General features: G+C 73.5%; 94 protein-coding genes, 1 pseudogene and 2 riboswitches (1 of these 97 running past the window's edge). Of the genes and pseudogenes, 52 read left to right on the top strand and 43 right to left on the bottom strand.

Annotated elements, in window-relative coordinates; all coding sequences use genetic code 11:
- Positions 1–97: 97 nt before the first annotated feature.
- Positions 98–1180: an alpha/beta hydrolase gene (locus ACFC1T_RS07685; protein ID WP_375884893.1), complete on the bottom strand. Its 1083-nt coding sequence runs from the start codon at positions 1178–1180 to the stop codon at positions 98–100.
- 361 nt (positions 1181–1541) lie between these two features.
- Here ACFC1T_RS07685 and ACFC1T_RS07690 point away from each other — a divergent pair, with 361 nt between their 5' ends.
- From ACFC1T_RS07690 to ACFC1T_RS07720, 7 genes are all read left to right on the top strand, one after another.
- A complete protein-coding gene (locus ACFC1T_RS07690; protein WP_375884896.1) occupies positions 1542–2561 on the top strand; it encodes a substrate-binding domain-containing protein in 1020 nt (339 codons plus the stop codon).
- Positions 2558–3598 carry an ABC transporter permease gene (locus tag ACFC1T_RS07695; RefSeq protein WP_375884897.1) on the top strand — a complete coding sequence of 347 codons (1041 nt, stop codon included), beginning with the start codon at positions 2558–2560 and terminating at the stop codon, positions 3596–3598. Before ACFC1T_RS07690 ends, ACFC1T_RS07695 begins: the two co-directional genes overlap by 4 nt.
- On the top strand, positions 3595–4473 hold the full coding sequence (locus ACFC1T_RS07700) for an ATP-binding cassette domain-containing protein (RefSeq protein ID WP_375884899.1): 879 nt from the start codon (positions 3595–3597) through the stop codon (positions 4471–4473). The genes ACFC1T_RS07695 and ACFC1T_RS07700 overlap by 4 nt, the downstream gene beginning before the upstream one ends.
- Entirely contained in the window at positions 4470–5576 is a 1107-nt protein-coding gene (locus tag ACFC1T_RS07705; protein WP_375884901.1) for an ROK family glucokinase, read from the top strand. Before ACFC1T_RS07700 ends, ACFC1T_RS07705 begins: the two co-directional genes overlap by 4 nt.
- A 137-nt stretch (positions 5577–5713) precedes the next feature.
- On the top strand, positions 5714–7501 hold the full coding sequence (gene ggt / locus ACFC1T_RS07710) for a gamma-glutamyltransferase (protein ID WP_375884904.1): 1788 nt from the start codon (positions 5714–5716) through the stop codon (positions 7499–7501).
- 153 nt (positions 7502–7654) lie between these two features.
- Positions 7655–8458, top strand: a complete 804-nt coding sequence (locus ACFC1T_RS07715) for an exodeoxyribonuclease III (protein WP_375884907.1) — start codon at positions 7655–7657, stop codon at positions 8456–8458.
- 184 nt (positions 8459–8642) lie between these two features.
- On the top strand, positions 8643–9230 hold the full coding sequence (locus ACFC1T_RS07720) for a hypothetical protein (protein ID WP_375884909.1): 588 nt from the start codon (positions 8643–8645) through the stop codon (positions 9228–9230).
- A gap of 75 nt (positions 9231–9305) precedes the next feature.
- Here ACFC1T_RS07720 and ACFC1T_RS07725 read toward each other — a convergent pair whose 3' ends face one another.
- The gene (locus ACFC1T_RS07725) at positions 9306–10013 is read right to left on the bottom strand and encodes a lysoplasmalogenase (protein ID WP_375884911.1); all 708 of its coding nucleotides are present in this window, start codon (positions 10011–10013) and stop codon (positions 9306–9308) included.
- Between the two features lie 234 nt (positions 10014–10247).
- Between ACFC1T_RS07725 and ACFC1T_RS07730 the strand changes: the two genes are divergently transcribed.
- Positions 10248–11948: a DUF2398 family protein gene (locus ACFC1T_RS07730; RefSeq protein WP_375884913.1), complete on the top strand. Its 1701-nt coding sequence runs from the start codon at positions 10248–10250 to the stop codon at positions 11946–11948.
- Between the two features lie 45 nt (positions 11949–11993).
- Here ACFC1T_RS07730 and ACFC1T_RS07735 read toward each other — a convergent pair whose 3' ends face one another.
- The 3 genes from ACFC1T_RS07735 to ACFC1T_RS07745 all read right to left on the bottom strand — a co-directional run bounded on the left by ACFC1T_RS07735 (position 11994) and on the right by ACFC1T_RS07745 (position 15433).
- Positions 11994–13367, bottom strand: coding sequence for an NAD(P)/FAD-dependent oxidoreductase (locus ACFC1T_RS07735; protein ID WP_375884916.1), 1374 nt, complete (start codon positions 13365–13367; stop codon positions 11994–11996).
- A gap of 89 nt (positions 13368–13456) precedes the next feature.
- Positions 13457–13636, bottom strand: coding sequence for a hypothetical protein (locus ACFC1T_RS07740; RefSeq protein ID WP_375884919.1), 180 nt, complete (start codon positions 13634–13636; stop codon positions 13457–13459).
- Positions 13637–13780: 144 nt separating this feature from the next.
- Positions 13781–15433, bottom strand: a complete 1653-nt coding sequence (locus ACFC1T_RS07745; protein WP_375884921.1) for a BCCT family transporter — start codon at positions 15431–15433, stop codon at positions 13781–13783.
- Between the two features lie 503 nt (positions 15434–15936).
- On the opposite strand from ACFC1T_RS07745, the gene ACFC1T_RS07750 reads away from it, so the two are divergent.
- Positions 15937–17070 (top strand): sulfite oxidase, encoded by a 1134-nt coding sequence (locus ACFC1T_RS07750; protein ID WP_375885299.1) that lies wholly within the window; start codon positions 15937–15939, stop codon positions 17068–17070.
- Between the two features lie 67 nt (positions 17071–17137).
- Here ACFC1T_RS07750 and ACFC1T_RS07755 read toward each other — a convergent pair whose 3' ends face one another.
- The gene (locus ACFC1T_RS07755) at positions 17138–17788 is read right to left on the bottom strand and encodes a TetR/AcrR family transcriptional regulator (RefSeq protein ID WP_375884924.1); all 651 of its coding nucleotides are present in this window, start codon (positions 17786–17788) and stop codon (positions 17138–17140) included.
- A 176-nt stretch (positions 17789–17964) separates the two neighbouring features.
- Positions 17965–18876, bottom strand: coding sequence for an acyl-CoA thioesterase (locus tag ACFC1T_RS07760; RefSeq protein WP_375884927.1), 912 nt, complete (start codon positions 18874–18876; stop codon positions 17965–17967).
- 126 nt (positions 18877–19002) lie between these two features.
- Here ACFC1T_RS07760 and ACFC1T_RS07765 point away from each other — a divergent pair, with 126 nt between their 5' ends.
- From ACFC1T_RS07765 to ACFC1T_RS07775, 3 genes are all read left to right on the top strand, one after another.
- On the top strand, positions 19003–20358 hold the full coding sequence (locus ACFC1T_RS07765) for an SWIM zinc finger family protein (protein ID WP_375884930.1): 1356 nt from the start codon (positions 19003–19005) through the stop codon (positions 20356–20358).
- 23 nt (positions 20359–20381) lie between these two features.
- Complete coding sequence (locus tag ACFC1T_RS07770; RefSeq protein WP_375884932.1) at positions 20382–23144, top strand: DUF6493 family protein; 2763 nt, start codon at positions 20382–20384, stop codon at positions 23142–23144.
- 143 nt (positions 23145–23287) lie between these two features.
- The gene (locus ACFC1T_RS07775) at positions 23288–24235 is read left to right on the top strand and encodes a DUF389 domain-containing protein (RefSeq protein WP_375884934.1); all 948 of its coding nucleotides are present in this window, start codon (positions 23288–23290) and stop codon (positions 24233–24235) included.
- A 55-nt stretch (positions 24236–24290) separates the two neighbouring features.
- Here the strand turns inward: ACFC1T_RS07775 and ACFC1T_RS07780 are convergent, their stop codons facing one another.
- From ACFC1T_RS07780 to ACFC1T_RS07790, 3 genes are all read right to left on the bottom strand, one after another.
- Entirely contained in the window at positions 24291–25460 is a 1170-nt protein-coding gene (locus tag ACFC1T_RS07780) for an MBL fold metallo-hydrolase (RefSeq protein WP_375885300.1), read from the bottom strand.
- Positions 25461–25839: 379 nt separating this feature from the next.
- Positions 25840–26292, bottom strand: a complete 453-nt coding sequence (locus tag ACFC1T_RS07785) for a MaoC family dehydratase (RefSeq protein ID WP_375884935.1) — start codon at positions 26290–26292, stop codon at positions 25840–25842.
- Between the two features lie 108 nt (positions 26293–26400).
- Complete coding sequence (locus ACFC1T_RS07790) at positions 26401–26859, bottom strand: pyridoxamine 5'-phosphate oxidase family protein (RefSeq protein ID WP_375884936.1); 459 nt, start codon at positions 26857–26859, stop codon at positions 26401–26403.
- A 149-nt stretch (positions 26860–27008) separates the two neighbouring features.
- Between ACFC1T_RS07790 and ACFC1T_RS07795 the strand changes: the two genes are divergently transcribed.
- The 13 genes from ACFC1T_RS07795 to ACFC1T_RS07855 all read left to right on the top strand — a co-directional run bounded on the left by ACFC1T_RS07795 (position 27009) and on the right by ACFC1T_RS07855 (position 41325).
- Positions 27009–27860 carry a hypothetical protein gene (locus tag ACFC1T_RS07795; protein ID WP_375884939.1) on the top strand — a complete coding sequence of 284 codons (852 nt, stop codon included), beginning with the start codon at positions 27009–27011 and terminating at the stop codon, positions 27858–27860.
- Between the two features lie 281 nt (positions 27861–28141).
- Complete coding sequence (locus ACFC1T_RS07800) at positions 28142–28621, top strand: hypothetical protein (protein WP_375884940.1); 480 nt, start codon at positions 28142–28144, stop codon at positions 28619–28621.
- Positions 28615–29553 (top strand): hypothetical protein, encoded by a 939-nt coding sequence (locus tag ACFC1T_RS07805; RefSeq protein WP_375884943.1) that lies wholly within the window; start codon positions 28615–28617, stop codon positions 29551–29553. Before ACFC1T_RS07800 ends, ACFC1T_RS07805 begins: the two co-directional genes overlap by 7 nt.
- A 65-nt stretch (positions 29554–29618) precedes the next feature.
- Positions 29619–30467 (top strand): SAF domain-containing protein, encoded by an 849-nt coding sequence (locus ACFC1T_RS07810; protein ID WP_375884946.1) that lies wholly within the window; start codon positions 29619–29621, stop codon positions 30465–30467.
- Positions 30467–31831 (top strand): hypothetical protein, encoded by a 1365-nt coding sequence (locus ACFC1T_RS07815; RefSeq protein ID WP_375884949.1) that lies wholly within the window; start codon positions 30467–30469, stop codon positions 31829–31831. Before ACFC1T_RS07810 ends, ACFC1T_RS07815 begins: the two co-directional genes overlap by 1 nt.
- The gene (locus ACFC1T_RS07820; protein WP_375884952.1) at positions 31821–33449 is read left to right on the top strand and encodes a CpaF family protein; all 1629 of its coding nucleotides are present in this window, start codon (positions 31821–31823) and stop codon (positions 33447–33449) included. Before ACFC1T_RS07815 ends, ACFC1T_RS07820 begins: the two co-directional genes overlap by 11 nt.
- Positions 33446–34408 carry a type II secretion system F family protein gene (locus ACFC1T_RS07825; protein ID WP_375884953.1) on the top strand — a complete coding sequence of 321 codons (963 nt, stop codon included), beginning with the start codon at positions 33446–33448 and terminating at the stop codon, positions 34406–34408. Before ACFC1T_RS07820 ends, ACFC1T_RS07825 begins: the two co-directional genes overlap by 4 nt.
- A complete protein-coding gene (locus ACFC1T_RS07830) occupies positions 34405–35283 on the top strand; it encodes a hypothetical protein (RefSeq protein ID WP_375884955.1) in 879 nt (292 codons plus the stop codon). Before ACFC1T_RS07825 ends, ACFC1T_RS07830 begins: the two co-directional genes overlap by 4 nt.
- A 61-nt stretch (positions 35284–35344) precedes the next feature.
- Positions 35345–35656 carry a hypothetical protein gene (locus tag ACFC1T_RS07835; protein WP_375884957.1) on the top strand — a complete coding sequence of 104 codons (312 nt, stop codon included), beginning with the start codon at positions 35345–35347 and terminating at the stop codon, positions 35654–35656.
- A gap of 47 nt (positions 35657–35703) precedes the next feature.
- Complete coding sequence (locus ACFC1T_RS07840) at positions 35704–36078, top strand: TadE/TadG family type IV pilus assembly protein (RefSeq protein ID WP_375884959.1); 375 nt, start codon at positions 35704–35706, stop codon at positions 36076–36078.
- 140 nt (positions 36079–36218) lie between these two features.
- A complete protein-coding gene (locus ACFC1T_RS07845; RefSeq protein WP_375884962.1) occupies positions 36219–36587 on the top strand; it encodes a pilus assembly protein in 369 nt (122 codons plus the stop codon).
- A 149-nt stretch (positions 36588–36736) separates the two neighbouring features.
- Positions 36737–37219 (top strand): hypothetical protein, encoded by a 483-nt coding sequence (locus ACFC1T_RS07850; RefSeq protein ID WP_375884965.1) that lies wholly within the window; start codon positions 36737–36739, stop codon positions 37217–37219.
- A complete protein-coding gene (locus ACFC1T_RS07855; protein WP_375884967.1) occupies positions 37219–41325 on the top strand; it encodes a LysM peptidoglycan-binding domain-containing protein in 4107 nt (1368 codons plus the stop codon). The genes ACFC1T_RS07850 and ACFC1T_RS07855 overlap by 1 nt, the downstream gene beginning before the upstream one ends.
- Positions 41326–41472: 147 nt before the next feature.
- Here ACFC1T_RS07855 and ACFC1T_RS07860 read toward each other — a convergent pair whose 3' ends face one another.
- Positions 41473–41988, bottom strand: a complete 516-nt coding sequence (locus tag ACFC1T_RS07860) for an HAD domain-containing protein (RefSeq protein ID WP_375884970.1) — start codon at positions 41986–41988, stop codon at positions 41473–41475.
- Between the two features lie 172 nt (positions 41989–42160).
- On the opposite strand from ACFC1T_RS07860, the gene ACFC1T_RS07865 reads away from it, so the two are divergent.
- The gene (locus tag ACFC1T_RS07865; RefSeq protein ID WP_375884973.1) at positions 42161–44365 is read left to right on the top strand and encodes a hypothetical protein; all 2205 of its coding nucleotides are present in this window, start codon (positions 42161–42163) and stop codon (positions 44363–44365) included.
- 204 nt (positions 44366–44569) lie between these two features.
- Here the strand turns inward: ACFC1T_RS07865 and ACFC1T_RS07870 are convergent, their stop codons facing one another.
- The 4 genes from ACFC1T_RS07870 to ACFC1T_RS07885 all read right to left on the bottom strand — a co-directional run bounded on the left by ACFC1T_RS07870 (position 44570) and on the right by ACFC1T_RS07885 (position 49559).
- Complete coding sequence (locus ACFC1T_RS07870; protein ID WP_375884975.1) at positions 44570–45976, bottom strand: S8 family serine peptidase; 1407 nt, start codon at positions 45974–45976, stop codon at positions 44570–44572.
- 285 nt (positions 45977–46261) lie between these two features.
- Positions 46262–47020, bottom strand: coding sequence for a 3-oxoacyl-ACP reductase FabG (gene fabG / locus ACFC1T_RS07875; RefSeq protein WP_375884977.1), 759 nt, complete (start codon positions 47018–47020; stop codon positions 46262–46264).
- 83 nt (positions 47021–47103) lie between these two features.
- The gene (locus ACFC1T_RS07880; protein WP_375884980.1) at positions 47104–48303 is read right to left on the bottom strand and encodes a thiolase family protein; all 1200 of its coding nucleotides are present in this window, start codon (positions 48301–48303) and stop codon (positions 47104–47106) included.
- 92 nt (positions 48304–48395) lie between these two features.
- Positions 48396–49559: an acyl-CoA dehydrogenase family protein gene (locus ACFC1T_RS07885; protein ID WP_375885302.1), complete on the bottom strand. Its 1164-nt coding sequence runs from the start codon at positions 49557–49559 to the stop codon at positions 48396–48398.
- Positions 49560–49688: 129 nt separating this feature from the next.
- Here ACFC1T_RS07885 and ACFC1T_RS07890 point away from each other — a divergent pair, with 129 nt between their 5' ends.
- Complete coding sequence (locus ACFC1T_RS07890) at positions 49689–50339, top strand: TetR/AcrR family transcriptional regulator (protein WP_375884982.1); 651 nt, start codon at positions 49689–49691, stop codon at positions 50337–50339.
- Positions 50340–50376: 37 nt separating this feature from the next.
- Here the strand turns inward: ACFC1T_RS07890 and ACFC1T_RS07895 are convergent, their stop codons facing one another.
- The 8 genes from ACFC1T_RS07895 to ACFC1T_RS07930 all read right to left on the bottom strand — a co-directional run bounded on the left by ACFC1T_RS07895 (position 50377) and on the right by ACFC1T_RS07930 (position 60029).
- Positions 50377–51489 (bottom strand): nitric oxide synthase oxygenase, encoded by a 1113-nt coding sequence (locus tag ACFC1T_RS07895; RefSeq protein WP_375885305.1) that lies wholly within the window; start codon positions 51487–51489, stop codon positions 50377–50379.
- Positions 51490–51853: 364 nt separating this feature from the next.
- Positions 51854–53278, bottom strand: a complete 1425-nt coding sequence (locus tag ACFC1T_RS07900) for a sugar porter family MFS transporter (RefSeq protein ID WP_375884984.1) — start codon at positions 53276–53278, stop codon at positions 51854–51856.
- A 168-nt stretch (positions 53279–53446) separates the two neighbouring features.
- Entirely contained in the window at positions 53447–54418 is a 972-nt protein-coding gene (gene egtD, locus ACFC1T_RS07905; RefSeq protein WP_375884987.1) for an L-histidine N(alpha)-methyltransferase, read from the bottom strand.
- Between the two features lie 45 nt (positions 54419–54463).
- Positions 54464–55213 (bottom strand): ergothioneine biosynthesis protein EgtC, encoded by a 750-nt coding sequence (gene egtC, locus ACFC1T_RS07910; RefSeq protein ID WP_375884989.1) that lies wholly within the window; start codon positions 55211–55213, stop codon positions 54464–54466.
- Positions 55213–56667, bottom strand: a complete 1455-nt coding sequence (gene egtB, locus ACFC1T_RS07915; RefSeq protein ID WP_375884992.1) for an ergothioneine biosynthesis protein EgtB — start codon at positions 56665–56667, stop codon at positions 55213–55215. Before egtB ends, egtC begins: the two co-directional genes overlap by 1 nt.
- Positions 56664–57968 carry an ergothioneine biosynthesis glutamate--cysteine ligase EgtA gene (egtA, locus tag ACFC1T_RS07920; RefSeq protein ID WP_375885307.1) on the bottom strand — a complete coding sequence of 435 codons (1305 nt, stop codon included), beginning with the start codon at positions 57966–57968 and terminating at the stop codon, positions 56664–56666. The genes egtB and egtA overlap by 4 nt, the downstream gene beginning before the upstream one ends.
- A 253-nt stretch (positions 57969–58221) precedes the next feature.
- On the bottom strand, positions 58222–59550 hold the full coding sequence (locus tag ACFC1T_RS07925; protein WP_375884995.1) for an aminotransferase class I/II-fold pyridoxal phosphate-dependent enzyme: 1329 nt from the start codon (positions 59548–59550) through the stop codon (positions 58222–58224).
- Positions 59547–60029 (bottom strand): SRPBCC family protein, encoded by a 483-nt coding sequence (locus tag ACFC1T_RS07930; RefSeq protein ID WP_375884998.1) that lies wholly within the window; start codon positions 60027–60029, stop codon positions 59547–59549. The genes ACFC1T_RS07925 and ACFC1T_RS07930 overlap by 4 nt, the downstream gene beginning before the upstream one ends.
- A gap of 158 nt (positions 60030–60187) precedes the next feature.
- On the opposite strand from ACFC1T_RS07930, the gene ACFC1T_RS07935 reads away from it, so the two are divergent.
- The 3 genes from ACFC1T_RS07935 (at position 60188) to ACFC1T_RS07945 (ending at position 66923) form a co-directional block, all read left to right on the top strand.
- Entirely contained in the window at positions 60188–60994 is an 807-nt protein-coding gene (locus tag ACFC1T_RS07935; protein WP_375885001.1) for an SAM-dependent methyltransferase, read from the top strand.
- A 151-nt stretch (positions 60995–61145) separates the two neighbouring features.
- Positions 61146–63266 (top strand): putative bifunctional diguanylate cyclase/phosphodiesterase, encoded by a 2121-nt coding sequence (locus ACFC1T_RS07940; RefSeq protein ID WP_375885004.1) that lies wholly within the window; start codon positions 61146–61148, stop codon positions 63264–63266.
- 489 nt (positions 63267–63755) lie between these two features.
- On the top strand, positions 63756–66923 hold the full coding sequence (locus ACFC1T_RS07945) for a hypothetical protein (protein ID WP_375885007.1): 3168 nt from the start codon (positions 63756–63758) through the stop codon (positions 66921–66923).
- Between the two features lie 66 nt (positions 66924–66989).
- Here the strand turns inward: ACFC1T_RS07945 and ribA are convergent, their stop codons facing one another.
- Positions 66990–67619, bottom strand: a complete 630-nt coding sequence (gene ribA, locus ACFC1T_RS07950) for a GTP cyclohydrolase II (protein ID WP_375885010.1) — start codon at positions 67617–67619, stop codon at positions 66990–66992.
- A 300-nt stretch (positions 67620–67919) separates the two neighbouring features.
- Between ribA and gdhA the strand changes: the two genes are divergently transcribed.
- The 4 genes from gdhA to ACFC1T_RS07970 all read left to right on the top strand — a co-directional run bounded on the left by gdhA (position 67920) and on the right by ACFC1T_RS07970 (position 72346).
- On the top strand, positions 67920–69338 hold the full coding sequence (gene gdhA, locus ACFC1T_RS07955; protein WP_375885012.1) for an NADP-specific glutamate dehydrogenase: 1419 nt from the start codon (positions 67920–67922) through the stop codon (positions 69336–69338).
- Positions 69339–69447: 109 nt separating this feature from the next.
- The gene (locus tag ACFC1T_RS07960) at positions 69448–70323 is read left to right on the top strand and encodes a GyrI-like domain-containing protein (RefSeq protein WP_375885015.1); all 876 of its coding nucleotides are present in this window, start codon (positions 69448–69450) and stop codon (positions 70321–70323) included.
- Between the two features lie 232 nt (positions 70324–70555).
- Positions 70556–71464 carry an NADP-dependent oxidoreductase gene (locus tag ACFC1T_RS07965; protein WP_375885017.1) on the top strand — a complete coding sequence of 303 codons (909 nt, stop codon included), beginning with the start codon at positions 70556–70558 and terminating at the stop codon, positions 71462–71464.
- 102 nt (positions 71465–71566) lie between these two features.
- Entirely contained in the window at positions 71567–72346 is a 780-nt protein-coding gene (locus tag ACFC1T_RS07970) for a VOC family protein (protein ID WP_375885019.1), read from the top strand.
- Here the strand turns inward: ACFC1T_RS07970 and lnt are convergent.
- Together lnt and cobN are read right to left on the bottom strand one after the other, a co-directional pair.
- Positions 72304–73929 (bottom strand): apolipoprotein N-acyltransferase, encoded by a 1626-nt coding sequence (lnt, locus tag ACFC1T_RS07975; protein WP_375885021.1) that lies wholly within the window; start codon positions 73927–73929, stop codon positions 72304–72306. The genes ACFC1T_RS07970 and lnt overlap by 43 nt on opposite strands.
- Before the next feature lie 187 nt (positions 73930–74116).
- The gene (gene cobN, locus ACFC1T_RS07980) at positions 74117–77755 is read right to left on the bottom strand and encodes a cobaltochelatase subunit CobN (RefSeq protein WP_375885023.1); all 3639 of its coding nucleotides are present in this window, start codon (positions 77753–77755) and stop codon (positions 74117–74119) included.
- Positions 77756–77912: 157 nt separating this feature from the next.
- A riboswitch (cobalamin riboswitch) is annotated at positions 77913–77998 on the bottom strand.
- 283 nt (positions 77999–78281) lie between these two features.
- Here cobN and ACFC1T_RS07985 point away from each other — a divergent pair.
- The 3 genes from ACFC1T_RS07985 to ACFC1T_RS07995 are packed head-to-tail and all read left to right on the top strand — an operon-like array spanning position 78282 to position 81717.
- Complete coding sequence (locus tag ACFC1T_RS07985; RefSeq protein ID WP_375885025.1) at positions 78282–79559, top strand: hypothetical protein; 1278 nt, start codon at positions 78282–78284, stop codon at positions 79557–79559.
- Positions 79556–80182, top strand: coding sequence for a precorrin-8X methylmutase (locus tag ACFC1T_RS07990; protein ID WP_375885028.1), 627 nt, complete (start codon positions 79556–79558; stop codon positions 80180–80182). The genes ACFC1T_RS07985 and ACFC1T_RS07990 overlap by 4 nt, the downstream gene beginning before the upstream one ends.
- Complete coding sequence (locus tag ACFC1T_RS07995) at positions 80179–81717, top strand: precorrin-2 C(20)-methyltransferase (protein ID WP_375885030.1); 1539 nt, start codon at positions 80179–80181, stop codon at positions 81715–81717. Before ACFC1T_RS07990 ends, ACFC1T_RS07995 begins: the two co-directional genes overlap by 4 nt.
- A 79-nt stretch (positions 81718–81796) precedes the next feature.
- Here ACFC1T_RS07995 and ACFC1T_RS08000 read toward each other — a convergent pair whose 3' ends face one another.
- A complete protein-coding gene (locus ACFC1T_RS08000; protein ID WP_375885033.1) occupies positions 81797–83536 on the bottom strand; it encodes a TIGR03767 family metallophosphoesterase in 1740 nt (579 codons plus the stop codon).
- Between the two features lie 302 nt (positions 83537–83838).
- Between ACFC1T_RS08000 and ACFC1T_RS08005 the strand changes: the two genes are divergently transcribed.
- Entirely contained in the window at positions 83839–85062 is a 1224-nt protein-coding gene (locus tag ACFC1T_RS08005) for a cobalt-precorrin-5B (C(1))-methyltransferase (RefSeq protein WP_375885036.1), read from the top strand.
- 174 nt (positions 85063–85236) lie between these two features.
- Positions 85237–86766 carry a UDP-N-acetylglucosamine 1-carboxyvinyltransferase gene (locus ACFC1T_RS08010; protein ID WP_375885038.1) on the top strand — a complete coding sequence of 510 codons (1530 nt, stop codon included), beginning with the start codon at positions 85237–85239 and terminating at the stop codon, positions 86764–86766.
- A 25-nt stretch (positions 86767–86791) separates the two neighbouring features.
- Here ACFC1T_RS08010 and ACFC1T_RS08015 read toward each other — a convergent pair whose 3' ends face one another.
- From ACFC1T_RS08015 to ACFC1T_RS08040, 6 genes are all read right to left on the bottom strand, one after another.
- The gene (locus ACFC1T_RS08015; RefSeq protein WP_375885041.1) at positions 86792–87298 is read right to left on the bottom strand and encodes a protein phosphatase; all 507 of its coding nucleotides are present in this window, start codon (positions 87296–87298) and stop codon (positions 86792–86794) included.
- 72 nt (positions 87299–87370) lie between these two features.
- Complete coding sequence (locus tag ACFC1T_RS08020; RefSeq protein ID WP_375885043.1) at positions 87371–87874, bottom strand: DinB family protein; 504 nt, start codon at positions 87872–87874, stop codon at positions 87371–87373.
- 105 nt (positions 87875–87979) lie between these two features.
- Positions 87980–88747: a cobalt-precorrin-6A reductase gene (locus tag ACFC1T_RS08025; RefSeq protein WP_375885045.1), complete on the bottom strand. Its 768-nt coding sequence runs from the start codon at positions 88745–88747 to the stop codon at positions 87980–87982.
- Complete coding sequence (gene cobM, locus ACFC1T_RS08030; protein ID WP_360238836.1) at positions 88744–89505, bottom strand: precorrin-4 C(11)-methyltransferase; 762 nt, start codon at positions 89503–89505, stop codon at positions 88744–88746. The genes ACFC1T_RS08025 and cobM overlap by 4 nt, the downstream gene beginning before the upstream one ends.
- Positions 89502–90743: a precorrin-6y C5,15-methyltransferase (decarboxylating) subunit CbiE gene (gene cbiE / locus ACFC1T_RS08035; RefSeq protein WP_375885048.1), complete on the bottom strand. Its 1242-nt coding sequence runs from the start codon at positions 90741–90743 to the stop codon at positions 89502–89504. Before cbiE ends, cobM begins: the two co-directional genes overlap by 4 nt.
- 178 nt (positions 90744–90921) lie before the next feature.
- The gene (locus tag ACFC1T_RS08040; RefSeq protein ID WP_375885051.1) at positions 90922–91365 is read right to left on the bottom strand and encodes a gamma-glutamylcyclotransferase family protein; all 444 of its coding nucleotides are present in this window, start codon (positions 91363–91365) and stop codon (positions 90922–90924) included.
- Positions 91366–91498: 133 nt separating this feature from the next.
- Between ACFC1T_RS08040 and ACFC1T_RS08045 the strand changes: the two genes are divergently transcribed.
- Positions 91499–92536, top strand: coding sequence for an EamA family transporter (locus ACFC1T_RS08045; protein ID WP_375885054.1), 1038 nt, complete (start codon positions 91499–91501; stop codon positions 92534–92536).
- Positions 92537–92630: 94 nt separating this feature from the next.
- Here the strand turns inward: ACFC1T_RS08045 and ACFC1T_RS08050 are convergent, their stop codons facing one another.
- The 6 genes and pseudogenes from ACFC1T_RS08050 to ACFC1T_RS08075 form a co-directional block, all read right to left on the bottom strand.
- Positions 92631–93194 (bottom strand): EF-hand domain-containing protein, encoded by a 564-nt coding sequence (locus ACFC1T_RS08050; RefSeq protein ID WP_375885057.1) that lies wholly within the window; start codon positions 93192–93194, stop codon positions 92631–92633.
- Between the two features lie 137 nt (positions 93195–93331).
- A pseudogene (locus ACFC1T_RS08055) lies at positions 93332–93505 on the bottom strand (cytidine deaminase); the annotation flags it as partial.
- A 22-nt stretch (positions 93506–93527) separates the two neighbouring features.
- On the bottom strand, positions 93528–95240 hold the full coding sequence (locus tag ACFC1T_RS08060) for a dipeptide ABC transporter ATP-binding protein (RefSeq protein WP_375885059.1): 1713 nt from the start codon (positions 95238–95240) through the stop codon (positions 93528–93530).
- A 14-nt stretch (positions 95241–95254) separates the two neighbouring features.
- A complete protein-coding gene (locus ACFC1T_RS08065) occupies positions 95255–96247 on the bottom strand; it encodes an ABC transporter permease (protein WP_375885060.1) in 993 nt (330 codons plus the stop codon).
- Positions 96248–96359: 112 nt separating this feature from the next.
- On the bottom strand, positions 96360–98114 hold the full coding sequence (locus ACFC1T_RS08070) for an ABC transporter substrate-binding protein (protein WP_375885062.1): 1755 nt from the start codon (positions 98112–98114) through the stop codon (positions 96360–96362).
- 111 nt (positions 98115–98225) lie between these two features.
- Positions 98226–99221, bottom strand: a complete 996-nt coding sequence (locus ACFC1T_RS08075; RefSeq protein ID WP_375885065.1) for an ABC transporter permease — start codon at positions 99219–99221, stop codon at positions 98226–98228.
- Between the two features lie 305 nt (positions 99222–99526).
- Positions 99527–99621, top strand: a riboswitch (ZMP/ZTP riboswitch).
- Between the two features lie 21 nt (positions 99622–99642).
- Between ACFC1T_RS08075 and ACFC1T_RS08080 the strand changes: the two genes are divergently transcribed.
- Positions 99643–101109 carry a glycine hydroxymethyltransferase gene (locus ACFC1T_RS08080; protein ID WP_375885068.1) on the top strand — a complete coding sequence of 489 codons (1467 nt, stop codon included), beginning with the start codon at positions 99643–99645 and terminating at the stop codon, positions 101107–101109.
- Between the two features lie 140 nt (positions 101110–101249).
- Here the strand turns inward: ACFC1T_RS08080 and ACFC1T_RS08085 are convergent, their stop codons facing one another.
- On the bottom strand, positions 101250–102680 hold the full coding sequence (locus tag ACFC1T_RS08085; RefSeq protein WP_375885071.1) for an aldehyde dehydrogenase family protein: 1431 nt from the start codon (positions 102678–102680) through the stop codon (positions 101250–101252).
- Between the two features lie 291 nt (positions 102681–102971).
- On the opposite strand from ACFC1T_RS08085, the gene ACFC1T_RS08090 reads away from it, so the two are divergent.
- A complete protein-coding gene (locus tag ACFC1T_RS08090) occupies positions 102972–103943 on the top strand; it encodes a class I SAM-dependent methyltransferase (protein ID WP_375885074.1) in 972 nt (323 codons plus the stop codon).
- Between the two features lie 84 nt (positions 103944–104027).
- On the opposite strand, the gene ACFC1T_RS08095 is transcribed toward ACFC1T_RS08090, so the two are convergent.
- Entirely contained in the window at positions 104028–105683 is a 1656-nt protein-coding gene (locus ACFC1T_RS08095; protein WP_375885077.1) for an APC family permease, read from the bottom strand.
- A gap of 451 nt (positions 105684–106134) precedes the next feature.
- Complete coding sequence (locus ACFC1T_RS08100) at positions 106135–106422, bottom strand: GntR family transcriptional regulator (protein ID WP_375885080.1); 288 nt, start codon at positions 106420–106422, stop codon at positions 106135–106137.
- Positions 106423–106686: 264 nt separating this feature from the next.
- Here ACFC1T_RS08100 and ACFC1T_RS08105 point away from each other — a divergent pair, with 264 nt between their 5' ends.
- Positions 106687–107043: a hypothetical protein gene (locus ACFC1T_RS08105; RefSeq protein ID WP_375885082.1), complete on the top strand. Its 357-nt coding sequence runs from the start codon at positions 106687–106689 to the stop codon at positions 107041–107043.
- A gap of 116 nt (positions 107044–107159) precedes the next feature.
- On the opposite strand, the gene ACFC1T_RS08110 is transcribed toward ACFC1T_RS08105, so the two are convergent.
- A complete protein-coding gene (locus tag ACFC1T_RS08110) occupies positions 107160–107423 on the bottom strand; it encodes a hypothetical protein (RefSeq protein WP_375885085.1) in 264 nt (87 codons plus the stop codon).
- A 957-nt stretch (positions 107424–108380) separates the two neighbouring features.
- Between ACFC1T_RS08110 and ACFC1T_RS08115 the strand changes: the two genes are divergently transcribed.
- The 9 genes from ACFC1T_RS08115 to ACFC1T_RS08155 form a co-directional block, all read left to right on the top strand.
- A complete protein-coding gene (locus ACFC1T_RS08115; protein ID WP_375885087.1) occupies positions 108381–109031 on the top strand; it encodes a GNAT family N-acetyltransferase in 651 nt (216 codons plus the stop codon).
- Positions 109032–109426: 395 nt separating this feature from the next.
- The gene (locus tag ACFC1T_RS08120) at positions 109427–109591 is read left to right on the top strand and encodes a hypothetical protein (protein ID WP_375885089.1); all 165 of its coding nucleotides are present in this window, start codon (positions 109427–109429) and stop codon (positions 109589–109591) included.
- Between the two features lie 749 nt (positions 109592–110340).
- The gene (locus ACFC1T_RS08125) at positions 110341–110742 is read left to right on the top strand and encodes a hypothetical protein (RefSeq protein WP_375885090.1); all 402 of its coding nucleotides are present in this window, start codon (positions 110341–110343) and stop codon (positions 110740–110742) included.
- Between the two features lie 1838 nt (positions 110743–112580).
- Entirely contained in the window at positions 112581–112820 is a 240-nt protein-coding gene (locus ACFC1T_RS08130) for a hypothetical protein (protein WP_375885093.1), read from the top strand.
- 68 nt (positions 112821–112888) lie between these two features.
- Positions 112889–113464 carry a hypothetical protein gene (locus ACFC1T_RS08135; protein WP_375885095.1) on the top strand — a complete coding sequence of 192 codons (576 nt, stop codon included), beginning with the start codon at positions 112889–112891 and terminating at the stop codon, positions 113462–113464.
- Positions 113465–113671 (top strand): hypothetical protein, encoded by a 207-nt coding sequence (locus ACFC1T_RS08140; RefSeq protein WP_375885098.1) that lies wholly within the window; start codon positions 113465–113467, stop codon positions 113669–113671. It begins immediately after the preceding gene.
- A 278-nt stretch (positions 113672–113949) separates the two neighbouring features.
- On the top strand, positions 113950–114216 hold the full coding sequence (locus tag ACFC1T_RS08145) for a hypothetical protein (protein ID WP_375885101.1): 267 nt from the start codon (positions 113950–113952) through the stop codon (positions 114214–114216).
- A gap of 93 nt (positions 114217–114309) precedes the next feature.
- Positions 114310–114576: a hypothetical protein gene (locus tag ACFC1T_RS08150; protein ID WP_375885103.1), complete on the top strand. Its 267-nt coding sequence runs from the start codon at positions 114310–114312 to the stop codon at positions 114574–114576.
- 213 nt (positions 114577–114789) lie between these two features.
- Positions 114790–115343, top strand: the 5' portion of a protein-coding gene (locus ACFC1T_RS08155) for a hypothetical protein (protein ID WP_375885104.1). It continues 172 nt past the right edge of the window; 554 of the gene's 726 nt are visible here — the first part of the coding sequence; it begins with the start codon at positions 114790–114792; its stop codon lies off the right edge, out of view.

Consider the following 115343-nt stretch of genomic DNA (forward strand, 5'->3'; position numbering starts at 1 on the left):
CGCCGTAACGGGTGGGGAGCGGTCTGGAGACCGGCGGGGGGCCCGTCGCGAACCCGCGCGCGGGGCCCCCGGCCGTTCTCCCGGCGGTGCCGGTCGGTCACTGCACCGGGATGACCCCGGTCAGCCACTCGAAGGCGCTCGGGACCATCCGCTTCCACATGTCGGTGGTGTGCGGGCCGGTGCTCTCCTCGACCTGGACCTTGGTCGGCTCCTTGGCCGCGGCGGCGATCGCCTGGCCGTCCTCGTAGCCGTCGCCCTTGGCGCCGCTGACCAGCAGGGCGACCTTCGGCGGCTGCTGGGCGGACTTGAGGATGTTGACCGGGTTGTTCTCGGTGCGCAGCTTCGGGTCCTTGCCGACCAGCGAGTCGCCCTCGGTGGCCGGGTCGTTGTAGCCGGACATCGCGATGGCGGCGCGGTAGCGGTTGGGGTGGGCGAGTGCGAGCTTGGCCGCGCAGTGGGCGCCGGCCGAGTAGCCGGCGATCGCCCAGCGGTCCGAGGACGGGTCGGCGCGGAAGTTGTCCATCACCATCTGCGGGACGTCGCGGGTGATCCAGGCGTCCGCGTTGATCTTGCCGGGGATGTCGGTGCAGCCGGCGTCCTGGTGGCTGCCCAGCAGCAGGGTGCGCGGCGAGACCAGGATGAAGGGCGCGACCTTGCCCTGCTGCATCAGCGGCTTGAGCTGCTCGGAGACCTTGAGGGTGCCGTACCAGGTGGAGGAGGAGCCCGGGTAGCCGGGGATCAGCTCGACGACCGGGAACTTCTTGTCCTTGAACGCCGGGTCGTTGTACTGCGGCGGCAGCCAGACCAGCACCTCGCCGTCGACCCCGGAGACCTGGCCCTTGAGCTCGGTCTTCTGGACGTCGCCGGGCACCGCCGGGTCGTTCACGCCGCCGAACTTCTGCAGCACCTTCGGCGGCTGCTTGGCGGCGTCGCCGGAGCCGTCCTTGCCGTTGCCGGCCGGGTCCACCGGCGCCACCGAGGGCACCGCGCGGACGTGGTCACCGGTGCCGAGCAGGTCGTCCCAGTTGCCGTAGATCAGGTTCGCGTTGTTGACCATCACGAAGACCGTCAGCACGGCGGTGACCTGGCAGAACATGATCATGACGATCCGGGACAGGGTGCGCACCGGCTGGGGGCCGCGCACCTTCCCCCAGAAGAGCAGCGCCACTGTGATGGACACCGGCACCAGGATGACGGTGAGGATGAGGAATGGCGTACCTGTCAGTTCCATCGCGTTCTCGTATCCGGGTCGCTCGCCGTCCGGGCCCCACTCGCCCGGACGCACGTCAATGGCATCAGACGGCAACCAGCGGATGATCGGTTGCTGTCCGAATCTGTGCGGAACCTGAGAGGAACATCACGTTTCAGAGTTGTTCCCGCTTCGGGTCGGCGCCTAGTCTGTCACCCGGACGGCGGTGCTCCGGACCAGATGTTCAGCGAACTTCCAGGAAGGTCCCCCGGGGCACCTTACCTGGCGCGCCGTTCGCACCGCCGGGCGAGGCGGTGCGATCCCGCGCGGCCGGGCCAGAGAGACTATGGGGATGAGCACAACCCGCTTTCGCCCGTCCCGCCGCTTCTGGCCCGTGTGCGCCGTCCTGGCCCTCGCGGTCACCGCGGCCGGTTGCAGCAGTACCGGAGGCAGACGCGCCGAGGAGGCCCGCGCCAAGGCCGCGGCCGCCGGTGGCAGCGCCGTCACCACCCCGCGCTGGAAGGTCGCCATGGTGACCCACGCCGGCGCCGGCGACGCCTTCTGGGACAGCGTGCGCAAGGGCGCCGAGCAGGCCGCCGCCAAGGACAACATCACCTTCCTGTACTCCAACGACGCGCAGACCCAGAACCAGGTCCAGCTCGTCCAGGCCGCCATCGACCAGAAGGTCGACGGCCTGCTGGTCACCCTCGCCAAGGGCGACGCGATGGCCGGCGTCCTCGGCAAGGCCAAGGCGGCCGGCATCCCGGTCATCACGATCAACTCCGGTCAGGAGTTCTCCGCGAAGTTCGGCGCGCTCACCCACATCGGCCAGGACGAGTCCTCGGCCGGCCAGGCGGCCGGCGCCGAGCTGGCCTCGCGCGGCCGCAAGAACGTGCTGTGCGTGATCCACGAGCAGGGCAACGTCGGCCAGGAGCAGCGCTGCTCCGGCGCCCAGTCCAAGGCCGGCGGCGGCTTCCAGGTGCTGTACGTCAACGGCGTCGACATGCCCGACGCCCGGGCGTCGATCTCCGCCAAGCTCCAGGCCGACCCCTCCATCGACACCGTGCTCACCCTGTCCGGCCCGATGGCCGCCACCGGACTGCAGGCCGTCCAGGACGCCCACCGCGGCGTGGAGCTGGACACCTTCGACCTGGGCCAGCAGGTGGTCGCCGGGCTCAAGTCCGGCAGCGTCGGCTTCGCCGTCGACCAGCAGCCCTACCTCCAGGGCTACGAGGGCGTCGACCTGCTCTGGCTGTACCGGTCCAACCTGGACATGCTCGGCGGCGGCAAGCCCGTCGCGACCGGCCCGCAGATCCTGACCAAGGACGACGCCGACGCGCTCGCCGAGTACGTCGCGAGGGGGACCAGGTGAGCGGTTCCACCACCCCGGACCTGCTCGTCCAGGACCGTCCGGCCGCCCTGCGGCGCCTCCTCGCCCGCCCGGAGCTGGGCTCGCTGATCGCGGCCGTCGCGGTGTTCACGGTCTTCGCCGCCGTCGCCGAACCGTTCCTGCGGGTCTCCTCGCTGGGCACCGTGCTCTACGCGGCCTCCACCATCGGGATCATGGCCGTGCCGGTCTCGCTGCTGATGATCGGCGGCGAGTTCGACCTGTCGGCCGGCGTGCTGGTCACCACCGCCGCGCTGACCTCCTCGATGGTGTCCTACCAGTTCACCGCCGTCACCTGGGTCGGCGTGCTGGTCTCGCTGGCCACCACGCTGGCGATCGGCGGGTTCAACGGCTGGATGCTCGGCCGCACCAGGCTGCCCAGCTTCATCGTCACCCTCGGCACCTTCCTGATGCTGACCGGCGCCAACCTGGGCGTCACCAAGGCGATCTCCGGGACGGTCTCCACCAAGTCGATCGCCGACATGCAGGGCTTCGAGAGCTGCCGGTGGCTGTTCGCCTCCGAGGTGAACATCGGCGGACTGACGGTCAAGGCCACCGTCTGGTGGTGGCTCGGCCTGCTGGTGGTCGGCAGCTGGGTTCTGCTGCGCACCCGCTTCGGCAACTGGATCTTCGCCGTCGGCGGCGACGCGGCGGCCGCCCGCGCGGTCGGCGTGCCGGTCGCCCGGACCAAGACGCTGCTCTACCTGGGCGTCGGCTTCGGCGCCTGGGTGCTCGGGCAGCACCTGCTGTTCTCCTTCGACACCGTGCAGTCCGGCGAGGGCGTCGGCAACGAGCTGATCTACATCGTCGCGGCGGTGATCGGCGGCTGCCTGATCACCGGCGGCTACGGCTCGGTGGCCGGCTCCGCGCTCGGCGCGCTGATCTTCGGCATGGCCAGCAAGGGGATCATCTACGCCCAGTGGAACCCGGACTGGTTCAAGTTCTTCCTCGGCGCGATGCTGCTGCTGGCCGCGCTGCTCAACGCCTACGTCAAGCGCCGGGCGGAACGGGGTCCGCGATGAACGACCAGCTCGGCTCCGGCACGGAGCGCCCGGTGGCCACCGAACCGGCGGGCACCGAACTGCTCGCGCTGGAGGGCGTCGGCAAGACCTACGGGACGGTCCGCGCGCTGCAGGACGTCTCGCTGACCCTGCGGGCCGGCGAGATCAGCTGCGTGCTCGGCGACAACGGGGCCGGCAAGTCCACCCTGATCAAGATCATCGCGGGGCTGCACCGGCACGACGAGGGCCGCTACACCGTCGGCGGCGAGGAGGTCCGGCTGGACTCCCCCCGCCAGGCGCTGGACCGCGGCATCGCCACCGTCTACCAGGACCTCGCCGTCGTCCCGCTGATGCCGGTGTGGCGCAACTTCTTCCTCGGCTCCGAGCGGGGCACCCGCCGCTGGGGCGGCCTGCGGCTGGACGCCGAGGGCATGCGCGCCACCACCCGCGAGGCGCTCGCCCGGATGGGCATCGACCTGCACGACGTCGACCGGCCGATCGGCACCCTGTCCGGCGGCCAGCGCCAGTGCGTGGCGATCGCCCGGGCCGTGCACTTCGGCGCCAAGGTGCTCATCCTGGACGAGCCGACCGCCGCGCTCGGCGTCAAGCAGTCCGGGGTGGTCCTCAAGTACGTCACCGCGGCCCGCGACGCCGGGCTCGGGGTCGTCCTGATCACCCACAACCCGCACCACGCCTACCTGGTGGGCGATCACTTCACCCTGCTGAAACGGGGGCGGACGGCCGGCAGCCACCCGCGTGCCGAGATCGGCCTCGAACAGCTCACCACCGAGATGGCCGGCGGCTCCGACCTCGCCGAACTCTCGCACGAGCTGGCCCGGCCGTCGGCCCCCGGTCCCACCGAACCCGACTCTCGTGAGGAGCGTCCGCAGCCGTGACCAGCCCCCATGGCAGCACTCGGCCGGCCGTCCTGCCCACCCTGCTCGGCCTCGGCCCGCGCGCCGAGCGCCGCCGCCGCGCCCTGCCCGCGGGCATACTGCGGCTGCCCACCATCGGCGTCGACATCGGCGGCACCAAGGTGGTCGCCGGGGTCGTCGACGGCGAGGGGAAGGTGCTGGAGAAGCTGCGCACCGACACCCCGCACAAGAGCAAGAGCGCCAAGGTCGTCGAGGACGTGATCGTCGAGCTGGTGCTCCAGCTCTCCGACCGGCACGACGTCCACGCGGTGGGCATCGGCGCGGCCGGCTGGGTCGACGCCGAGCGCTCCCGGGTGCTCTTCGCCCCGCACCTCAACTGGCGCAACGAGCCGCTCCAGCAGGCGCTCAGCGAGCGGCTGCGGTTCCCGGTGATCGTGGAGAACGACGCCAACGCGGCCGCCTGGGCCGAGTGGCGCTTCGGCGCCGGGCGCGGCGAGGACCACATGGTGATGCTCACCCTGGGCACCGGCATCGGCGGCGCGGTCGTCCGGGACGGCTACGTCGACCGCGGGAAGTACGGCCTGGCGGGCGAGTTCGGGCACATGCAGGTGGTGCCCGGCGGCCACCGCTGCCCGTGCGGCAACCGCGGCTGCTGGGAGCAGTACTCCTCCGGCAACGCCCTGGTGCGGGACGCCCGGGAACTGGTCGCGGAGGAGTCCCCGGTGGTGCAGCAGCTGCTCGCCCGGGCCGGCGGCACCGTCGAGGGCATCACCGGACCGCTGGTCACCGAGGCCGCCCGGGAGGGCGACCCGACCGCCGTCGAGCTGCTCTACGAGGTCGGCACCTGGCTCGGGGTCGGCATCGCCAACCTGGCGGCCGGCCTCGACCCGGGGCGCTTCGTCATCGGCGGCGGCGTCTCCGAGGCCGGCGACCTGCTGCTCGGCCCGGCCAGGGACACCTTCCGCCGCACCCTCACCGGCCGCGGCTTCCGGCCCGAGGCCAGCATCGTGCACGCGGCCCTCGGCAACGAGGCCGGGCTGGTCGGCGCCGCCGACCTGGCGCGGCAGGTCGCGCGGCGGTTCCGCACCATCAAACGGCGCCGGGTGGAGCGCAGCGCGCCGTAGCGGGGCCAGGGGCGGCGGGGAACAGGGCGTCCCCTCCGTCCCTCCTGTCAACTACCCGTTGGTAGCCGTGCGGTGTGGTTGTCGGATTCATGTCTCCTGTGGAACAACTGACGTGACGTCGACTCAGGAGGACTCGGATGAGGGCTCTGACCCGCCTAGCGCCATCACTGCTGATCGCCACCGCACTGGTCTGGGCCACCACCGGCCCCGCCGGCGCCGCGGCGCCACCGCCCAAGGCGCCCGAGGCGGTGGGCTGGGGCGGGGCGGTGGCCTCGGTGGACGCCGACGCCACCGCCGCCGGCATCGAGGTGCTGCGCAAGGGCGGGAACGCGGTGGACGCGGCCGTCGCCGCCGCGGCCGCGCTCGGCGTGACCGAGCCCTACTCCTCCGGGATCGGCGGCGGCGGGTACTTCGTCTACTACGACCACGCCACCGGCACGGTGCACACCGTCGACGGCCGCGAGACGGCCGGCCGCACCGCCGACACCGGACTGTTCCTGGAGGGCGGCAAGCCGCTCGCCTTCGCCGACGCCGTCACCAGCGGACTGTCCGTCGGCGTCCCCGGCACCCCGGCCACCTGGGACTCCGCACTGCGCCAGTGGGGCACCCGCTCGCTCGCGCAGAACCTCGAACCCGCCGAGCGGATCGCCGAGAACGGCTTCGTCGTCGACGACACCTTCCGCGGCCAGACCTCCGACAACTACAGCCGCTTCAAGGACTTCCCGGCCACCGCCAAGATCTTCCTGCCGAACGGCAAGCTCCCCGAGGTCGGTTCCGTCCTGCGCAACCCCGACCTCGCCGCGACCTACAGGCTGCTCGCCAAGGACGGTGTGAAGGCCTTCTACCAGGGCGCGTTGGCACAGGACATCGCCGACACCGTGCAGCACCCGCCGGTCGACCCGGCCTCCGGCCGCAACGCCCGCCCCGGGAAGGTCGACGCCGCGGACCTGGCCGCCTACCAGGCCCGCCGCCAGGCGCCCACCCACGTCGCCTACCGCGACTACGACGTCTACTCGATGGCCCCGTCCAGCTCCGGCGGCACCACCGTCGGCGAGGCGCTGCACATCCTGGAGGACGGCGACCTCTCCGGCTCCAGCAGCACGCAGTACTACCACCACTTCCTGGAGGCCTCGCGGATCGCCTTCGCCGACCGCAACCGCTGGGTCGGCGACCCGGCCTTCGGCGACGTCCCGACCAGGCAGCTGCTCTCCGAGCGCTACGCCGCCTCCCGGGCCTGCCTGATCAGCCCGGACCACGCGCTCACCAGCCCGCTCGCCCCCGGCGACCCGTACCACCCGGCCGACTGCGCGGACACCGGGCAGGCCCTCCCCGAGCCGTACGAGGGCCCCAACACCACCCACCTGACGGTGGCGGACCGCTGGGGCAACATCGTCTCCTACACCCTCACCATCGAGCAGACCGGCGGCAGCGGCATCACCGTCCCCGGCCGGGGCTTCCTGCTCAACAACGAGCTGACCGACTTCGACTTCGTCCCGCTCGCCGCCGGCGTCCCCGACCCCAACCTGCCCGGACCGGGCAAGCGGCCGCGGTCCTCGATGTCCCCGACCATCGTGCTGCGCGACGGCGAGCCGCTGCTCGCCACCGGCAGCCCGGGCGGCGCGACCATCATCACCACCACCCTCCAGGTGCTGCTCGGCCGCCTCGACCGGGGCCTGAGCCTGGAGCAGGCGATCGCCGCGCCGCGCGCCAGCCAGCGCAACAGCGCCGTCACCCAGGCCGAGCCCGGCTTCCTGGCGCTGCCGGAGCGGTCCGCGCTGGAGGCCCTCGGGCACCGGTTCGCCGACGGCGGCGAGATCGGCGCCGCCACCGGCGTGGAGCGGCTGCCGGACGGCCGCTGGGTGGCCGCCGCCGAGCCGGTGCGACGCGGCGGCGGCTCGGCCGCGGTGGTCCGCCCCGCGGGCTGACCGCCCGGCCGCGGTGCGGTGCCGGCCGTCGAGCGCCCGGCCGCGGCGCCGGTCGGGCCGGGTTGTCGGTGCCGGGCGGTATGTTCGGGGTGGGTCTCCCCGTGGGGCCCACCCCCGTCCGTACCGACCGAACCACCGGGAAGGCCGCCCGCCGTGACCGTCCGCATCGCCACCTGGAACATCAACTCCGTCACCGCCCGGCTGCCCAAGCTCCTGGAGTGGCTGGAGAGCGCCAAGCCCGACGTGCTCTGCCTCCAGGAGCTCAAGTGCGCGGCCGACGCCTTCCCGTACGAGCCGGTCCGCGAGCTCGGCTACGAGACGGCCGCGCACGGCAACGGCCGGTGGAACGGCGTGGCGATCGTCTCCCGGATCGGCCTGGAGGACGTCGTGCGCGACCTGCCCGGCCAGCCCGGCTACCTGGCCGACGGCGCCCTGCTGCCCGACGTCGAGCCGCGCGCCGTCGCCGCCACCTGCGGCCCGGTCCGGGTCTGGTCGGTCTACGTGCCCAACGGCCGCGAGGTCGACCACCTGCACTACCACTACAAGCTGGAGTGGCTGGAGGCGCTGCGCAAGGCCTCCGCCGAGGACGCGGCCGGCCCCCGCCCCTTCGCCGTCCTCGGGGACTTCAACATCGCCCCCACCGACGCGGACGTCTACGACGTCGCCGCCTTCGAGGGCCTCACCCACGTCACCCCGGTCGAGCGCGCCGCGCTGGCGGCGCTGGGCGAGATCGGCCTGCACGACGTGGTGCCGCGCCCCCTCAAGTACGACCACCCCTACACCTACTGGGACTACCGCCAGCTGGCGTTCCCGAAGAACCGCGGCATGCGGATCGACCTCACCTACGCCAACAAGCCCTTCGCGGACGCCGTCACCGACAGCTACGTGGACCGCGAGGCCCGCAAGGGCAAGGGCACCTCGGACCACGCCCCGGTCGTGGTGGACCTGGACCTCTGAGCCCCCGGGGCCGCGGTGACGCCGTGTGACGATCACACGAGGTGACGGGCCGTCGCCCGAACGGTCCTGAGCGGTGGCCGGGCCCACCGGGCCTGCCTACCGTCGGTGAAAGACCGGGTGCAGTTGACACACCACGTGGACATGGGAGTCCCCGGCTGCGCCCGAGAATCCCGGAGGTTCCGGCATGCGCCCCACGCGTACGGCCGCCGCCGCCCTGATCGGCGCGACGGTGCTGACCGGTCTGACGGCCCCCCTCGCAGCAGCCAGGGACGGCGCGGCCTCGGTCAGCCCGTCCCAGGCCGCACCGGGCCAGACCGTGACGGTCACGGTCTCCTGCGAGAAGTCGGACAAGCCCGACGCCAAGACCATCACCGCCCACTCCGCCGCCTTCGAGGGCGGCCCCGCGACCCTCACCCTGGGCTCCGACGGCAGGCACACCGGCTCCGCCCGGCTCGCCGCCGAGCGCAACGGGGACAGCAAGGTCGACGGCACCTGCCCGGACGGCGGCGCCTTCTCCACCACCGTCAAGGTCACCACGGTGACCGCCACCGCCCCCGACAAGGGCCTCGGCGACTGGGGCAAGGCGGCGGGGGAGTGGGCCGGCTCGCTGGGCCAGTCCGGCGCCGGCAGCCAGCAGGTCGCCCCGCACGGCGCGGTGAAGACCGGGCTCGGCGGCTCGGTCGCGGCGGACCCGGCGGAGCTGGCCGGAGGGCTGGCCCTGGTCGCGGGCGGCATCGGCGGCTTCTGGCTGCTCCGCAGGCGCAGTGCCTGACGGCCCCGCCCCCCGCGTACGCCCACGCCGCGCCGCCGAGCCCTGACCTGATCGGACCGGCGGCGTGGCGGCGCGTCAGAGGGCCGCCCGGTCCTGCCCCTCCTCGTGCTGGAGGAGGCCGCTGGCCAGCAGGTACTGGGCCAGCACGTACGTCGCCATGATCCAGAACTGATGCCCCGGCAGCTCGCGCCACTTCGCCAGCTGGGTCGCGATCAGGGTGTCGGAGAGCAGGAACAGCGCCCCGCCCAGCCCGGTCCGCCAGCCCAGGCCGGCCGCGGTGACCGCCGTCGAGGTGAGCAGCAGGCTGTAGCCGGCCACCGGGACCTTGAGCTCCCCGAGGTCCGGCCAGAGCCGGCCGATCATGCCCGCCCAGGCCGCCGCGTACGCGGCCGCGACCACCAGGGCGCGCCGCCGGTCGGTGAGCGCCCCGCGCTGGACGAACATCGCGACGTAGCAGACGTGCGCGGCCGCGAACGAGCCCATCCCGGCCAGGAACGCGGTGTCGTCCTTCAACTGCAGCAGTACGTCCCCGCCCGCGCTCGCCAGCAGCGCCGGGGTCAGCAGCTTCGGCAGCTCGCGCTCGGTCCGGGCCGCCGCCGCCACGCTGTGCGCGGCCAGCAGCGGCATCAGGGCCGGCTTGGTGGCGTTGCGCAGCACCGGGGCCCCGGAGAGGATCGAGCCCAGGTGCACCGCCGAGGTGGCCGCGAAGCCGCCGAGCAGGCCGGTGGCCGAACGCAGGCGCCCGCCGAAGCCGGTGGCGCGGGTGGTCGTACGGATGCTCATGCGGCGTCTGCCTCCGAGGTCGCCCGGGGTGGGGGGTCCACCGACCCTAAGGGAGTCGGCGGGGTGGGGGAAGACCAGGTTACCGGTGCGTAACCCGGGTGGGGGAAGGGGAGTGACGGCCCGGCCGGGAGAGCGGAGCACCGGCGACCGCTTCGAGGGCTCTTGCGGAGACTTCCTCAGGAGCACGGTTGCTGCCACCGGGTGAGCCGGTCACCGTCTACGCTGGACCCCGACATGGAGCAGCAGGAGTACGCGGTCGGCGCCACCCGGGTGGCCGCCGGCAGGCCGGACGGACGCAGGGGCGGGGCAGGCCGGGGAACCGCCGCCGCCGTCCTCGCCGTACGCGGACCCGAAGCCGCCGGGCCCGCCGATCCGGCCGATGCCGCGGGTGAGCACGGTGCTGACGGTCCGCAGGAGCCCGACGGGGCGCTCTCGCCCGACCCGGGACTGCTCCGGCTCGCCCACTGGTTCGCCGCCGCCACCCCCGGCGCCGCCGACGACCTGTGCACCGCCTCCTTCGGCCTCTACCCCGCCCGGCACCTGGGCGCCGCCGCCGAGCCCGGCGACCCCGCCGTCAGCTGGTGGCACGGCCCGACCGCCCACACGGCCGCCGTCCCGCGCGCCCGTGAGGCCCGCGAGGGGCGCGCCGACGGCGGCCTGCGTCGCGCCCGGCGCGACGCCGCCGCCCTGCCCGTCGTCCGGTCGGGCGCCAAGTCCGGCCGGCCCGGCCGCCACCGCAGGCCGGAGCGCACCCGGGCCCTGCCGGAGCTGCCCGGCGATGCCCCGGAACCGGCGGGCGAGGAACTCCGCGACGCCGAACGCCGCATCGCCGCACGGCTGTTGCTCGCCCACCCGCTGGTCACCGCCTCCGGCCCGCACGCCGACGGCTTCCCGCTGATCCGCCGTCACCGCGACTGGCTCGTCGAACGCTTCGACACCCTGCTCGGCTACCGCCTGGTCGTCGGCCCCTGGCACGCCCGGCTCTGCAAGGCCGGCCTCGGCTCCGGCGCCGACCGCCGCCTCGAACACCCGGCCACCGGTGCCCCGTTCACCCCGGCCGGCTACGCCCAGCTCGCCCTCGCCCTGGCCCTGCTCGTCGACGCCCCCGAACAACTCCCGTACGGGCGGCTGCTCGACGCGATGCGGTCCGCCGCCCCCGACCTCGCGGCCCAGGCGGCCGACCCGGACGCCCCCGCGATGGCGCTCGCCGCGCTGGCCGACTGGCAGGTGCTCGGCGACCTGCCGGCCGACCCGGCCGACACCGCCTTCGTGCTGACCGTCGACCGCGAACTCGCCCGCGCCGTCCCGGCCGGACCGCCCGCCCTCGCTGCCGACGCCGCCGACCTGATCCGCCGTGCCGCCGAGGCCGAACCTGCCACCGCCGTGCGGCGCCTCCTCGCCGAGACGCCCGCCGTCCTCGCCGCCGACCTCCCCGAGGACCGGCGCGCCTGGCTGCACGAGCACCGGCTCAGCGGCCCGGCCGCGCTCGCGGACTTCCTCGGGCTGGAGGCCGAACTGCGGGCCGAGGGCGTCGCCCTGCTCGACCCGGCCGCCGAACTCACCGACCTCGCCCTCCCCGGCACCGGCACCCTCTCCCAGGCCGCCCTGCTGCTGGTCGAAGGCCTGGTGGAGGAGGTCCGGCCGCTGCCCGGCGAGGCCACCGAGGGCGACGTACCGATCGCCGACGCGCTGATAGACGGCCTCCTCGGCGACATCGCCGACGACCACGACCTCCCGGCCCGCTACCTCGCCGACCGCACCGCCCTGCGCCGCGACGCCCTCGACCTCCTGCACCGGCTCGGCCTGATCACCCCCACGCCCCGCACCACCTGGCTGCTGCGCCCCCCGGCCGCCCGCTACGCCCCGGCCCCGGACCTCCACCCCACCCCCGGCACCGGCCGCCACTCCCGCCCCGCCGCCCCGTCGGGGAGTTGAGCCCCGGGCCCCGGCGACTGCCGGGCCGGGGCGGGCCGTGGGTGGTCAGGCCGGGATGAGGGCTTCCCATTCGCTGCGGGTGGGTCCGTCGTGCCGGGGGGTGAAGTCGGGGCGGGCGGCCAGCCAGGCGGTGACGTGGCGGTCGACCTCCTCGCTGTCGAAGGCCTCCTCGGGCGTACGGACCAGGTGGCGGACGTGGGCGCGGGCGCGCATGACGACCGGGTCGTCGAAGGCGCAGGCGGCGAGGGCGGCGGTGCGGCGCTCGGGGAGGGCCGAACCGTCCAGCAGGCGCTGCTCGTTGGTGCGGTCGCCGGCCACCTGGGCGTCGAACCAGGGGCGCAGGGTCCGGGCGGCCCAGTCGTGGTAGCCGGCGGGGTCGGCGGCGACCTGGTCGGCGTGGCCGGCGAGGTACTGGCCGGCGAGCAGGCCGAGGGCGACGCCGTGGCCGAGGGTGGGGTTGGTGTGGACGAGGCTGTCCCCGGCGTTGACCAGGCCGGTGACGACGGGGCCGGCGTCGTCGGTGAGGGAGGTCCAGCGGTTGTCCAGGCCGGCCATCGCCAGGACGGCCGAGCGGGGTTCGGGGTCGAGGTCGAGCCAGGCGGCGCAGGCGGGGAAGCGGCGCAGGACGGCCTCGAACACGGCGGGGTCCAGGAGCGCGCTGCGGGTCGGGTCGCCGGTGGAGAGCACCATGCTCAGCGCGAAGGTGTCGTTGTCGGAGGGGAAGACCCCGGCGGCGGCGAACCCCGCGACCGAGCCGGTCCGCACCCGCCCGGGGTCGCGCGGGCCGTCGGCCCGCAGGCGGTACCAGCGGCACAGGTAGGTGATGCCGGTGCGGTGGCTGTCGACGACGGGCGGGCGGCAGCCGGCGGCCGTCAGCCAGCCGGGGACGGCGGAGCGGCGGCCGGCGGCGTCGACGACCAGGTCGGCCGGGTGGGTCCCGTCGTCGACCCGCAGGCCGGTGACCCGGGGCGGGTTTCCGTCCTGGAGGGTGAGGGCGCTCACCCGGCGGCCGCGCCGTACCTCGACGGAGGGCTCCCGGCGGACGGCGGCGGTGAGGGCGGCCTCCAGCACGATGCGGCGGGTGCGCAGGGTCACCAGGTCCTCGTCGCCGTCCCGGTGCGGCGGGTGCTGGTCGAACCAGTCGAAGTCGTGGTACTCCCGGGCGCCGCGGGCCAGCAGGTCGGCGTGGACGTCGGGGGCCTCGGCGCGCAGCACCGTGCGGACCGGGGCGAGGAAGGAGTGGGGCTGGTCGGCCTGGGGGACCCGGGGCCGCTTCCAGTGGTAGAAGTCCTGGTCCAGGTCCGTGTCGGCCTGTCGGGCCTCCTGCTCGAACAGGGTGACGGCATGGCCCCGTCGTCCGAGCATGAGGGCCGTTCCCAGCCCGCTGATCCCGCCACCGATGATTGCAACCCGCGCCACTGCATCCCCTTCGCGTCGTGTTGCAGAGCGATCATAGGGCTTGCTGATCTTCGGATTGACATGACCCCCCAGGCGCGGGGCGGGGCCGGCTACCTGCTCGCGGTGGCGGCGGCGATCGGGCCGTGCTGGACGGTCTCCACGGTGGCACCGACCCCGAGGGTGCCGAGGGCGATGGAGGCGAGGACGGCGGTGCAGGCGAGGAGACGGCGGTGGCGCTGGGGGAGCGGGAAGCGCGGTTCCTGGTAGGGCGCCTGAGGGCTGGCGTTCATGACAGGGAGGCTCCCAGGGCGGTGTGAACGGTCGGTACGCGCGGGTGAAGTCCGGGCGGGGATCGGGCGTCACTTGGCCGCATACGCCCCACCCGGTCGCCGGGTGGGGCGTATGCGCTGGTCAGTGCCGGTGTGTCGGGGGCCTCAGCGCCGTCGGCCGCGCTCGGCGAGGGCCTCGCCCACCGCGACCCGGACGGCGTCCCGCAGGCCGTGGGCGGGGTGGAAGCGGGAGGGGCCGGCCGCCGGGTCCTCGCGGAGCTCCTTCACCAGGGAGAGGCAGAGCAGCAGCATCACCACGACGAAGGGCAGCGCGACCAGGATGGTGGCGTTCTGCAGCGCGGTGAGCCCGCCGGCCAGCAGCAGGGCGGCCGCGACCCCGCCCATCAGCACGCCCCAGACCACCACCAGCGGGGTGCGCGGGTGCAGCGAGCCGCGGCTGGAGAGCGAGCCGAGCACCAGGGAGGCGGAGTCGGCGCTGGTGATGAAGAAGGTCATCACCAGCAGGACCGCGACCACGCTGGTGACCGAGCCGAGCGGCAGCGAGCGCAGCATCTCGAACAGCGAGGCCTCCGCGCCGCGCGGGATGGTCGCGACCAGGTCGGCGGTGCCGGTGCCGACGAGCCGGATCGCGGTGCCGCCCATGACGCAGAACCAGATCACGGTGGCTCCGCTGGGCACCAGCAGCACGCCGAGCAGGAACTGCCGGATGGTGCGGCCGCGCGAGATCCGGGCGATGAAGGTGCCGACGAAGGGGGCCCAGGAGAGCCACCAGGCCCAGTAGAAGATCGTCCAGGAGCCGAGCCAGCTCTCGTCGGTGAAGGCGCCGGTCTGGGTGGACATCCCGAGCAGGTCGGAGAGGTACCCGCCGACGGTGGACGGGATCGAGTCGAGGACGAACACCGAGGGCCCGAACACGAAGACGAAGAGCATGATCAGCGAGGCCAGCACGACGTTCGCGGTGGAGAGCCACTTGACGCCCTTGTGGACGCCGGAGAACGCGGAGAGCACGAAGGCGGCGGTCAGCGAGCCGATGATGACGAGCTGGGCGTTCTGGGTGTTGCGCACGGAGGTGATGTAGCCGAGGCCGTCGGCGACCTGGAGCGCGCCGAGCCCGAGGCTGGTCGCGGAGCCGAAGACGGTGGCGAAGACGGCGAGCAGGTCGATCGCCCTGCCCTGCCAGCCGTCCGCGCCGCGCTGCCCGATCAGCGGGACGAAGGCGGCGGAGATCCGGTTGCCCCGGCCCTTGCGGAAGGTGGTGTAGGCGAGGGCGAGGCCGCCGACCGCGTAGATCGCCCAGGGGTGGAGGGTCCAGTGGAAGAGCGAGAACTCCAGCGCCTGCTGGGCGGCGGCCGCGCTCTGCGGCTCGAGGCCGGAGCCGGGCTGCGGGGCGGCGAACAGTTGCAGCGGCTCGCCGACGCCGTAGAACATCAGGCCGATGCCCATGCCCGCGCTGAACATCATGGCGACCCAGGCGAGGGTGGAGAACTCCGGTTCGTCGTCGTCGCGGCCGAGCCGGATCCGGCCGAAGCGGCTGAAGGCGAGCAGCACGGTGAGGACCAGGAAGACGTCGGCGGCCACCACGAACAGCCAGCCGAAGTTGTGCAGGACCCAGCGGAGCGCCGTGCTGGAGGTGCGGCCGAGCGAGTCCTCGGCGAACACGCCCCAGGCGACCACCGCGAGCACCAGGACGGCGCTGATCCCGAAGACCGCCCGGTCGGTGGGGAGGGTGGCGGCGGGTTCGCCGGGTTCGTCGGGCTCCTGCACGCGCGGGGAGGGCTGCGGCGGCTGGCTGCTCATGCGGGAGGACCTCTCGACATACGCGGAACACGGGGATTCAAGATGTATGTCGCACTATGTCCAGTTGGCGGCGCGCGCGGCGGGAGGGCGCGCCGGGCAGGCGGAGGGTGGGGACCTTCGTCCCGTCAGGCCGCCCGCCCCCGCCCGGCGGGTGCGCGGTCGCGGGGCCGGGGTCGGGGTCGGAGGAGAGCGCTTCGGCGGCTGCCCGCGTCGGCCCCCGGCCCGGTGGAGGTGGGGGCGGTTCGGCCCTTGGCCAACTCCTCGACGGATGCGCGGGGTTGGGGCAGGGCCTCGGCCATCGGCCGCTGCCCGGAGGGGAGTTCTAGGTGGCGGGCGCCGGGGGCGTACTCGGCCGGGCCCGGGCGGGAAGCACTGCCTGCCGGTCCGGTCACGGAAAGCGCCGGAGCGCCTACGCTGGGAGAGCGGGAGCGCCATCCGGACAGTGCCGTCCGGATGCCGTCGTGCCCCGCCGTCGAGGAGGTGCCAGGCCCGTGCCCGGAAGCATGGACCCGTCGGGAAGCATCGAGCTGCCCGGAATCGTCAAACCGCTGCCCGCCCGGTGGTTCGTCCGGCGCGACACCAACGCCGAGATGCGCTGGGACGCGCTGCGCGAGGCCGACGGCGGGGCGGCCGTCGGCCGTCACGTCCCGGTGGAACGGTTCTTCGTCCGCAACCACACCAGCACCCCGCTGATCGACCCGGCCACCTGGCGGCTACGGCTGTTCGGCAGCGGCCTGCACGGCGCTCCGGGGCCGGAACGGGCGGTCGAGTTCGGCCTGGCCGACCTGCGGGCGCTGCCCGCCACCCGGACCGAGGCGCTGATCGAGTGCGCGGGCAACGGCCGCGGCTACTTCCACCGCCAGCAGGGCCAGCGCGTCCCCGGCACCCCGTGGACGCTGGGCAGCATCGGCTCGGCGGCCTGGCGGGGCGTACGGCTCGCCGAGGTGCTGCGGGCCGCCGGGCTGACCGACCGCGCGGTGGACGTGCTGCCCGCCGGCCTGGACCCGGACTACGTCGTCGACGGCACCAACCACGGCCCGGTGCGCCGGCCGCTGCCGATCGCCAAGGCGCTGGACGACGCGCTGCTCGCCTACGAGATGAACGGGGCCCCGCTGACCCCCGACCACGGCGCGCCGGTGCGACTGGTGGTGCCCGGCTGGGTCGGCATCGCCTCGATCAAGTGGGTCGGCAGCATCGAGGTGGCCGACCACCCGCTCCGGTCGCCCTGGAACACCGTCTTCTACCGGATGTACGGCCCGGGCTGGCCGCCCGACGGCGTCGCGCTCACCACCCAGGTGGTCAAGTCCGCCTTCGAACTGGCCGAGGGCGCCCGACTGGAGGCCGGGCGCGAGCACCGCCTGTACGGGCGGTCCTGGTCCGGCACGGCCCCGGTGCGGCTGGTCGAGGTGAGCACCGACGGCGGCCGCAGCTGGCGGCCCGCCGAACTGGACGGGGAGCCGCCCGCCGGGGACTGGGCGCGCTGGAGCGTCGGCTGGCGCCCCGAGCGGCCCGGCCGGTACGAGCTGCGCGCCCGCGCGACCGACCGCGCCGGCGCCACCCAGCCCGAACGGGCGGCCCTCAACCGCGAGGGCTACCTGTTCGGCGCGGTGGTGGCGCACCCGGTGACGGTGGTCTGAGCGGCCGTCGGGACGCCCGGCCCGGGGCGCCCGGGTCCGGGGCCGTCCGGGTTCGGGGCGCGCGGGCTCAGCCGGTGGACTGGACCTCGTACGGGGCCGGATAGGGGGTCTCGTACGGGGTCAGCACCAGGCGCACCACGTCCTCCAGCCGCCGTCTGGCGTCCCCGAGGGTGGTGCGGCCGGTCACCCAGGCCGTCAGTTCCCCCTGCCAGGCGTGCGCCACGATGTGGCGCACCAGGTCGCTGGCCGCCGCCGGCACCTCGGCCGTCACCACCTGGAGCGCGGTGCTGTCGGCCCGGGCCATGCCTTGCAGGGCCTCGCTGGCGAAGGGATCGGTGGAGGCGGCGACGGCGACCCGCAACCGGGCCAGCTCGGGCTGGCGCTGGTAGGCCCGCATCCCGCCCCGGACGAACCGGACCGCCCGGTCGGTGGCCCCCAGCCCGGCGCGCGGTCCGCGCAGCTCGGCCACCAGGTCCGCCAGCAGCAGCCGGTGCCACTCGGCGATCGCCGCCGCCAGGAGGTGGTCCTTGGAGGAGAAGTAGCGGTACGCCGTCCCCAGGGCGACTCCGGACCGCTCGCAGACCTGCTTCATCTGCAGCCGCTCGACGCCGATCTCGTTCACCAGGGCGAGCGCGGCCGCGATCAGGCTTTCGCGGCGTTCGAGCTGACGCGGAGACATCGCCTCCACCGGCCGTGGTGACAGGTCAACCTTGGTCACCCGCACCATGATACGGGCCGGGGCCGCTCAGGAGTATGACGCCGACCGGCCCCCTTCCGTTCGCCCGCCGTCCACCGCGCTTCGTCCGGGCTTCGTCCGGGCGGCGGGCGGGGGCGTCCGCAGGCCTTCCGGGTGCCTCCCGCGCGGCTCCCGGCGGCCTGCGGGAGCCGCCCGGTTCACGGCATCCGGCGGATCAGCGCCTCCTGGGTGGCGGAGGCCACCAGCCGGCCGTCCCGGTCGTAGAACTCGCCGAGCGACAGGCCGCGGCCGTCCGAGGCGGAGGGGCTGCGCTGGGCGAAGAGCAGCCACTCGTCGGCCCGGAAGGGGCGGTGGAACCACATCGCGTGGTCCAGCGAGGTCATCAGCAGCCGGGGCGGCTCGATGCGCTGGAAGAAGTTCGCCTGCTCGTGCAGCCCGGCGGTGGAGGCCAGGGTGAGGTCGGACAGGTAGGTGAGCGCGCAGGTGTGCAGCAGCGGGTCGGTGTCCGGCAGGCGGGTGGCGATGCGCAGCCAGACGAACTGCTGGGGCATGCCGGGGACGGCCGGCGGCAGGCCCGGGGCGTCCGGCGGCACGAAGCGCAGTTCGAGGTCGCGGAAGCCGTCGGAGGCCTTGATCGCGGTGCGCAGCTCCTCGTCCCAGTGCGAGAAGGCGTCCGGCAGGGTCTCCGGGGCGGGCAGCGGGGGCACCTCGCGCTGGCGGTCGCCGGCGGCCGGTTCGGGGAGCTTGAAGGAGGCGGTGAGGTTGAAGATCTCCTTCCGGTCCTGCACCGCCCGGACCCGGCGGGTGGTGTAGGTGAAGCCCTCGCGCAGCCGGTCGACCTGGTACTCGATCGGCCGGGTCGGGTCGCCGGGCAGCAGGAAGTAGCCGTGCAGGGAGTGCACCGCGCGCTTCGGGGCGCAGGTGCGCCCGGCGGCGGCGAGGGCCTGGGCGGCGACGTGGCCGCCGAAGGCGCGCATCGGGGCGCCGGCGTGGCAGTGGCCCCGGAACGTGTTCTCGTTCAGCTGCTCGATTTCCAGCAGGGCGGCGAACGGGGTGGCCGGGGCGGGCGCCTGCTCGGTCGGTCTCTGCTGTTCTGTCAGGTCGGTCACCGGCCCATAGTGGCAGAAGCCAACCGTGCGGTGGTGTGACCTGGGTAACGCGGACCCCGGGTAGAACGTGTTTCACTACGCCGACCGGTCGGGGGGATGTCGGACCGGTCACCTAGCGTGCTGCCCATGACGCAATCCGCACAGGCGTACGCCTACCTGCGCCCGTCGGCCGTCCTGGACGGCGCCGCCGGCCGGAGCCTCGACCTGGCCACCTCCGGCGGCGCCACCCCGCTCGGCGCGGCCGCCAACCCGCGCTTCTTCGCGGGCTTCCTGGCCGAGCCGGCCCCGGCCGCCGCCGCACTGCTCGCCGTCGCGGACGTCGCCGCCGCCCGCTACCACCAGCCGCGGCTGCGGGCCTCGCTCGACCCGGTGGTCACCGCGAACGGGGACCGGCTGCGCTTCGAGTCCTTCTCCGGCTGCTGTGGCGTGTACGCCCGGCTCGACGTGCTCGGGGCGGGGCTGGACGGCGGCGAGATCGGCCACGGCACCACCAACGTGGACGTCAACGACCCGCTGCGGGAGGCGCTGACCAGGATCGGCCCGGCCGAGCCGCTGCACCTCGCGGTCGGGCCGGACGCCCTGGAGGTCACCGGCCTCGACGGCCCGCTGGTCGAGCGGAAGGTGCCGCTGCCGGAGCGCTGGCTGCGCGGCTTCGCCGAGACCCAGGTGGTCGCCGCCGGCTTCGACCTGCGCGCCGAACTCGGCGCCGCCGAGGCCGTGCGCTTCCTGCGCTCGCTGCCGCGCGGCGGCCGCGGCGGCGTCGGCTGGGTCGTCCCGGCCGGGCGCACCCTGCGGCCCACCACCCGCCCGGTGCCCGGCGCCGTCTGCCTGCCCGGGCCCGAGCGGCTGGTCGCCCTGCAGCGCGTGCTGCGGCACGTGCTCGGCCTGCGGGTGTACGGGCCGGTCGCCGGCCCGGCCCCGACGGCCTGCGCCTGGGAGGTCGTGCTGCCCGGCATGCGGCTGACCCTCACCCTCTCGCCGGACGCCTCGCGCGGCTTCTCCGGCGAGGGCGGCGTGCTCGACGCGCTCGCCACCGGCACGGTCGAGCAGGACGCCGAGCTGATCGCGGTACTGCTCGCCTGGGAGCCCCGGATCGAGGTCGCCGAGCTGGCCGAGCAGTCCGGGCTGAGCGTCGAGCGGGTCCGCGCCGCGCTCACCCGGCTCGGCACCGCCGGGCAGATCGGCTACGACACCGCCGAGGCCGCCCACTTCCACCGGCGGCTCCCGTACGACGCCGGGCGCGCCGAGGCCGCCAACCCCCGGCTGCGGGCCGCCCGGGCGCTGGTCGCGGCGGGCGCGGTGCGGCTGGAACGCGACGGGGCAACGGCCGTCGTCACGGTGGACGACCACATCCAGCGGGTGCGGACGGACGCGTCGGGGAGGGTGAGCTGCACCTGCCTGTGGTGGGCCAAGTACCGCGGCGGGCGCGGGCCGTGCAAGCACGCGCTGGCGGTCGGCATGGTGCGCGAGGCCGGGGCGTGAGCACGGGGGAGAAGGCGGAAAGGGTGGACAGAGCGGTGAAGGTGGCGAAGATGGCGGAGGCGGAGGCGGAGATCGTGGAGCGGACGGCGGGGCCGGTCGGGGAACTGCTCGCGGCCGTCCGGGTCGGGTTCGTCGAAGCCGTCCCGGAGCTGCTGGCCGAGCTGGACAAGGTCCAGCGGCGGGAGTGCCTGGCCGCGCTCAGGGAGCTGCGCAAGGAGTTGCGCGACGACTGGTCGCAGTCCGGGACGGACACCCGGGGCGCCCTGCTGATCGCCGGAGCCGGCTGCCACCCCGGCCCGGCGGGCGCCGCCACCTGGCTCGCCGGCACCGACTTCGGCAGCCGCGACTGGGCCCGGCACCCGGCCCTGCACGTGGTCGTCGAGTCCCAGCCGCAGGAGTGGCAGATCGAGGTGGCCACCCGGCTCGCCGAGCGGCCGGTGCGCTCCTGGGGCTGGTCGATGCACCCGCTGGTCGAGGCGATCGTCCGGCGCACCGGCTGCGCCGTGCCGGTGAGCGAGTCCTTCGTCCGGGGCTGGTTCGGCGCCCTGTCCACCGAGTACGGCCCCCGGCCGCCGTTGGTCGAGCGGCTGCGGGCCGACGCCCTGACGCCCGTCCTGCTGCCCAGGATCCTCGAACTCGCCGACATCGGTGGCACGTTGACCCGCCGGCACAGCCCGCGCCCGGGGGACGTCTGGACCGAGGCGATCGCGGAGCTGGCCGCGGCCGGGGTGGTGGAGCGGGTCGAACTGCTCGACCGCTGCCTGGCCAGGCTGCTGCGCGGCGGCAAGGCCGCCGACCAGCGGGCCTTCCTGGAACTGCTGCGCGCGCTCGACCCGACACCCGAGGAGTACGCGGCCAGGGTACGGGACGTCCTGGCGCTGCTGGACGGGCTGTCGGTGATCGCCGGCCACGCCCAGGAGGTGCTCGCCGGACTGGATGAGGCCGGGCGGATCGAGCCGGAGACGCTCACCGAGGCCTCCGCGGTGGTGCTGTTCCGGACCGAGAAGAAGCTGGTCAGGGCCCAACTGGCCTGGCTGGAGAAGGCCGCCCGGCGCGCGCCCGACCGCTCCGGGCCGGTGGTGCTCGCGGCGGCCGGGGCCTTCGGCCACCCGGACCCCGGCGTCCAGGAGCGGGCGCTGAACGTGGTGGCCCGTCACCTCGCTGCGGCGGGCGGGGCGGTGCTGCCCGAACTGCGCGGCGCCGCCGAACTGCTCCATCCCGCCCACCACGCCCGGGCAGGGGAGCTGTTCGGCGCGCCCGTCGGCAGCGGCGACGGCGTCGTCGGTGACGACCCGGCGGCCGGATCGGAGGAGATCCTGCCGCCGGTGCCCGGGCCGCGCCCGCTCGGGGCACCGATCGGCTCGGCGGCCGAGCTGGCCGAGGAGCTCGCCGCGCTGCTCGCGGCCCGGGAGCCCGAGGTCGCCGCCTTCGAACGGGTGCTGGACGGACTGGTCCGGCAGGCCCACCTGGACCGGGCCGCGCTCCTCGCGGCACTGGAACCCGTCCGCCGGACGCACCCCTGGCAGGGCGCCGGCCACTGGGCCGACTGCACGCCCCGGGACATCTCCTACGTGGTGGCCGCGCTGGCGGGCGAGACGCCGTCACGCCGGCTCTGGGACGCCCTCACCGGCAGCGGGCGCACCCCGCTGCGCGGCCCCCGCACCAGCCCGCACGGCACCGTCCTCGCCGCCCGGCTGGAGGAGGCCGCCTGGCAGGTGACCGCCAACCGCCCGCCCTACCTGCTCGCCGTCCCGACCGACACCACCGGGGCGATCGAACCGGCGGCGCTGGTCGAACGCCTCGCCGGGTACCAGGCGGCGCGCATCACCCCCGGACAGGCCGACCTGTGCGCGGCCCTGCTCAGGGTCCGGCCGACCGCCGAGCCCGAGGTGCTGGCCGCCGCCGAGGCGCTCACCTCGCCCGCCGGGCGGTGGCTGGCGCACTGGCTGCGCACCGGCGGCCTGCCCGGACAGCCCTCCGAACGGGTGCTCTTCGCGCCCGGCCGGGGCGTGCGGAGCCGGCGGACCTACCTGGACCGCTGGTGGGAGGAGATCGAGCGGATCGTCGTCGCCCAGCCGGGCACCGGCTCCGGGCCGACGGGGCCGGCCGGCGAGCGGCTCGCCCCGGAGTTCCGCAAGCTGCTCGACCCGACCGGGCCCAGCGTCTCCCGGGCCCGCGCCGTCGAGGAGTGGGTCTGGCGGCCGGTCCCGCACTGGGTGGCGGTCCTGCCCCACCACCGGGAGGAGCTGGCCGCCCGCTGGCTCGACCAGTTCGCCGCGGGCGCCGACCGGGACGAGCGCGGGGCCGCGCGCCACCTCCCGCTGCTCGCCGAGTCCGGCGGCCCCGCCGGACTCGCGCTGCACCTGGCGCTCGCGTACGGGCTGGGCGCCCGGCACGCCGAGGACCGGACCGGCGCCCTCGACGCGCTGCTGGTGCTCGCCGCGCGCGGGGAGCTCGACGGCGGGCTGCTCGGGCGCGAGCTGGGCGAACTGGTCCCGCTCGGGGCGGTCAAGCCGACCCGGCTGGTGGCGGTGCTCGGCCAGGCGGCGGAGACCGGCGCGCACCGGACGGTGTGGACGGTGCTGCGGGCCGCGTTGCCCGGGCTGCTCGGCACCTCCGGGCCGACCGTCCGCGGGCTCGGGGACCTGCTCGCGCTCGCCGCGGACTGCGCCCGGCGGGGCGGGGCACGGGGCGCGGTGGCCGAGGTGACGGCGGCGGCGGAGCAGGGCGGGTCGAGCCGGGTGGTGAAGGAGGCCCGGGCGCTGCGGGACGTCCTCGCGGGCTGAGCGGGGCTCATGTGTCGGCGGGACGGGCCGAGAGGGACGGGCCGCGAGGGACGGGCCGAGAGAGCGGGCCGCGAGGGCGGGCGGGGCGTCAGGTTCTAGGGTGGGCGGGATTTCCGATCCGTCCGCTACGAACCGGAGAGCCCGTGCTGCACCTTCGCCTGATCGTCCCGCCCGACCTGCGCGAGCCGGTGCTCGGCTGCCTGGACGACTCCGTCGGGGTCACCCACGTGGTGGTCCTGCCGGACGCGGCCGTCCGGCCCGCCGGGGACGTGGTGCTCTGCGACGTGGCCCGGGAGGCGCTGGACGAGGTGCTGGGCGCACTGCGCGGGACGGGCCTGGTCGAGCGCGGGGCGATCGACGTCTCGGCGCTCGACCTGAGCCTCTCGGCGGCGGCCGACGAGGCCGAGCGGCTCGCCCCGGGGGAGGGGGCCGACGCGCTGGTGTGGGAGTCGGTCTCCGAGATCACCCACGAGGAGTCCACCCTCACCTGGGTGTTCCTGGCCTTCCTCACCGTCGCCACCATGCTGGCGGCCTGCGGCTCGGTGCTGGACAGCGCCATCCTGGTCGTCGGCGCGATGGCGGTCGGCCCGGAGTTCGGGCCGCTGGCCGGGCTCTGCGTGGCGATCGTCCAGCGCCGCGCGCGCCCGGCGCTGCGCTCGCTGAACGCCCTGGTCACGGGCTTCCTGGTGGCGATGGCGCTGACCGTCTGCTTCGGACTGCTGATGGACGCGCTGGGGCTCTTCTCGGAGGAGCGGTTCGATGCCGCGCGTCCGAACACCTCGTTCATCTGGCAGCCCGACGCGACCTCCTTCGTGGTCGCCTTCCTGGCGGGCGTCGCCGGGCTGCTCTCGCTGACCTCGGCGAAGGCCGGCACCCTGGTGGGGGTCGCGATCTCGGTCACCACCGTGCCCGCCGCGGCCAATGCGGCGGTCGCGCTCGGGTACGGCAAGGTCGACCAATTCTGGGGATCCAGCGTGCAGTTGCTGCTGAACCTGCTGGGGATCGTGCTGGCCGGGGTGCTCACCCTGGTCGTGCAGGAGGCGGGCTGGGCGGTGATCCGGCGCCGCCGGGGGACGGCGTCGAACGGCTGACGGCGAACAGCTGACGGCGAACAGATAACAGATGACAGATTTCAGCGAACAGATTTCAGATGACAGAGTTTGAAATCTGTTCGCTGAAACCCGTCGCCTGTTCCCGCACCTCCGTCCGCTCCGCGACCAGCGGCTCGATGCCGCGCGGCCTGGCCGCGACGGCGCGCCACCACAGCCGCAGGGCCGGCGGGTCGGCGGGCTCGAAGGGCTTGCCGGGGCGGGGGACCGCCAGGTGGGCGCCGAGCGCCTGGGCGGCGGTGACCACGCGCTCGGCGGGTTCCTCCCAGGGGTGGATCGCCAGGTTGAAGGTGCACCAGTGGATCGGCAGCAGCAGCTCGCCGCCCAGGTCCAGGTGCGCCCGGACGCCCTCCTCCGGGGTCATGTGCACCTCGGGCCAGAACTCGCTGTACGCCCCGACCTGCATCATCGTCGCGTCGAACGGGCCGAGCCGGCGGCCGATCTCCGCGAAGCCGGGGAAGTAGCCGGTGTCCCCGCTGTGGAAGATCCGGTGCCCGCCGCCCGCGACCACCCAGGACGCCCAGAGGAACAGCGCGCTGGTGCGCGGACCCCGGCTGCAGTAGTGCCGGGCGGGTGTGGCGGTCAGGGTCAGTCCGGCGACCTCGGCCGACTCCCACCAGTCCAGCTCGACGATCCGCCCGGCCGGCACGCCCCAGTGCTCCAGGTGCGCCCCGACCCCGAGCGGTACGGCGAACACCGCGCCGCTGCCGATCAGGGCCTTCACGGTGCGCATGTCGAGGTGGTCGTAGTGGTCGTGCGAGATCACCACCACGTCCACCGGCCCGAGTTCGGACAGCGGCAGCGGTACCGGGTGCAGCCGCTTGGGGCCGGTCCAGCCGAAGGGGGAGCAACGCTCGCCCCAGACCGGGTCGATCAGGACGCGCCGCCCGCCGATCTCGGCGAGCACGGTGGCGTGCCCCAGCCAGGTGAGCCGCAGTCCGGAGGCGGGCGGGGCGGCGAGGTCGACCGGGAGCAGTCGGTGCACCGGCACCGCGGCGGACGGCGCCCGGCGGGTCTTGTCCCCGCTCAGCTGGGCGAGGGTGATCTCCAGCGGGCTGCGCTCGTAGACCAGGCGGCGGGTGGGCACCGGGTTGCGGAAGGCACCGTCGGAGAACTGCGGCGAGCGGCGGATCCGGGCCAGCCGCTCGCCCCGGGGGTCGGCCCCGAAGGCGTCGGTGCGGACCCGGTGCCAGGCGGCGCGGGGCAGCCCGGCGAGGCCGGGGAGTGCGCGCTCCGGGGCGCCGCGGCCGAGCGCGGCCCGGTCGGCGTCGGGTGCGCTGGGCGGCGGTGCGAACTGTGACGTCAGACCGGCGAGACGGGAGAACCACGGGACGGGGCGGGGCACGGCTCCTCCTGGGACGGTCACGGCTACCGGGCAGGCCGGGGCGCGTACCCCGGGGGCCGTGGGGCCACTGGGGTACGACAACCATCTCGTCGGACGTTACTCGCCGTGGGCCGTTCGGACCCGGCGAAGAGCCCGGCGCGGTCCAATCGGCGTACCCGGCACGCCCCGCCGGCGCCGAGCCCGGCCCCCGCGCGGTGCGGGTGCCCGGCGCCCGCGCCCCGCGCCCGTCGCCGGCCCGCTGCTACGCGTAGAAGCGGGTGATCGCCTCCGCGACGCAGTGCGGCTTGTCGCTCTGCTCGCTGGTGATGGTGAAGCGCACCACCGCCTGGACCCCGCCCGGCACCTCGGTGGCCGAGAGCAGCTCGGCGGTGGCCCGGATCGCGGTGCCGACCGGCACCGGGGCCGGGAAGCGCACCTTGTCCGAGCCGTAGTTCAGCGCCATCCGCACGCCCTCGACGCCGTAGCACTCCTTGGCCAGCACCGGGATCATCGACTGGGTCAGGTAGCCGTGCGCGATGGTCGAGCCGAACCGGCTCTCCTTCGCCCGCTCCGGGTCGACGTGGATCCACTGGTGGTCGCCGGTCGCCTCGGCGAACAGGTCGATCTTCCGCTGGTCGATGGTGTGCCACGCGCTGGTGCCCAGCTCGGTGCCGACGGCGGCGGTCAGCTCGGCGAGGGAGGCGAAGGTCGTCACGGTGCGCTCCTGGAGGGGACGGCCCCGGGGAGGGGTCACGGGGGCAGGACGCCGGAAGCGTATGCCTACCCGCCGGTACCTGTCAGGAGCGGAGTGCGAAACCCGAGCTCAGGGCCGCAGCAGCGGTCGGCCGAGCGAGCCCTGCCCGAGCGAGCCCTGCCCGGTCGGGAACAGTCGGCGGCCGCTCACCAGTTCCGGCACCAGGGCGATGAACAGCGGCTCCGGGTCCCCCACCCACGGCCGCAGCCCGGAGCGCAGCACCCGGCGCACCTGCTCGGGCTCGCTGACGGCGTCGGCCCGGCCGTGCACCAGCACGCTCCACCCGGTGCGGGTCACCGGGTCCAGCAGGTCCGCCTGGAAGGCCACCACCGTGCCGTCGAGCCCGCGCGCGGTGGCACTTCCCCGGCGCACGGCGAGCACCAGCCGCCCGTCCAGGACCTCGAAGGAGACCGGCAGGACGGCCGGCAGCGCGTGCTCGGTGTACACCACGCGCCCGACGGGCACGGTGCTGAGCAGCCGTAGGCACTCGGCCTCGCTCAGGGTCTGCACTCGGTCCTCACGCTCCATGCGTCCGATCGTCCTCGGTCGGCGCGGGCGTCGATAGGGCCCATGGTCCCTGAGCGGACGGGCCGGGAGCCCCGTCGGCGCCCGGCCGGAGCGGTAGCCTGCCCCGCGTCGGGATCGGTGGAGGGGCGGGCGCAGGAGGGGGCGGACGGATGGCCGGCGGGGTCGATCTGGTGGTGATCGGGGCGGACGGCGGGCCCGAGCGGGCCTACGGCGGGTCGGCGCACGCCCCGGCGGGCGCCCGGCTGTTGGCCGAGGTGCTGCCCGGGATGTGCTTCGACACCGGCGCCGCTGGCTGCCGGGTGACGGCCGTGGCGCCGGACGCGGACGCCAACGCGATGCTCACGGCCGTCCGGGACGCGGCCCGGCGCCCCGGCCGCTGGCTGGTGGTCTGCCTGGTCGGCCAGTTGGTGGCCGACCCGCGCGGGCGCCGGCTCGCCCTGGTCACCGGCGGCAGCACCCCCGGCAACGCCTACCGGCGCGGCCTGGCCTGGGACTGGGTGGTCAGCGCGATGGTGCACGGGGACCAGGAGGAGGCCCTGCTGCTGGTCGACGCGGTGGCCGACCGGGACACCTGGACGGCGCTGGAACGGCCCGGCGAGGACAGCGCGGGCGAACTGCTCAGCTACTCCCGGGTCCCGCTGTGGGGCCGGATCGGCCGCTACGCCCCGGGCAGACGCGGCCGGGACGCCGTACTGCCGGGCGAGGAGGGCTCGTTCAGCCGGGCGCTCACCACCGTCCTGCACCACGGCGTCCCGGGCGCCCCGGCGGCGGTCGCCCCGCTGGACCTCCAGCCCGCCGTGGCCGGACTGCTGGACGGGGGCGATCCGTCCGGCGGTCCGGGTACGCCGGGCGCGCGCCTGCTCGTTCCGCCGCACGGCGGGCGCCTGTTGATGCGCAATCGGGCCGCTGTTCGGGGCGCATTGGCCGGATTGTCGCTTTCCGAAGAACTGTTGGCCGTTCTGTGGCGGGAAAGTGCCCCGACGGAACCGCCTTCCGCGTAAGGTCAGGGGGCCTGAGGTGTTGCCGTGATGGGGTGGGTTGGCGAAGAATCGATCCCCAGTGGAAACATCGGCGGGTCTTCGGAATTCTCCTGGCGACCGTTGATCACGGATCGGCTCGGTCGCGACGAGGTGGGGCGATGCGGCAGCGCGGAAATGTGTTGCGCCCTGGGGCGATCGGGACTGGCGGGGCGGTTCTGGTGTTGCTGCTCGGCGCTTGTGCGAGTGGTGGTGGCGGTGGTTCCGTGGATCGTCTCGGGTCGCCCGTGCCCACGGTTGCGGGAGTGAACCCGTTAACTCCTTCGGGTGGTCCGGCAAACGGCGCGATCGCGCCGACCGACGGGCCGGAAGGGGCCCGGGGGCGGCTGGCCCTGAGGACGTATCAGGACTGGTGGCAGGCTCAGGCCACGGCCTACGGGCGTACGGATTCGGACGGTTCCGCGCTCGAGGCGTACTCCTCCGGTCGGGCCCTGTCCGACGCCCTGGTCGACCTCCGTCAACTCCACGACGCCAAACTGGTGATGACCGGAATGCCGCGGAATTCGGCGGTGGTGAAGGCCGTCGACCTGAATGCCGATCCGCAGACCGCCGTGATCGAGGACTGCGTCGACCTCTCGGACTGGCACAGCGTCGATGCCGTCACCCGTACCGCGAAGGATCCGGTCGGCCGACTGAACCGCTATGCCGCGACCGCGTCCCTGCGATGGTTCCAAGCGCACTGGCTGATCTACGACTTCAAGCGGGAGGTGGACCGGACATGCTGAACGCACGGAAACCGGCCCGACGGTTCGCGGTCGTCGCTTCGTTGTCCGCCGGACTGCTGTTGTCCTCGGCGGTGACGGCGACGGCGGACGAACCACCGGGCACCGGGGCGGATAACTGTTCCCTGAACGTGATCTGCTCGCACACCGGCACCGGCGGCAGCAGCACCAGCACGCCCGGAACCTCGCAGGGCGGGGGCGACACCGGGGGCGGCGGGCCGCAGTTGTGCAGCTACCACGACACCCAGTGGGCCTGTTACGACCCGGAGCGCGGCTACTTCAACAGCGACGTCGGGTGCTACTTCCGGCCCCTGGACCAGCAGCCGGCCGAGGGCGACAAGGCCTGGGAGGGCCACAAGCCCTCGGAGGGAACGGTCTACTCCAAGGTCTGCCCGCAGACCGCCGGCGGGCAGGACGGCCTGCAGACCCAGTTCGTGAGCAACGCGGCGGGTGCGACCCCGGTGATCAACCTGACCGTCCAGGCGAAGCTGCTCGCCGACCGGATGGTCTTCCCGGCGCCGAAGGCGGGCCTCGCGCCCAAGGAGACCGCGGTGGTGAAGGCGCCGGTCTGGCTCTGGGCCGAGGGAATGGTGGCGCCCAAGCCGAGTTCGCTCACGGTGCCGGGCGCCTCCGTCACCGTCACCGCGCAACTGGACGGCATGACCTGGGACTTCGGCCAGGGGATGACGGTGGACTGCGCCACGGCCGGGACACCGTACGACCCCGTCTACAAGGACGCGAAGTCCCCCGACTGCGGCTACGAGTTCGCGGCCGGCTCGGGCACCCGCAAGGGCGGTGTCTTCACCGGCACCGTGACCGCGCACTGGCGGGCCCATGTGGTGATCACCGGGCCGCAGGCGAAGACCTTCGACATCGACATGCCGCGCGGAGCGGACCTCGCGCTCAAGGTCGCCGAGGTGCAGGTCCTCAACTGACGGCACCACAAGGGCCGTTCGGCCACTGACGAGCAGAAGAGCGAACGAGGGAAGGGCGGAACCCGGTGGAGAACCGTACATTCGCGACGCCGGGGTCCGGCACGCCGGCGGGCGCCGCGGTGTCCGTGGCGGTACCGGAGCAGCAGGAGCAGGGCCGGGCCGCGCCGCACGCGCCCGGCCGCACCCTGCGGGCCCGGCGCCGGCGCCCCGCGGTGCTCGCCATGGCGGTCGCGCTGATCGCGGCCGGCGGGCTCGGCGGCGCGGTCCTCTACAACAGCACCGGTCAGCGGGTCGCGGTGCTGGCGCTCGCCCGGGACGTGCCCTGGGGGCAGGTCATCACCGACGACGACCTGGTGGTGGCCCGGATCGCGGGCGACCCGGCGCTGCGGCCGGTCTCCGCCCAGGACCGGGCCAGGGCAGTCGGCCTGCGGGCCGCCACCGACCTCAAGCGCGGTGCCATGCTGACCGGTTCGGACCTCGCGCGGGGCCTGACCGTGCAGCCGGGGCAGATCGTGGTCGGGGTGTCGGCCAAGCGCACCCAGCTGCCCGCCAGCCGGCTCCAGCCCGGGGTGCAGATCGTCGTGGTCAACACCCCCGACAACGGCCGGCCCGACTCGCTGGCCGCGACGGTCATCACCGTCGGCCGGGTGGACACCGACGGCAGCCAGGTGGTCGACGTGGCGGTCGGCACGGCGGACGGGCCGCGGCTGGCGCAGTGGGTGGCCGGCGGACGGATCCAGGTACTGCTGGCCCCGCGCGCGGCCGCGGACGGCGGCGCCCCGGCCTCACCCTCGACCGCCCCCTCCGGCGCGGCCCCCACCGGCGCCGCACCCTCGGGCACGACGCCCCCCGGCGGCGCGGCCCCCACGGGCGGCGGCGGGCCCTCGACCCCGGCCGGGGCGGGTGGCGCCTGATGGCGGTGATCGCGGTGGTCGGCGGCCCGGGCGCGCCCGGGGCGACCACCACCGCCCTGGCACTGCTGCTCGCCTGGCCGCTCCAGCCCGGCCGCCGGATCCTGCTGGTCGAGGCCGACCCGGACGGCGGCGCGGTGCTGGCCGGCGCCCTGGAGGGCCGGGTCGAGGCGGTGTACGGGCTGCGCAACCTGGCCGTCGCCGACCGGCGCGGACTGCTCGCCCAGACCATCTGGGAACAGCTCATCGACCTCTCGCCCGAGGGCGACGCCGAGCGGCTGCTGCTGCCCGGCCTCACCGACCCGGTCCAGGCCTCCGGCCTCACCTACACCTGGGAGCCGCTCGCCGAACTGCTGCACGGCATCGAGCAGCAGGGCTACGACGTCATCGTCGACCTCGGCCGCTCCGGCGCCACCGGGGCCGGCGCGGTGCTGGCCCGCCGGGCCGACGTGGTGGCGGTGACGGTCCGCAGCACGCTGCGCGGGCTGAGCGCCGCCCGACCGCGGCTCGCCGCGCTCGGCGAGGACCTCGCCGCCGCCGGGACCGGGACGGACGCGCTCGGACTGCTGCTGGTCTCCGAGGGGCCGTACTCGGGCGCCGAGGTCTCCCGCGAGTTCGGCCTGCCGGTGCTCGGCGAGCTGCCGCACGCCCCCCGCACCGCCCGGGTGCTCTCCGACGGCGGGGACACCACCGACCGGCGGTTCATCCGCTCGGAGCTGATGCGCACGGCGCGGTCGGCGGCGGACGAGGTGCAGCTGCTGGTCCGCCGACGGCGGCAGCGGCTCGCGCCCACCGCGAGCCCGGCGGCCGCATCGGCGCCTGCCCTGGGCGCGGTGCCGGGCGGGCCCGCGGCGACCGGTACCGCGACCGGCGGGCCGGCCGCTCCGGTGGCGCCGACGCCGGTGCCGCCCGCGCCGACGCCGCCCACGCCCGTGGTGCCCGCGCCCGTGGTGCCCGCGCCGAGCCCGTACGGGCAGACCGGGTACGGGCAGCAGGTGTACCCGGACCGGACGTACCAGGGGCAGGCCCGGCCCGCCTACCCGCAGCCCGGCTACCAGCAGCCCACCCACCCGCAGCCCGGCCACGGCCGGCCCGGGTACGGCCAGGCGGCCCCCGGGCCCGTCCCCGGTGAGGCGGAACCGCCTTCGTACGCCCCGCCGGTGATCGTCACCGGCCCGGTCGCGCCGCTCGCCGGGCTGGCGCCGCAGCCGGCTGCCCCGGCGCCGTTCCCGGCGCACGTCCAGGGGGCCGCCGGGCCGGCCGGCGAGGAGGACGGCCCCTACCAGCTCCAGCAGCCGACCGTGACCGACCGGCGGACCGACGACCGCCACCCCTACGACCCCGGGGAGGTGCTCCGTGCGCGGTAGCCCCCTGCACCAGCACCCGACGGCCGACCCGGCCGCCCTGCCCTGGGCCGCGCCCGTCCCGGCCGCCGCACCGCCGCCGCAGGCGTACCGGCCGGGCCCGGTCGCGCCCCAGCCCGTGCTGCCGCAGTCCGCGACCCCGGGGCCGGCCGTCCCGGGCGGCGGCGCCGCCGCCGGGCCGACCGCCGTGCCCGCCCAGCTGCCCTCGCTGGACGTGCGCGGCAGCGCCACCCGGCCGGCCGTCGACACCCAGGTCGCGCGCGAGCTCAAGCGCCAGGTCGCGGCCGAACTGCACCAGCAGATCACCCGGTTGACCACCACCTCCGGGGCCGAGCCGGACCGGGCCACCCGCCGGCAGCGCGGCCGTGCGCTGATCGAGGAGGCGGTCGCCCGCTGGTCCGACGCGTACGCCCAGACCCACGGCATCCCGCCCACCCGGGAGCAGGACCGCGCCCTCGCCGAGGCCGTCTTCGACCTGCTGTTCCGGGCCGGCCGGCTGCAGCCCTACCTGGACGACCCGGAGATCGAGAACATCCTGGTCAACGGCTGCGACGACGTCTGGGTCTCCAAGGTGCACCAACCCCTGCGCCAGGTACCGCCGGTGGCCGACAGCGACGCCGAACTCGTCGAACTGCTCCAGGACCTGGCCCGCCAGCACGGCGGTGGCGAGCGCAGCCTGTCCACCGCCAGCCCCACCCTCGCCCTGCGCCTGGAGGGCGGCATGCGCCTCCAGGCGCTGACGGAGGTGACGCCCCGCCCGTACGTGGCGATCCGCCGTCACCGGGTGGCCTCCGCGACACTCCCCGAGATGGTCGAACTCGGCACCCTGGACGGGACCTTGGCCGCCTTCCTGGCCGCCGCGATCCGGGCCCGGAAGAACGTGATGATCACCGGCACCCAGGGCGTCGGCAAGACCAGCCTGCTGCGCGCGATGGCCGCCGAGATCCCGCCGGACGAGCGGATCGGCACCCTGGAGTCGGAGTTCGAGCTCTGGCTGCACACCCTCGGCCACCTGCGCCAGGTCGTCCCGATGGAGGCCCGGGAGGGCAACGGTGAGCGCGTCGAGGGCCGCCTGGCCGGGGAGTTGACGATCGGCGACCTCATCCCGGCCGCGCTGCGGATGACCCTCTCCCGGATCATCGTCGGCGAGGTCCGCTCCGGCGAGGTCGTCCCGATGCTGCGGGTGATGACCAACGGCGAGGGCGGCTCGATGTGCACCCTGCACGCCCGCGGCCCGCACATGGTCGTCGACCGCATCGCCGAACTCTGCCTCGAGTACGGCTCGCACATGACCGACGCGCTCGCCTACCGGCTCACCGCCAACGCCCTGGACCTCATCGTGCACGTCTCCATGGTCGACGAGACCGCCGTCGGCGGCCGCCGGCACCGCTTCGTCTCCCACGTCCTGGAGGTCACCGGCCTCGGCGAGAGCGGCCGGCCCGCGCTGAACACCGTGTTCGGCCCGCGGCCGGACCTCGGCGAGCCGCGGGCCGTCCCGCACACCCCGCCGCAGTGCCTGGACGACCTGCGCCGGGCCGGCTTCGACGCCTCGCTGCTCGGCTCCCGGTACGGGAGTTGGGCCGCCCCGCTCCAGCTGCGGATCGGCGGTGGCCCGCGATGATGCTGCTCTTCGCCCTGTGCGGGCTGGCGCTCGCGGGCGGCCTGGTCGCCCTGGTGGTCTGGGCGCGCGGCAGCGAACCCGCCGACGAGGACGAGCCGGCCGGCCGGGACAACCCGCTGGCGGGCCGCGCCCACGTGTTCTGGTACGGCGCCCCCGGCAGCGCCTCGCTGCGGATGGTGCGGCTGCGCCGGATCCAGCTGCCGCTGGCCCTCGTCGGCGCCCCGCTGGCCTGGCTGTTCACCCGCATCCCGCTGACCGCGCTGCTGGTGCCGCTGGCGGTCTTCGGCCTGCCCTGGCTGTTCGACACCACCCGCCCGGACACCCACCGGATCGAGCGGCTGGAGGCGCTCTCCGAGTGGACCCAGCGGATCGCCGACGTGCTGCTGCTCGGGGTCGGCCTCAACCAGGCGATCGTCACCAGCCGCCGCACCGCCCCCGCCGCCCTGGAGGAGGAGATCGGCGAACTGGCCGCCCGGCTGCAGGCCCGCTGGCGGCCCGAGGAGGCGCTGCACGCCTTCGCCGACAGCCTGGCCGACGCCACCGCCGACAAGGTGCTCGCCGCCCTGGTGCTGCGGGCCGGGGACAGCGGCCCGGGGCTGGCCCGGACGCTCTCCGACATGGCCGAGTCGGTGCGCGAGGAGGTCCGCCAGCGCCGCGCCATCGAGGCCGACCGGGCCAAGCACCGCACCACCATCCGCTGGCTGGTCGGCATCATCGTGCTGGTCGTCACGATCGGCTCCTTCAACAGCGAGTACACCCGCCCGTACGGGACCTTCCTCGGCCAGATCGTGCTGGCCGTGGTCGCCGCCCTGTTCGTCGCGATCATCGCCTGGATGCGGGCCCTGGCCGCGCACCCGCCGGTGCCCCGGCTGCTCGCCCCCGACCGGCGCAGCAGGAGCGGGCGCCGGCTGCGCGGGTCCGCGCCGGAGCCGGCCGAGCGGCTCGGGGAGGTCCGGTGATCTCCCCCTGGTCCGTGCTGGCCGGCGCCGTCGCGGCCGGCGGCCTCGCCCTGCTGGTCGCCGAACTGCGCCCCGCGCCACCGGACCTGCGCCAGGCGCTGGACCGGCTGCACCGCACCCCGGCCGACCGCGAACCGGACCCGGACGAACGGCCGCGCTGGTACGACCGGATCGGCGAGCGCTCGCTCACCCTGCGCGGGGTGACGATCCCGCGCCGCGAACTCGCCCTGATCGGCCGCACCCCGGCCCGCTTCATGGTGCACAAGCTGCTGTTCGCCGCGCTCGGCCTGCTGCTGCCCGCCTACCTGGGCGCGATGGCCGTGCTGATGGACGTCGGCCTGCCGTTCGCGCTGCCGCTGGTCGCCGGGCCGCTGCTGGCCGGGCTGCTGTGGTTCGTCCCGGACGGCGTGGTGCGCGGCGAGGCCAAGGAGGCCCGCACCGAGTACCTGCACGGCATCGCCGCCTACCTGGAACTCGTCGCGATGGAGCGGGCCGCCGACTGCGGCCCCGCCGAGGCGCTGCGCCGGGCGGCCTCGGTCGGGCAGGGCGTGGTGTTCCGGCGGATCCGCGACGCGCTGGAGCGCGCGGCCACCGACCGGCTCCCGCCGTGGGCCGGACTGGACGCGCTGGCCGAGGAGTTGGGCCTCACCCCGCTCCAGGACGTGGCCGACATCATGCGGCTGTCCGGCACCGACGGCGCCGCCGTGTACGACACCCTGCGGGCCCGGGCCAAGGGCCTGCGCGGCGAACTGCTCGCCGAGGACCTGGCCCGGGCCAACGCCGACAGCGAGCGGATGGTCGCGCCGGGCGCGGCCCTGACCCTGCTGATGACCGTCCTGATCGTCTTCCCCGCACTCCACCAGATGCTCAACTGACCTTCCCGTGACGTTCCCGACCGAGCAGCTGACACCACACACCACACCCCGGGAGACCCCGATGACCGTACGACTCGCCCAGCTGGCAGGCCGGGTGCTGCGGCCCGTCCTGCGGCCCGTCCTGCTGCCCGTGCAGTTCGCCCTGCTGCTGTTCACGCTGCGGATGGGCCGGCTGCGGGCCGCCCGGGCACGCGGCGACCGCGGCGCCATCAGCATCGAACTCGCCCTCGCCATCATCGCGTTGGTGTTCGTCGCCGGGGCCGTCGCGACCGCGCTGTACCTGTTGAAGGACAAGGTGGTCACCAAGGTCGAGCAGGACCCGAACCTGCCCGGCGGTGGCGCCGCGGGCGGCGCGGGGGGCGCCACCAAGTGATCCGGGTCCGTCGTCGTCCGCTCCGCCGTCGGGGCGACCGGGGATCGATGAGCATCAGTCTGGCCATCGTCTTCCCGGTCGTCCTGCTGCTCCTGCTGCTGGTCGTCCAGGCCGCGTTGATCTGGTACGACCGGCAGGTCGCGCTCACCGCCGCCCGGGAGGGCGTGGACGCCGGCCGGGTGCAGGGCAACGCGACGGCGTCGGCGGCGACCGAGGCCGCCGCGCGGCAGGCCCGGGACTTCCTGGACCGGCAGGGCGTGCACGCGTACCAGGTGGGGACGGACGGCAGTTCGGACGACACCATCAAGGTCACCGTGGAGCTGACGCCGCCGCTGCTGATCCCCGGGCTCACCGGGCCCACCGTCCGGCAGTTCGCCGAGGCGCCGCGCGAGCGCTTCGTCCCCCCGGTGGTGAAGCCGTGAGGCGGTCGGCGCGGGCCGGTGCCGACCGGTCGGGACGGCCGGGGCGGGCGGCGCGGCCGGGGTGGCGCGGGCGGCTGCGGAGGCCGAGGCGGACGGACCGGGGCGGGATCGCGATCGAGGCCGCGATCGTGGTACCCGGCGTGGTCGGACTGGTGCTGCTCGCGATCGCCGCCGGGCGGGTGCAGACCGCGGCCGGCACGGTCGAGGCCGCGGCCCGGGTCGGGGCCCGGACCGGCTCGCTCCAGCGCAGCGTCGCCGGGGTGGACGGGCCCGCCAAGGAATCCGCGCTCGCGACGCTGCGCCAGCAGGGCGTGTCCTGCCGCACCTCGGACGTCCAGGTGTCCGAGGCGCCGATGGACCTGCCGGGCGGCCGGGTGGTGGCCGTGACGGTCACCGTGACCTGCGACGTCGAACTCGCCGACCTGCTCGGCGGACCGTCCGGGCTGCCCGTGACGAAGCACCTCGTCGGGGAGTTCACCTCGGTGATGGACCGCTACCGCGGCACATGACGACGGCAGGCGGCGGCGCGCGGGCCGCAACGGGCGCGGCCGGGGGATTGGGGACGGCCCGCGCGGGGGAGACGCAAGCGGAGAGCGCTCGGGGGATGACGCAACGACACCGAGGGGCGCCCGGTGGGGAGCCGGTGGGGAGACACCGTGTGGATCGGGGGGAGAGGGTGCGGGTGCTGAGCGGGCTGCGGGACCGCCGACGGCGTACGGCCGGGCGGCGGTCCGACCGGGGCGCGGTCGCCCTCTTCGTGGCGATCTGCGCCGCCTACCTGGTGCTCGTCATCGCGCTGGTGATCGACGCGGGCGGCCGCCTGCGGGTCGCCGAACGCACCGACGCCTACGCCCAGGAGGCCGCGCGGGTCGGCGGCCAGCAGCTCGACCAGGCGGACGTGTTGCAGGGGAAGGGCTTCAAGGTCCGCCAGGACTACGTCCGGCAGGCCGCCGGGATCTACCTCGACCGGTACGGCCTGAAGGTGGACGAGGTCGTCTTCTCCGACGACGACAGGGTCGTCACCGTCACCGTGCGGGCCGACTACCGGCCGGTCCTGCTGGGCGCCCTCGGGGAGCGGAAGGTAACGGGCAAGGGCAGTGCGACCCTCGTCCACGGAGTCGAGAAAGCGGAGACCCACTGATGGCCGCGCCACGTGCCAAGGACCAGGCCCGTACCGCCCAGGCCCGTACGGTTGGGGCCGGCACCGGCCCGGGCGGAACCGGGAACGGCGGAACCCGGAAGGGCGGCAAGCCGACGGTGAGGGGGCACGCCCGCCCCGGGCGCCGCCGACCCGGCCGCGGCGGCGCGGTGCTCGCCGCGCTCGCCGCCCTGGTCACCCTGCTCGCCCTGCTGTTCGGCGTGCCCGCCCTGCTGCTGTACGGCACCCGGGCGGTCGCCTCGATGGGCGAGGTCGCCTCCGGCGGGGTGGGCGAGGCGCTCACGAGTCCGGACGACGGGCGGCTGTTCCTCTGGCTGCTGGTGGTGGTCGGCTGGCTGGCCTGGGCGTGCTTCGCGCTCTCCGTCCTGCTGGAGGTCCCCGCCCAGCTGCGCGGCCGGATCGCCCGCCGGATCCCGGCCTTCGGCTGGAGCCAGCGGATGGCGGCCGGGCTGGTCGGCTCGGTGCTGGCGCTGCTGCCGGTGGCCGGTTCGGCCTTCGCCGCGGTGCCCGAACTCACCCAGGGCCCGTCCGCCCAGGCGCAGTTGACCCCGGGCGTGCACCGGGCCGCACTGCCCGCCGCGCAACCCGCCGCGGCGCCCGTCCAGGCGGCGGACCAGCAGCCCACCTACACCGTGCGGGACAGCCGCCCGGCTGACAGCCTGTGGTCCATCGCGGAGCGCCAACTGGGCTCCGGGGAGCGCTGGGTGGAGATCGCCAAGCTCAACGAAGGCCGGGTGATGGGCGATTCGGGCACCCGCTTCGACGCGGAGCGGCCGATCCAGCCCGGCTGGCAGCTGCTGATGCCGACGGACGCCAAGCCGGACGAGGCGAAGGCCCCGGCGCCCGCCCAGTCCTCCGGGCCGGGCCAGGCCCCTTCGGCCGGTGACTCCTCGCCCGGTGACTCCTCGGCCTCGGCGACGGCCGCGGCGGCGCAGGTGCCACAGGCCGGGACGGAGCCGGAGGCGGGCGGGCAGAAGACGGTGACCGTCCGGTCCGGGGACAGCCTGTCGGCCATCGCCCAGCGGGAGCTGGGGGACGCCGAGGCCTGGCCGAAGCTGTTCGAGGCCAACAAGGGTGTCCAGGCGCCGGACGGGGAACGGCTGACCGACCCGGACGTGCTGGAGCCGGGGATGGTGCTCACCGTGCCCGGAGCGGCCGCACCGGCGCCCGGGCAGACGCCCGCGCCCGCGTCCACGCCTGCACCAGCGCCTGCGCCTGCGGGTTCTGGTTCCGGGGCCGGAGCCGGGCAGGTGCCCGCCCCCGCCGCCACGCCCCAGCCCGCGCCGGCCACCCAGTCCCCGGCGCCGACCCACGCCCCCGACCGCGCGCCCGCCCCCGCTCCCGCCGCGCACGCCTCCCCGGCACCCAGCGACGACTACAGCGTCGCCCTCGCCGCGTCCACCGTGGGCGTGCTGCTCGCCGCCGTCATGGTCGGCACCGTCGCCTACAAGCGCGGTACCCAGCAGCGCGGCCGCCGCCCCGGCCACCGCATCGCGATGCCCGAGGCCGAGGCCGCCGCCTTCGAGAACGAGCTGATGGTCCGCCAGGACCAGGCCGGCCTGGAGCTGCTCGACCGCTCCCTGCGGACCCTGGCCCGCCACACCACCCGCGGCGGCAAGCGGCTGCCCGCGATCGTGGCGGCCCGGATCACCCCCGACCACACCATCGAGCTGCACCTGTCCGGCCCGGCCACCCCGATCGCGCCGTTCCGCGCCGCGCACGCCGCCAACGTCTGGTGGTGCAGCGAGGAGTCCTCCGACCTGCTGAGCCCGGCCCAGGCCCGCAAGACCCCCGCGCCCTACCCCGCGCTGGTCACCCTCGGCACCTCGCCCGACGGTTCGGTGGTCCTCGCCGACCTGGAGGCCGTCCGGCTGCTCCACCTGTCCGGGCACCCCGACGACGCCCGCGCCGTGCTGCGCACCCTCGCCATCGAGCTCGCCCACAGCCCGCTGGCCGACCGGCTCCACCTGCACCTGGTGGACCTCGCCGAGGAGGTGCCGATCACCGGACCGGCCGCCGAGCGGGTCCACCGCCACCCCACCCTGGAGGCGGCGCTCGCCGCGCTCGGCCCGCGCACCGCCAAGGCCCGCGCCACCCTGGTCGCGGCCGAGGCCACCAGCCCGCGCGAAGCCCGCAGCCGGGGCCAGGCGGACGAGTCCTGGGTGCCGGAGATCGTGCTCTGCGCCCAGCAGCCCGGCGGGGACACCCCGGCCGAGCTCGGCCGCCTGCTGGACGCCCGCCCGCGCACCTGCGTCGCCGTCATCACCCGGGCCCCCGAGCGCGGCACCGGACCGGTCGCCCGCTGGACCCTGCCGACCACCGGCCAGGCCGCCGTCCCCGGCCTGCACCTGAGCGTCGAACTCCAGCGGCTGGACGACCACCAGTACGACCAGGTCGCCGAACTGCTCCGGGCCGCCGACGACACCACCCAGCACCCGGCACCCGCCTGGACCCTGGACGGTCCCGGCCTCGACCCGGACGAGGACACCGACACCACCGAACTCCCGCTCGCCGTACCGGTGCTGGCCGCCGTCGGCGCCCCGGGAGCGGCGGCCGAGGAGGACGCGGGGGCGGCGGCCGGGCCCCGGCTGCTGACCCGGGTCATCGGGACCGGCGCCAGCCCGTTCGCCGGGACCGACCCGGTCGCGCCCGCTCCTGCGACCGCGCCCGCCGCCGTCCCTGCTCCCACGCCGCCCGGCCCGGCGCGCTTCGCCGTCAACGGGCAGGGGCGGCAGGCGGCCACCGGGACGGAGCAGCCCGCCGACGAGGCCACCCGCGACCTGCGGCTGCCGGGCGGGCCGGGGGAGTCCGGCGAGTCCGCAGAATCCCCGGAATTCGCGGAGCCCGCCGAGGCGCCGGTCGGGCCCGCCGGGCCTGCGGAGTCGACGGCGGTGGACGGCCCGGCCGAGGCCTCGGTGCCGGTGCTCCCCGTCCAGCCGGTGCGGCCCGTGGCCCCGCAGGCGCCCGTCGTGCCCGCTGCGCCCGTCGTGCCTGCCTCGCCCGCCTCGCCCGTGTCGCCCGCGTCACCCGCCGAGCCGGTGCCGACGCACCAGAGCGCGCCCGCGCCCACCGGCGTCGACCCGCGCGTGCCGGCCCGGCCGGAACCCGGCGTCGGTCCCGCCCCCGCCCCCAGGGTCGTCCCCGGGGCCGCCACCGGTCCCGAGGGTGGTCCTGGCCGCGGCCGAGAGGGCGGCTCCGCCGGTGCGGCGCCGGCTACGGTCGAGCCCGGCCCGGCCGCCGTCGCGCCCGTCGCCCGGACCACGTCCGGCCGCAGCGACAGCGACGACCTGCTCGCCATCCTGCGCTCCCCGGAGGCGCACACCCCGCGCAACGCCCCCCGGATCCGGCTGCTCGGCCCGGTCGACGTGGCGGGCACCCCCGGCGCCGTCGAACCCGGGGCGCTGCCCCGGCTCACCGAACTCGCCGTCTACCTCGCGCTGCGGCCGGGCGCCGACCACCACGCGCTCGACCACGACCTGCACCCGGGCGCCGCCCACCTCGACCCGCACCCCACCGCGGCCGACGCCAGGAGCCCGCTGCCGGCCAAACTCGCCGACCTGGCGGCCTGGTTCGGCAGCACGCCGGACGGCCGTGCCCACCTGCCCACCGACACCACCGAGGGCTACTCCTTCGCCCCCGTCGTCACCTGCGACTGGGACGAGTTCCGCAGCCTCTACCGGCGCGGCATGCGCAGCACCAGTGCCACCGCCGACGCCGCCCTCGCCCACGCCCTGGCGCTGGTCCGCGGTGCCCCGTTCGCCGAGGCGCCGCCGGCCTCCTACGGCTGGGCCGAGGCCGAGCGCCAGGACATGATCGCCGCGATCGTGGACACCGCCCACGAACTCGCCGCCCGCCGCCTCCAGTACGGCGACCACCGCAGCGCCGAGGCCGCGGTCTTCCGCGGCCTCGCCGTCGCCCCGGACGTCGAACTCCTGCACCGGGACCTCTTCTACGCCTACGCGTCGGCCGGCGCGCGGGACCAGCTGCTGCGCGCGGTCAACCGCCTCGACGCACTGAGCCGCCGCACCGGCCGGGACCTGGACGCCGACACGGTCGCCCTGCTGCGGGACCTGCTCGCCGGGTCCTGAGCCGACGGGTCCTGAGTCGCCGGGTCCTGAGTCGCCGGTTCCCGAGCAGGCGAGGCCGCCCGGATGTCCGACCGGCCGTACCCGATCCACCGGGTCCGGCCGGTCGGTGTCGGTCGTGGCGGGGGCGTGCGGTCAGGCGGAGCGCGGTCAGGGGGCGCGCAGCCAGGTGTCGACGGTGGTGAAGTCGGCCTCGGTGAGGCCGACTCGGGGGTCGACGCGGTGGAGCAGCGCGGCGGCCGGGGAGTTGGCCTCGACCCAGCGCCGGTCGGCCGGGGTGATCTCGTCGTCCACCCAGACGAACCGGCGTCCGGCCGCCCAGGCGACCAAGGTGCTCGTCTTCCAGTGCAGTTGGGCGTGCAGGGTGCTGCCGTCACCCGGCAGGTCGGTGTCCGGCCAGTCCACGTACGGCAGCCGGGGCAGGCCCAGCCGGGGCGCGAGGCAGGCGTCGGCGTCCGCCAACCAGGTGGTGGCCCAAACCAGTTGGCAGGGCAGGGCGAGCAGTCGGGGCCCGAGCCCCGGGTCGACCCGGGCCACCAGCGGGTTGCCGGACGGGCCCGCGCCCGGGCCCGGGTAGGTGGGGTAGCCGCCGGGCGGCGGGGCGCCGAAGGGGATCAGGGGCCCGTCGACGTCGAGGAACAGCAGGGGGAGCCCCGGATCGGTCATGACGGCACGATAGTGGCCGGTGCCCGCGCCGTGGCACGCCGATCGGCCACCCGGCCTGGCTCGGGCGTGCCGGGATCTCGTAGGGTGGCGCGCACGGGACGTGGTGGCTGGCACCACGAAGGCAAGGGCATCAGACGCCGCGGACGCGGCGGGGCGGGGCGGTGACCAGAAGATGGCGGAGACGACTGCTGTTTCCGGAGGTCCCGAGCCGTCTGCGGACTCGGGCCCCTGGGACGCCGTACCGCCGCAGCCCGCAGGGCGGCCCGAGGAGCACCCGCCCGGACCCGCCGCACTGTACGAGCCGCCGCCCGCGCCCCCGCTGCCGCCCGCGGCGTTCACCGCCCCGGTGCCGCCCGCGCCGCCGGTCGCGCCCACCGGATGGACCCTCACCGGCCTGCCCGCCGCGGGGGCCCAGCCCCAGGCCCAGCCCCAGGCACCGGCGCCGTCCGCGGCTGCGGTGCCGACGGTCTCGGCGGCTCCGGCGGCACCGTCGGCCCCGGGTGGGCTCGGTGCGGCGCCGCGCGGCCGGATCCTGGTGATCGAGGGCGGTTACGGCAACTCCGGCCGCCGCACCTGGGGCCGGGGCGGTCCCGCCCAGGCACCGGTGCTGTCCGCGATGCTCGCGGCCGTGTCGCCGCAGGTGCTGCTCGCCGCGGACGCGGTGGACGCCGTCCACCTCCCCGGCGCCAGCGATCCGCACACCGTCCTCGCCCACCTGCGCGCCGCCTCCCGCCACCCGGGCCCGCTGCTGGTCCACCTGGGCGGGCACGTGGTGGCCGACAAGCGCGGCGGGCAGCTCCAGCTCACCCTGCGCGACGCCAGGCAGGACGGCCTGCCCTGGCAGGCGATCGCCGCCGAACTGAGCCACCGTCCGGCCGAGTGGCAGACCCTGGTCATCGCCGACCTGAGCGCCGACCAGAACGCCTGGCCCTACCTCCAGGGCACCGTCTCGCCGCTCACCGAGGGCATCCCGCTGTGGGCGGTCGTCAGCCCGGACCCGGAGCAGATCGGCACCTTCACCCGCGCCCTGATCGAGGCGCTGCACGGCGGCCGTCCGGGCGCGGGCGAGGTGCTCGCCCCCGAGCAGCTGCGCCAGCAGGTGTACTCGGTGCTGCGGCCGGACGTGGTCATCCTGGCCACCCACACCCCGGACCGCCCGGTCTTCCGCAACACCGCCCGCCGGGGCGAGGCCCCGGTGGCGGACGTCGTGCTGCCGCTGCCGGAGGCGCTGCCCGTCGCGGACGCGGTGCCGTCCGAACTGCCGCTACCGCTGCCCGCCGTGGCACCGCTGCCGCTGCCGCGGCAGGCGGAGCCGCAGGACGCCGTGGTCGAGCGGGCACCGGTGGCGCCCGCCCCACTGCCCGTCACGCCCGTCGGCGGGCCGGTGAGCCTGGTCAAGCCCGGAGTGCCGCCGACCCCGCCCCGGCCGTCCCGCCCGGTCAGCCTGCGCAAGGCGGGCGAGCAGCCCGCTGACACGGCTTCGGGGGTGAGCCTGCACAAGCCCGCCGGGGCGGCGGTCACGGCCACGGCCGCGGCCGATGCCGCGTCGTCGGCAGAGGAGGCCTCGGCGGCGGGCGTCACGCTGCGCAAGGCCCGACCGGAGGCTGCGGAGCCGGTCGAGGCAGCCGGAACCGCCGTTGGTACCACGGGGGTTGGCGAGCCCACCGAGCCCACCGAGACAGTCGAGACAGTCGAGCCGGTTGAGGAGCCCCGGGACGCCGTCCCGGACGAGAGCGGTCCGACGGCCGAGGCCCCGCAGGACGCGGTGCCGACCGATGCCGTCCCGGCCGATGTCGCCCCGACGGACGTGGAACCGGCCGCCGAGGTGCCGGCCGCCGAGGTGCCGACCGACGCGGTGCTGGCTGCCGAGGAACCGACCGACCAGCCGCCCGCCCCGGCCGAGGCACCGGCCGCCAACGCGCCGCGCGAGGACTACCGCGAGGTGATCGGACGGATCGTCCGCAGTGCCGACGCCGGGGACCACGCCGCCGCCACCGACCTCGCCTTCGCCCTCGAACTGGAGGCGATCGCCGAGCACGGGGCCGTCTCCGAGCCGGTCCTCCAGGTGCGCCAGGTGCGCGCCCACGTGTGCCGGCTCGCGGGCCGGACCGCGGAGGCGGCCGGCATCTACCGCGAGGTCGCCCTGACGCTGCTCCGCTCGCAGGGCGCCGACCACCAGGAGACCCAGCGGGCGGCCACCAACGCCGAGGCCTGCTGGCGTTCGATCGCCGACCGGGCGGAGGCGATCCGGATCGCCCCGGAGATCATCGAGCTGCGGGCCTTCCTCCCGGGCCCGGACAACCGCAAGCTCCGTGCAGCCGAGCGCTACCTGGCCCAACTCGCCGCCGCTGCACCGGTGGTGGCCGACCAGGGCTGACGGTCGGGCCGGTCGCCCTCGTCCACCCTCGGCGGGCCGCCGCCGGTGGACGGCAGGCCGCGAACACCGAACAGCGAACAGCGAACAGAAGACAGGTAACAGATAACAGAAAACAGCGAACGGATAACAGATGTTGAAATCTGTTATCCGTTCGCTGTTACTTGTCAGCTGTCAGGCTCCGCGTCCTGACCGACTGCTCAATGCCTACTGCTCGTTGCCCTGGCTGTTGTCGTCGAACTGCACGTCGCCCGCGATCGCGTGGACGAACTTGGCGCCGTCGATGGTGCCGAGGCCGCTCGCGAGGTCGTAGCCCTCGACGGCGTTGTAGCCGGTGACGCCGCCCCAGCCGTTGTCGCCGTCCTTGACGTCGACGATGCCGCTCCACTTGCTCGGCAGCAGGCTCAGGCCGTACAGGCTCGGGTTGAGCTGGCCGAGGCGGTGGCCGGCGAGCTGGTCGGCCAGCGCGACGATGCCCGAGAACAGCGGGGTGGCCTCGCTGGTGCCGCCGGTGAGGTGCCAGCCGACCGCGGTCGGGTCGTAGGACTCGTAGGTCCAGGCGGCGCCGTCGACGGCGGCGCTCATGCTGATGTCCGGGGTGCCGCGGTGGTTGCCGGTGACGTCGGAGACGCCGGCCTGGTACCACGGGCGGGAGAAGATGCCGGACACGCCGCCGCCGCCGGCGCCGGACTTGTCGTGCCACACCTTGTCGGCCGCGGTGCGCTTGCCGTTGTCGTCCAGGGTCAGCTGGGTGCCGCCGATGGAGGTGACCAGCGGGTCCGAGGACGGCCAGGAGTTGACCTTGAACGGGTACAGGTCGGTGCCGTTGGTCTGCGAGTCGGTGGCGCCGTTGTCGCCGGAGGCGGCGAGCACCGTGACGTTGCGGTCGGCGGCGGCCTTGAAGGCGTAGCGCAGGTCGGTCAGCGACTTGAAGTCGCCCTTGTCGTAGCCCGGGAAGGTGTTCTCGGTGGCGCCGAAGCTCTGCGAGATGACGTCGCCGACGCCCTTCTTGATCAGGTCCTTCTCGGCGTCCATCATCTCGGGCAGGCCGGTGGTGCCCTCGGTCTCGGCGACGCCGGTCTCGACCAGGACGATGTGGGCGTCGGGGGCCATCGCGTGGGCGTACTCGACGTCCAGGGTGGTCTCGCCGGCCCAGCCGGTGTGGTCGGGGTTCTTCGGGTCGAAGACGGGGACGTTGCCCCACTTCCGCACCTCGACCTGGGTGTCCTTGATGCCCCACTGCTTGTCGAAGACCTCCAGGTCGTGCTGGATGGTCGGCGAGCCGAAGGAGTCGACGATGACGATGGTCCGGCCCTTGCCGGTGATGCCGTCCTTGTACAGCGGGGCCAGGTTGTAGGCCGCCTGGTACTGGACCGGCGAGTAGCAGTGGATGCCGATCTGGCTGACGCACTGGGTGGTGCTCAGCGGCGCCGGGCGGGTGGTGGCGAGGTGGTGGCCGAAGGAGGCCGGGCGGACGTGGACGCCCGAGAGGTCGTGCGCGGGGGCGGCGGTCGCGGCGCCGACGGCCGGAACGGCGACGGTGCCGGCGGTGAGGGCGGTGGCCCCCACGGCGAGCAGAGCCAGGGCACGGCGGAGGGAGGCGGGGCTGCCCATGGGACTCCTTGGGACGCAGAGGGCCCGACCAGGTCCGGTCGGGTCGGTTCGGACATCCCATCGAGTGCCGCATGATCATGCCATAGTCATTTGGTGGGGTCGATTGACCAGGCACATGGTCATGATCGGCCACGCGAAAGGGTAAAGGCCGTCCCAGGGAAAAGTAACCGTGCACCTGGGACGGCCATGTGAGGGCGCGTCAGCAATATTCACTGAATGTCAACCGTATCCACCCAGCACCCACCCACTTCGCTCACGGGTGCGGGAGAGCCGCCCCGGCCGGAGCTACCGGGCCCCACCGTTGACGTACAGTGTCTGCCCGCTCACGTACGAGGCCTCCTCGCTCGCCAGGAAGGCCACCACCGAGGCGACCTCCTCCGGCTGCCCGACCCGCCGCAGCGGCGTGCGGGAGGCCACCTCGGTCTGGTGGTCCTCGGCGGTGGCGCCGACCCGCTCGGCGGTGGCGGCCGTCATCGGGGTGGCGATGTAGCCGGGGGCGACGGCGTTGACGTTGATGTTGAACGGGCCCAGCTCGATCGCCAGGGTCGCGGTGAGCCCCTGGATCCCGGCCTTGGCGGCCGCGTAGTTGGCCTGGCCCCGGTTGCCGAGCGCGGAGCGCGAGCTGAGCGAGACGATCTTCCCGTACTTCTGCGCGACCATGTACTTCTGCGCCACGTGGCTGCAGTTGTACGCGCTGGTCAGGTTGACCGTCAGGACGGTGTCCCAGTCGGCCTTGGGCATCTTGAAGAACAGGTTGTCCCGGGTGATCCCGGCGTTGTTGACCAGGATGTGCAGTCCGCCGAGCTCCTCGGCGACCCGGGCGAAGACCTCGTCGACGGCGTCGTAGTCGGCCACGTCGCAGCCGTAGGCCCGGGCGGTGCCGCCCTTGGCGGTGATCTCGGCGATCGTCCCGGCCGCCCGCTCGGCGGTCAGGTCGACCACCGCGACGGTCGCGCCCTCCTCCGCCAGCCGACGGGCGGTGGCCGCGCCGATGCCCTGCGCCGCGCCGGTCACCACGGCGACCTTCCCCGCGAACCGTGCCATGTCCGTTCCTCCGCTCACTGGATGCTCCCGCTCATTCGAAACCCCGCTCACTCGAAACCCCGCTCAACCTGTCCCGACCCGTCTCAGGCGTTCTCGACCAGCACGGCCGTACCCTGCCCCACGCCCACGCACATCGTGGCCAGGCCGCGCCGGGCGCCGGTGCGGCGCATGCGGTGCAGCAGGGTGGTGAGGATGCGGGCGCCGGAGCCGCCCAGCGGGTGGCCGAGGGCGATCGCCCCGCCGCTGGGGTTGACCACCTCGTCGGCCCGCTCCGGGTCGAACCCGATACCGTCGGCGGAGGCCAGCGCCTGGGCGGCGAAGGCCTCGTTCAGCTCGGCGGTGTCCAGGTCGGCGAGGTCCCATCCGGCCCGGCCGAGCACCTTGGCGGTGGCGGGCACCGGGCCGATGCCCATCACGTCGGGGTGCACCCCGGCCGAGGCCCCGGCCACGTACCGGCCGAGCGGCTGCAGTCCGAGGTCGCGCAGCGCCTCCTCGCTGACCAGGACGAGCCCGGCCGCGCCGTCGTTCATCGGTGAGGCGTTCCCGGCCGTGACGGTGCCGCCCGGGCGGAAGGCCGGCTTGAGGCGGGCGAGCTTGTCGAGGCTGGTGTCCTCGCGGATGCCCTCGTCCTGGCTCACCGTCACCCCGTCCGGGCGCTCGACCGGGATCAGCTCGGCGTCGAAGTGCCCGTCCTTGCGGGCGGCGGCGGCCCGCTGGTGGCTGCGCAGCGCGAAGGCGTCCTGGCGCTCGCGCCCGATGCCGTACCGGCCGGCCACCTCCTCGGCGGTCTCGCCCATGCTGAGCACGCCGTGCAGTTCGGCCATCCGGGGGTTGGTGAGCCGCCAGCCGAGCCGGGTGTCGTAGGTCTCGATCCGGTGCGGCAGCGCCTCGTCGGGGCGCGGCAGGATGAACGGCGCGCGGGTCATCGACTCGCAGCCGCCCGCCAGCACCACGTCGGCCTCGCCGGAGCCGATCGCCCGGGCGGCGAGGGTGACGGCCTCCAGGCCGGAGGCGCAGAGCCGGTTGACGGTGGCGCCGGGGACGGTCTCCGGCAGGCCGGCCAGCAGGACGGCCATCCGGGCGGCGTTGCGGTTGTCCTCGCCGGCCTGGTTGGCGGCGCCCCAGTAGACGTCGTCGATCCGGGCCGGGTCGAGGGCGGGTGCGTCGGCGAGCAGGGCGCGCAGCACGGTGGCCGAGAGGTCGTCCGGACGGACCGTGGCGAGCGCTCCGCGCAGCCGGCCGATGGGTGTGCGGCGGGCTGCGGCGAAGTAGACGGGTCGCACGTCGTGCTCCTTGTCGAGGGGTGGCGGGTCGCGGAGTGGTGGGGCGGAGGAGTGGCGGGTCGGAGAGTGGTGGGGCGGAACGCGATGGCCGGTCAGAAGGCGTTGACGCCGGTCAGGGCGCGTCCGATGAGCAGTTGGTGGATCTGGCTGGTGCCCTCGTAGAGGGTCATCACCCGCGCGTCGCGCAGGTACTTGCCGACCGGGTACTCGTCGATGAAGCCGTAGCCGCCGAACACCTGGAGCGCGTTGTTGGCGGCCCGGACGGCGGCCTCGCTCGCGAAGAGCTTGGCGACGGAGGACTCGGTGGCGAACGGGAGGCCGCGGTCGATGTGGTCGGCGACCTTCCAGGTGAGCAGCCGGGCCGCCTCGACGTCGACCGCGATGCCGGCCAGCAGTTCCTGGACGAGCTGGTGCGCGGCGATCGGCTTGCCGAACTGCTCGCGCTCGCCCGCGTAGCGGACGGCGGCCTCCAGGCAGGCCCGGGCGATGCCGACGCAGCCGGCCGCGACCGACATCCGGCCCTTGGCCAGGGCCGCCATCGCGACCGTGAAGCCCTTGCCGACCTCGCCGAGCCGGGCGCTGTCGGGCACCCGGACGCCGTCCAGGTCGAGTCCGGCCGTGGCCTGGCCGCGCAGGCCGAGCTTGCCGTGGATCTCGGTGCGGCCGAAGCCGGGAAGGCCGGTGGGGACGAGGAAGGCGGTGATGCCCCGGTGGCCCTGCTGCTCGGGGTGGTCGCCGCCGGTGCGGGCGAAGACCAGGGCGACGTCGGCCCAGGTGCCGTTGGTGATGAAGGTCTTGGCGCCGCTGATCAGCCAGTGGTCGCCGTCGCGCACGGCCCGGGTGGTGAGGTGGGCGGCGTCCGATCCGGTGCCGGGTTCGGTGAGGGCGAAGCAGGCCAGGGCCTCGCCCGAGGTGAGCCGGGGCAGCCAGTGCCGCTTCTGCTCCTCGGTGCCGAAGGCGTTGATCGACTTGCCGACCAGGCCGAGCGAGACCGAGACGATCCCGCGCACGGCCGAGTCGCCGCGCCCGAGCTCCTCCAGGACCAGGCAGTAGGCGAGGTGGTCGCCGCCGCTGCCGCCGTACTCCTCGGGGATGGTCAGGCCGAGGAAGCCGACCTTCCCGAGCTTGCCGATGATCGCGCGGTCCACCTGTTCGGCGCGGTCCCACTCGGCGGCGTACGGCACGATCTCGCGGTCGGTGAACGAGGCGGCCAGCTCGCGGACGGCGGCCTGCTCCTCGGACAACTCCAGGTTCACGACGGTGCCCACCTCGTTAAACTAGCGCTGCAAGTTTTACGTGTGGACTGTAGACCCCACCCGCCCGCGCTGGGAAGGGGCACCTGCCAGAATCGGTCCCCACCCCACCCGACCGGAGGTAGCGACCCGATGGCTCGCCCGCGCACCCCGCTGCTCAGCCGTGAGCGCATCGTCACGGCCGCCCTGCGGCTGATCGACGACGAGGGGCTGGAGGCGCTCTCCACCCGCCGCCTCGCGGCCGGGCTGTCGGTCAGCGGGCCCTCGCTCTACAACCACTTCGCCACCAAGGACGACCTGCTGGACGCGGTGGTGGACAGCGTGATCGGCGAGGTCGACCTGTCGATGTTCGACGACCGGGCCACCCCCTGGCCGGAGGCGCTGCGCGCCTGGGCCCGCTCCTACCGCGCCGCGCTGGCCGCCCACCCCAACATCGTCCCGGTGCTCGCCCAGGGGCCGGGGCGGCGGCCCAACGCGCTGCGGCTGGCCGACGCCGTGTTCGGCCACCTGGTCGGATCCGGGTGGCCGCGCGGCCAGGCCACCCGGATCGGCGCGTTGATGCGCTACTTCGTCACCGGCTCCGCGCTGGCCTCCTTCGCGGCCGGCTTCCCGGCGGACGCCGAGGTGTACGACGCGGCCGACTACCCGCACCTCGGCGAGGCCCACCGGCTCGCGGGGCACCGGGGGTCGGTCGACGAGGGCGCCTTCGAGACCGGCCTGGAGGCGCTGCTGGACGGGCTCGTGCTGCGCTTCGAGCGCCTGGCCGTACGGGCGCCCTCGTAGTCGCGGGCGACCGGCGCCGTCGGGGCGGCCGCCCTGGTCACCAGGGCTCGCGGGCCAGGAAGGCCGGCCGCTGCTCCGGGTCCACCGGGTCGTAGTACCGGTGGTAGACCGGGGTCAGCCCGCCGGAGACCGGGGGCACGATCCAGCTCCAGTCCGCCGGGGTCGGGCGGCCGAGGCGCTGCTCCTGGGCGACGTGCTTGAGGAAGCGCGCCGACTCCGTGTGGTGGTCCGCGATCGTCACCCCGGCCTCCTGGAAGGAGTGCAGCACCGCGAGGTTGAGCTCGACCAGGGCGCGGTCGCGCCAGAGCGTGCGCTCGCTGGAGGTGTCCAGGCCCAGCCCTTCGGCGACGGTGCCGAGCATGTCGTAGCGGTCGGCGTCGGCCAGGTTGCGGGCGCCGATCTCGGTGCCCATGTACCAGCCGTTGAACGGCGCGGTGGGGTAGCGGACGCCGCCGATCTCCAGCGTCATGTCGCTGATCGCGGGCACCGCGTACCAGCGCAGCCCGAGGTCGGCGAACCAGGCGTGCTCGGGGTGGCTGAGCGGCACCTCCAGGGTGGTGTCGTCCGGCAGGCCGTACCAGCGCGGGCGCGCCTCGGGGCTTTCCTGGAGCAGCAGCGGCAGCACCTCGAAGCGGTCCTCGGCGCACTTCCAGCCGAGTTCGCGGGCCCGCGCGGCGAGTTCGGCGCCCGCCGGGTCGCCGACCACGGCGCCGACCACATCGCCGTCGACCCGGTGCCCGGCGTAGCGGACCAGCTGCTGGTTGAGGATCCGCGGGGCCGGGCGGTCCGGGCGGTCGGGGGCGAACACCGAGACCACGGGGCGGATCCGGCCGCCGTTGCCCGCCAGCCGGAGGTGCTCGAAGCACTCGGCGGCGATGTCGTCGGGGTCGGACAGGTGGCGCAGGTCGCGGACCACCAGGCTGCGCCAGTACAGCCGGCCGATGCAGCGGGCGGCGTTGCGCCAGGCGAGCTTGGCGCCGTAGGCGAGTTCGGCGGGGGTGTGGTGGTAGCTGCCGGTGCGGTCGATCTCCTCCCGGACGGCGCGCAGCCTCGGCCCCGGGCCGCCGGCGGTGGGCTGCTCGCGGTGGAACTGCCGGACGAACTCGGCGGCCTGCCCGGGGTCGGTGAACGGCGGTGGTGCGGGCGGCAGTTGCGGCGCCGGCTCCGAAGTCCGCTCCGAAGTCTGTTGCGGGGGCAGCCGTGGGTCCGGGGCCGGGTCCGGCCGCAGCCCCGGTCCGGGGGTCGGCGGTACGGGTGGTGCGAAGTCCGGCGCGGGGTGCGCGTGGGCGTACGGACAGCCGCCGCTTGGGGCGGTGGCGGTTCTGCGGGTGCGGAGCCGGTTGAAGATCAAGGACACATCCCTCCTGGCGAACAGGAGTACCGGAGGTGTCCGGCCCACCGCAGGGAGTGAACGATTCGGCCCCCGCACCCGCGCTCAGCGCGCTAGGGTGCGGGGGCCGAAGGTCGGATCGTACGACCGGAAGGCGGGGCCTGTGGGGCTGTGGGGGCTTCGGTCAGCCCATGTCCTCCAGGCGGACGCCCTTGGTCTCCTTCATGTACTTCGCCACGAAGACGAGCGACAGCGCCGCGAAGGCCGCGTACACCAGGTAGGTCGCCGAGAGGTTCCAGCGCGCGAGCGACGGGAACGACACGGTGATCACCCAGTTGGCGATCCACTGCGCGGAGGCGGCGACGGAGAGCGCGGCGGCGCGGATCCGGTTCGGGAACATCTCGCCGAGCATCACCCAGACGACCACGCCCCAGGACATCGCGAAGAACAGCACGAAGGCGTTGGCGGAGATCAGCGCGACGGTGCCCTGGAGGTCGGGCAGTGTGACGTTGTCGCCGGAGCCGGTCGCGGAGGAGAACGCCCAGCCGGCGGCGGCGAGGGTGACGGCCATGCCGGCCGAGCCGATCAGGGCGAGCGGCTTGCGGCCGATCCGGTCGACCAGCAGGATCGCGATCACGGTGCCGAGGATGTTGATGACCGAGCCGATGAAGCTGATCAGCAGCGAGTTGCTCTGGTCGATGCCGACCGACTGCCACAGGATCGACGAGTAGTAGAAGATCACGTTGATGCCGACCAGCTGCTGGAACACCGACAGGCCGATGCCGACCCAGATGATCGGGAGCAGGCCGAAGCGGCCGCCGAGCAGGTCGCGGAAGCGCGGGCGGTGGTCGGAGGCGATCAGCGACTGGATCTCGGCGATCCGGGCGTCGGTGTCGATGCCCTCGCCCTCGACCTCGACCAGCACCTTGCGGGCGTCGTCCAGGCGCTCGGCCTGGATCAGGTAGCGGGGGGACTCCGGGATCACCGAGGAGAGCACGAAGTAGACCGCGGCCGGCACGACGCAGATGCCGAGCATCCACTGCCAGGCCTCCAGGCCGAGCAGTCGGCCGCGGGTGTCACCGCCGGCGGCGTCCGCCAGCACCCAGTTGACCAGCTGGGATATCGCGATCCCGAGCACGATGGCGGCCTGCTGGAAGGAGGCCAGCCGGCCGCGGTACTTGGTCGGCGCGACCTCGGCGATGTAGGTCGGGGCGATCACCGAGGCGATGCCGATGGCCGCGCCGCCGAGGACGCGCCACAGCGCCAGGTCCCAGGGGGAGAACGGCAGCATCGAACCGACGGCGCTGACCGCGAACAGCAGCGCGCCCGCCTTCATGACCTTGATCCGGCCGTAGCGGTCGGCGAACCGGCCGGCCAGCGCGGCACCGACCGCGGAGCCCAGCAGCGCCGAGGAGACGATCAGGCCGGTCTCGCCGCTGCCGACTCCGAACTTCCCCTGGATCCCGGAGACGGCGCCGTTGATCACGGAGCTGTCGTAGCCGAAGAGGAAGCCGCCGAGGGCCGCTGCGGCGGTGATGAAGACGACGAAGCCGAGGCGGCCGGGCGCGGTGGCCTCGGCCGCCCCGGAGGGCTTCTGGGTGACGCTCACGATCTTGACTCCTGGTACTCAACGCTGAGCTCGGTAGCCGAGATCGTAACCCCTATTCGTTCAAGCCTTGTAGGCGGGGAGGCTCAAGTTTTGCTCTGAGAATTCGTAAGGTGAACAAGCAAATTGGGGTCTCCGGGGTAACCCGCTGGTGGCTCGCTCCTCGCTCGCTCAGGCCGGGGCGGAGAGCGAGAGCCCGAACCGGCCCTCCGGGTCCGTCCACCAGTGGGTCAGCCGCAGCCCGGCCGCGGCCAGCTCCCCGGTCACCCGTTCCCGGCGGAACTTGGCCGACACCTCGGTGCGCAGCTCCTCGCCCCGGTCGAAGTGCACCGGCAGGTCCAGGGCCGGGATCTTCACGGTCTGCGTGCGCAGCGAGCGCAGCCGCATCTCGATCCACTCCTGCTCCGGGTCCCAGAGCGCGACGTGCTCGAAGGCCTCCGGGTCGAAGTCGGCGCCCAGCTCGCGGTTGAGCACGTTGAGCACGTTGCGGTTGAACTCGGCGGTCACCCCGGCGCCGTCGTCGTAGGCGGCGACCAGGACGGCCGGGTCCTTGACCAGGTCGGTGCCGAGCAGCAGGAAGTCGCCCGGGTCGAGGGCGGCGCGCAGGCCGCGCAGGAAGCCGGCCCGCTCCTGCGGCAGCAGGTTGCCGAGGGTGCCGCCGAGGAAGGCGACCAGCCGGGGGCCGCCCTCCGGGGGCAGGCCGAGGCGGGCGGTGAAGTCGGCCAGGACGCCGTGCACGGCCAGCCCGGGGTACTCGGCGGCGAGCGCGGTGCCGGCCGCGACCAGGGCGCTCTCGCTGACGTCCACCGGGACGTAGGTCTCCAGGTCGCCGGTCGAGCGCAGCGCGTCCAGCAGCAGCCGGGTCTTCTCGGAGGAGCCGGAGCCCAGCTCGACCAGGGTGCGGGCGCGGGTGGCGGCGGCGATCTCGCCGGCCCGGGCGGTGAGGATGGCCCGCTCGGCGCGGGTCGGGTAGTACTCGGGCAGCCGGGTGATCTCCTCGAACAGCTCGCTGCCCCGGGCGTCGTAGAACCACTTCGGCGGCAGCCACTTGGGGTCGGCGGTCAGTCCGTGCCGCACGTCGTGGTGCAGCGCGGTGCTGAAGTGGTCGGCGGGCAGCAGTCGGGTGAGATCGAATGTGTCCATGACAGGGTGGTTCCTCTGTTCAGAAGATGAAGGGAGAGTGGAGGGTCAGTAGTGGCTGGGGAGCCGCTGGACGGTGACGCCCGCGGCGTCGGCCAGCAGCAGGGAGCCCTCCGGGACGGGCGTCCAGTCCGGGGCGTCGTCGTACGGCTCGGAGGCCACCACCGTGCCGAGGCCGGGCAGGCTCCGGTGGTGCAGGGTGTCGCCCCAGGTGGTCGCGGCGAGCGCGGCGCCGTCGGTGAGCAGCAGGTTGAGCCGTCCGGTGGTGTGCGCGGTGACGTCGGCCACCGTGCCCGCGAGCGCCTCGCCGAGGCTCTCGCCCCGGCGCAGCCGGTGCAGGGTGAGGGCCCACAGCAGGGCCGAGTCGCTCCGGGCCTCCAGCTCCAGCAGTTCGGCGGGCGGCAGCAGGGCGGCGAGCGCGTCCAGCTTCCCGGGCCAGCCGGCCACCGCTCCGTTGTGGCTGAACAGCCAGCGCCCGGCGGCGAACGGCGCGGCCGCGGCCTCGCCCGCCGCGCAGCCGTCGGTGGCGGAGCGGACGGCGGCCAGCATCGCCCGGGTGCGGATCACCCGGGCGAGGTCGGCGAACCCGGCGTCCGCCCAGATCGGCCCGGACCGGCGGTAGCGGGCGGGCACCTCGTCGCCGTCCGCGTACCAGCCGAGGCCGAAGCCGTCCACGTTGACCGTCCCGTGCTGCTGGGTGCGCGGCGCCCAGGACTGCCGGTGCAGCGCGTACGGCGGTCGCACCAGCAGCTCCTGCGGTGCCACCGGCTCGCCCAGGTAGGCGATGTGACGGCACATCAGGCGCCCTCCCGCTCGTGCTCAGCGCCGCGGGCGCCGCGGGCGCCGCGCTCCGGGGTGCGGGCGTCGTGCTCCGCGCTGCGGGCGGTGCGGAAGCCGGAGAAGATCTGCCGCCGGACGGGGTAGTCCCAGTTGCGGAAGGTGCCCCGGCAGGCGACCGGTGCCACCGCGAAGCAGCCGCCGCGCAGCACCTTGTGCTCGGGTCCGAAGAAGACCTCCGAGTACTCCTTGTACGGCCAGGCCCGGAACCCCGGGTAGGAGTGGAAGTCGCTGGCCGTCCACTCCCACACATCGCCCATCAACTGCCGTACCCCGTACGGTGATTCGCCCGCCGGATAACTTCCGGCGGCGGCCGGTCGCAGATGCCGCTGGCCGAGGTTGGCGTGCTCGGGGCCGGGCGGGCCGTCGCCCCAGGGGTAGCGCCGCGACCGGTCGGTGGCCGGGTCGTGCCGGGCGGCCTTCTCCCACTCGGCCTCGGTCGGCAGCCGCCGCCCGGCCCAGCGGGCGTATGCGTCCGCCTCGTACCAACTGACGTGCAGCACCGGCTCGTTCGGCGGCACGGGTTCGACGGCACCGAACCGGCGGCGGAGCCACTGGCCGTCCTGCCGCTGCCAGAACAGCGGGGCGGTCAGGTCGGCCCGCAGCCGGTGCTGCCAGCCCTCCGCGGTCCACCAGTGCGGGTCGTGGTAGCCGCCGTCGGCGATGAAGCGCTGGTAGGCGGCGTTGGTGACCGGGGTGGTGTCCAGGAAGTAGGCCGGCAGGTCGACGCGGTGCGCCGGGCGCTCGTTGTCCAGGGCCCACGGCTCGGTGTCCGTGCCCATGGTGAACGGGCCCGCGGGGATCAGGACCTCGGCGGGCAGGGTGGCGGCGTCGGCGGGCGCGGGCGGCGGCGGGGGAGCGGCCAGGGCGGGTTCGCCCCGGCGGAGCTGGTGGGTGATCAGCATCGTCTCGTCGTGCTGCTGCTCGTGCTGGGCGATCATCCCGAAGGCGAACCCGGCGTCCAGCAGCGGTGCGCCCTCCAGGGGGCTGGCGGCCAGCAGGTCCAGCACCCGGCCGCGCACCTCGTGGGCGTACGCGCGGGCCTCGGCCGGCGGGAGCAGCGGCAGGCTGGGGCGCTCGGCCCGGGGGTGCTCGAACGCGTCGTACAGCGGGTCGATCTCGGGGTGCATCGGGTCCCGGCCGCCGACGTTGCGCAGCAGCCACAGCTCCTCCTGGTTGCCGATGTGCGCGAGGTCCCAGACCAGCGGCGACATCAGCGGGGAGTGCTGGGCGGTGAGGTCGGTGTCCTCGACGCAGTCGGTCAGCGCGGCGGTCCGGGCGCGGGCGGCCAGCAGTTCGGCGGCGATGCTCTCGCGCAGGGCCTCGGTCCCGCGGGTGGGATCGATGCCGGGGGTGGGATCGCTCCCGGGGGTGGGATCGGTGCCCGGGGTGGCGGGCGGTCGGACGTCGGTCATGATGCCTCCTCCGGGGGAGTGCGTCGGGTGCCGGAGCGCAGGGCGTCCAGCTGGTCGTCGGCCGGGCAGCGGCCGCGCGCGGGGTAGCGCTCGGCGAACTCGGCGACGGTGGCGCGCAGCCGCCCGGCGCCGGGCAGGCGGCCCAGCGCGGCGTCGGCGGCGGCGAAGCAGGTGAGGGCGGCGCGGCGCAGCTCGGGGTCGGCGACGCCCAGGGTGGCGGCGCGGCGCCAGACCCCGCTGCGCGGCGGGCGCGCACCGGCGGCGCCCTCCCGCCGGTCGGCGGCGTCGAGCGGTTCCAGCGCGGCGAGTGCGGTGTCGGCGGCCACCGGGTCGTCCAGCAGCGCGGTGACCAGGGCGGTGGGCACCACCCAGCCGTCACCGGGCTGGGCGTCGATCATCCGCAGCTCCAGGTGGCCGCGCGGGCGCACCGGGGGGAACAGGGTGGTGCAGTGGTACTCCAAGTCGGCCAGTGTGGGCGGGCGTTCGCCCGCGCCGCGGGTCCAGTCGCGGAAGGTCAGGCCGGGCGGGGCGGTCCAGGGCCGCCCCTCCGGCCTTCGCACGCACAGGACTTCGGCGTCCAGCACGTACTGCGCCCAGGCCTCGCGGGGGTCGCCGTGGTCCGGCTCGGGGGCGAGGGTGCGGGTCGGGTCCATCCGGGACCAGACGGTCTGCCGGGTGGACCGGTGGCCGGTCGGCTTCCCGTCCAGGAGCGGGGAGTTGGCGAAGGCGGCGACCAGCACCGGGCCGAGCCGGTGGACCAGCTGCCAGCGCCGCTCGACCGCGTGCGGGCCGGCCGCGTCACCGGCGTCCAGGCACACCTGGACGGACGCGGTACCGGTCATCATGACCCGGCCCCAGGGCCCGGCCGAGTCGAAGAAGCGCTCCATCGCGAGGTAGCGGGGGTGGTCCAGCACCATCCGTCGGGGGCGGGCGAGCGGGTCCGTCCCGGTGCCGGTGAGGCGCAGGCCCTGCGCCGCGAAGGCGGCCCGCAGGGCGGTCAGATCGCGTCGGGTGTCGTCGACGCAGGCCAGCAGGCCGGTGGCGGGCGGGGAGCTGAGCTCGACCTGTCCGCCGGGTTCGAGCGTGAGGCGCGAACCGGAGGGGAGCGAGGTGCCGTCGGCGCCGCCCAGGGGCAGCGATTCCAGCGCGGCGTGGAGCAGTTCGGGAGGAACCGGCCGGCCGGGACATCGGTCGTCATGGACGAACCACTCGACCTCGACCCCCACCAGGCGGGGCGGTCCGATCTTGAAGCAGACGCCCGACACGTGGCTGCGCGCCCCCGATTCGGTCAACGGGGTCACCCCCGTCGGGGGCGGTGCTGCGCTCTGCCGGTCGGGCGGAGTGGTGCGGGACGTCGGTATCACCGGACTCACCATCCTCGGGATCACGATTGCGGCCCGGTCTACTTTGCCCAGTCTGCTACGGAGCATGCGGGGGCGCTTCGCAAATATCGCGTGAATGTTCGTTTTCGCAGGTCAGAGCCATGGCGATCGGGTGAATGCGGGGTTCTCGGGCGCTCCGGGGAGGGCTGCCCGGCCGGGGCACGTGCCCCGGTCACAGGCGGTCCAGGCGCTCCAGGACGGTGTCCAGCACCGGGCCCGGCAGGGCGTAGTTGAGGCGCAGCGAACCCGCGCCGCCCGGGCCGAACTCGGCGCCGTCGGAGGCCTCCAGGCCGCAGCGCTCCAGCAGCGCGGCGCGGGCGCCGGCGGGCGGCAGGCCGAGGGCGGCGGCGTCCAGCCAGAGCAGGTACGAGGCCCGCGGGACGGAGCGGACGGCGGGGCCGAGCCGCTCGGTGAGCCGGGCGCGGGCGGCGGCGAGGTGCGCCAGCAGCGCGTCCAGCCACGGGCCGCCCTCGCCGAGCGCGGCCCGCTGCACGGTCTGCTCCAGCAGGCCGCCCTCCCAGAGGCCGTAGCCGGCCAGGGTGTCGGTCAGCCGGGCGCGCAGTGCCGGGTCCGGGACGAGGGCCCAACTGCTGGGAATGCCCGAGCAGTTGAAGGTCTTGCCGACCGAGTTCAGGGTGACGACGGCGTGCCGGTGCGCCGGGTCGGCGGTGGTCACGGCGACGGGGTGGGCCCGGCCAGGGTGGGTGAGGTCGCCGTGGACCTCGTCCGAGACCAGCAGGGCGCCCGCCTCCGCGGCCCACCCGGCCAGCCCGCTCAGGTACCCGGTGTGCCATACCGTGCCGGAGGGGTTGTGGGGGTTGCTCAGCAGGACGGCGGACGCGGGGCGGGGCAGTGGGGTGCCCGGGGAGCGGTAGCCGGTGGGGGAGGGGCGCAGCGGCAGCTCGCGGTACGGGAGGCCGGCCGCACGGCAGAGCTGGGCGAAGCCGCCCCACTCGGGGGTGGGGAAGAGGACGGGGGCCTGCTGGTCCGCGGTCCCCGTCCGGACGGTCTCCAGGAGCAGGCGCAGCGCGGTGCGCGGGCCGCAGGGGAGCAGCAGGACCCAGTCCGGGTCGACCTCGACGCCGTGCCGGGCGCGGTACCAGTCGGCGACCAGGGTCCGCCCGGCCGGATCGCAGACGGTGTACCCGTAGGCGGGGTGGCGGGCGCGCCGGGCCAGGGCCTCGGCGACGGCGGGCGGGCCGGGGAGGTCCATGTCCGCCAGGCCCATCGGGATCACGCCGGGGGCGGCGGCCCGGGCCCACTTGCTGCTGCCGGTGCCGGTGCGGTCGAAGGGGGCGTCGAAGCCGAACGCGGAGCCGGCGCCGGAGCCGGGGTGGGGGTTGCGGCCGGGGTCGCGTTCGGAGTCGGGGTCGCTGCCGGGGCCGGGGCCGGGGTCGCTGCCGGGGCCGGGGCCGGGGTCGCTGCCGGGGTCCGGCGAACAACTGACAGCTGACAGATGTCGAAAGTTGAAATCTGTTCGCTGAAATCTGTCATCTGTCATCTGTTCGCCGTCCTTCGTCCGCCGTCGTCACCCGCCAGGTACGCCGCCAGTCCGCGGCCTCCCCGGCACATCATCACCGCGTGGTTGGCCCGGAACAGCGGGTGCAGCGGCAGGGCGAGGCGTCGCAGCAGGGGCTTGGCGGGGCGGGCGTCCTCCTCGAAGAGCACCCGGCACCGCGTACCGCCCGTCCCGTCCGCCCTCACGGTGAACCGCGACCAGCCGACCAGGTCGCCCCGCATCGCCGCCTCCAGCACGCCGGCCGCCGGGTCGCGCCGCCGGGCCTCCAGCCCGATCACCAGCCGGTACGGCAGCAGCGCCCGGAGCACCACCTCACCGGACCCCGCACCGGTCTCCCGGGCCTCGCGGACCTCCGGCCACCACAGCGGATAGCTCCGCACGTCCGCCAGCGCCGCGTACACCGCCGGGGCCGGTGCCGCGAGGCGCCACTCGCCCCGGAAGCGGTAGTGGTTGGGATCCACGGCTCCACCCTAGGGAGAGCGCCGTCCGCGAGGAAGGGTGCAGTCCGCTTGCACCCGTTCGGGGTGCAAGGGAGGATCTTGTGTGCTTGTAGTCTCATCAGTCACGGCAGCACCTCCCGGCGCTGCGCCCCCGGATCCGGAGTGAAGGAGTCACAGGCATGCGGCGACCGAGCTGGGTACCGGAAGGTATGGACCTGGACAAACCGAACGCCGCGCGGGTCTACGACTACTACCTCGGGGGCTCCCACAACTTCGAGGTCGACCGGGAGATGGCCCGCCGGGCGATGGCCCTGTGGCCCGAACTGCCCCAGATCATGCGCTCCAACCGGGCCTTCCTGCGCCGCGCCGTGGCCTTCCTCGCCGAGCAGGGCATCAGCCGCTTCCTGGACATCGGCTCCGGCATCCCGACCTTCGGCGCCGTGCACGAGATCGCCCGGGCGATCCGCCCGGGGGCCGAGGTGGTCTACGTCGACCGCGACCCGGTCGCCGTCGCCCACAGCCGCCTGCTGCTGGAGGAGGACCCGCACAGCGCCGTCGTCCAGGCCGACCTGCGCGACATCGAGGACCTGCTGGACCGCCCCGAGGTGTCCGCCCTGCTGGCCGGCGACGAGCCGGTGGCCGTCCTGCTGGTGGCCGTCGCCCACTTCGTCAGCGACGACGAGGACCCCTGGAAGCTGATCGCCGCGGTCCGCGACCGCCTCCCCGCCGGAAGCGCGCTGGTCCTCTCGCACGCCTCCCTGGAGGCCCGCCCGGACCAGGCCGAGGACCACCAGAAGCTCTACCGGATGACCCCGACCCCGCTGACCATGCGCACCCGCGACCAGGTCACCGCGATGTTCGACGGCTTCGAGCTGGTCGAACCGGGCGTGGTGCACCTGCCGCAGTGGCGCCCCGACCAGCCGGGCACGGTCGGCGAGCACCCCGAGCGGATCGCCGGGGTGGCGGGCGTGGGGTTCCGCCCTTGAGCGGTCGCGCCGGGAGAGCAGCCGACGCCCGCACGCCCCGTGCGGCGGCCGCCGGACGCCCGGCCCTGCCCAGCGCCGCCGTGAGCCCCGCCGCTGTGACCCCCGACGCCCCGGCCTCCGCCGCGACGAGCAGCGCCGCCGGGACGCTCCGGTGAGCGGCGCGACCCCGCCGGGCGGCGACGCGGAGCGGTTCCACGAGGACTGGTCCCGGCTGCTCTCCGCCGACCACGGCATCGCCGTCCACCCCGGCCTGCTCGGCCGGCTGGTCGCGCGCACCGCCGCGCTGCTGCACCGGGCCCAGCAGAACGACCCCTTCGAGCCCCGGCTGGCCTCCCGGGCCGGTGCCGAACTGGTCGACGGGCACTTCACCGACCCGGTGCTGCTCGCCCGCGCCGTCGAACTGCTCCAGGCCCAGCCGCTCCACGACGGCCGCGGCCCCGCCCTCACCGGCGCCTTCGCGGCTGGCTGGGCGAACGCCCTGCGCGAGCGCACGCTGCGCGAGCAGGAGGCCATCCGCACCGCCGCCGACGCCGCCCGCAAGGAGGCCGAACGCGCGCTGCGCGCCTCCGAGGCCCGCTTCCGCGCCCTGTTCGAGAGCGCCGCGATCGGCATCGCGATCGGTGACACCGACGGCACCATCCTCGCGGTCAACAAGGCCGTGCAGGAGCTGTTCGGCGCCGGGCCGGGGGACATGGTCGGGCGCCGGGTCGACGACCTCGTCCACCCCGAGGACACCCCGGGCGTCTGGGAGGCGTACGAGGAGCTGATCAGCGGCAAGCGGGAGTACTTCCAGTTCGACAAGCCGTACTACCGGCAGGACGGCGAGGTGGTCTGGACCCACCTGACGGTCTCGCTGATCCGTGACGACGACGGGGTCCCGCAGTACCAGGTCGCGATGCTGGAGGACGTCACCGACCGCTACCGGCTCCAGGAGCGGCTGCGCCACCAGGCCACCCACGACCCGCTCACCGGCCTGCCCAACCGCGCCGCCTTCTTCGAGCGGCTGGAGAAGGTCTTCGACGAGCCGGAGCCGGGCGCCCGCTTCGGCCTCTGCTACGTCGACCTCGACGGCTTCAAGGTGGTCAACGACAGCCTCGGCCACGACATGGGCGACCAGCTGCTGTCCGCCGTCGCCGCCCGGCTCAAGGCCGCCCTCACCCCGCTCGGCCACCTGGTCGCCCGGCTCGGCGGCGACGAGTTCGTGGTGCTGCTGGAGAACTGCCGCGGCGAGCAGGAGGCGGTGGCAGCCGCCAAGACCGTGCTCAAGGCCCTGGCCGGGCCGGTGCTCATCGGTGACCACAAGCTCGCCGTCGGCGCCAGCGTCGGCGTGCTGGAGCGGAGGGTCTCCACCACCACCCCCGGCGCCGCCGTCCGGGCCGCCGACCTGACGCTGTACCGCGCCAAGGAGGCCGGCCGCGGCCGCTGGACGCTGTTCGACCCCAAGGAGAACGCCCGCGCGGTCAGCCGCTACGCGGTGTCGGTGCGGATGCCGGCCGCCCTCGACCGCGGCGAGTTCTTCATCGACTACCAGCCGCTCTACCGCCTCGCCGACGGCCGGATGGCCGCCGTGGAGGCGCTGGTGCGCTGGCGCCACCCGCAGCTCGGGGTGCTCGGCCCGGACGAGTTCGTCACCACCGCCGAGGAGACCGGGCTGATCATGCCGCTCGGCCGCTGGGTGCTGGAGCAGGCCTGCGGCCAGGCCGCGGACTGGATCAAGCACTACGGCGACGCCGCGCCGCAGCTGAACGTCAACCTGGCGGTGCGGCAGGCGCGCAGCGCCGCGCTGGTCACCGACCTCGGCCGGATCCTGGACGGCACCGGACTCGACCCGGCCCGGCTGCAGCTGGAGATCACCGAGTCGACGGTGGTCGGCCCCGAGGACGAGGCGCTGCGCACCCTGCACGGGCTGGTCGACCTCGGGGTGTCGCTGGCGGTGGACGACTTCGGCACCGGCTGGTCCAACCTCTCCTACCTGCGCGACCTGCCGGTCTCCGGGCTCAAGATCGCCGGGTCCTTCGTCGGCGACCTGCACGACCCGGCGAAGGACGGCGCCACCGGCTGGCGCATCGTCAGCGGCCTGGTGTCGATGGCGCACACACTCGGCCTGAACGTCACCGCCGAGGGCGTGGAGACCCGCAAGGACGCCGAGCGGCTGCGCGGGATGGGCTGCGACTGGGCGCAGGGCTGGCACTTCGGCCGCCCGGTGCGGCCCGAGGAGATCGCCCGCCGGATCGTCGAGGAGCCGGAGGGGCGCCCGGTAGAGGAGGGGTGAACCCGCCCGGGGAGGGGCGGGCCCGGCAGCTCCCGGCTCGGCTCCCACCTCCGCGCGCACGGGTTCCGGAACCGTCTCGGAACCGATCCGGAAACCGCCCTGCGGCCCTGCCCGGTATGCGGGATGATGGCGCGTCAAAATCACCACCCGGCACCGGTGCGCCCGTGGTCAACGCCTCCGCACCGGCCCCGGGGATCGGGGGAGGGGTACGCCGTGATGGGCGCAACGGAGGGCTCCGGTCCCGGTGGTCCGGGTGGACCGGGTGGACCGGGTGAGGGGGACGGGCGCCGGGGGCGGCCGGAGGAGTCGCCGCGGACCAGGGTCGACTGGGGCTCCCGGGAGCGGGGCATCCGGTTCCGGGGGTCGTGGGACCCGCGGCGCGGGCGGGGCGGAGCCCGGGACCGGGCCGCGGAGGAGGTCCGCCACGATCCGGAGGCCGCCACCCGGCGGACGCCCGGGCCCCGCCACGACCCGGAGGCCGCCACCGAGGTGCGCCGACCACGCTCCGCGGCCGGCGGCCCCTCCTGGCAGGACAACATCGGCCCGGGGCCCGCGCCGGGCGGCGGACCCGCACCCGCACCCGCGGCCGGGCCCGCGCCCGCACCCGGGCCCACGGGCGGCCCCTTCGAGGACGACTTCCCCGAGGCCCTGCTGGACCGCTTCACCCCGCTGGGCAGGGCGGGCGCCGGCGCGGAGGGCACCGTCTGGTACGTCCGGCGCACCGACGGCGGCGCCGACGCCGCGGTCAAGGTGGCCGTCGGCGGCCAGCGGATGGACCACGACCTGCTCGCCCATCTGCGCAACGACGGCTTCCGCCGGCACGTCCCGCACCTGATCGACTACGGGCGGGTCCGCCACCACGGCGTGCCGGTCGACTGGGTGGCGATGGAGTACCTGCCCGTCACCCTCTCCGCGCACGTCGCCGCGCTGCGCCGTGGCGGTGCCCACGCCGACCCGCGGACCACCGAGCAGATCGTCTACGAGCTGGTCTCGCTGCTGGAGTTCTGGCAGCGGCGGATCCAGCGCAACCCGCTGGACTTCAAGCCGGTCAACATCCTGGTGCGCCCCGGCCGCGGCCCCGGGGAGTTCGTGATCGCCGACTTCGGCGGCGTCGACCGGCTCACCGACAGCCGCCGGTTCACCTCCACGATGATGGTCACCGTCGCCTACATGGCCCCCGAGCAGCTGGCCGGCAAGAATCACGAGGCCGGGCCCTGGTGGGGGCTCGGCAACGTGCTGTACGAACTGTTCGTCGGCCGGCCCCGGTTCGTCGGGGCGGACGGCGAGCGGGCGGCCGACCACGACCTGGAGCTGGAACTCGTCATGGGCGAGGAGGTGGACCTCTCCGCCGTCTCCGACCGGCGTCAACTGCTCCTACTCCAGGGCCTGTTCACCAAGAAGCCGGAGGACCGCTGGACTGCTGCGGAGGTCCGCAGCTGGTTGGCCGGCGGCAGCCCGGCGGTGATCCGGCGCCGCCCGCAGGCCCTGCGGCCGATCACCTTCCTGGGCGACCCGTTCACCGACCCGGTCCGGCTCACCGAGGTGCTGCTGCGCAACTCCGGTGCGGCGGCGCGCTGGCTCGCGGCGGTCGGGGCGGAGCGGCTGCGCGACTGGCTGCGCGACGAGGTCAAGGACTCCGTGTTCGACCTCCACTACCTCACCGACGTGGTCCGCGCCCCCGGCTCCCGGCGCGAGGCGGTGGCCGGCGTCGCGGTGCTCGCCCTCGGCGCCGCCTTCGCACCGGGAGCCGTCCCGCACTACCGTGACCGGCCGGTCGACCCGGCCGGGCTGGAACGCGTCGCCACCGAGCCGGACGGCGCCGCGTTCATCGACGAACTGGTCCGCGGCGGCGCCCCCGCCGTCGCCGCGCGCTACCACTGCTTCCACCCCGAGTGCTCCGGCGAGCACTGCTCCCGGCTGCTCGCCCTCGCCGCGCTCCCGGACGTGCTCGCCGAGGTGGAGCGCACGGCCCGGACGGTCGGCGGCGGCCGGCGCGGTGACGGCGGCCTCAGCCCCGAGGAGCGGGAGGAGGCGCACCGGCTGGCGGTCTGGCTGAGCATCCGTCCGGAGGAGCGGTACCGGCTGCTCGGCCGGCTGTCCCCGCTGCCCGCCGCGCTGCACCGGTTGCCGCTGCCGGTACGGGTGTCGGAGCTGGCCGCGCTGGTCGCGTCGGCGGTGGTGGACGGGGCGCTGACGGTCGGCGCCGGGGCCCGTACGGCGGCGCGTTCGGCGGCCCGGCGGCCGGCGCCCGACCCGGCGGCGGCCACCCCGCGGGACGTGGTGCGGCGGCGCTGGTCGGCGCTGCGGCGGCGGGCGGTGGGAGCCGACCCGGAGCAGGCCGCGGGCCGGGCGGCGCTGGTGGCCGCGGAGGCGGTGCGGCGGCGCGGCCGGGGCCGGGCGGAGCGGCCCGAACCGGAACCGGGGGCGCTGCGGGAGGGCGGTGCGCGGCCCGGGCGGGCGGCCCGGCTCTGGGCGGAGCGGCTGTGGGGGGAGCGGCGCCGGCGGCCGCCGGTGGACCGGGCGGCCCGGCTGCGGCTCTGGTGGCCGTACGCCCGCACCATGCTGCCGCGCCGGGTGGCGGCGGTGGCCCTGCTGGTGGTGGGCCTCGGGCTGCTGCTGTGGGCGGGAGCGGTGCTGCGCTACCCGGTCGAGGCCGGTCACGGGCTCGACCTCTCGCCGGACCTGTTCGGCGGGCCGCTGCACCTCGCCGGGCGGCAGGCGGCCGAGCAGGTGGTCGGGAAGCTGGGGGCGGCCTTCGTGGCGGCCGCCGTGCTCGCCTTCTTCCCGGCCCCGGTCGGCCTCGGTACGGCGCTGCTGGCCGGGGTGGGCGCGCTCGCGATCGGCTACCTGCGGCTCGGACCGCCGATGACGGCGGTGGAGGCGCCGCGGCCGGTGGCCGAGCGGGTGGTCATGTTCGAGGGCGGGATGGGGAGTTGGGCCGGGATCGCGGCGGTGGTGGCGGTCGTGGTGGCCGTGGTGCTGATCGAACGGGGGGCCAACCGGCTGCTGAGGCCCGCCCAGCGGGCCCGGCGGCAGGTGCGGGAGGCCTGGCGGGACCTCGACCGTAGGGCCGCGCGGGCCGCCCGGGTCGCGGGTACCGGGACGGGTTCCGGTACGGGTTCGGGTACGGGCGCGAGGGCGGGGACGGGTGCGGGAGCGGGAGCGAGGGCGGGGACGGAGGTCGCCGGGGCGTGGCGGCCGGGCCGGGCCGGGACCTGGGACCGGCTGCGGTTCGCGCTCACCGGTACCGGGGTGCTGGTCCTGCTGCTGTGGGCGGCGGTCGAGGTGCGGCTCGCGGCCACCGGCCCGCACCGTACGCCGGAGTCCTGGGGCACGGGGCAGACCGGTGCGGCCTACCAGGCGGGGTTCGTCGTCCTGCTGGCCGCGGTGTCGTTGCTGAGCACCCTGGGCACGCTGGTCACCGCCCGGGTGCTGCTGGTCGGTTGGATCCTCGGCACCCTGTTCCTGGGCGCCTGGCCCGGGGTGCTGGGGCCGGTGGAGGCGCTGCGGATCCCGGTGTTCGAGGGGCTGTTCGGCGCGGTCGCGGGCTGGTGGGGGCACGGCGCCTTCTGGGCCGCGCTACTGGTGGCGCTGCCGCTGGCGGCGTACGGGGTGCTGCGGGCGGCGCGGGCCCGGGGGCGGGGTGGCGTCGGCTGACGGCCCCGTCCGGCCCGGGGGCGCGCCGTCCGGGCCGTGCCGACCTGCCCGCGCCGATCGCGGTGGTCAGCCGACCAGTCGGGAGAGCTCGATCGAGTGCCCGGTCCGCTCCACCTTCGCGGTCAGGTAGCGGACGTTGCTCGCGGACAGGTGGACGCCGGTCGGCACCCGACGGCGGACGGTGATCCCGAGCCCGGCCAGCTGGGCGGCCTTGTCCGGGTTGTTGCTCAGCAGGTCGACGCCGTCGACGCCGAGCGCGGTGAGCATCTGGGCGGCCGCGGTGTAGTCCCGGCCGTCCTCGGGCAGGCCCAGCGCGGTGTTGGCGTCGTAGGTGTCCAGGCCGGAGTCCTGGAGGGCGTAGGCGTCCAGCTTGTTGTAGAGGCCGATGCCCCGGCCCTCCTGGCGGAGGTAGAGCAGGTAGCCGCCGGCCTCGCTGATCCGTTCCACCGATTCGCGCAGCTGCGGTCCGCAGTCGCAGCGGTCCGAGCCGAAGACGTCGCCGGTCAGGCACTCGGAGTGCAGCCGCACCAGCGGGGTTCCGCCGGCCGGGACGGTGCCGAGGGCGAGCGCGAGGTGTTCGGCGCCGTCGGCGAGGCCGTGGAAGGTGGAGACCTCCGCATCGGCGCGGTAGCCGTCCGGGAAGGTCAGCGGGATGCGCACGTGCGAGCGCACCGTGGCGGAGCCGGGCTGAGGCATGGTGGGGCCTCCGTCGATCGGGGGTGGACCGGGGTGAACCGCTCCGGATCCGGACGGATCAGGGCGGGTCGGATGTCGACCGTACTCGGTCGTTCCAATTTGAACAACTGCTTACTGCCGGTGACCGCGGCGACTACGGAGGCGAACAACACCCCGCCCGCCCCCGCTGTTCCCGTACGGCGGTCCAGCATGTGGAAGGGGCGGGACCCGAGGCATGGACACTGCGACACTTCGTCCCGTTTCCTGGGCACGGGAACGCCTCGCGCACGACCACCGACGACCACGGAAGGTCCTGATCAGATGCCCACGAGCCGCGCCACCACTCCCTCCGCCGCCGCCTCCTCCGCTCCCGCCGCCGACCGGCCCCGCCTCGACGCCGAGCAGCGCGCGATCGAATCGCTCTACGCGGACGTGGTCCGCCGCAACAAGGGCGAGACCGAGTTCCACCAGGCCGTCCACGAGGTGCTGGAGACCCTCGCCCCGGTGCTCGCCCACCGCCCCGAGCTCCTCGACGCCCGGATCATCGAGCGGATCTGCGAACCCGAGCGCCAGCTGATGTTCCGGGTGCCGTGGACGGACGACTCCGGCGACATCCACGTCAACCGCGGCTTCCGGGTCGAGTTCAGCAGCGCCCTCGGCCCGTACAAGGGCGGCCTGCGGTTCCACCCCTCGGTGAACCTCGGGATCGTCAAGTTCCTCGGCTTCGAGCAGATCTTCAAGAACGCGCTCACCGGGCTGGCGATCGGCGGCGGCAAGGGCGGCTCCGACTTCGACCCCAAGGGCCGTTCGGACGCCGAGATCATGCGGTTCTGCCAGTCCTTCATGACCGAGCTGCACCGGCACCTCGGCGAGCACACCGACGTGCCGGCCGGTGACATCGGCGTCGGCGGCCGGGAGATCGGCTACCTGTTCGGCCAGTACAAGCGGATCACCAACCGCTACGAGGCCGGCGTCCTGACCGGCAAGGGCCTCGGCTGGGGCGGCGCGCAGGTCCGCACCGAGGCCACCGGCTACGGCTGCGTCCTGTTCACCGCCGAGATGCTGGCCAGCCGCGGCGACGGCCTGGACGGGCGCCGGGTGCTCGTCTCCGGCTCCGGCAACGTGGCCGTGTACGCGATCGAGAAGGCCCAGCAGCTCGGTGCGACGGTGCTGACCTGCTCCGACTCCTCCGGCTACGTGGTGGACGAGAAGGGCATCGACCTCGACCTGCTCAAGGAGGTCAAGGAGGTTCGGCGCGGACGGATCTCCGAGTACGCCGAACTGCGCGGCAGCCACGTGCGGTTCGTCGAGGGCCCGGGCGTGTGGAGCGTGCCCGCCGACGTGGCGCTGCCCTGCGCCACCCAGAACGAGTTGACCGAGGCCGACGCGCTCGCCCTGGTCCGCAACGGGGTGCTGGCCGTCGCCGAGGGCGCCAACATGCCCACCACCCCCGAGGCGGTGCGGGTCCTCCAGGAGGCCGGGGTGGCCTTCGGGCCGGGCAAGGCGGCCAACGCGGGCGGCGTCGCGACCAGCGCGCTGGAGATGCAGCAGAACGCCTCCCGCGACTCCTGGACCTTCGAGCACACCGAGCAGCGGCTCGCCGGGATCATGAAGCACATCCACGACTCCTGCCACACCACCGCCGAGCGCTACGGGCACCCGGGCGACTACGTGGTGGGCGCGAACATCGCGGGCTTCGAACTGGTCGCGGACGCGATGCTGGCCCAGGGCCTGGTCTGAGGCCGGTCACCCGACGATCGGCGCCCGACCGGAGCGGGCACCGATCGTCGGGTACGGCAAGGTGGGTCCTTCCTACGGTGGTGATCGGCAAGGGAAGGACGGGGCGGCAGTGCTGGAGCACCTGAACCGGGCGATGGAGCACATCGAACGGCGCCTGGACCAGGAGATCGACGTGGCCGAACTGGCGCGGATCGCGATGACGTCGGAGTACCACTTCCGGCGGCTGTTCTCGATGCTCGCCGGGATGCCGCTGTCGGACTACGTACGGCGCCGGCGGCTGACCGTCGCCGGGGCGGAGGTCCTCGACGGCGGGCGGACGCTGCTCGACATCGCGGTCAGCTACGGCTACACCTCGGGGGAGGCGTTCGCCCGGGCGTTCCGGGCGATGCACGGGGTCGGGCCCGGAGAGGCCCGGCGCGAGGGTGCGGCGCTCATCTCCCAACCCCGGATGTCCTTCCGACTCATCGTGGAGGGAAGCAGCAGCATGGAGTACCGGATCGTCGAGAAGCCGGACTTCCGGATCGTCGGGAAGAAGGCCCGGGTCCCCCTGATCTACCTGGGGGTCAACCCGCACATCGCCGAGTTCATCCGGGGGCTGGGCGCGGAGACCGTCGAGCGGATCACCGCCCTGACGGCGAAGAACCCGCTCGGCATCGTGTCGGTGACGGACGACTTCTCGCCCAACCGGGAGGAGGGGTCCGAACTCGACTACTGGCACGCGGTGGTGGCGCGCGAGGACGCCGTCGTCCCGGACGACCTGGACGTCCTGCACGTCCCGGCCGGGACCTGGGCGGTGTTCACCAACCGCGGGCCGTTCCCGCAGGCCCTCCAGGAGATGTGGGGGGACACCTACAGCCAGTGGTTCCCCTCCAACCCGTACGAGACCCGGCCGGGTCCGGAGATCCTCCGGACCAGCTTCGTCCCGGGGACGGGCGACGCGGAGGCGGAGCTCTGGCTCCCGGTGACGCGGGCGGTGCGGGGCTGACGGCCGGCAGGTGGCGGCTGACGGGTAACAGCCGACAGCCGACAGCTAACAGATGACAGAAAACAGATGACAGCTGACGGATAACAGATGTTGAAATCTGTCATCCGTCAGCTGTCTTTTGTTCGCCCGCCCCCGTTCGGCCCACCAGCGCCCGCCCCCGCCCCGCCGCGCCCCCCATGCTGGGGCGGGGGAGCAGGTGCCGCAGGGCGCTACCCGAGGAGTGGGATCACCGATGGCCAAGGCGTTCGGCTTCATCGATTACGGCGGACCGGAGACGCAGGAGTTCCTCGACCGCCCGATGCTCGACCCCGGCCCGGGGCAACTGGCGGTCACCGTTCGGGCCGCCGGGGTCAACCCCGTGGACTGGAAGATCCGCCGGGGCTTCCTCGGCCGCGAGCGCCAACTCCCCGCCGTGATGGGTCAGGAGGCCTCCGGAGTGGTGCAGCGGATCGGTCCCGGGGTCACCGGCTTCACCCCCGGCGACGAGGTGTTCGGCCTCGTCGCCGCCGGCGCCTTCGCCGAACAGACCCTGCTGCGGGCCGAGTTGAGCGCCCTCAAGCCCGAGGGCGTCGGCTTCGACCTGGCCGCCACGCTCGGCGTCTCGGTCGCCACCGCCGATGACGCGCTGCGCCAACTCGCCCTCGGCGCCGGGCGTACGCTGCTGATCCTCGGGATCGCCGGCGGCGTCGGCAGCGCCGCCGCCCAGATCGCCCGCAGTCGGGGCCTGGTCGTGCTCGGCACCGCGAGCGATGCCAACCGGTCGTACGTGGAGTCCCTCGGCGCGACGCAGATCCGCTACGGCGACGGCGTCGCCGAGCGGATCGCCGAGGCCGCCCCCGACGGTGTCGACGGCATCCTCGACCTGGTCGGCGGCGACGCCCTACGGGCGGTGGCCGGAGCCCGGACCGACCGGACCGAGCTGGTCAGCACCGCCGACCCGGCCACCGCCGCCGAGCTCGGCGGCGCGTACGTCACCCGCTCGACCAGCTCCGAAACCCTGGCCGCCCTCGCCGCCCTGGTCGCCGCCGGCGACCTCGACCCCCAGGTCACCGGCCGCTACCCGCTCGGCCGCGCCGGCGAGGCGCTCGCCGAGGTCGAGTCCGGGCACACGCGCGGCAAGGTGGTGATCGAAGTCTCCTGAGAGAGCAGAGCTTTGATGGACAGTCAGGTCAAGGCGCCGCAATACAGCCCGAGCGTCCCCGAGAGCCGAGAGCCGAGAACCGAGAGTCAAGGGCCGAGAGCCATGAAGCAGACCTCCGTCACCACCGATGCCCCCTGCTGGGTCGAGCTGGGCACCGACGACCCGGCCGCCGCCCGGGTCTTCTACGCCGAACTGTTCGGCTGGCGCCCCGAGAGCGGTGTCCGCCCCGAGGACGACGGCTACACCCAGATGTTCCTGGGCGAGGCCGCGGCCGCCGCCGTCACCCCGCGCTACGCCCCGCAGCAGCCGGTGGCCTGGACGGTCGCCATCGCGGTCGCGGACGCCGACGCCACCGCGGCGAGGGCCGAGGCGGCCGGCGGCAAGGTCCGCAAGGAGCCCACCGACGTGACGGACCTGGGCCGCTTCTCGGTGGTCGCCGACCCGTCCGGCGCCGTCCTCATCCTCTGGCAGGCCCGGGCCTTCGCAGGCGCCGGGGTGTTCAACGAGCCGGGCTCGCTGGGCTGGGTGGAACTGGCGACCCGGGACGCGGCCGGGGCGCGGGCCTTCTACCCGGCGGTCTTCGGCTGGTCCGTCGCGCCGTCCGAGCACTACACCCAGTGGGGCCTGGACGGTCAGGACTTCGGCGGCATGGTGGTGATGGACGACGGCTTCCCGCCGCAGGTGGCGCCGCACTGGCTGCCGTACTTCTCGGTCGCCGACGTGGACAACACCGTCGGCCGGGCGGTCGCGATGGGCGCGGACGTGCTGATGCCCGCCTATTCCATGCCGGGCCGGCGGATCGCCGTCCTGCGCGACGCCCAGGGCGCCCCGTTCGGCGTCTACACCGACGGCGAGGCCGGGGACGGCGGCGGGGGGCCCTGAACGGCCGGTCCTCCCGTCCGCCGACGGGCGGAGCGCGAACGCAGGTCGGCCGCTCCCGCGCCCGCCGTGACGAGCAGCGCGCCCAGCGGCACCACGTCGCCGATCCGGTCGTACCAGGTCAGCGTCCCGGGCGCGGTGAGCGGCAACCGTACGGTCAGCGCGCCGGTGGAGTCGGTGCCGAGCCGGGCGAGTTGCCGGCCCTGGGCGTCGAAGGCGGCCGAGACGCCGGTCAGCGAGGCCTGGACGGCGGGGCGTCCGGTCTCGGCGGCCCGGATCGCGGCCAGCGAGACGTGCTGTTCGGGTGCCCAGGTGTGCTGGAAGGTCGAGGTGGAGGACTGGTAGACCAGCACCCGGGCGCCGTCCCGGGCGGCGGTGCGCGCCATGTCCGGGAAGGCCGACTCGAAGCAGATCAGCGCGCCGACCGGCAGCGGCCGGCCCGCCCGGTCGGTGGCGGGCAGCAGGTGGAAGGCCGTGCCGGGGGCCCGGTTCTCGCCCGCGGCCCGGCTGACCCCGGCGATCCAGCCGAGGACGGGCCGCAGCGGGATGTACTCGCCGAAGGGCACCAGCCGGATCTTCCGGTAGCGGTCGACCACCCCCGCGGGGGAGACCAGCACCGCGTCCTTGGAGATCCGCCCGTCCGCCTTGCGGGCGTCCTCCCCGGCCATCACCTCGGCGCCGGTGGTGGCGGCGAGCCGGCGCAGCGCGTCCAGGGCGGCCGGGTCGCGGTCGAGGTCGGCGGTGGTGCTGCTCTCGCCCCACACCACCAGGTCGACCGGCTGCCCGACCAGGTCGGCGGTGGCCCGGACGCTCGCGTCGAAGCGGGCCTGCGGGTCCTCGACGACGCCGGGCTGGACGAGCGCCACGGTGACCGCGCCGGCCCCGACCGGTGCCGGGCGCAGCGCGAACAGCAGTGGTCCGGCGGCCAGCACCAGGACGGTGACCAGCGCCGCGACCGCCTGGGGCCGCCGGGGCACCGCCGTCAGGATGATCAGTACTCCGGTGTTGACGGCCGCCACCGCGGCGCTGACCAGCCAGATCCCGCCCGCCGAGGCGAGTCCGAGGACCGCCGGGTGCTGCCACTGGGTGGCGCCGAGCAGTGCCCACGGTCCGCCGAGCGCGTGCCAGGACCGCGCGTACTCGGTGCCCACCCAGACCGCGGGGACGACCAGCAGGGCGAGCAGTGCCCGGCGGGTGGTCGTCGGTGGGCGCAGCAGGCGGTGCACCGCGTACCCGACCGGCGCCTGCAGGGCCCCGAACAGTACGGCGAGTACGGGCAGCGCCGGTCCGACGGAGGGGACCAGCCAGTACATCGCGGTGAGGATGAACCCCGCCCCGAACCACCACCCGCGCACCGCCGCCTCCCGCCCCGACGGTGCCCGTTGGGCGAGCAGCAGCCCGGGGACGAGCGCGACCCAGGCGAGCCAGGCCTGGCCGGGGGTCGGGAACGCGACCACCGGTACGGCTCCGGCCGCCAGCGCGGCGAGCCGCGCCCGGTAGCGGTGGCGGTGCGGTGCGTGCGGCTCCCGGGCGTCGGTCGGGGCCGTGCTCGGGACTGGGCCGGCGGTGCCGGTGCGGCGCGACATGCCCCGTATTGTCCGCTCGGGTGACGGCCGGTGCCAGATGGCGGTACGCGTGGTTGACGCCGGTCCTCGGAACGGTGCAGGTCGTTGGAACGAGCCGTTGGAACAAGCGGACGGATTCCCGTGACCGAACCGCGGCCGGCCGCCCTCCCCGAGGGAGCGCGGCCGGCCGCCGTACGGTCGGAGGGCGTCAGCCCTCGTCGCCCTCCAGGTCGCCCTCGGTCTCCAGGAACGCGGCCTGCAGCTGCTCGATCAGCTGCGGGTCCGGCTGCTCCCACAGGCCGCGGCTCGCCGCCTCCAGCAGGCGCTCGCTGATGCCGTGCAGCGCCCACGGGTTGGCGCCCGCCAGGAACTCGCGGTTGACCGGGTCGAGGACGTACTCCTGGGTGAGCTTCTCGTACATCCAGTCCGCGACCACGCCCGTGGTGGCGTCGTAGCCGAACAGGTAGTCGACCGTCGCGGCCATCTCGAAGGCGCCCTTGTAGCCGTGGCGCCGCATCGCCTCGATCCAGCGCGGGTTGACCACCCGGGCGCGGAAGACGCGGGCGGCCTCCTCGGTCAGGGTGCGGGTGCGGACCGTCTCCGGGCGGGTCGAGTCGCCGATGTAGGCGGTCGGGGCCTTGCCGGTGAGGGCGCGCACGGTGGCCACCATGCCGCCGTGGTACTGGAAGTAGTCGTCCGAGTCGGCGATGTCGTGCTCGCGGGTGTCGGTGTTCTTCGCGGCGACGGTGATCCGCTTGTACGCGGTCTCCATCTCCTCGCGCGCCGGGCGCCCGTCCAGGCCGCGGCCGTACGCGTAGCCGCCCCAGACGGTGTAGACCTCGGCGAGGTCGGCGTCGGTGCGCCAGTCCCGGCTGTCGATCAGCTGGAGCAGGCCCGCGCCGTAGGTGCCCGGGCGGGAGCCGAAGACGCGGACGGTGGCCTTGCGCTCGTCGCCGTGCACGGCGAGGTCGGCCTGGACGTGGGCGCGCACGAAGTTGTCGGCCTCGGGCTCCTCCTGGGCGGCGGCCAGGCGCACCGCGTCGTCCAGCAGGGCGACCACGTGCGGGAAGGCGTCCCGGAAGAAGCCGGAGATGCGCAGCGTGACGTCGATGCGCGGGCGGCCGAGCTCGTCGAGCGGGATCGGCTCCAGGCCGGTGACCCGGCGCGAGGCGTCGTCCCAGACCGGGCGGACGCCGAGCAGGGCGAAGGCCTCGGCGATGTCGTCGCCGGCGGTGCGCATCGCGCTGGTGCCCCAGAGCGAGAGTCCGACCGAGGGCGGGTAGGCGCCGTCGTTGTCGGCGGTGTACCGCTCGACCAGGGAGGAGGCGAGCGCCTGGCCGGTCTCCCAGGCGAGCTTGCTGGGGACGGCCTTCGGGTCGACGGAGTAGAAGTTGCGGCCGGTCGGCAGCACGTTGACCAGGCCGCGCAGCGGCGAGCCGGACGGGCCGGCCGGGACGAAGCCGCCGTGGAGCGCGTGCAGCACGGCGTCCAGCTCGTCGGTGGTGGCGGCCAGTCGCGGCACCACCTGGGTGGCGGCGAAGGTCAGCACCTCGCCGACGGCCTCGCGGACGCCCTCGGGCAGTTCGGCGGCGACCTTCTCCACCGCCTCGGGCGCCCAGTCCTGGGCCTCCATCGCCTCGACCAGGGCGCGGGCCTGCGCCTCGGCCGCGTCGGTGGCGCCGAGGGTGAGGGCCGCCTCGTCCAGGCCGAGTGCCTCGCGCAGGCCGGGCAGCGCGCTGACGCCGCCCCAGATCTGCCGGGCGCGCAGGATGGCGAGCACGATGTTGACCCGGTCGGTGCCGGCCGGGGCCTGGCCGAGGACGTGCAGGCCGTCGCGGATCTGGGCGTCCTTGACCTCGCACAGCCAGCCGTCGACGTGCAGCAGGAAGTCGTCGAAGCCGTCGTCCTCGGGGCGCTCGTCCAGGCCGAGGTCGTGGTCCAGCTTGGCGGCCTGGATCAGGGTCCAGATCTGGGCGCGGATCGCGGGCAGCTTGGCCGGGTCCATCGCGGCGATGTTGGAGTGCTCGTCGAGCAGCTGCTCCAGCCGCGCGATGTCGCCGTAGGAGTCGGCGCGGGCCATCGGCGGGACGAGGTGGTCGACCAGGGTGGCGTGGGCGCGGCGCTTGGCCTGGGTGCCCTCGCCCGGGTCGTTGACCAGGAAGGGGTAGATCAGCGGGAGGTCGCCGAGGACGGCGTCCGGGCCGCACTCGGCGGACAGCGCGGCGGTCTTGCCGGGCAGCCACTCCAGGTTGCCGTGCTTGCCGAGGTGGATGACGGCGTCGGCGCCGAAGCCGCCGTCCTCCTGGGCGGCCTGGATCCAGCGGTAGGCGGCCAGGTAGTGGTGGCTCGGCGGGAGGTCCGGGTCGTGGTAGATCGCGACCGGGTTCTCGCCGAAGCCGCGCGGCGGCTGGATGAGCACCAGCAGGTTCCCGGAGCGGATCGCGGCGAGCACGATGTCGCCGTCCGGGTTCTGCGAGCGGTCCACGTACAGCTCGCCGGGGGCCGGGCCCCAGTGCTGCTCGACCTGCTCGCGCAGGCCCTGCGGGAGGGTGGCGTACCAGCGGCGGTAGTCGGCGGCCGGGATGCGGACGGGGTTGCGGGCCAGCTGGTCCTCGGTGAGCCAGTCCTGGTCGTAGCCGCCGGCCGCGATCAGCGCGTGGATCAGGGCGTCGCCCTCGTGGGAGGCGTCCTCGCCGCCGTCGGCGGGGGCGTTGAAGCCGGGCAGGTCGGAGCCGAGGTCCATGCCGTCCGCGCGCAGCCGCTCCAGCAGGCGCATCGCGCTGGCCGGGGTGTCCAGGCCGACGGCGTTGCCGACCCGGGAGTGCTTGGTCGGGTAGGCGGACAGCACCAGCGCGAGGCGGCGCTCGGCGGCCGGGACGTGCCGCAGCCGGGCGTGCTTGACGGCCGTGCCGGCGACGCGGGCGGCGCGCTCCGGGTCGGCGGCGTAGACGGTCAGGCCGTCCTCGTCCAGCTCCTTGAAGGAGAACGGGACGCTGATCAGCCGGCCGTCGAACTCGGGCACGGCGATCTGGGTGGCGGTGTCCAGCGGGGACAGGCCGTCGTCGCTGGCCTCCCACTGGGCGCGCGACCAGGTGAGGCAGAGCGCCTGGAGGATCGGGCGGTCGAGGGCGGCGAGCGCTCCGGCGTCCCAGGCCTCCTCGTCCCCGCCGGCCTGGGCGTCGGCCGGGCGGGTGCCGCCGGCGGCGAGCACGGTGGTGACGATCGCGTCGGCCTCGCCGAGCGCGGCCAGCAGCTCGGGCTCGGCGCCGCGCAGCGAGGCGCAGTAGTAGGCCCTCGCCCGGGCGCCCTGGTCCTCGATCGCCCGGCAGAGGGTCTCCACGAAGGCGGTGTTGCCGCTCATGTGGTGGGCGCGGTAGTAGAGCACCGCGATGGTCGGGCCGCTCCCCGTACGGGCTTCGCGCTCCAGCGGGCCCCAGGCCGGGGCGGAGGCGGGCGGGGCGAAGCCGTGGCCGGTGAGCAGCACGGTGTCGGAGAGGAAGGCGCCGAGCTCGGCCAGGTTGGCCGCGCCGCCGTGGGCCAGGTAGGCGTGCGCCTCGGCGGCGATGCCGGCCGGGACGGTGGAGAGCTCCATCAGCTGGGCGTCGGGGGCCTGCTCACCGGTCAGCACGACCACCGGGCGGGGGCCGGCCAGCAGCGCGTCCAGGCCCTCCTGCCAGGCGCGGCGACCACCGAGCAGGCGGACCACGACCAGGTCGGTGCCCTCCAGCAGCGCGGGCAGGTCCTCGGGGGTCAGCCGGGCCGGGTTGCCGAGCCGGTACGGGACCGGTCCGGTGGCGGCTCGGGCGCTGAGCAGGTCGGTGTCGGACGTGGACAGCAGCAGGATCATGCGAAGGACCTCCCGGCCTCTTCGGTGGCCAGGATGGCCGCGGTGGTGGCCGGGTCGGCCGCGGTGGTGGCCGGTGGAACGGGCGCGGGCATGCGACAGCGCTGGTGCATTTCTGCCTTCCTCGGGGTCCGCGCCCCGGGCCGGTGGAGGACGGCGGGAGTTCCTGGCTCCCGCGGCCGACCGGTCTCCCGGTGAACCGCGGTCACAGTGGCGGGACCGCACCGGGCTTGCACCGGTTTCCTCCCCTGCGCCGTCGCTGGCGTCGGGCGGCCCGCTGGGGACCGCCCGCCAGCATCGTACGGGGTACGGCTGACCTGGGGGAGGGGCGGCTTCGCCGGGCCCGGGGCACGGGCGGGCCGCCGCCCGGGGCACGGGCGGGCGCACTGTCCGGCGTACGGCGCCCGGCGTACGGCGCTCACCGGCGCCGGGCGGCCGGTTCGGCGTGCTCCGCCGTGCTGCCCGGCGTGCCGCCGGTGTGATGCAGCGGACGGAGGCAAGCGATCGGATCATCTGTATGCTCGCCGCCATGCCACCGACACCCGACGCCACCGCGCCGGGCGCCGCCGTGCCCGACCGGGGGCGCGCCGACGCCTGCCCCGGGGCGCTCCGCCTGCACGCCGCCGACGACGGCGGCCTCGCCCGGGTCCGACTGCCCGGCGGACTGCTGACGGACCGTCAGGCACTGGCCCTGATCGAGGCCGCAGAGGCCCTGGGCGACGGGGAGTTGGAGACCACCTCGCGCGGCAACGTCCAACTCCGCGGCCTGGCCGCGGACTGCGGGGCCGAACTCGCCGACCGGCTGCGCGCCGTCGGACTGCTGCCCTCGGACACCCACGAGCGGGTGCGCAACATCGTCGCCTCGCCGCTGGCCGGGCTGGACGCGGCCGGGCACGCCGACGTGCAGGCCTGGGTGCGCGAACTGGACGCGCGGCTGTGCGCGAGCGACTGGGCGGCCGGACTCTCCGGCAAGTTCCTGTTCGCGCTGGACGACGGGCGGGGCGACGTCGCCGCGCTCGACGCCGATGTGACATTGATCGCAGCCTCGGACGGCCCCGCGCTGCTGCGGCTCGGACGGGCCGCCCACGGGCAGCCGGTCGAGGCCGGACGGGAGGTGACGGCCGTGCTGGACGCGGCCCGCGCCTTCCTGGACGCGCTGCGCGGCGTCGGCCGCAAGGCCTGGCACCTGCGCGAGGTGCCCGAACTGCTGCCGGCCGGCACGGTGCCGCTGCCCGCCTTCGCCGGGGCCGTCGGGGCCGCTGCCGCCGGGGCCGGTGCACGCCCCGGGATCGGCGCGCTGCCCGGCGGGCTCTCGGTCGGCATGGGCTTCGGGCGGGCCGACGCCGGCCAGTGGCGCGCGCTGGTCGCCGCCTCGACCGGCGAACTGCGGCTGACCCCCTGGCGGGGCGCGGTGCTGCCCGGCGCCCCCGCCGACCGGCTGCCCGCGCTGGCGGCCGCGGGGCTGCGGACCGAGCCCGGCTCGGCCTGGGAGCGGGCCACCGCCTGCACCGGGCTGCCGGGCTGCGCCAAGTCGCTGGCCGACGTACGGGCCGACGCGGCCCGGGCGTTGGAGCGCGGGGCGCCGGCGGCCGGGGGCGGCGGACTGCCCGTCCACTGGTCGGGCTGCGAGCGGCGCTGCGGCCACCCGGCCGGGCAGTGGGTGGACGTGCTCGCCACGGGGCACGGCTACCGGGTGACGGTGAACGGGCCGGCCACGACCGCGGGAACCCCCGCGGACGTTCCGGTGGACGTGACGAACGAGGAGATGGCCGAGGCGGTCGCCGAGGCCAGGAGGACCACGAAGTGATCGAGTACGAGAAGGACGGCGCGTCCATCTACCGCCAGTCCTTTGCCACCATCCGTGCGGAGGCCGATCTGGCCGCCCTCCCGGCGGACGTCTCCCAGGTCGCGGTGCGGATGATCCACGCCTGCGGGATGACCGACCTGGTCGAGGACCTGGTGTACTCGCCCGGCGTGGTCGCCTCGGCGCGCGCGGCGCTGCACGCCGGTGCGCCGATCCTGTGCGACGTCAACATGGTGGCGAGCGGGGTGACCCGCAAGCGGCTGCCCGCCGACAACGAGGTGGTCTGCACCCTCACCGACCCCTCGGTGCCCGAGCTGGCCCGCGCCATGGGCAACACCCGCAGTGCGGCGGCCATGGAGCTGTGGCTGCCCCGACTGGAGGGCGCGGTGGTGGCCGTCGGCAACGCCCCGACCTCGCTGTTCCGGCTGCTGGAGATGATCGAGGCGGGCGCTCCCCGCCCGGCCGCGGTGATCGGCGTGCCGGTCGGCTTCATCGGCGCCGCCGAGTCCAAGCAGGCGCTGGCCGAACACCCCTCCGGCCTGGAGCACTTGGTGGTGCGCGGCCGGCGTGGCGGCAGCGCGATGGCCGCCGCTGCCATCAACGCGATTGCGAGCGAAGAAGAGTGACGGACCGTCAGACCGCTTCCGCCGGACCCGAGGGGACCGGCCGACTGTACGGCGTCGGGCTCGGCCCGGGCGACCCCTCGCTGGTGACCGTCCGCGCGGCCGAACTCATCGGCAAGGCCGACGTGGTGGCCTACCACAGCGCCCGGCACGGCCGCTCCATCGCGCGCTCGATCGCCGAACGCTACCTGACGGGTGGCCAGATCGAGGAGAAGCTGGTCTACCCGCTCACCGTGGAGACCACCGACCACCCCGGCGGCTACCGTGGCGCGTTGGACGAGTTCTACGAGGAGGCCGCCGCCCGGCTGGCCGCCCACCTGGACGCCGGCCGCGACGTCGTCGTCCTCGCCGAGGGCGACCCGCTGTTCTACGGCTCCTACCAGCACATGCACAAGCGCCTCGCGCACCGCTACCCGACCGAGGTGGTGCCCGGCGTGACCTCGGTCAGCGCGGCCGCCGCCCGGCTCGGGCAGCCGCTGACCGAGGCCGAGGAAACCCTCACCGTCATCCCCGGCACGCTGCCCGAGGAGGAGCTCACGGCGCGGATCGCCGCCGCCGACTCCGCGGTGATCATGAAGCTGGGCCGCACCTTCCCGACCGTCCGGCGGGCGCTGGAGCGGGCCGGCCGGCTGGAGGACGCCCAGTACGTGGAGCGGGCCTTCATGGACGGGGAGCGGATCGCGCCGCTCGCCGAGGTCGAGGGGGAGAGCGTCCCCTACTTCTCGGTGGCCGTGCTGCCGAGCAAGGTCGCACCGCTGGAGCCGGCCGTCCGGCTCGCGGACGGCGTCGGCAGCGTGACCGTGGTCGGCACCGGGCCGGCCGGGCCGCTCTGGCTCACCGCCGAGGCGCGCGGTGCGCTGACCGAGGCCACCGACCTGGTCGGCTACACCACCTACCTGGACCGGGTGCCCGAGCGGCCGGGGCAGCGGCGGCACGGTTCCGACAACAAGGTCGAGTCGGAGCGCGCCGAGTTCGCCCTGGACCTCGCCCGGCGCGGGCACCGGGTCTGCGTGGTGTCCTCGGGCGACCCGGGGGTGTTCGCGATGGCCACCGCCGTGCTGGAGGTCGCCTGCGAGCCGCACTACCGGGACGTCCCGGTGCGGATCGTCCCCGGGATGACCGCCGCCCACGCGGCCGCCTCCCGGGCGGGCGCCCCGCTCGGGCACGACTACGCGGTGGTGTCGCTCTCGGACCGGCTCAAGCCCTGGGACGTGGTGGCGAAGCGGCTGCGCGCCGCCGCCGAGGCGGACCTGGTGCTGGCGCTGTACAACCCGGGCTCGAAGTCCCGCACCACCCAGGTCGGCCTGACCAGGGACCTGCTGCTGGAGTACCGCGCGCCGGAGACCCCGGTGGTGATGGCCCGCGACGTCGGCGGGCCGACCGAGCGGATCCGGATCGTCCGGCTGGGCGAGCTGGACCCGGCGCTGGTCGACATGCGGACCATCCTGCTGATCGGCTCCTCGCAGACCCGGGCGGTCGAGCGGGGCGGCGGGGTCGAGGTCGTCTGGACGCCCCGGCGGTACCCGGAGGACGTGTAACGGATGACGGAGAACAGCTGACAGATGATGAAATCTGTCAGCTGTTTTCTGTCAGCTGTCAGCTGTCAGCCGGCGGCCGTCACCGGGTCGGCTTGGTGATCAGCAGCTCGGTGTTGTGGTCCTCCCCGGCGCCGAGCAGGGCGGAGACCCGGCCGTTGGGGTCGTTGTACGAGAGCTCGCGGTACAGCGCCGCCAGGTTGGTGTCCGAGGTGCTGCCGAAGTCCGTCGCGTACGGTGCGGAGGACTCGATCAGCGTGGTGAACAGCGACAGGGTGCCGTCGCCGTTGTCCGCGACCTCGATGATCCGCCCGTGCTGCGGGTAGTCGATGTGCGAAGCGGTGTTGATCTCCCAGAACGCCCGCTCCGGCACTGCGTGGCCGTGCGCGGTGATCTTGTTCATGTGGGTGTGCCCGTTCACCCAGGCGACCACGTTCGGGTAGCGCTGCAGCAGGGCGGTCAACTCGTTGCCGTCGTGCCGCTTCTCGAAGATGTTGCGCGGGTCGGGCAGCAGGTTGCCCATCGAGCCGCTGGTGTGGTGGCTGAACACCATGATCACGTCGTCGGTGCTGCCACCGGTCACCCGGTTCCCGTTGGTGTCGTACCAGTGCCCGCTGTGGTTCTTCAACTGCTGCTCAAGCCAGCGCAGTTGAGCGGTGCCGAGCGAACCGTCGGCGAAACCGGCCTGGTTGGTGGTGTCCAGGCTGATGCCGAGGACCTTCTCCGAGATCCGGAAGGTGTAGTAGAGCTTGCCGCTGCTCACCATGTCCGAGGTGAAGCCGTGCCCGTAGGGGCCGGCGCCGGTGACGGCCGGGTCGAGGTGGGCCTTGGCGAACTGCTTGAGGGTGAACGGGTGGCGGCGCTCGTCCGGGGTGACCCGGCGCACCGCCTCGCCGTTCGCGAGCAGCTTGCCCAGCAGCAGGACGGCGCCCGCCGGGTCGCGCCGCAGCGAGTCCATCAGCTGGGCGGCGGTCGCGTCGTCGCAGCCCTCCAGCTTGAGCCCGCCCGTGTAGAGGTCGTTCAGCAGTCCGAAGTCGGGCAGCGAGCCCTCGATGCTGTCGTCGTGGTTGCCGACGGTGGTGTACCAGGGGGTCGTGAGGCCCGGTGCGTCGAAGGGTCGGCCGGCCGCGGACAGGAAGCCGGGCACCTGCGGGAAGCCCTTCGCCTTGTAGACGTCGGCGTAGGCGAGTTCGGGGTTCCAGAAGGCCGAGTTGCCGGAGTTCTGCACGCCCTCGTAGCGGGTCGGGTCGCCGGTGTTCTGGGCCATCCGCCCACCGCCCATGACGGTGAGGTACCAGTCCAGCTCGGCCAGCTCGTGGTTGTCGGTGTTGTCACCGGTGGCCATCACCAGGCTGAACGGCATGCCGGTGTAGGGGCCGCCGGCGAGCGAGTTGACCCGCTCGACCAGGGCCGAGACGCCACGGGCGTTCAGGGCCTCCTGCGGCCGGTAGGCGCTGTCGTTGAACTTGGCCAGGAACTCGAAGCGCACCGGGGACTCGGTGTCCACCAGGTGCAGGTCGCTGAACTGGACGAAGCTGGCCAGCCCGGTGCGGCGGTCGTCCCGCCCGCTGCCGGGGGCCGCGAGCTCCCCGCGCACCACCAGCGGCCAACCCGGCCCGGCCGCCAGCCGCTTGTAGGGGCCGGCCCCGGTCGGCGTGGCCACCTGCTCCAGGGTGGTCCCGGTGACGTTGACGGCCCGCGCGGCCGTGGTCGCCAGCGCCCGGTCCCGGCCCGCGGCCGAGGCGAGCTGGGCGCCGCCCAGGGACAGGGCCGACCAGGCGGCGGCCACCGAGGTGCCGGTCAGGAACGTACGACGTCTCATGCCTGCCACAGAAACCCCCACATACTGGCGGCCCGGCCGGGTGCCCCGGTCGCCGGACCACGTCATGAACCCGCTAAATAACGGAGCGACAGATTACTCGCTGGTAGTCGCACGGAGCGAGACCCGTGCGGAGAACAGTTCGAGAACGGCGGGGGGCTCTCCTCGCTGGCCGCTGGCCGGGTACCGGCCTCGGCCGCGCGCACGCCCCCGGGCGCCGTGCGGCGGGGTGGATGGGGGAGAATCGGCGGGCGCGACCGCGGTGGTCGGGGCGGGCGTGATCGGATTGCGGAAGCGAGGCGCAGGTGGCCGCAGCGGGAGGCGGGGCGGGAGGCCGGGCCGGTCAGCTGAAGAGCAGCGGTCTGCGGCACGGCTGGACGACGGGCGCCTGCGCCACCGCCGCCACCAAGGCCGCGTACACGGCGCTGCTCACCGGCGAGTTCCCGGACCCGGTGACCATCACCCTCCCCAAGGGCCAGCAGCCTGCCTTCGCCCTCGCGGTCGAGGAGCTGGTCCTCGCCGCCGCCGGCCCGACCGCCGCCGGCCCGACCGCCGCCGGCCCGACCGCCGACAGCCCGACCGTCGACGGCTTGCCCGCCGCCCAGCGGCCGGTCGCCGCCACGGCCGGAGTGGTCAAGGACGCCGGCGACGACCCCGACGTGACCCACGGCGCCCTGATCCGCGCGACCGTACGGCTCGGCGAGCCCGGCACCGGCGTGGTGTTCCGGGCCGGTCCCGGGGTCGGCACCGTCACCAAGGCCGGCCTGCCGCTGGCGGTGGGCGAGCCCGCGATCAACCCGGTGCCCCGGCAGATGATCCGCGACGCGGTGGCCGAGGTGGCGGCGGCGCACGGTGGTGGCGGGGACGTGGTGGTGGAGGTCTCCGTCGACCACGGTGAGGAGATCGCCCGCTCGACCTGGAACCCCCGGCTCGGCATCCTCGGCGGGCTGTCGATCCTCGGCACCACCGGGATCGTCGTCCCCTACTCCTGCTCGGCCTGGATCGACTCGATCCGTCGCGGGGTGGACGTGGCCCGGGCGGCCGGGCGCACCCACGTGGCGGGCTGCACCGGCTCGACCTCGGAGAAGGTCGCGGTCGCGGTGCACGGACTGCCCGAGGATGCCCTGCTGGACATGGGCGACTTCGCCGGGGCCGTCCTCAAGTACCTCAAGCGCCACCCGGTGCCGCGACTGACCATCGCGGGCGGCTTCGCCAAGCTGTCCAAGCTCGCCCACGGGCACCTCGACCTGCACTCGGCGCGCTCCCAGGTGGACAAGGGCTACCTGGCCGAACTGGCCCGGCAGGGCGGGGCGGACGAGGAGCTGGCCGCGGCGGTGGCGGCGGCCAACACCGGCCTGGAGGCAGTGCAGTTGTGTCGGGCGGCCGGGGTGCCGCTGGGGGACCTGGTCGCCGAGGCGGCCCGGGCGACGGCGCTCGGGGTGCTGCGCGGTTCACCGGTCGCGGTGGACGTCATCTGCATCGACCGCGCGGGCGCCGTCGTCGGTCGGGCGGAGCCGCTCGGCCCCTGAGCGGCGCCCAGTCGGCGCCCGCGGTCGGCCGACTCACCCGTGCAGCGGAACCTCAGAACTGTCGTGCGGTGATGTGAAGATCCAGGGCTCATACGGGGTGAGAAACGGACAAAAGTGGCGCCACGTCCGCTCTTGATTCTGGTGCCATCTCAACCATGAGATATGGTCTGCCGAGTGACAGGCGACTACCTCACCCGTATCGGCACCCTCATCCGTACCGCGCGTCAGCATCGCGGCTGGTCCCAGGCGCAGCTCGGCGAGGCGCTCGGCACCAGCCAGAGCGCCGTCAACCGCATCGAACAGGGCAAGCAGAACGTCAGCCTTGAGATGATCGCGCGCATCGGCGATGCCCTCAACAGCGAGATCGTCTCCCTCGGCTACTCCGGCCCGATGCACCTCCGGGTCACCGGCGGCACCCGCCTCTCCGGCGCGATCGAGGTCCGCAGCAGCAAGAACGCCTGCGTCGCGATCCTCTGCGCCTCGCTGCTGACCACCGGCCGCACCACGATCCGCAGCGTCGCCCGGATCGAGGAGGTCTACCGCATCCTCGAGGTGCTCACCAGCATCGGCGTCAAGAGCCGCTGGCTGAACGAGGGCCGCGACCTCGAACTCACCCCGCCGGCCGAGCTCGACCTCGCCGCGATGGACGTCGAGGCCGCCCGCCGCACCCGCAGCGTGCTGATGTTCCTCGGCCCGCTGATGCACCGTGCCCAGCACTTCGCCATCCCGTACGCGGGTGGCTGCGACCTCGGCACCCGTACCGTCCAGCCGCACCTGACGGCGCTGCGGCGCTTCGGCCTGGAGGTCGCCACCACCGGCGGCGCCTACCACGCCTCGGTCGAGCCGGGCACCCCGCTGGACCGCCCGATCGTGCTGACCGAGCGCGGGGACACCGTCACCGAGAACGCCCTGCTGGCCGCCGCGCGGCACGACGGCGTGAGCGTCATCCGCAACGCCTCGCCCAACTACATGGTCCAGGACCTCTGCTTCTTCCTGGAGAAGCTGGGCGTGAAGATCGAGGGCATCGGCACCACGACCCTCACCGTCCACGGCGTCCCGGAGATCAGCTGCGACGTCGACTACACCCCGGCCGAGGACCCGGTGGAGGCGATGAGCCTGCTCGCCGCCGCCGTCGTCACCTCCTCCGAGCTGACGATCCGCCGGGTGCCGATCGAGTTCCTGGAGATCGAGCTCGCGGTGCTGGAGGGCATGGGCCTCGACTACGACCGGACCCCGGAGTACCGGGCCCACAACGGCCACACCCGGCTGGTCGACCTCACCGTGCGCCCCTCCAAGCTGACCGCGCCGATCGACACCATCCACCCGATGCCGTTCCCCGGCATCAACATCGACAACGTGCCGTTCTTCGCCGCCATCGCCGCGGCCGCGCACGGCACCACGATGATCCACGACTGGGTCTACGACAACCGCGCGATCTACCTCACCGAGCTGACCCGGCTCGGCGCGGACGTCAAACTGCTCGACCCGCACCGCGTCCTGGTCCAGGGCCCGACCCGCTGGCGCGCCGCCGAGATGATGTGCCCGCCGGCCCTGCGCCCGGCCGTGGTCATCCTGCTCGCGATGCTCGCCGCCCAGGGCACCTCGGTGCTGCGCAACGTCTACGTCATCAACCGCGGTTACGAGGACCTCGCCGAGCGCCTCAACTCCATCGGCGCCCAGATCGAGACCTTCCGCGACATCTGACGGTCCGTCACCTTCCGCGCTTGCCTCAGCCGCTGAGGCCGGTCAGTAGGATCGCCACGTCCAACCCGGTGTTCAGGTAGTCCACGAACACCGGGTTGTTCAGCGCCCAGGGCGACCGCCGCTCCCGGATCAGCCGGACCGCCCCGTCCGGATCGTGCCCGAGGGCGACCAGCGCCTGGGCGACCACCAGGCCCGAGCGGTTGTAGCCCGAGTGGCAGCGCACCAGCGTCCGGCGGCCCCGGCGCACGGCGGCGGCGGTGAGGTCCGCGGCCTCCTGGACGGCGAGCAGCTGACCGGGGGAGAGCGGCTGGTCGGGCACCTCCCGGACGACGTGCTCGACCCCCGGGGCCGGGTCGTGGCCGGGGAGCGTGAAGAGGCTGACGACCAGGTCGAACTGCCGCCCGGCGACGACGGGTTGGAACTCACCGCCGGGCGGGGTGCAGTAGTGCCCGCCCATCCAGAGCCCGGGGACGATCTCGTTCCAGGGCTCCTGCGGCCCGTGGACGTCGCGGTCCTTCTGGCGGGTCCGCATTCCTGCTCCTTCCGGCCCGCCGGCCCCGCGCGCCCGTGCGGCCGCTCTCCCCGGGACTGCTCGCTGCCGGGGCTACTCGCCCGTGCTGCCGTCGAGGTGCTCGCGCAGGAGGTCGGCGTGGCCGTTGTGGCGGGCGTACTCCTCGATCATGTGGGTGAGGATCCAGCGCAGCGAGAACGCCTCCTCGCCGTAGTGGCCCAGGACGTCCAACGACTCCGCGGCGGCGACGAGTTCCCGTGCGTGGTCGCACTCGCGGCGCCAGACCGCGAAGGCCTCCTCCGGGTCGGCGGTCTCGACGTCCCACTCGGCGGAGGTGTCGTCGGGGTGCTTCCAGAAGCCGCGCCTGTCCTCGCCGTTGAGGACGTTGCGGAACCAGCCGCGTTCCACCTCGGCGAGGTGGCGGACCAGCCCGAGCAGGGAGAGTGCGGAGGGCTCCAGCACGCGGGTGCGGAGCTGTTCGGTGCTGAGGCCGACGCACTTCATCGCCAGGGTGTCGCGCTGGTGGTCGAGGAAGCTGGTCAGAGTGGCCCGCTCGTCGGCGGTCTGCAGGGTGATGGTGCGCTGATCATCGGTCATCCGGCCACTCTGGCAGTCCCCCCGGCGTGCCCGCGCGCCATATTCCACTGACCGGACACGTACCCGGACACCCGACCGGCTTCCCGCCCGGAACAAGGCCCGGACTCAGGCCCGCTGCTCCAGCCAGCGCACCGCGCCCGCCACGTCCGGTGTCACCGGCAGGCCGGCCGGCACCGGTGGGCGTTCCACCACGACCACGGGCAGCCCGAGTTCACGGGCGGCGGTCAGCTTGGGCGCGGTCGCCGCGCCGCCGCTGTCCTTGGTGACGACCACGTCGATCCGGTGCTCGCGCAGCAGTGCCCGCTCGCCGTCGAGGGTGAACGGGCCGCGGTCCAGCAGGACTTCGAGCGAGAGCGGCAGCGGCGGCTCCGGCCGGTCCACCGAGCGGGCCAGGAAGTGCAGCCCGTCCAGGTGGGCGAAGGCGGCGATGCCCTGGCGGCCGGAGCTGAGGAAGACCCGGCGGCCGAGACCGGGCAGCAGCGCGGCGGCGGCCGTCAGGGAGGGGGCGAGGTGCCAGCGGTCCCCGGCGACGGGTGCGAAACCGGGGCGGCGCAGCACCAGCAGCGGCACGCCGGTGGCGGCGGCCGCGAGGGCGGCGTTGTGCGACATTCCTGCGGCGAACGGGTGGGTGGCGTCGACCACGGCGTCCACCGCCTCGGCCCGCAGCCAGTCGGCCAGCCCGTCCGGGCCGCCGAAGCCGCCGATCCGCACCTCGCCGACGGGCAGCCGGGGTTGGGCGACCCGCCCGGCCAGCGAACTGGTGACCCGCAGGCCCGGTCGGCCGTCCAGTGCGGCGGCCAGCGCCCGCCCCTCGGTCGTCCCGCCGAGGACCAGCACGTGGGCGGGGGTGCGAGTACGGTCGTCGGGACTCATGCGCCGCAGGGCTCGTGCGGCCGCTCGCGGTCCGCCGAGTAGAGGTGGCTGTCGCGGAACTGCTCGGCGGCGAGGGTGCGGCCGACCAGGATGACGGCGGTGCGCACCACGCCCGCCGCCTTGACCTGCCCGGCGATGTCGGCCAGCGTGCCGCGCAGCACCAGCTCGTCGGGGCGGCTGGCCATCGCGACCACGGCGGCCGGGCAGTCGGCGCCGTAGTGCGGGAGCAGCTGCTCGACCACGTCGTCCACGTAGCCGGCCGCCAGGTGCAGCACCAGCAGGGCGCCGCTGCGGCCGAGGGTGGCGAGGTCCTCGCCCTCGGGCATCGGGGTGGCGCGCTTGGCGATCCGGGTGAGGATGACGGTCTGGCCGACGGTCGGCACCGTCAACTCCCGCTTCAACGCGGCCGCGGCGGCGGCGAAGGCGGGAACGCCGGGGACCACCTCGTACGGCACCCCGGCCGCGTCCAGCCGGCGCATCTGCTCGGCGACGGCGGAGAAGACGGAGGGGTCGCCGGAGTGCAGCCGGGCCACGTCCCGGCCGGCCTCGTGCGCGGCGACCAGCTCGGCGACGATCTGGTCCAGGTTGAGCTGGGCGGTGTCGACCAGCCGGGCGCCGGGCGGGCACTCGTCCAGCAGCTCGCGCGGGACGAGGCTGCCGGCGTAGAGGCAGACCTCGGCGCGGGCCAGGAGGCGCTGGCCGCGCAGGGTGATCAGGTCGGCGGCGCCCGGGCCGGCTCCGATGAAGTAGACGGTCACGAGGCGTCCTCCTGGGGGGTGTTGGGCTTGACGGCGGACCACTGGGTGACCGGCATGGCCTGCCGCCACCCGGTGAAACCACCGACCGGGACGGCGTGGGCGACGGCCAGTTTGACCAACTCCCCGCCGTGGCGCCGGTACCACTCGGTGAGCAGCGCCTCGGACTCCAGCGTCACGGTGTTGGCGACCAGCCGTCCGCCGGGGCGCAGCGCGGCCCAGCAACCGTCCAGCAGGCCGGGGGCGGTGAGGCCGCCGCCGATGAACACGGCGTCGGGGGTGGGGAGTTCGGCGAGCGCTTCGGGGGCGCGGCCGGTCACCACCCGGAGTCGGGGCACGCCCAGCGCGGCGGCGTTGCGGGCGATCCGGTCGGCCCGGGCCGGATCGCGCTCGACGCTGACGGCCCGGCAGTCCCGGTGGGCGCGCAGCCACTCGACGGCGATCGAGCCGGAGCCGCCGCCGACGTCCCAGAGCAGTTCTCCGGGGGAGGGGGCGAGGGTGGCCAGGGTGGCGGCGCGGACGTGCCGCTTGGTGAGCTGTCCGTCGCTCTCGTACGCCTCGTCGGGCAGACCGGGGACGAGCGAGCCGCGCCGGCCGTCGCCGAGTTCGACGGCGATCAGGTTCAGCGGATCGCCGGGCGGGTGCGGCCAGTCGTCGGCGCGGCCGTCGAGCTCCCGCTCGCGAGCCTCGTCGCCGAGCTGCTCCAGCACGCGCAGCCGGGCGGTGCCGAAGCCGTGCTCGGTGAGCAGGGCGGCGACGGTGGCGGGGGTGCCGGCGTCGGCGCTGAGCACCAGCAGCCGGCGGCCGGGGTGGAGGGCGAGGGCGAGCGTGGCCGGCGGTCGGCCGACCAGGCTGACCACCTCGGTCGCCTCCAGCGGCCAGCCGAGCCGGGCGCAGGCGTAGGAGACGGAGGAGGGGTGCGGCAGGACGCGCAACCGCTCGGCGCCGACGGTCTCGGCGAGGGTGCGGCCGATGCCGAAGAACATCGGGTCGCCGCTGGCCAGTACGGCGATGCGGCGCCCGGCGTGCTCGGCGAGCAGCCCCGGGACGGCCGGGCGCAGCGGGGACGGCCAGGCGAGGCGCTCGGCGGGGACGGTGTCGCGGGGGAGCAGTTCCAGCTGCCGGGGGCCGCCGATGACCACCTCGGCGGACTGCAGTGCGGCCCGGGATCCGGCGGCGAGGCCGGGCCAGCCGTCGGCCCCGATCCCGACGACGGTGATCGGAGGGGGCAGCTCGGGCACCGGGTGGCTCCTCGTGGTTCGTTCCTGCTGGCCGGGGCAGCCTACCTGGCGGTCCGCGGGCGGCAGCCCGGTGGGCTGACAGGGTTCAACTTTCAGCTTTCAACTTTCAGATGTTGAAATCTGAAATCTGAAAGTTGAACTCTGTCATCTGTCAGTTGTCACCCGCCGGCCGTCGGCCCTACCGGTCGGCCCAGTCCCCCGAGGCGATCAGCGCGGGCCGGGCGCGCAGCCGTGCCTCGGCCGCCGGCCCGGCGAGGTACACCCAGGCCTCGCACGGCTCGCCCGCCGCGGTCCGGACCATCAGCCGGCGCCGTACGTACAGCCCCGTGCCGTCCGCCCGGCACTCCTCCAGCCGGTCCAGCGCCGCGAGCGCTCCGGGGTACGCGCCGGGGCGTACGGTGACCAGTTCGCCGACGACCCGGCGGCCGGGCGTCGGGTCCGGCACCGCGTACGGGAACCCCGGCCCTTCGTGCAGGGCGGCGCCCTCCAGCACCGCCGGGCGGACCGCGGCGCAGCGTCCGGCCAGGTGGACGGCGTGGTTGCGGCCGCCGCTGCGCAGGGTGCCGTACACGAAGAACGGCAGCGCCGCTTCCGCCGGTGGGGCCTGCTCGGGCGCGGACACGGGTTCGACCTCCTCGCTGGGGGAGCGCCCACGGTACGTGCCGCCAACCGATCCGTGGAACCCACTGGCGCTCCGGGCCGCCGATGCGCTGTCATATCGGATGTTCAGCCAGCACCGTCCTAGGGGGACACACATGACATCGCCCGCCTCCCCGCCACCGGCGGCGACCCCCGGCAGCACCCCGCCCGGTCCCACCGATGCCGCGCCCGCCGCAGCCCCCGCCACCGAGCCCGCGTCCGCCGCCGCGACCGCCGCCGCCCCCGCCCGGCTCTCCGGCGCGGTCTGGGCGGCCCTCGCCGTGGTCTACGTGGTCTGGGGTTCGACCTACCTCGGGATCCGGATCGTCGTCGAGACGATGCCCTCCTTCTTCTCCGCCTCCGCCCGCTTCCTCACCGCCGGTCTGCTGCTGGTCGGCTTCCTGCTGGTCCGCCAGGGCCCGGCGGCCCTGCGGGTGAGCGGTCGCCAGCTGGCCTCCTCGGCACTGGTCGGCCTGCTGCTGCTGACCGGCGGCAACGGCCTGGTGGTGCTGGGCGAGACCTCCGTCCCCTCCGGGCTGGCCGCCCTGCTGGTGGCGGCGGTGCCGCTCTGGATGGTGCTGCTGACGGCCTTCGGCGGCGGGGAGCGCCCGAAGCGCGCCGAGCTGGCCGGGGTGCTGCTCGGCCTGGTGGGCCTCGGCGTGCTGTCCGCCCCCGCGATCGGCGGGTCGATCGAGCCGCTGGGCGTGGTCCTGATCATCAGCGCCACGCTCTGCTGGGCGGCCGGCTCCTTCGCGAGCAAGAAGATCCCGATGCCGGGCAACGTGCTCGCGGCGAGCGCGTACCAGATGCTGGCCGGCGGCCTGTGCGACCTGCTGGTCGGGCTGGCCCGCGGTGAGCAGCACGGGTTCGACCCGGCGGCCGTCTCCGGCCGGTCCTGGCTGGCCCTCGCCTACCTGGTGGTGTTCGGCTCGCTGCTCGCCTTCACCGCGTACGCCTGGCTGCTGCGCTCGGCCCCGCTCACCCTGGTGGCGACCTACGCGTACGTGAACCCGGTGGTCGCGGTGCTGCTGGGCTGGCTGATCCTGGCCGAGCCGTTGACCGGCCCGACCCTGGCGGGCGGGGCGATCGTGGTGGCCGGGGTCTGCCTGGTGGTGAGCGTCAGTCGGCGTCCCTCGAAGGCGGGTCGGCGCTGATCGGCACCGCGATCGGGCGGATCGTCCCGGCCGACCGACCGGGACGATCCGCCCGCGCTTACGTCCGCGTCCGTCTACGCCCGCGTCCGCGCGGTCAGAGCGAGGCGGGCGGCTTCCCCGTCCACCAGTTGCCCGGCGCCTCCGGGTCGCGGCTGGTCCAGTACTCGACGATCGCGCTGGTGAACTCGGCGGCCGACAGTGTCCCGTCCCCGTCGAGGTCGAGCCGGCGGAAGGCCTCGTCCGCGTCGTCGCGGCAGAGCCCCGCGAAGTGGCCGCGCTGGAACACGAAGAACTCACCGGCGTCCACGGTGCCGCTGCGGTCGGCGTCGGCGACGGCGAGGAAGGCCTCGGCCAGGGCGCCGAGGATCTCCCGGGCGGCCTCCGGGTCGTCGGCGAGCGCGCCGGTCGAGGCGACGAACTGCTCGCGGGTGATGGCCTCCGTTCCGGCGGGCCTTCCGGCGAGGTGCAGGTCGTGCCAGACCGTCAGATAGGCGCGGACGATCACGGCCTCCGCCTCCGAACCCTCCTGGTGGCCGAGCGAGCGGGCCACCGAGTGGCCCATCAGCACGTGGTCCCGCTCGGTGAGCAGACCGTCCCCGTCGGCGTCGAGGTGGTCGAAACCGTGATTGATCTTCGCGATGAGCAGGTCGTCCGACAATGTGCCCCCTTCGGTGGCCGGCGCTGCGGCTCCACGTCCGCGGCGCGGTGAGCGACGTCACGTCGCCAGCACGCTAACGCCTGGAGCCGTGCTCGCGCAGCAGAACGAAAGCCGAACGACGGTGCCCGGCCGCCCGCTCAGCCCTCCTGGTGGTCGGCCCAGACGTACGACTCCGGCAACAGCTCCGGCACCGGCACGGTGCGCAGCCCGGAACCCCGTCCGACGATGATCCGCACCTGCGGGAAGTAGTCCAGCAGTACCTGGCGGCAGCGCCCGCAGGGCGGGATCACCCCCCGTTCGCGCCAACCCACCCCGCGCCGTCATGACCGCCGCTCAGTGCGCCGCCGCCAGCAGCTCCCGGGTGTACTCGGTGTGCGGCGCCTGGAACAGCCGCTCCCGGTCGGCCGACTCCACCAGCCGCCCCCGGTGCATCACCGCGACCCGGTCGCAGAAGTGCCGCACCACCGCGAGGTCGTGCGAGACGAACAGGAAGGCGACGCCGAGCCGTTCGCGCAGCTCCATCAGCAGGTTGAGCACCTGCGCCTGCACCGACACGTCGAGCGCCGAGACCGGCTCGTCCGCGATGATCAGCCGCGGTTCGGGCGCCAGGGCCCGGGCGATGCCGATCCGCTGCCGCTGCCCGCCGGAGAACTCGTGCGGGTAGCGGTCCAGGTGCCTGGCGGGCAGCCCGACCTGCTCCAGCAGTTCGGCCGCGCGCTCGCGCCGCTGCGCCGCGTCCAGCGGGGTGTGCAGCCGCAGCGGGGTGTCGAGGGTCTGGGCGACGGTGCGGCGCGGGTTGAGCGAGGCGTACGGGTCCTGGAAGACCAGCTGGATCTCCCGGCTGAGCCGGCGGCGCAGCTCCCGGTCCGGCCGGGTGACGTCCTGGCCGTCGTAGCGGACGCGTCCGCCGGTGGGGCGTTGCAGCCCGGCCAGCACCCGGGAGGTGGTGGACTTGCCGGAGCCGGACTCGCCGACCAGCCCGAGCGTCTCGCCCGGGGCGATCCGCAGGCTCACCCCCTCCACGGCCCGGACCGGTTCGGCCCGGAGCGAGGGCAGGCGCCGCCGCCCGGGGAAGTGCACGGAGAGCTCCTCCACCTCCACCAGCCACCGCTCGGGGCGCTCAGGGCGCTCGGGGCGCCCGGTCGCCGTCGGCCTGGGCGTGAACGTCCTGGTGGGTGAGGGATCGTCGACCGTCGGAAGTGCGCTGCCCGGTACCGAGTCCAGCCGCAGCGCCGCGCCCACCAGGGCGCGGGTGTACGGGCGGCGCGGCGCGGCGAGCAGTTCGCCGGTCGGCGCGGACTCGACCTCGGCGCCGTCGCGCAGGACCAGGGTGCGGTCCGTCGTCCCGGCGACCACGCCGAGGTCGTGGCTGACCAGCAGCACCGCCGTGCCGTGCTCGCGCTGCAACTCGCCCAGCAGGTCGAGGACCTGGCGCTGGACCCGGGCGTCCAGCGCGGTGGTCGGCTCGTCCGCGACCAGCAGCTTCGGGTCGTTCATCAGCGCCATCGCGATCATCACCCGCTGTCGCATCCCGCCGGAGAACTGGTGCGGGTAGTCGCGCAGGCGGGCGGCGGGGATGCCGACCCGGTCGAGCATCGCGGCCGCCCGTCGCCTGGCCTCGGCCCGCCCGGCCGCCGGGTGGTGCAGCCGGTACATCTCGGCGAGTTGGGCGCCGACGCCGTGGAAGGGGCTGAGCGAGGTGAGCGCGTCCTGGAAGACCAGTGCGGCCCGGGCGCCCCGCACTCCGCGCAGCACGGACTCCCGGGCGCCCACCAACTCCGTTCCGTCCAGCCGGACCGAGCCGGTGACGGTGGTGGTCCGCGGGTCGTGCAGGCCGAGCAGGGCCAGTCCGACGGTGGACTTCCCGGAGCCCGACTCGCCGACCAGGCCGAGGACTTCACCCGCTGCGAGGTCGAAGGACAGGCCCCGGACGGCGGTCACCGGGGCGCCGCCGCGCGGATCGGCGAACTGGACCGTCAAGTCCCTGACGCTGAGCACCGGTTCGGCATCCACCGTACGACCGCCTTGGGATTCGGGAGACTTCATCGTTGCGGTTCCTCTCAGCCCAGTCGGATGCGCGGGTCGAGCCAGGCCACCGCCAGGTCCGCCAGTGCGACGAACAGCACCACGAAGCAGGCGGCCAGCAGCACCGCGCCGACCACGGCCGGCAGGTCCTGCCCGGACACGGCCTGGGCGGCGAACCGCCCGACCCCGTTCAGCCCGAACACCGTCTCGGTGATCACCGCCCCGCCGAGCAGCACCCCGGCCTCCAGTCCGAGCAGCTGCACCAGCGGCCCGGCGGCCCCGCGCGAGGTGTACTTGAGGTGGGCGCGCAGCCGGCCCAGCCCCTTGCCGCGGGCGGTGCGGACGTACTCCTCGTTCATGGTCTCCAGCAGCTGGGAGCGCGAGAGCCGGGCGAACACGGCCGAGTTGACGAAGCCGAGGACGAGCCAGGGGAGCAGCATCCCGCCCGCCCAGGCCGCCGGGTCCTCGCCGGGCGGGGTGTAGGAGGGCAGCGGCAGCAGGCCCGTGGAGTACACCAGCGCCCACTGCGCGAGGTAGCCGAGGAAGTAGATCTGCACGCTCGCGCCGACCAGGGTGAAGGCGGACAGCAGCCGGTCGGTGCGGCGGCCGTGCCGCAGCGCGGAGACGAACCCGGTGCCGAGGCCGAGGACCAGCAGGACGGCGAGCGCCCCGGCGGTCAGCGAGAAGGTGACGGGCAGGTGCTCGGCCAGCGCCTCGGTGACGGGCTGGTGCAGTCGGTAGGAGTAGCCGAGGCAGGGGGCCGCGCAGTGGATGACCGAGCCGTCCACGTCGTTGATGTCCCGCCCGGCGACCACGCCGACCAGGTAGTCGGTGTACTGGGCGAGCAGTGGTTGGTCCAGGCCCATGCTCTGGCGCACCGCCGCGATCTGTCCGCTGTCGCAGCGCGGGCCGCAGGCGGCGCGGGCGGGGTCGGCGGGCGCGGCGTAGAAGAGGGCGAAGGCGGCGGCGGAGACCGCGAGCAGGACGCCGAGCGCCTGGAGGGTCCGCCGCAGGGCGAAGGAGAGCATGGCCGGTCCGGGGTCGACGGGACGGAAACGGAAACGGGGACGGGGGTGGGGGCGGGGGCGGGAGCCGGGAGCCGGGGGCCTCGGAGTGTCAGCCTCAGAGGCCCCCGAGCCGTCACGACTTCAGGTACAGCCAGGTCAGCCCGACCGCCCCGTAGATCGGGTGGATGAACGTCCCGCCGACGTTGCTGCCGCGCAGCTGGTTGACCGTCGGGTAGGTGAGCGGCAGCACCGGCAGGTCCTTCATCACGGTCTGCTCCAGCGCGTACAGCTCCTTGGCCTTGGCGCGCGGTTCGCCGATCTGGTTGATCCGGTCGATCTCCTTGTCGACCGCGGGGTTGCGGTAGCGCGCGGAGTTGATGTCGCTGCCGGCCCGGCCGTCGAAGGAGAACGGGATCAGCGTGGACGGGGTCGGCCAGTCGACGGAGCTGGTCTCCTCGAACAGGTCGTACGGCGAGTCCGCCCGGTGCACCTCGTCCAGGAAGGCCTTGGGGTCGATCGGCTTGGGCACCACGGTGATGCCCGCCTTGCCGAAGCCGTCCACCAGCACCTGGGCGACGCGCTGCCCGTCCGGGGTGTTCTTGTATGCGTACGTCAGGCTGGCCGGCGCCTGCTTGGCCTTGGCGAGCGCGGCCTTGGCGGCCTCCGGGTCGCCCTCGGGACTGGCCGGGGCGAGGTCGTACTTCTGCCAGTCGATCAGCGCGGGCGAGCTGAGCGTGGTGGCGAGCTCGCCGGTCCGGGAGCCGCCCTGGACCTGCCGGGCCTGCTGGCGCGGGTAGGCGAGGTTGAGGGCCCTGCGCACCTCGACGTCCGGCACCCGCTCGTTGTTGATCACCAGCTGGGTGACGAAGGCACCCCGGCGGCCGGAGACGACCAGGTCCTTGGCCTTGGGGTCGGTGTCGGCGGACTGGTACAGCTCGGGGGAGAGCTCGTCGGAGGCGGTGGTGGCGTTGGCGCCGCCGTCCCGCCCGGAGAGGATCTCCTGGTTGCCGTTGAGCGCCTCCTTGCCGTACGTGAACACGAACTTGTCCGGGTACTGGTTGCGGATCGGGTCGGTCTCCGCCTTCCAGGCCGGGTTGCGCTCCAGCACCATGCGGGTGTTCTGGACGTGCTCGACGATCCGGTACGGGCCGCTGGCGAACGGCAGCCGGTCGTAGTCCGTCCCGGTGTCCTTGTCCCGGCGCACCGGCGAGGAGGAGGACTGCGCGGCCATGTACGGCACGTCGGCCTGCGGCTGCGGGAAGTGGAAGACCAGGGTGCGTTCGTCCGGGGTCCCGATCGCGTCCAGGTCACCGGCCTGCGGTCCGGCGTACTTGGCGCGCGCGGCCTCGTAGCTGGCCTCGCCGGTGAGCCACTGCGGCCAGTACGGCGGGCCGACCTCGTAGCCCTTGCCGAAGGTGCGCTCGATGCCGTACTTGACGTCCTGGGCGGTGATCGGCTTGCCGTCCTCCCAGGCCACGCCCTCCTTGAGCCGGTACGTCCAGGTGCGCCCGCCGTCGGTCGGGGTGCCGGTGTCGGTGGCCAGGTCGCCGACCAGCTTGGCCTTGCCGTCGACGACCTGGTACTGCGTCAGCTGGCGGCCCCAGAGCAGCGAGGCGTTGTACGAGGCGCCCGCGTAGACCTTCTGCGGGTCCAGGTGGCGGAACTCGACGCTGTTGTACACGTTGACCGTGCCGCCCGGGCGGGCGCCGGGGACGGCCGGGGCGGGGCCCGCGCTGTCCTTCTCGGTGCCGAGCGCCGCGGTCAGCGGCGAGGTCTCCTTGGCCGGGGCCCCGCCGGCGGCGGGGCCGGTGCTGCCGGCGCCTGCCGAGCAGGAGGTCGCCAGCAGGGCGGTGGCGATGACGGCGAGCGACGGTTTGGTCCAGCGCATGGCGAATCCCTCCTTGCCCCGACACGTCCGGTCGGGGCGGGCTCGGATGGTTGATCAGGGGAAGCGGAACGGGAAGCGGAAGCGGACGGGGCGGGGAAGCGGAAGGGGGGCTCAGCGGGCGCGGCGCGGGTCCAGCGCGTCCCGGAGGGCGTCGCCGAGCAGGTTGAAGGCGAGCACGAACACCAGCAGGGCCACGCCCGGGAAGACCAGGTAGGTCGGGTCGGCCTGGAAGACCTCCGAGCCGCGCGAGATCATCCGCCCCCAGTCGGGGACGGGCTCGGTGATGCCGACGCCGAGGAAGGACAGCGCGGCCTCGGAGGCGACGAAGGTCGGTACGGCCATGGTGGCGTGCACGATCAGCTGGGAGCGGACGTTCGGCAGCAGTTCGTGGACGACGATGTGGAGGCGGCTCGCCCCCTGCGCCCGGGCGGACTGCACGAAATCCCTTTCCCGGAGTGAGCGGACGGTGGCCCGGAGGGAAAGCGCGAGCGGAATCCAGCCGAACGCGGAGAAGACCAGGATCAGCACCAGGAACTGCATCCACTCCGGTTCCGCGGCGCCCGGATCGACCAGTCGGGACTGGATCACCGGGCTGAGTGCGAGCAGCAGGAGCAGGGTCGGAAAGGCCAGCAGCACATTGGCGAGGAACCCGAACAGCCGGTCCGCGATCCCGCCGAGGTAGCCGACCGCGACCCCGGCCAGCACGCCGAGCGTGGTGGTCACGGCGGCCGCGGCGAAGGCGATCAGCAGCGAGGTGCGGATGCCGTACAGCAGCTGGGTCAGCACGTCCCGGCCGAGGCCGGGCTCCAGGCCGAACCAGAACTCGCCGGAGATCCCGCCGTTCGGCAGCATCGGCAGGCCGCCGTCGCTGAGCAGGCCGGGAGTGTTCTGGCCGTAGTGCTCGACCGGGTTCTTCCCGTACAGGGCGGCGACCAGCGGCGCGGCCAGGGCGAGCAGCAGGAACAGCAGGACGACGGCGGAGGCAGCGGCGCCGACCCGGTCGCGCAGCACGCGGCGCAGCAGGCTCGGTGCGGCCGGTCCGGGGGTCGGTCCCGGGGTCGGCCCGGGGGTCGGGCCGGTAACTGCGACTGTGTCGACCGCTGCCATGAGAGGCGTACTCCCCGAATTCTCCGCCGCCCCATGGGTGAGGGTGCGCTGGTGGGCATTTCCGAACCGGCCCCCGGGGGTTTCCCGGCGGCCGTTCGAGCGACATCAGATCGGATGCGTTCGGCCTTCCGCAAATCACCGGAAGGCGCCCTTACGGAATTCCTTCCGGACTGTTTCGGGAATTGTGGCGGCTTCATTTCCCCGCAACACGGCCGTTGCAGGAGAACGGACATACCGCACCGAAGCGGACGGCCTGTTCCGCATTCTGAGACCTCCGCCACAGTCCCCGGGGTATTGGTACGATCCCGGAGGACCGCGACTGGCGCGTAGGGATGGAATCGACCATCGGGAAGCGGTCCCGTGGATCCTCACGTCGTTGCCGAGCGCCTGGGCCGCCCCGCATCCCCACCAGGAGACCGCCATGGCCCAGCCCGAGCAGACGCCCCACACCACCGCGAGCCCCGCCGCCGACACCTCCTTCCGCAGCGCCCTGGACGTGGTGGCCGGCGTGGAGCCCCGGATCGCCGCCGCCATCGGCCGGGAGCTGGAGGACCAGCGCGCCTCGCTCAAGCTGATCGCCAGCGAGAACTACGCCTCCCCGGCCGTCCTGCTCACCATGGGCAACTGGCTCAGCGACAAGTACGCCGAGGGCACCGTCGGCCGCCGCTTCTACGCGGGCTGCCGCAACGTCGACACCGTCGAGGCGATCGCCGCCGAGCACGCCCGCGAGCTGTTCGGCGCCGAACACGCCTACGTCCAGCCGCATTCGGGCATCGACGCCAACCTCACCGCCTTCTGGGCGGTGCTCTCCCAGCGGGTCGAGAGCCCGGCCCTGGAGCGGGCCGAGGTGCGCAACGTCAACGACCTCACCGAGCAGGACTGGGCCGAGCTGCGCCAGGACCTCGGCAACCAGCGGATGCTCGGCATGTCGCTGGACACCGGCGGCCACCTCACCCACGGCTTCCGGCCCAACATCTCGGGCAAGATGTTCGAGCAGCGCAGCTACGGCACCGACCCGGTCACCGGCCTGATCGACTACGACGCGCTGCGCGAGACCGCCCGCGAGTTCCGCCCGCTGATCCTGGTGGCGGGTTACTCCGCCTACCCGCGGCTGGTGGACTTCCGCAGGATGCGCGAGATCGCGGACGAGGTCGGCGCGACCCTCATGGTCGACATGGCGCACTTCGCCGGGCTGGTCGCGGGCAAGGTGCTGACCGGCGACCACGACCCGGTGCCGTTCGCCCACATCGTCACCACGACCACCCACAAGTCCCTGCGCGGCCCGCGCGGCGGCATGGTGCTCAGCACCGCCGCCCTGGCCGAACACGTGGACCGCGGCTGCCCGTTGGTGCTCGGCGGCCCGCTCTCGCACGTGATGGCCGCCAAGGCCGTCGCCCTCGCCGAGGCCCGCCGTCCCGAGTTCCGCACCTACGCCCGCGCCGTGGTCGACAACGCCCGGGCGCTCGCCGAGGGCCTGCTGCGCCGCGGCGGCAAGCTGGTCACCGGCGGCACCGACAACCACCTGGTGCTCGCCGACGTCTCCGGCTACGGCCTGACGGGCCGTCAGGCCGAGGCGGCGCTGCTGGACTCGGGCATCGTCACCAACCGCAACTCCGTCCCGCAGGACCCGAACGGCGCCTGGTACACCTCGGGCGTGCGGCTCGGCACCCCGGCGCTCACCACCCGCGGCCTGGGCACCGCCGAGATGGACGAGATCGCCGCCCTGATTGATACCGTCCTGCGCGGCACCACCCCCACCACCGCGGCCAACGGCGCTCCCTCCAAGGCGAACTACGCCCTCGACGAGGCCCTCCGCGACGGCATCGCCAAGCGCGCCGCCGACCTGCTGGCACCGTTCCCGCTCTACCCGGGCGTCGACCTGGCCTGACCGGCCGCTGGCCCGACCGGTCCCTGGCCCGACCGGCCCCTGCTCCGACCGGGCCGGAGGAGCCCGCCGTGACACCGGGCCGCCGAACCTTCCGTTCGGCGGCCCGGTGGTCGAGCGCCCCGCCCCGGCCGTCAAGTCTCCTAGTACTGGAGCGACTTGCACTGCAGGAACTCATCCAGCCCGTGCCGCCCCAGCTCGCGGCCGAGCCCGGAGTCCTTGTAACCGCCGAACGGGGCCAGCGGGTTGAACCGGCCGCCGTTGAGGTCCACCTGTCCGGTGTCCAGCCGGCGGGCGAAGGCGGCGGCGGTGTCGGTGGTCGCCGCCCAGACGCCGCCGGCCAGCCCGTAGGCGGTGCCGTTGGCGATCTCGACGGCGTGGTCCTCGTCGTCGTAGCGCAGGACCACCAGGACGGGGCCGAACACCTCCTCCTGGGCCACCGTCATCTCCGGGGTGACGTCGGCGAGGACGGTCGGCCGGACGTAGTGGCCGGTGGGCAGTTCGGCCAGTGGCTCCGGACCGCCGGCCACCAGCCGGGCGCCCTGGGCGAGCGCGTCCGCCAGGTAGCCGCGCACCCGCTCCAGCTGCCGGGCGTTGACCAGCGGGCCGATCCGGGTCCGCGGGTCGGCCGGGTCGCCCGGGACGTACTTCTCGGCGGCCTTGGCAGCGAGCGCGACCGCCTCCTCGTACTGGTCCGCGTGCACCAGCAGCCGGGTCCAGGCGCTGCACGTCTGGCCGGAGTTGGCGAAGACGTTGGCGACGTTCACGTTCACCGCCCGGGCCAGGTCGGCGCCCGGCAGCACCACGTTGGCGGACTTGCCGCCCAGCTCCAGCGCGACCCGCTTGAGCCCGCGCCCGGCCGCCTCGGCGACCTGCCGGCCGACGGCGGTGGAGCCGGTGAAGGACACCACGTCCACCTCCGGATGGGCGGCGAGCGCCGCGCCCGCGACCGCCCCGGTGCCGGTCACCAGGTTGAACACCCCGGCCGGGAAGCCGGCTTCGTCCACCAGCCGGGCGAACAGCCGGGCCACCAGCGGGGTGTCCTCGGCCGGCTTGAGGACCACCGGGCAACCGGCCGCCAGCGCCGGGACGACCTTGGCCACGATCTGGTGCAGCGGGTAGTTCCACGGCGTGATCGCCGCGACCACCCCGGCCGGCTCGGCGAACACCACCGAGTTGCCGATCCGCTCCTCGAAGGGGTAGCCGGCCAGCAGGCTCAGGTACGAGGTCGCCACGGTCAGCGGCAGCCCGGCGTGCACGGCCCCGGCGAAGCCGACCGGGGCGCCCAGCTCGGCGACCACGGTCGAGGTGATCTCGGCCTGGGCATCGGCCAGTCCGTCCCGCAGCCGGGTGAGCGGCGCCAGCCGCTCCTCGCGGGTGGCGGCGGCCCAGCCCCGGGCCGCCCGGCGGGCCGCCGCGACCGCGGCGTCGACGTCGGCCGCCGCACCGGCCGGTACGGTGGCGAGCACCCGCTCGGTGGCGGGGTTGAGCACGGTGATCGTGCCGGAGTCCCGGGAGGGCCGCCAGGCGCCGTCGATGTACTGGTCGCCGTACTCCGCGTACTCCTGTTCCACGGATCGTCCTTTCCACTGGTCAGCCGCCGTTCGGCCGACAGGGCGAGTCGGAAGGTCAGTCAAGAGGTCAGTCAAGGCGGCCGGACGGCCGCGCACAAGAGCCGATCCCGCCTCGGCCGGACAGGTACCTGCCGCGGTGGGCGGCGGACTCCGCGGCGGGGGCCTACTGTCGATGGGGGGCGCCTCGTGCACGAGCGGTGATCCGGTCCGTGCCCGGGGCCGGGCAGGCCGCCACCGCGCCGAGGTGCGGCTCGGAACCCGCAGGTCATCCGCACTGCTAAGGAGCATCCCGTGACCGACACCGCGTTGAAGGGCGAACCGCAGCAGCCCGTCGGGCCGGCCGTGTTGGAGGACGTACCGGGATGGTTCTGGGACCACGACCGGCACTCCTTCGAGTGGTTCCTCGGGCGTCAGGCGGAGCGGGGCGTCACCGGCCACCTCATGGAGATGGGCGCCTACCTCGGCCGCAGCGCGATCGTGATCGGGGAGCACCTCCGGCCCGGGGAGACGTTCACCGTCTGTGACCTGTTCGACTCGGACGCGCCGGACGACGAGAACTCCAGCGAGATGGACCACTCCTACCGGAAGACGCTGACCCGCTCGGCCTTCGAGGCCAACTACCTGTCCTTCCACGACCGGCTGCCGGACATCGTCCAGGCCCCGACCTCGGCGCTCGCGGGCGGACGGGTCCCGGCGGGGGCCTACCGCTTCGTCCACATCGACGCCTCGCACCTGTACGAGCACGTGGTGGGCGACCTCCAGGTGGCCCGGACCGCGCTGCAGGACCAGGGCGTCGTGGTCCTGGACGACTACCGGTCCCAGCACACCCCCGGCGTCGCCGCGGCGACCTGGGAGGCGGTGTTCAACCACGGCCTCAGGCCGATCGTGCTCACCGAGTGCAAGTTCTACGGCACCTGGGGCGACCCGGAGCCGTTCCAGCGCGACCTGCTCGACCGGGTGGACCTCGCCGTCGGCTGCGAGCTCAGCGCCGAGACCCTCAACCACCGCCAGGTGCTGCGGATGACCGGCAGTACGGAGGGCATCCGGCCGTTCCGCCCCTCCCGGCACCGGCCGGGGGCGGCCGGGGCGCCGGCGCCCGAGGACGCGTACCGGACGGCCCGGGACGAGGCCGCGCTGGACCTCGCCGCCCGCCGCGCCCGCGCCGCCGAGGCGCGCCGCCCGGTCAACGTCGCCAAGTGCGCCGCCAAGGACCTGCTGCCCCCGCTGCTCACCTCGGCGCTCCGCCGCGCCCGCCGGGGCTGACCTGGCTTCCCGCCCCGGCGACGCCGAAGGGCCGGTCGGAAACCCGACCGGCCCTTCCTTGCCACGTACCCGCTCAGGCCCCGCTCAGACCCGCGAAGGCTCCGCGGCCCCGGCGGACGCCTCAGCCTCAGCCTCCGCCTCGGCCGCCAGCTCGCGGCGCACCTCGGCCAGCGAGGGGTTGGCCCAGGCGCTGGCGACGCCCCAGTAGTAGAAGGCCAGGCCGATCGCGGCCACGATCAGCAGGTCCCAGCCCTCCGGCAGGTAGCCGTGCCCGCCGAAGTCGGAGCTGCCGGCCCAGGAGACCCCGGCCATCACGAACAGGTAGGCGATCATCCAGGCGCCCGCCTTGAGGTGCGGCTTCAACTGCTCGAAGGGCTTGCGCAGCTCGTACCAGGCCCAGATCGGCAGACCGGCGGCCATCAGCAGGATGACCTTGCCGGTGAGCGGCCAGCGGGCCCAGTACAGCACCAGCGAGCCGAAGACCATCGCGACCGGCGCGATCACCGGCATGGCCTTGAGCTTCACCGGGCGCTGGAGGTCCGGCGCGAGGCGGCGCAGCGCCATCACGGCGACCGGGCCGGTGATGTACGAGATCACGGTGGCGACGGAGACGATCTCGGCCAGCGAGCCCCAGCCGCGGAAGACCGCGAGGAACAGGAAGGCGACCACCAGGTTGAGCAGCAGCGCCGGGCGCGGGATGCCGGTCTTGGCGTCGACCTTGCCGAAGAGCTTCGGCAGGTGGCCGTTCTCCTGCACGCCGTGGATCATGCGCGAGGTGGTGGCGGCGTAGATCATGCCGGTGCCGGACGGCGAGACGAAGGCGTCCGCGTAGAGCAGCAGCGCGAGCCAGTTGATGCCCCAGGCGATCGCGAGGTCCGCGAGCGGCGAGGTGTAGGAGAGGCTGCTCCAGCCGTTCGACAGGTCGGCGGCCGGGATGGCGCCGATGAACGCGATCTGCAGCGCGACGTAGATCACCAGGGCGATCAGGATCGAGCCGATGACGGCCTTGGGCAGCGACTTGCCGGGGTTGCGGGCCTCGCCGGCCAGGTTGAGCGGCGACTGGAAGCCGTTGAAGGCCCAGACGATGCCGGAGACGGCGACGGCGGTGAACACCGCGCTCCAGCCGTTCGGGGCGAAGCCGCCCGGCTGGGTGAAGTGCGAGGTGTCGAAGTGCGCGAGGAGCAGCGCGCCGGCGGTCAGCGTCGGCACGACGACCTTGAACACGGTGATCGCCGTGTTGGTCTTGGCGAACAGCGTGATCGCGAACCAGTTGAGGACGAAGTACACGACCAGCAGCACGCTGGCCAGTGCCACCCCGCTGAGGGTGAGTTCCTTGCCGTCGTACAGGCCCTTGGCCCAGTCGAAGTGCCAGGAGCTCATGTACTGGACGGACGCGGTGGCCTCACCCGGGATGACCGAGACGATGGCGATCCAGTTGGCCCAGGCGGCCAGGTAGCCGGCCAGCGAGCCGTGCGAGTACTGGCCGTACCGGACCATGCCGCCGGCCTTGGGGAACATCGACCCGAGCTCGCTGTAGGTGAGCGCGATGGTGAGCGCCACGGCGGCGCCGATCACCCAGGCGAGGATCGAGGCGGGGCCGGCCAGCCTGGCGGCCCGCTCGGCGCCGAACAGCCAGCCGGAGCCGATGATCGAGCCGAGCCCGACCGCGGTCAGGCTGATCGTGCCGAGCGATCGGCGGTAGTTCTGGTGTGATGCCTTGGGCGAATCGGGCTCACTCAACGTATCGGTCCTCTCGCTCGGGGTTCAGCGGATGGTGTCGGCGCTTTTACGGTTTTGGGTCGGTATTCCGGACAAACCCCAGCAGCCTATGGTTCCAAATGGGGCGAATACCTCAGAGGAAGCTCAAACCGCCCGATCGTTGCCATCTCGTGTCCGGTTTCCGGACGGCCGGGACCGCTCAACGAGACTGGCGCCACACCGCCGTCGGCGGTGGATCGCGAGGGGGAGTCGGCCGTGGGCCGGAAAAAAGAAATTCCCCGCGGGATCCTTTCGGATCCCACGGGGAATTTCTGTTGTGTCCGAGGGGGGACTTGAACTCTCCTCTCGGGCACCGCCCCGTAAGGCTCTGACCTGCGGGGATGACCCTAACACGCCCACGCTTGACGGTGCGCCGTGCCGGTGCGTCCTGCCTGTTTCTGGCTGCTCGGGGCTGCTGTTGGTCATGCGTTGGTCACGCAGTCTCGCTGTCCCTCGGGGTCTGATCGGCCTCCGGGGCCGGGCGGTCGGCGGGCGGGACAACCGCCGACCCCTGGCCCCAGCGGGTAGTGATCAGCCCCTCTTCCTCGCGCAGAACTTCGAGGGCCCGTCGGATGGTCATGGTCGCCATGTTGAACCGAGCGCACAGGGCCGACTGCGAAGGGAACGGCTCGCCCTGGTCGTAGGTGCCGCTCCGGATCTCGGCAGCCAGTTCGGCAGCAGCGAGTCGGTAGGGCGGTGTGCGCTTCGGGCGATCAGACATGGCAGCAGCCTAGAGAGATCGCTCGGCCTCCTCTACTTAGGTAAGTAGATGGGTAGATAACTTAGATGAGTTGCCCTACGTTGGAGCCCAACGAAAAACCCCCGCAGGCCTGGCCGGGCCTCCGGGGGGTGCCGAACAGCTTTCGAGGAGCTGCCAGCAATGCGACACCTTATCGCCCGCACAATCCGGACCGTTCTGCGCTTGGCTGTGCCGGCTCGGGGTAGGCACCGACGCCCTTGCCCCAAGGTTGTGCTGGGCGGGCCCGTGGAGCCCGTACAGCCCACCGCGCCCGCGCACGTCATTTGCGCCCCAGTGCGGCCCATCTCGGTGTTCGACCTGCGTGAGACGGCCTGCACCGCACCTACGACCCTGGTGCCGCGCTACATGGTCGCCTTCGAGGGAATGGCCAGTAACGAACAGGAGGCTCTTCGCCAGCGGTTCGCTGCTGAGGCAGACCGCCGATGGTCCCTGACCCTGGCGGCAGAACTCGACAACGAGGACGACCGACGCAGGCGACGGGCCGCAGCGTTCGCCGCGGCGCTCGATCTCCCTGACCCGGTCCACTGGTTGGACAACATCGCCACCGGCATCCCACATGCCCTCGCGGGGACAGCAGCTTGATGTCAGGCGAAGGATGAGCTGAACGTAGAAGGCCCCTCGGCAGAACCCGGGGGGCCTTCTGGCGCGGCACTCCTACGGCCACACGGCAAGGGTCGTTACTCGTTGCCTCGGCGAGCCTATCGAACCGGCGGGGAGGAGCTGACTTCCTCGTGCTTCTCGCCGCTCCCGCCCGGCGGTACGTGGAGGTCTGGGCTCCGCTTGATTGACGTCATGGCCTTGCGGTGCTCCCACCACTCGCGCCACCAGCTGAGGCGGTGGTCGGACTGCCGGGGCAGGATGGCGTTGGCCACGATCCGGACCGCGTACGCGAGCACCAGGACGAAGGCGAGTAGCCCGACGACCCACCACGGGGTGTTCTCGGGCAGGTTGATCTTTGGCATTGGAGGTTTCCCGAGTACGGGAGCACCTCGGCTAGGCGGCCAGGCTCCAGCCGAAACGGTGCCCCTGCTGACTGGTGGCCGGCAGGGACGTCAGCCCCGGCCCCCGGGGGACAAGGGGGCCCGCTAGTCGCTCTGATCCGCAGACACAGACCCACGTACGGGGCTCTTCAACAAGCGGGAGGCTCACAGGCACTGGCAGTACTTCCCAGAGCACAGCCAGCAGCAGTTGAAGCGCCAGCTGTTCCGCCTGGGCTAGCAGCCAGTCTCGGTGAAGGAGTGCCGCGAAGTCGAGTCCGGTCAGGCGAGACTTGAGAGCTGGACCGCCCGGCACAAGGGCAGATGCAAGGAACCTTTTGGACAAAACACTGAACTGGCGCGCAAGGACGCTTACGCCCTCTCGCCGGGAATGCGAGGTACCCATCTGAGAGACGAGAGACGGTAGCTCCAAGCGCGGAAGCTGCCGTCGGGCAGGACGGAACCCCGCCTTGCTGAGCGCCTGTGCCAACCAGTTCAGAGGCTGCACGTCAGCGTATGCCGCGCCAAGGAAAGCTGACTCAAGATGAGTTAGGTCACTTTGGGCACTGGCTAGCAGTCCGCGGCTAGGCCCCCTAAGCCACCGGTTGGCGTTCACATGCGGATGCCAGCGCCCGTGATGCCCGGAGGCAACCCTGATCCTTCGACGAGGCCCCAACTGGTAGGTTCCAGGGCTCAACCAGGCCCTGGAGTGAAGCAGGGTCACAGGTTCAGGTGGCAACGTATCCACGAACTCAGACTAGCGAAGCGAGATGACAAGCAGTCACATGGTCTGCCGGAAACCTGCCATCTGCACAGGAGGATGCGCCTCGCCTCCGGGAGCTCAATCCCAGAGGCGAGGTACCTGTTCCCACAGGACAGTCGACAGCTGCCGCGTGGGAGCGGTGCACCTGGGCAGTCTATCCGTGGCAGTAGGGTGCGGCTATGGAGACCATGTTGGCGCCTGTGAGGCTGGCCAGGACCGGGGAAGGGGCTCAGGTCTCGGACCTCGCAAGGCTTGCCCTTCACGGCGCCGAACCGCGTTCCAACGGAAGGAGCCTAGAGTCTGCCGTCGAAGAGTACGGCGGCCGATTCCGCCTACCGCACGGCCAGGCCGCCGTTCTGGTAGTGGACGGGCCAGGCGGCCAGCTGTCAGGCCTCACGTACTTCGGCTCACCCGTTCGGTTGATTCAGGAGTATGCCGAACTGGGAGCAAAGGGGCAACGGATCCTCGCTGACCGGTTGGTGGAGGTAGAGCTCCTGGCCGTTCAACCGGAATCGCAGAACCGGGGCCTTGGAACGGCCCTGCTGGCAGCCGGAGAGCGGTTGGTGGCCGCTTGGGGTGCTCGAATCACTCTTGCCAAGGTGCGATCCGGCGACCTGGCGGTGATGAAGTGGTATCGACGTCGCGGATACACGATCGCAGGCCGCGGCGAGTCGATCATCCTCAGTGCGGCTGGTACGAACATCAGCTTCGATGATGGTGGAGACGGCTACCAACTCGCGATCAAGGATCTGACAGGTACTGGCGGGTTCCACCGTCAGAGGACACGTCTCGGAACGCATCTGTTCTACGGGCCGACAGCCAGAACCTGACGGCGCCCGCTTGAAGAACCCATTCCTTCAAACCCCGGACGCTCAGACTCGCCTCAGAACGTCCTCACAGGCCGGACAGCGTCGGTTCCGCAGGTAGAACGGATACCAGGTCTCGCCAGGCCTCTCAGGCCGGTAATGCGAGTGCTCCATGGACCCGGTGTCCCTACCACAGAGGGTCCGCGGAAGCGGGTCCTCGGGGGCATCGGGGTCCTGGCCCGCGGCGTGCACCAGGAGCACGGCCGGCTCGTCGCCCTCCGGGCTCTCTGCCTGGGCCTGGTCCAGCTCGAAGAGGACAATGATCCCTGCCATGAGAGCAGACTGAGCTACATCCAGGCCCTCAGCATCTCCAATGCGGCCATCTTGGGGCCGCCTGCCGACTTGAAGGAGGAACTCGGGTGGATCAGACCGAAATTCGTGATCTTGCACGCGAGACTGCCGTGGCCAAGCTGGATTCGATCTACAGTGGGCAGGTGCCGGCCAGTGTGGCAGTCGAGATTGCCGATGCGGTTCTGGAGGTCGTCCTGAGGAACCACTTGACTGGCCAAGAAGAGCTGACCTGAGGTTCAACAGGAGGCCCCCTCTGTCGAGAGGGGGCCTAGTCGTGTTTCCAAGAGCCCAGCCCTCCGGGCTCTCTGCCTGGGCCTGGTCCGACTCGAAGCGCACGATGATCCCTGCCATGCCTTGACTCTGCGGCACTTTGACCGTCGCTGCATGCCATCGAGGGCCCAAACGGGCGACTACAGGTGGCATAGCTCAGAAACGAGCCTTCGACTGGGGGGACTCAACGTGAAGGGTCTTGTCGTGGGAATCAGGCGTCCAGCCTTACTGGCAGCAACATGCGGAGTCGGTTTGCTCCTTGCTGCAACCCCAGCTCATGCAAATACCTATCATCAACATCACTACAAGTGTCCGAAGGGGCAGTTATATGATATGGCCCAGGAGATGTGTCTTCTAGAAAGGGAGGCAATCAGCCAGGCAATGAACGAGTTCGAGTCGGCTATGCACGATGAGTTACCGGCGGGTTGACCTCGCAGATTCGCCTTGCAGCGTCCAGGCGCCGGCCAACGTGGCAACCGAAATTGCCGATGCGGTCCTGGAGGTCGTCCTGAGGAGCGACCTGGCCGGCCAACAAGAACTGACCTGAGGTTCATCAGTAGGCCCCCTCTTTTGGGAGGGGGCCTACTTGTGTCTCCAGCCAGAGAGAGCGGTAGAGCGACGGCCTCAGCTGCACCACTCGAATGGGCCGATAGGGGCCCGGGTCGGTTGGGAACAGCTGTTCACAGGTTCCCAACTCTCCCAAGGAGTCCTCATGAAGCGCCTGCTACAGGTTGCTGGCGTCGTCGCTTCAACCACAGCCCTGACCCTGACTGCTGCCACGAACGCCGCCGCCGCAGTTTCAGTACAGATCGACGGCGTTAAGCTTACCAGAAATACGGTCCCCGGCGTTGCGGCCGATTTTACCTGCAAATGCGACCCTCCGGACACACTTCCTACTTCCTACCTCGTCAGAGTGGTGGACAAGAACACCGGATCCGACGAGTACACGCAGGGTGTTTTTGAGTGCTCTACGAACGTCAAGGAGCAAGTGACCGTCTTCTCGGGCACTGCCTATAGCGTCGGAGACACTGTGGAGGTGACCGTTGCCATCGATTCCATCTTCGACGAGAAAGTGGTAGTTACCAAGACTCTGACTATCGCGGCACCCTCCTAGAGAAGTGTGTTGGCCTGTTTCGAGGCCACCTGCAACGCTTCCTCCGGACCAATGAGAGGCCCCCTCCCTGAGGAGGGGGCTTACTTGCGCCTCCAGTCAGGGAAGACCGAAGGAACTCACTCTGACGGGGGTATATAACCCCCCTACAAAATAGATGTATGTGTCGGTAGAACCCAGCTGAGGATACCTTGGCTGGAAAAGTGGCCGGCATCACGTTCTGAGGCCTCATTTCATTCATTCAAGGCCTTCCCCGAGGCCGCGGAGCGGCATCTTCACCCCCGAGAGGCCCCAGAAGGGCCCCAGGAGGGCCGAAAACGGGCTCTGAGCAGCCCTCGAAGCCCCGCTGGCCGCCAGGGCGGCCTAGCCAGTCTCCAGCCCCGCGGAACGATTCAAACCCGTACAGAGGGTGAGGACGGTGCCCCCGGCGGGTCCTCTCTGAACGCATGCATGTGTTACCCCCGGTTGACACAGGGATGAATGAATGCACTCGGAGGGACGGGGATGGATTCATTCAGTGGGAGCACTGGGAAGCAGCAGGTGAGGGGCACTGTCTGATGACCTGTCAGGACTGGGCCGGAGGGGTGTCCGGAGAGGTGTCTGAGCCCCTCTGATGCACCATCAGATGTGTTGAATGTGTGTAGTTCGGCCGGACTTCTAGTGAATCTGGTAACGCCAAGATAACGATCTGAACGTAACTTTGAGTAGCCAAAAGCCCATATGACGACCAGTCACATGTCCGCTTTGGTCTTATATGCGCACTAAGCCTCTCCCTTTATCCCTTTAAGGGCCTTGGAGTGAGCACTCTCGGTGCATCCAGGGAAGATGTCACTCAAAGACAAACTTGATTCGAGGATGGTGCCGCCCTAACGTTCTGGTCGTCGGAGCAAGCAACACCGAAACGCCGGGCCAGGAAGTACCGCCCACCGCAACAGCGGGGGATCGGGAAGAGGCCATCAGGCAAGTAGGGAAGCCGGACCGGCGGGGCGTGAGGAAGCTGCCCCCAAACCCACCAAGTGAATGACCGGCCCCCAGCAAAGGGGCCACAGGACGGCACACAGAGGCTCCTGGGAGCCACATACAAGCAAGTGACAGGTCCCCTTGTGAGGTTGGCAAGCCGAAGGGGAAACCGGCACTGAACATCACATAGACCACACGGGATGAAGCGAATAGATGCCCGGAGTGACTAGGTGCTTGAGCGGGGAGTAAATCCTGCGAGGACTGGCCTGGTACGTGGTGGATAACCGGACTTGATCACCCGGCATGGATAGATCACCTGCGTTACAAGCCGACACCATTGCGTCCGGCAGTGCGAAGGTTGGGTGACTGATACTCACCCACCGGGATGACTGACCTTAAGCGTGTGAGGCCAAGCGCGGCCGGGAGCGCCAAAACTACCCGGCAGGGCCGTATTGGGTCACACCTCTGCGGCTCTCGATGGACCTGCCTGTAGTGGGTCCAGATTCAGGCTGGCATCAGACCTAGGGAGAGATATGTCCACTGACACGCTGGTGAAGAAGAAATGCGGTTGCACGGTTCGAGGCGGATTCCATACCTGGGAGTACCGCGTCTACACGGTTGAGGTAATAGGCAATGGCGGAGGGCTGGTTGATACGGTTGACGTCAGGGCCGACGGTCCGGAATGCGCGGTCGGCGCCGTCCGGGCGGAGCTTTCTAAGCGCGGCGTGAAGTGGGAGCGCTACAACTGGTTCTTCCAGCCCATTGGCTACAGCACCGCCCGTGCTAGTTGCTGCCCTGCCAGGAATCCGTGCGACGCTTGCCAGAAGCGGACGTTCTAGGGCCAATGGCTGCATTAAAACTTGATTCGAGGATGTGCGGCAATGGCGATTGAGTACCGCGTCTGGAACGAGGTCGGGGACCTGTTCGGGGTCCACCGAAAGCGGGAGCGGGCCGAGGAAACAGCGGAACGGGCACGCAAGGGATGCGCCAAGTACTGCGAGACGGACGGCGAGGAAGAGAACCCCGGGAGGGGTGATTTCCGCTGTGGCGTCCTGAGTCCTCACGGAATCAGCATTCAGGTAGTCGACGGCGCATACGACGTCACCAGCCACCACTGGTAGAGAGGGAATGAATCATGTCTGGAACGCGTGCACGTCGTATCGCCAGAATCCGGGCCGCAATACCTTTCGTGGCGAAGCTGGAGGAGTTCTCTAAGGAAGCACACAAGGGGGTTTCGCTTCACGTCGACCGGGACGACTTCGCCCGCATGTGGCTCGCCACCCCATTTATACAGACCCGGGACGCAGACGCCCTTGAAGAGAGCAACTGGGAGGTCATATCCGGCGACCTTGAGAAGCGTTTCCCCGAAGGGGTGTCCGTTCATTCATTCGGGCACTTCGTCCACGGATACTACGAACGGCTCTATGTCCGAGCCGATGACGCGCTGGCGATCCGGGCCATCCAGGAATGGGTGGAACGCCTGGAGGAATACGCGGTAGCAGATGAGATGCACTACTCGGAGGTTGAGTGGAAGCGCAATCACCCCGAGGAGGGGACGTGCTACTCGGACGACCCGGATTGCTGCAAGGCCGTCCGGGAGTGGTGGGAGTTCACCCGGGACGACTTCTCCCCCGGGGCCGAGAAGCGCCACGCAAAGGTCCAGGAGCGCCACCGAAAGGCGGCCGAGGAATGGGCAGAGGTCGGACAGCTGAGCCTCTTTCCGGCCGTAGATGAGCTGATCGCCCTTATGGGACTGGAGAACTGAATGAACAAGACCATGCGCAATGTGCTTGCCCAGGTGTTCCTGGTGGCCGCTATGGCGGCCTCTTACTGGGCAGGGGTCGAGGTGGCGGATCACCGGGCCCCGGAACCCAATGTGTTCAGCTTCAACGACGGTTTCCGGGATGCCAAATGGGATGACTGCCAGCAGGGATATGCGGCCGCCTGTGACTGGCTGCACGACCGTCGGTGAGTGACGCGCTTTGGTGTGGCCGGGGCTTCCCGGCCTATCCATGGCTTGTCAGTCGACAACCCTTTTCTTCCCCTTACTGCCTATGGAGGCGCAATGTACGTCGCTCACATCGGACCCGCTTGGCACAGCGTCTTTAACGACTACGCGGAAGCGGTCGCGTACGCGGCCTCTTACGGTCTTCCGTCCGTATTCGTGGAGCTGAACCTCTACAAGGACCGGTATCGCAACCGTGCCCGCTAATTGTTCCCGCCGTAACCCATTCCATTGAAAGGGAAATCATGAACCTGCGAGAAAAGATCGAGAGCATAGTCAAGGACCACGAGGAGGCTCAGGAGGGATGGAGGGTGACCTTTCGGGAGGAATTGAAGACGTATGACCCCGAGGATGAGGAACAGGAGTGTGAAGACTGGGAATTGGATCGATTCAATGAGCTGGCCACTGAGCGCGCGTTCTCTCGGTCGAATGACCTCGATGTGTTCATAGATGAACTGAGGTACTGGCTTATGCAGAACAAGTCAGGGGTGGGAGAAGCCGCCAACGCCTGACTCGCTTTGCTCTAGGCCGTCCCTCGGGACGGCCTTTTGCATGGCCTGTCAGTTGACAGTCAACACATATGTAGTTGGAGAGGGGTTGCTGAGATGTTCTATTCCGAAGTTGAAATGAATGAGAAGCGCGCTCATTGGGCAAGGGTTGCGGTGAAGTTTGCGGCGCAGACCGGACAGCACGGAGAAGCCAAGTATCTCCATGAAGAGGACTGTTTCCGTGAGGTAGTTGGAGACCTCATCTGCGATCTGGCACATCTCGCCGCATCGTATGGTCACGACCTTGAGAAGGTCATCGTTGGCGGAATACACATGTATGAGATGGAGCGTCGGGACGCTGAGGAAGAGGAGATGGAAGCGTAATGCACGGACTGACCTTTATGGGAGGACGACCGTCGGATTGTGAATACGTCTGACCCGCCTTGCTTGAGGCCACCCTGAGGGGTGGTCTTTTGCATGGCCTGTCAGCCGACGGTCAACACCTAGCCGAGAGGCGAGAAGTTGAGTAGCTGGACCGATGCCCGCAAGGGATTCGCACGTCTCGGGGCCGAATACACCCCCGACTACCAGGGGTACGTGATCAACATCCGAGATGAGGGGGAGGATTGGTACGTCTACGCGTGGGATGAGCGGAACGGAGTGACTGCCTACCTGGCCCGTGCGGTCACGGAGAATTCGGCCCGGGAGATTCTGGAGATCCACGCCGGTCTCAGGCGGTCCGGGTACCTGTGCGAGGTGTTCGCCAGTGACTCGGTCGGGCACTGCCCGGAGGATGCAACTGGGGTCCGGTGGACCGACTCCAAGCGGACCGGTGAACGGGTCCATGTGCTGTTGTGCCCGCATCACGGCGGAGTGTTCGACGACTGGGCGTGGACGCCGATCTCGGCCTACCTCACCGAGTGGGGCATCGACCCGGAGGACACCGGGATTATCGGGGGGCGCCTGGGGCCGCTTCGGGACGGTGACCAGACGTGGGTGGTGCTGGTCGACAACACGTGCCAGGCCCCGTTCATCCGGAACACCCTCCGGCGGGCGCTGGCGGCCTCTGAGCCGGTGTGGGCAGGCACGGAGTACGTGAACGCGGCCGTACGGCTCTCCCACAACCTGCCGGACGAGGGCCCTTGGTACCT

It is taken from the genome of Kitasatospora sp. NPDC056076 (assembly GCF_042266305.1).
In the GTDB taxonomy this organism is placed as follows: domain Bacteria; phylum Actinomycetota; class Actinomycetes; order Streptomycetales; family Streptomycetaceae; genus Kitasatospora.

Bases quoted from the DNA above. Each gene is read 5' to 3' on its own strand.
- ACFC1T_RS07690 (WP_375884896.1), top strand. From the start codon at position 1,542: ATGAGCACAACCCGCTTTCGCCCGTCCCGCCGCTTCTGGCCCGTGTGC.
- ACFC1T_RS07700 (WP_375884899.1), top strand. From the start codon at position 3,595: ATGAACGACCAGCTCGGCTCCGGCACGGAGCGCCCGGTGGCCACCGAA.
- ggt (WP_375884904.1), top strand. From the start codon at position 5,714: ATGAGGGCTCTGACCCGCCTAGCGCCATCACTGCTGATCGCCACCGCA.
- ACFC1T_RS07720 (WP_375884909.1), top strand. From the start codon at position 8,643: ATGCGCCCCACGCGTACGGCCGCCGCCGCCCTGATCGGCGCGACGGTG.
- ACFC1T_RS07725 (WP_375884911.1), bottom strand. From the start codon at position 10,013: ATGAGCATCCGTACGACCACCCGCGCCACCGGCTTCGGCGGGCGCCTG.
- ACFC1T_RS07730 (WP_375884913.1), top strand. From the start codon at position 10,248: ATGGAGCAGCAGGAGTACGCGGTCGGCGCCACCCGGGTGGCCGCCGGC.
- ACFC1T_RS07740 (WP_375884919.1), bottom strand. From the start codon at position 13,636: ATGAACGCCAGCCCTCAGGCGCCCTACCAGGAACCGCGCTTCCCGCTC.
- ACFC1T_RS07745 (WP_375884921.1), bottom strand. From the start codon at position 15,433: ATGAGCAGCCAGCCGCCGCAGCCCTCCCCGCGCGTGCAGGAGCCCGAC.
- ACFC1T_RS07750 (WP_375885299.1), top strand. From the start codon at position 15,937: ATGGACCCGTCGGGAAGCATCGAGCTGCCCGGAATCGTCAAACCGCTG.
- ACFC1T_RS07765 (WP_375884930.1), top strand. From the start codon at position 19,003: ATGACGCAATCCGCACAGGCGTACGCCTACCTGCGCCCGTCGGCCGTC.
- ACFC1T_RS07790 (WP_375884936.1), bottom strand. From the start codon at position 26,859: ATGGAGCGTGAGGACCGAGTGCAGACCCTGAGCGAGGCCGAGTGCCTA.
- ACFC1T_RS07795 (WP_375884939.1), top strand. From the start codon at position 27,009: ATGGCCGGCGGGGTCGATCTGGTGGTGATCGGGGCGGACGGCGGGCCC.
- ACFC1T_RS07805 (WP_375884943.1), top strand. From the start codon at position 28,615: ATGCTGAACGCACGGAAACCGGCCCGACGGTTCGCGGTCGTCGCTTCG.
- ACFC1T_RS07815 (WP_375884949.1), top strand. From the start codon at position 30,467: ATGGCGGTGATCGCGGTGGTCGGCGGCCCGGGCGCGCCCGGGGCGACC.
- ACFC1T_RS07825 (WP_375884953.1), top strand. From the start codon at position 33,446: ATGATGCTGCTCTTCGCCCTGTGCGGGCTGGCGCTCGCGGGCGGCCTG.
- ACFC1T_RS07835 (WP_375884957.1), top strand. From the start codon at position 35,345: ATGACCGTACGACTCGCCCAGCTGGCAGGCCGGGTGCTGCGGCCCGTC.
- ACFC1T_RS07840 (WP_375884959.1), top strand. From the start codon at position 35,704: ATGAGCATCAGTCTGGCCATCGTCTTCCCGGTCGTCCTGCTGCTCCTG.
- ACFC1T_RS07855 (WP_375884967.1), top strand. From the start codon at position 37,219: ATGGCCGCGCCACGTGCCAAGGACCAGGCCCGTACCGCCCAGGCCCGT.
- ACFC1T_RS07860 (WP_375884970.1), bottom strand. From the start codon at position 41,988: ATGACCGATCCGGGGCTCCCCCTGCTGTTCCTCGACGTCGACGGGCCC.
- ACFC1T_RS07865 (WP_375884973.1), top strand. From the start codon at position 42,161: ATGGCGGAGACGACTGCTGTTTCCGGAGGTCCCGAGCCGTCTGCGGAC.
- ACFC1T_RS07870 (WP_375884975.1), bottom strand. From the start codon at position 45,976: ATGGGCAGCCCCGCCTCCCTCCGCCGTGCCCTGGCTCTGCTCGCCGTG.
- fabG (WP_375884977.1), bottom strand. From the start codon at position 47,020: ATGGCACGGTTCGCGGGGAAGGTCGCCGTGGTGACCGGCGCGGCGCAG.
- ACFC1T_RS07890 (WP_375884982.1), top strand. From the start codon at position 49,689: ATGGCTCGCCCGCGCACCCCGCTGCTCAGCCGTGAGCGCATCGTCACG.
- egtD (WP_375884987.1), bottom strand. From the start codon at position 54,418: ATGGACACATTCGATCTCACCCGACTGCTGCCCGCCGACCACTTCAGC.
- egtC (WP_375884989.1), bottom strand. From the start codon at position 55,213: ATGTGCCGTCACATCGCCTACCTGGGCGAGCCGGTGGCACCGCAGGAG.
- egtB (WP_375884992.1), bottom strand. From the start codon at position 56,667: ATGACCGACGTCCGACCGCCCGCCACCCCGGGCACCGATCCCACCCCC.
- ACFC1T_RS07925 (WP_375884995.1), bottom strand. From the start codon at position 59,550: ATGACAGATGACAGATTTCAGCGAACAGATTTCAACTTTCGACATCTG.
- ACFC1T_RS07935 (WP_375885001.1), top strand. From the start codon at position 60,188: ATGCGGCGACCGAGCTGGGTACCGGAAGGTATGGACCTGGACAAACCG.
- ribA (WP_375885010.1), bottom strand. From the start codon at position 67,619: ATGCCTCAGCCCGGCTCCGCCACGGTGCGCTCGCACGTGCGCATCCCG.
- gdhA (WP_375885012.1), top strand. From the start codon at position 67,920: ATGCCCACGAGCCGCGCCACCACTCCCTCCGCCGCCGCCTCCTCCGCT.
- ACFC1T_RS07965 (WP_375885017.1), top strand. From the start codon at position 70,556: ATGGCCAAGGCGTTCGGCTTCATCGATTACGGCGGACCGGAGACGCAG.
- ACFC1T_RS07970 (WP_375885019.1), top strand. From the start codon at position 71,567: ATGAAGCAGACCTCCGTCACCACCGATGCCCCCTGCTGGGTCGAGCTG.
- lnt (WP_375885021.1), bottom strand. From the start codon at position 73,929: ATGTCGCGCCGCACCGGCACCGCCGGCCCAGTCCCGAGCACGGCCCCG.
- cobN (WP_375885023.1), bottom strand. From the start codon at position 77,755: ATGATCCTGCTGCTGTCCACGTCCGACACCGACCTGCTCAGCGCCCGA.
- ACFC1T_RS07985 (WP_375885025.1), top strand. From the start codon at position 78,282: ATGCCACCGACACCCGACGCCACCGCGCCGGGCGCCGCCGTGCCCGAC.
- ACFC1T_RS08000 (WP_375885033.1), bottom strand. From the start codon at position 83,536: ATGAGACGTCGTACGTTCCTGACCGGCACCTCGGTGGCCGCCGCCTGG.
- ACFC1T_RS08015 (WP_375885041.1), bottom strand. From the start codon at position 87,298: ATGCGGACCCGCCAGAAGGACCGCGACGTCCACGGGCCGCAGGAGCCC.
- ACFC1T_RS08020 (WP_375885043.1), bottom strand. From the start codon at position 87,874: ATGACCGATGATCAGCGCACCATCACCCTGCAGACCGCCGACGAGCGG.
- ACFC1T_RS08025 (WP_375885045.1), bottom strand. From the start codon at position 88,747: ATGAGTCCCGACGACCGTACTCGCACCCCCGCCCACGTGCTGGTCCTC.
- ACFC1T_RS08045 (WP_375885054.1), top strand. From the start codon at position 91,499: ATGACATCGCCCGCCTCCCCGCCACCGGCGGCGACCCCCGGCAGCACC.
- ACFC1T_RS08060 (WP_375885059.1), bottom strand. From the start codon at position 95,240: ATGAAGTCTCCCGAATCCCAAGGCGGTCGTACGGTGGATGCCGAACCG.
- ACFC1T_RS08065 (WP_375885060.1), bottom strand. From the start codon at position 96,247: ATGCTCTCCTTCGCCCTGCGGCGGACCCTCCAGGCGCTCGGCGTCCTG.
- ACFC1T_RS08070 (WP_375885062.1), bottom strand. From the start codon at position 98,114: ATGCGCTGGACCAAACCGTCGCTCGCCGTCATCGCCACCGCCCTGCTG.
- ACFC1T_RS08075 (WP_375885065.1), bottom strand. From the start codon at position 99,221: ATGGCAGCGGTCGACACAGTCGCAGTTACCGGCCCGACCCCCGGGCCG.
- ACFC1T_RS08080 (WP_375885068.1), top strand. From the start codon at position 99,643: ATGGCCCAGCCCGAGCAGACGCCCCACACCACCGCGAGCCCCGCCGCC.
- ACFC1T_RS08100 (WP_375885080.1), bottom strand. From the start codon at position 106,422: ATGTCTGATCGCCCGAAGCGCACACCGCCCTACCGACTCGCTGCTGCC.
- ACFC1T_RS08110 (WP_375885085.1), bottom strand. From the start codon at position 107,423: ATGCCAAAGATCAACCTGCCCGAGAACACCCCGTGGTGGGTCGTCGGG.
- ACFC1T_RS08115 (WP_375885087.1), top strand. From the start codon at position 108,381: ATGGAGACCATGTTGGCGCCTGTGAGGCTGGCCAGGACCGGGGAAGGG.
- ACFC1T_RS08125 (WP_375885090.1), top strand. From the start codon at position 110,341: ATGAAGCGCCTGCTACAGGTTGCTGGCGTCGTCGCTTCAACCACAGCC.
- ACFC1T_RS08130 (WP_375885093.1), top strand. From the start codon at position 112,581: ATGGCGATTGAGTACCGCGTCTGGAACGAGGTCGGGGACCTGTTCGGG.
- ACFC1T_RS08140 (WP_375885098.1), top strand. From the start codon at position 113,465: ATGAACAAGACCATGCGCAATGTGCTTGCCCAGGTGTTCCTGGTGGCC.
- ACFC1T_RS08145 (WP_375885101.1), top strand. From the start codon at position 113,950: ATGAACCTGCGAGAAAAGATCGAGAGCATAGTCAAGGACCACGAGGAG.
- ACFC1T_RS08150 (WP_375885103.1), top strand. From the start codon at position 114,310: ATGTTCTATTCCGAAGTTGAAATGAATGAGAAGCGCGCTCATTGGGCA.